Genomic DNA, 92,982 nt, shown 5'->3' on the forward strand with positions numbered 1-92,982 from the left:
GTGGTCAGCACGGTGGGCAACAACTGCTCCTTGGGCAGGGTCTTGCCGGCTTTGAGGTCGATGGCCGAGGCCACGGCCAGGCGCCCCATTTTCTGCGTCTGCTGGGTCATGGTCGCGTTCAGCACACCGCTTTGCACGGCCTTGAGCCCGGCCACGTCACCGTCGAAACCGACCACGACCACCTTGTGATCGAGGTTGCCGACTTTCACCGCCTGGGCAGCGCCCAAGGCCATGGCATCGGCGCGGCCGAAGAACACGGTGATGTTCGGGTCACGCTGGAGCAGGTCCTGGGCCACGGCGAAGCCTTTGTCCTGGGCCCATTCGGCCGGTTGCTGGGCGACGACTTTGAGGTCCGGGAAGGCTTTCAGGCCCTCCTCAAAACCCTTGGCGCGATCATTCTCGGGGGTGGTACCGATCTGGCCTTGCAGGATCGCGATGCGGCCCTTGCCCTCGGTGATCTTGCCCACGTACTCGGCCAGGGTCTTGGCGCCGGCCACGCTGTCGCTGGCGATAAAGGTGTCGCCCGGTGCGTCGGGGGCGTTGCGGTCCACGGCGATTACCGGGATGCCCGCAGCCTTGGCGGCTTTCACCGGCACACCGGCAGCAGTGGCGCCGGCCGGGATGTAGATCAGCACATCGATCTGGCGGGTGATCAGGTCTTCAATCTGGCTGACCTGGGTGGACGAGTTGCCCTGGGCGTCCACGGTGATCACCTTGACCCCCTTGGCTTTGCCCTCGGCTTCCACTGATTGCTTGATCTGGTTGAAGAAGTCGGCCTGCAGGTTGGCCACGGCCAGGCCGATGGTCAAATCCTTGGCCCAGGTGGTGCCGGCAGCGGTGAGGGTGGCGGCGGCGAGAGCGGTGGCCAACAGCAATTTCTTGGGGCTGAACATGTCGGTGACTCCTGGTTTTATTGTTGGAGGGTGTCAACTGTCGAACAGGTTTAACGGGCAGTGCTGGAGCGGCGTCGCAGGGTGTCGATGGTGACAGCGAGGGCGATGACCACGCCGATCACCACTTGTTGAATAAAGGGCGAGACGCCGAGCAAGTTGAGGCCATTGCGCAATACGCCAATGATCAGTACGCCCACCAGGGTGCCGCCGATGCTGCCGACGCCGCCACTGAGGCTGGCGCCGCCAATCACCACGGCGGCTATGGCGTCCAGTTCCAGGCTCAGCCCGGCACTCGGTTGCGAGGAGTCCAGGCGCGCGGCCAGGGTCACCGCGGCGATGCCGGCCAGCGCCCCGCTGATGGCGTACACCCACAGGGTAATCGCCCGCACCTTGATGCCCGACAAGCGCGCCACTTCGGGGCTGCCGCCCATGGCATAGAGGTTGCGGCCACCGGCACGAAAGCGCAGGAACACCCAGGCCAACACCAGCATCACCAGGAACAGGCCCACGGTGGCCGAGAGGAAACCAAAGTGGCGCACCGTCGCCAGGCTGGTGAACCAGTCCGGGTAGCCGACGATCTGCCGGCCTTCGGTGAGGATATTCGCCAGGCCACGGGCCACCGACATCATGGTCAGCGTGGCAATAAAGGGTGGCAGCTTGGCGTAGGTGATCAACCCGCCGGAGACCAGCCCGGCGAGCATGCCGCTGGCAATCGAGATCGGAATCGCAAAGCCCAGGGGCACCGCCTGATCCTGATACAGCCAGCCGAGCATCATCATCGAGAAGGCCAGCACCGAGCCGACCGACAGGTCGATGCCGCCGATCACGATCACCGCCGTCATGCCGATCGCCAGGATGCCCAGCACCGTGACCTGATCGAGGATGTTCAGGCCATTGCGCAACGAAAAGAAGAATTCGGAACTGAAGGAGAAGACCAGCACCAGCAACACCAGCCCGATCAAGGGGCCGCCGATGTTACTGGGCAGCAGTTTGACGATACGCGGGCGAGGTGGCGGCTTGAGTTCGGCCGGGTGCTGGACAGTAGCTTTGGCGTCCACAGTGTTCTCCTGAGTTATTTTTTTTGGAGTGCTTCAGGCGTATTGAATATTTATGCGTGCCTGACTGTTAATTCAGATTCCAGTGACACCGTGTCAAAGTCAAGCGCTTAATTTTTCTTGCCTGCCGCTGAAACGGTGTTTTTGCCCGGCGCAAAGCCACGGTCTAGAGAAGCCGGCGTGGGATTTTGGCCGTTTGTCCGAGGGGGATTTCCGAGTTTTATTTGATTTTTCGGCGGTTCGCTCACTTGACCTGCTGGAGGATCAGCGTCTAAATAGAAATATATTGTCACTGCTGAATAAATATTCAAAGACAGTCTTGGACACTTTCACCCCGCGTGGTCAGCCTCAAAGGAGCCGCTGCATGAATGCCTTCCAGTACGACGCCCACCAGATCAAGGAACAGGCCCGCCTGATCCGTCGCCATGTGATCCGCCTGAATGCCGACTCCCCGGCGGGCGGGCACACCGGGGCGGATCTTTCCGAGACCGACATCCTCGCCACCCTGTATTTCCGCATCCTCAACACCGGCCCGGAACGCACCGAAGACCCCGAGCGCGATATTTATATCCAGAGCAAGGGCCACGGCGTCGGCGGTTTGTACTGCTGCCTGGCGCAGGCGGGCTACATCCCCACCGAGTGGCTGCCCACCTACCAGCACTTCAACTCGCACCTGCCCGGCCACCCGGTACGCCAGAAAACCCCCGGCATCGAACTGAACACCGGCGCCCTCGGCCACGGTTTGCCGGTAGCGGTCGGGTTGGCCCTGGCGGCGAAGATGTCCGGCAGCAACAAGCGCATCTACGTGCTGACCGGCGACGGCGAACTGGCCGAAGGCTCCAACTGGGAAGCGGCGATGGCAGCGGCCAAGTACGGCTTGGATAACCTGTTTGTGATCGTCGACAAGAACAAGCTGCAGCTTGCCGGTTTGACCGCCGAGATCATGCCGCTGGACCCACTGGACGTGAAATGGGCGGCCTTTGGCTTCCGCGTCAGCGAGTGCGACGGTAACGATGTCGGCCAATTGATCGAAGCCCTGGAAAGCATGCAGACCAAGACCGGCGCGCCCCAGGTGCTGATCGCCCACACCATCAAAGGCAAGGGCGTGTCGTTTATCGAAGCTCGCCCCGAATGGCACCACCGCGTGCCCAAGGGTGATGAAATCAACGCAGCACTGGAGGAGTTGAACCATGGCGAGTGAACATTTGGCGAGCGTCATGGTGGAAGCGTTTATCGCTGCCGTCGAGGCCGGGCTGGACGTAGTGCCGGTGGTCAGCGACTCCACCTCCACGGCGAAGATCGGCCCGTTTGCCCAGCGCTTTCCCGAGCGGCTGATCAACGTCGGTATTGCCGAGCAATCCCTGGTCAGCGTCGCGGCGGGCCTGGCCCTGGGTGGCAAGATCGCCGCCACCTGCAATGCGGCGCCGTTCCTGATCTCGCGGGCCAATGAGCAGATCAAGGTGGACGTTTGCTACAACCAGGCCAACGTGAAGATGTTCGGCCTGAATGCCGGCACCAGTTATGGCCCGCTCGCCAGCACCCACCACAGCCTCGACGATATTTCGGTGATGCGCGGGTTTGGCAATGTGCAGATCTTCGCCCCGGCCGATGCCGTCGAGTGCCGGCAGATCATCGATTACGCGCTGCGCTACCACGGCCCGGTGTATATCCGCCTCGACGGTAAAGCCTTGCCCGACGTGCACGGCGCTGCCTATCAGTTTGTGCCCGGTCAGGTGGATATCCTGCGCCAGGGCGCGGATGTGAGCATCGTGGCCCTGGGCTCGGTGGTGCATGAAGCGGTGGAAGCGGCGGCATTGCTGGCGGAGCAGGGCATCCAGGCCCAGGTGATCAACCTGTCGTCGATCCGGCCCTTGCAGCGTGATGGATTGCTCAGCGCCTTGAGCGGCACCCGCGCGGTCATCAGTGTGGAAGAACACAATATCAATGGCGGCGTCGGCAGCCTGGTCGCCGAAGTGCTGGCCGAAGCCGGGTTGGGCATTGCCCTGATCCGCCTGGGTATCGGCGATGGCGAGTACGCCGCCGCCGGTGCCCGCGAACCGACCCGCGCCTTGCATAACATCGACGCGGCTGGGATTGTGGCGGCTGCCACTCGGTTGCGGTGAACCCCATGAATAACAACACCCCGCTGATCCTGGCGATAGATGAAGGCACCAGCAACGCCAAGGCGGTGCTGGTCAACGAACTTGGCCAGGTGGTTGCGCGCGGTTCGCGGCCCTTGAGCATCCGCCATCCCCAGGCAGGGTTTTCCGAGCAGGACCCGCTGCTGATCTGGCAAAACACGTTGGCGGCGATTGAAGAATGCCTGGCCCAGGTGGATCGTCCGATCACTGCGTTGGCCATCAGCAATCAGCGTGAATCGGTGGTGGCTTGGGATAGGCATACCGGTGAGCCATTGTCGCCGTGCATCAGTTGGCAGTGCCGACGCTCTACGGCGTTGTGCACGCACCTGCATGAGCAGGGCCATGAAGCGCTGATCCTGGAGAAGACCGGGCTGGCGTTGGACCCGATGTTCTCGGCGGGCAAATTTCGCTGGATTCTCGATCACCTTGAGGATGGCCATGCCCGCGCTACTGCAGGCGATATCTGCCTGGGCACGGTCGATAGCTGGCTGTTGTGGCAACTCAGCGGCGGCCAGGTGTTCGCCACCGACTATTCCAACGCTGCGCGCACCCAACTGTTCAACCTGCACACCTGCGCCTGGGATCCTGAGCTGTTGGCGTTGTTCGGTATTCCGGCTGCGGCCCTGGCGCCGGTCCAGCCGAGCGCCGGGTTCTTCGCCGAAACGGTCGCCGTGGGCGGCTTGCCCGCCGGCATCCCGGTGATGTCGATGATTGGCGATTCCCATGCGGCGCTGTACGGGCAGGGCGGTTTTGCGCCGGGGCTGGTCAAGGCCACCCTCGGCACCGGTTCGTCCTTGATGACGCCCATGAGCGGGCCGATTGCCTCCACCCATGGCCTGTCGACCACCCTGGCCTGGCATGACGGCAGCCAACCCACCTTCGGCATGGAAGGCAATATCGTCCATACCGGCGCTGCCGTGCAGTGGGCGTCGAAGCTGGTGGCGGGAGAATCCCTGGATGCGCTGACCGAACAGGCCGCGCAATTGCCGGACAACGGCGGCGTGTATTTTGTCCCGGCGCTGTCCGGCCTCGGCGCACCGCACTGGAAGGCCGACGCCCGTGGACTCATCTGCGGGTTGAGCGAAGCCACGTCCGGCGCGCATATCCTGCGCGCGGCGCTGGAATCCATCGGCTATCAGATTCGCGATGTGTTCGAAGCCATGCAGCAAGACATCGGCAGCCCGCTCAAGGAGCTGTGGGTGGATGGCGGTGCCACGCGCAACCGCTGGCTGATGCAATTCCTCGCCAACCTGCTGCAACGCCCGGTGGTGCGCAGCCTGTCGCCGGAGGTGTCGGCATTGGGCGCAGCGCACCTGGCGGGTCGGGCGTTGGGGGTGTGGGCGAGTGATGCGGAACTGGGGCAGTTGGAACGCCAGCGCGAGCGCTTTGAGCCGCAGGAGGATCCGGCGATGGCAGAGCGTTACTCAGAGTGGAAAAAGGCTCTAGCCCGAACACTCCTCTAACCGCATATGCAAACCAAATGTGGGAGGGGCTTGCCGCCGATGAGCATAGGGATCTACATAACGTTGACTCAACACTGAACGTCCGGCAGATAGGGCTGTTGTGGTGAGCGGGCTTGTCGAATCGTCGCACCGCCCGCGTTGGGCTGCGTAGCAGCCCCAAAACCAGCCTCTACAGAGTGTCTGATACACCGCATTCTTCTTTACTGGGGCTGCTTCGCAGCCCAGCGCGGGACAAGCCCGCTCACCACAGGGATATTTGTCAGAGTCTGAAAAGTTGTGTAGATACCCATGCCCATCGAGGGCAAGTCGAATCGTTGCACTGCCCCTCCCACATTGAGATCACACCCGCCTTCAAGGCCGCCAGGTCTGCACATCCTTGGCATCCACCGCCTTGGGCAACAACCCCGCCTTGAAGAACGCATCGGCAATCTTCTGCTGCTCACCCAACTGCTCAATCGTCACCGGCTGCACTTGATAACTGCGGTGCGCATTCGCCGCTTCCACCGTGGCTGCATCCAGGTTGCCCCACAGCGGGCCGAGCACTTTGGCCGCGTCCTGCGGGTTGGTTTTTACCCAGTGGCCGGCGTTTTCCAGCTGCGCATACACCACCTTCAATACCTCCGGGTGCGCCTTGGCGTAGGGCGTGCCGGTCAGGTAGTAACGCTTGTAGCTGGCCAGCCCGGCACCGTCCGCCAGGGTGCGCGTCGGCAGTTGGCGCTGCACGCTGGTGAGGAAGGGCTCCCAGGTGACCCAGGCGTCCACTTTGTTGTTCTCGAACGCCGCGCGGCCATCGGCCGGCGACAGGTAAGCCGGCTCGATATCCGAGAACGCCAGGCCGGCCTTGGCCAGCGCGGCAATCAACAGATAGTGGGTACCGGCGGCCTTGGTTACCGCGATCTTCTTGCCCTTCAAGTCCGCCAACTGTTGGATCGGCGAGTCCTTGCGTACCACGATGGCCTGGGCCGAAGGCGAGGGCGCTTCCTGGGCGAAGTAGGTGAGTTTGGCCTGGGCGGCCTGGGCGAAGATCGGCACGGTGTCGGCCACGTCGGCGCTGATGTCCACATTGCCGACGTTCAGCGCTTCCAGCAGCGGCAGGCCGCTGGGGAACTCATGCCAGCTCACCTCGATGTTGTCGGCCTTGAGGGCTTTCTCCAAGGTGCCCTGGGTCTTGAGCAGGGTGATCAGCGTGGAGGATTTCTGGTAACCGATGCGCACGGTTTCCTGGGCGTGCGCACTGACGGCAACGGAAAAGGCCAGCAATCCTAATACAGCGGCGAGGGGACGACGAAGGGACATGGTGGGCTCGATCTTCAGCGAAATAGATCCAAGCTTAATGATCTGAAAACCATTCGATAAATACTCTTTCGATCTGAGCTTAGGGCGCTTTCAGCCGCTTCCTGCCCATCAGGCATAACCATAGAATTATATGGTTCTTTCATAAAAGTCAGTCATTAATATAATCAAAATGGAATTTTTGTCGCTTTCGGCCTTTCTCTGGAGCGGGCTGACCCATTCAATAGGGATACTTCGCATGGCTGCTTTTGATCACCTGACCCGTCGCCGCCTCCTGGGCCTGGCCGGCCTGACCCTGGCGAGCCTGTCGCTGCCGCGCCTGGGCTTTGCCGCCGACGCACATGCCGGCCACAACATCGCCCAGGAGCCTGCCGGCACCGGTGAGTTCATCCGCCTCGACGCGCCGCGCAAACTCAAGCTGGCGGTGAACCTCAACGCGGTGTGCCTGGCGCCGGTGGTGATCGCCCATGGGCAGGGTTTCTTTGGCAAGCACAACCTGGACGTGGAGTTGGTCAACTTCGGCAACTCCACCGAGGTCTTGCTGGAAGCCATCGCCACCGGCAAGGCCGACGCAGGCGTGGGCATGGCGCTGCGCTGGCTCAAGGCCCTGGAGCAGGGCTTCGACGTGAAGCTCACCGCCGGCACCCATGGCGGTTGCCTGCGGTTGCTCAGTGCCGCCAACGGCGGCGTGAGCAAGCTGGAAGACCTCAAGGGCAAGGCCATCGGCGTCACCGACATGGCCAGCCCGGACCGCAATTTCTTTTCGATCCTGCTGAAAAAACACGGCGTCGACCCGGTGCGCGATGTGGAGTGGCGCCTGTACCCGGCCGACCTGCTCGGCACAGCGCTGGAGCGTGGCGAAGTGCAGGCGGTGAGCGGCAGTGACCCGTTCATGTACCGCCTGATCAAGTCCGGCGTGGCGCGGGAGTTGTCCACCAACCTGGTGGAGGAATACGCCAACCTCAGTTGCTGCGTGGTCGGTGTCACCGGCAAATTGGTGCGTGAAGACAAGCGCGTGGTCGCGGCGCTGACCCAGGCGATCCTCGAAGCCCATGACTATTCCGTGCAGCACCCGGAGGAAGTCGCCAAAGGCTTCCAGGCCTACGCACTGAACACCTCCACCGAAGAAGTCCAGGCGATCCTCCACGACCACACCCACGGCCACCACGCGGTCGGGGCGGCGCTGACCCAGGAGATCACCACCTACGTCACCGACCTGAAAACCGTGGAAGTGATCAGCAAAGGCACCGACCCGATCGCGTTTGCCCAGGAGATCACCGCCGATGTCTTCAACTGACGCAAGCATCCTCAACCCGCCTGTGGCGCTCAAGCTCGGGTGGCAAGGCGCGGCGGTGGTGACGGCCTGGGTGGCCGTCGCGCTGCTGATCAGTTACTGGCCCAACGCGGTGCGCAACTGGCCGATGACCCAGGGCCTGGCCAACCTCTGTGTGGGCGTGGCGGCGTTGTTTATTGTGCTGAGCCTGCTGGGGCGCAGGCTGTCGACACTCGCGCTGCGCTTGCGCACGGCCGCGCCCTGGCTGATCGCCTTGCCGGTGCTGCTGGGCCTCTGGGAATTGCTCACCGCCAAGCTTGCGCTGTTGCCGGTGCCATTCTTCGCGCCGCCCCAAGCCTTGCTCGCGGTGTACATCGAAGACTACCCACGCCTGGCCGACAGCCTGCTGCATTCGGCGCTGCTGCTGGGCTCGGGGGTGGCGCTGGGCGCCGCTACCGGGTTTGTCGCCGGTGTTGCCATTGGCTGGTCCACGCGTATCGGCTACTGGCTGCACCCGGTGCTGCGCATCCTCGGCCCGGTGCCGTCGACGGCGTTGTTGCCGCTGTGTTTTTTCCTGTTTCCCAGCAGTTGGAGTGCGAGCGTGTTTTTGATCGCCCTGGCCACCTGGTTTCCGGTCACGGTGCTCACCTGGTCCGGCGTGGCCAGCGTCGATAAAGCCTATTACGACGTGGCGCGCACCCTCGGCGCCCGGCCGGGTTTTCTGATTTTCAAGGTGGCGATTCCCGCCGCGCTGCCCCACGTCTTCGTCGGCTTGTTCATGGGCCTGGGTGCCTCATTCTCAACCTTGGTGGTGGCGGAAATGATGGGGGTCAAATCCGGCATCGGCTGGTACCTGCAATGGGCCCAGGGCTGGGCCGCCTACGCGAACATGTACGCCGCACTGCTGATCATGGCGCTGGCCTGTTCGGGGTTGATCACCGGGTTGTTCCTGGTGCGTGATCGGTTGCTGGCCTGGCAGAAAGGAGCGATGAAATGGTAGCCCCGGCCCACGCGGTATCGGCTTCGGAAGGATTGGCGCTGCGCATAGAAAACCTCAGCCATGGTTTTGCGCTGGACGGCCGGCATTTGCCGGTGTTGGAGCGGGTGTCCCTGGACGTGGCGCCGGGAGAGTTTGTGGCATTGCTCGGGCCGTCGGGTTGCGGCAAGTCCACCTTGCTGCGCCTGGTGGCGGGGCTGGAGCCGGCGGACTCCGGACGGCTGTTGGCCGATGGAGAACCCATCGCCGGCCCGGACCCAAGCCGCGTGGTGGTGTTCCAGGACCCGACCCTGTACCCGTGGCGTCGCGTGTGGGACAACGTCGCCCTCGGCCTCGAAGCCCAGGGCCTGCTCAAGACCCATTCGGCCAAGGTCGATGAGGCCCTGCACAAGGTCGGCCTTGGTCCGTTCGCCCGTGCCTATCCCCGGCAGTTGTCCGGCGGCATGGCCCAGCGGGTGGCGTTGGCCCGTGCCCTGGTCAACCAGCCGCGTTTGCTGATCCTCGACGAACCTTTGGGCAAACTCGATTCCCTGACCCGCATCACCATGCAAAAAGAGCTGATCGACCTGTGGCAGCGCCAGGGCTACACGGCGTTGCTGGTGACCCACGATGTGGAAGAAGCCTTGCTGCTGGCCAACCGGGTGATTGTGTTCAGCGACCGCCCGGCGAAGATCCAGGCACAGTTGAGCATCGATAGGCCGTATCCACGGCACCGGGACGATCCTTACCTGGTGGACCTGCGGCGGCAGATACTGGGCCTGCTGGGGTTGGGCGAAAACTGGTAGTCAGTGGGCATCTTTCAGCGCAATGGCCTGGGTGGTCGCACTTGAGACCCCGGCACGGTCCGCCAGGTAACGCGCGGGCGGCTGGCCCACCGCCTTGCGGAACATGGTGATGAAGCCGCTGGCGTTTTCATAACCCAGGTCCAGGGCCACCCGTTGCACACTTTCACCCTTGGCCAGCCGTTGCAGGGACAGGATCACATGCAACTGCCGGCGCCAGCGCCCGAAACTCAGGCCCAATTCCTCCAGCAACAGGCGCGTCATGCTGCGCTCGCTCATGCCGATGCGCACGGCCCACTGGCCGAGGGTGGCTTTGTCGGTCGGGTCGGCCAGCAGGCTGTTGGCCAGGCGGCGCAAGCGGGCGTCCTGGGGCATGGGCAGGTGTAGGGCTTCGACCGGGGCGGCGGCCAGTTCATCCAGCAAGGTGCTGATCAAGCGGCCTTGGGCGCCGGCCTCGTCATAGAATTGCGGGAAGCTGACGGCCTTGCTGATCAGCTCGTGCAGCAACCCGGACACGGCCAGGGTGCAGCATTGCGGCGGCAGGGCGTGGGCGGCGTCGGGGTCGATCAACAGGCAATACACCTCGGCCTCGCCAGAGCCACGCGCCGCATGGGGCGTACCGCCTGGAATCCACAGTGCACACTGGGGCGGCACGATCCAGATTCCCGCTTCGATTTCACAGTGGATGACCCCGCGCAGGGTGTACATCAACTGGCCCTTGCGGTGGGCGTGCTGGGCATGTTCCCAGGTGTCCGACGTGCTGGTGGCGCCCACGGCCACCACGGCGCGGGGGAACAGGTCGGCGTCCTTGGCCATCAACGGGTCGAGCAGATCAAGACGGTGGTGCTTCATGGCGGAGATCGCAGGTTGGCCGGATTGCGAAACAGTCTGGCTATTCTGTGCAATGCCGTCCAGGGGTTCGAGCTTTATATTGAGATCCACTCTCATTAAGGAGCTTTGCCATGCGACTCGACAGTACAACGTTCCCTGTGGTGAAAATCGTCTTCGATGCGCCTAGCGAGGATGGGCCGGAGGATGCTTTCCTGGCTTTTGAAGGGCTATTGGCGAGGGAGCAGGCCTTTATGTTGCTGCACGAAAAATCCGTGGATGAAAACAACCATGAGCACTCCCACGAAGAGCGTAAGCAGGCGTCGATCTGGATGAAGAAAAACAAACAGGCGCTGCGCATGTTCGTCAAAGGCATGATCCAAGTTGAGCCCAGCGCCGCCAAACGCCTGGCACTCAAGCCGTTCGCGGTGATGTTCAGTAAGGCCTGGGGCTACCCGTTGCTGGTGGTGGAATCCAAGGACCAGGCCTGGGCACTGGCGCGGGATGTGCTGGATGAGCGGGTGTTGGATGTGGCGCATTTTTGAAGGGTAGAGTGGAGCAAAAAATGTGCGAGCGGGTCTGGCCGCGGGCCCGCTCCCACATGGGTTTGGTGGTATGGCTCAGTCCACGCAGATCGCTCGGCCCAGCTTGCCTTTCTCCACCGTCGCCGAGCAGCCGAAGTGGCCGTTATCCACCTGGCACGCGCCGGTCACCGGACCGTTGCCGGACTGGGTGGTGACACTGGTCTGGCACTCGCCTTCACACTGGCTCGAATCGGTACATGCCTTGCCCGCATCCTTGTACGGCGTGATGCATTTCCAGCTCTGCAGCTTGCCGACTTGCTTCATGGTACCGCCGCCTGCCAGGCAGGTGGACGCCGCAGCGTCCTGGGCGGGTGGGGTCGTGGTACAGGCCGATACCAGCAGTAAAGCGGCCAGGCCAATCATCAATTTCATGCAAAGTCCTCGTGGAGTAAGCGCAACGGTGCAGTGTACGGGCATATGGACTACTTTGATTGACGAGCGATCCCTAACCGGTAATGACTCATGCGCACGTTATGGAAGCGGTATGTGGCCCTGCTGGAAAACGACCTGAGCACGCAAGTTTTCGACAACGTCAAAAACCTGCTGGTGTGCGCGCTGCTGTTTGCGGCGGGTACCAATACCCTCGTGGGGCAGCAGGACCTGTTTATCGGGGTGTTCGCCTCCAGCGTGGCGGGGTGGGGGCTGATCCTTTTGTCGACAATGCTGATGCTGTTGAACGTCAGCGATGGCATTCGCCGGTTGGCCAAGCTGCGTTATCACCTGGCATTGCAACTGTTGCTGATCCTGGTTTATCTGGTGGTGGCCGAGCGGGTGGTAGAGATTGTGTGGGGCTTCCGCGCCCATTGAAGTATCCTCCGCACCCCGCTTTCCACCGATTCAAAGACAGATGACAGGACAAGACATGCAGGCGCTGCTGGAGTCGATCCTCGACGAAGTGCGCCCACTGATCGGCCTCGGCAAAGTCGCCGACTACATTCCCGCGCTGGCCGATGTGCCGGCCAACCAACTGGGCATCGCGGTGTACGGCAATGACGGCTCGGCCTACCGCGCCGGTGACGCCGATACGCTGTTCTCGGTGCAGAGCATTTCCAAGGTATTCAGCCTGGTGCAGGCCATCGACCACGGCGGTGAAACCATCTGGGAGCGCCTGGGCCACGAGCCTTCGGGGCAGCCGTTCAACTCGTTGGTGCAACTGGAATTCGAACGCGGCCGCCCGCGTAACCCCTTCATCAATGCCGGCGCGCTGGTGATCTGCGACATCAACCAATCACGCTTTGCCGTGCCGATCCTGTCGATGCGCGACTTCGTGCGGCGCCTGTCGGGCAACCCGCAGATCCTGGTCAACAGCGTGGTCGCCGACTCCGAAGCCCAGCACGGCGCACGCAACGCCGCCATGGCCTACCTGATGAAATCCTTCGGTAACTTCCACAACGATGTGGATGCGGTGCTGCACAGCTACTTCAACTACTGCGCCCTGCAGATGAGCTGCCTGGACCTGGCCAAGGCGTTCAGCTTCCTGGCCAACGAGGGCACCAGTGCCCACAGCGGCGAACAGATCCTTACCGCGCGGCAGACCAAGCAAGTCAACTCGATCATGGCCACCAGCGGGCTGTATGACGAGGCGGGCAACTTTGCCTACCGCGTGGGCTTGCCGGGCAAGAGCGGTGTGGGCGGCGGCATTGTCGCGGTGGTGCCGGGGCAGTTTACGGTGTGCGTGTGGTCGCCGGAATTGAACGCGGCGGGCAACTCGCTGGCGGGGATCAAGGCGTTGGAGTTGTTGAGTGAGCGGATTGGGTGGTCGGTGTTTTGAGTGCGAAACCACTTGGAGGGTTGGACATCCCACAGCAGGACATGGGACACACATTGAGGTAAAGTCGAGCCAGCGTTCGACGCCTGAGGTGATCTATGCTCGTTGCCATTGATCAGTCCTTGTCCTGAGCCGGAGACCAACATGTCACGTAAAAAAGTTAAGCCCCCAATTACTGAGGCACAAATTCTTGCCCAGGAATCAAGTATTCCCTCCATTGCGGCCAAAGCATTCAGGGATGCCTACGAGGTTGCTCTTTCTAAAGGAGAATCCGTGCTTGTGGTGCGTGCTGGTCAATTGGTTAAAGTTTCCAATACGGAAACGTTAGTTATCCGCCCTGTGGAAACCTACGGCACACTCAAGGCTGGTACGCGCTTGAAAACCAGAAAGTCCTTGTTGGACCGTCGGTCTGCTCAGGCGCAGATTCAGGCTTGAGTACGACCCCTCGCGTCCGTATGTTCGCCGGGCCGAACGGGAGCGGAAAGAGCACATTCAACTCGAAGGTTCCGGCCCACTTGCTGGTCAATTACATCAATCCCGATGCGATTGAGCTAGGCATTCGTGAAACGGGTGTTTTTGACTTTGCTGTCTTCGGGCTATACCGCTCCGCCGAGTGCGTGATCGCGTTCTTGCGCAGTCATTAACTGCTTTCAAAATTTCCCGACTCCCTCGCCAAACTGGACGACTTGGCCATCAAGGGTGAGCGGATCATTTTTGCTTCGCGCAACATCGACTCTTATATCGCTTCTGCTCTTGCCGATTTTATTCGGGTGTCTCTGATTGAAGACCGCGTAAGTTTTACATTCGAGACAGTCATGTCGGACGGCAGCAAAATTGAACTGCTAAGGCAGGCGAAAGCTGCCGGTTATAGGGTATACGTTTATTACGTTGCTACCGCGGATGCTGATATTAACGTTGCCCGGGTTGCCTACCGGGCCTCTATAGGTGGTCATGATGTACCACCGAACAAGATTCGATCTCGTTATAAGCGCTCTCTGGAAAACTTGTCTGAGGCGATACTTTTATCCAATCGAGCCTATATCTTTGATAATTCGCAAGACGGCGAGCCCAGTTTTGCGCAACTTGCCGAGATTACAGAAGGCGAGGATATCGATATTGTTGCGGACACCCAGCCTGCGTGGTTTCAGCAATACGTCATCGATAAGTTGACGTAGCCGCTTCACAAACAAGAAGCTCCGTCGACAAGTGGAGCCGCCAGCGTTCGCGGTCAAACGAAGAGGGTGGCAGCTGTACGCGGGTTGACCGACCGGTTGTCAACGAACCCGGCATACCCGAAAGTATCCCGCGCACAACTGCCGCGACACGATACCTCAGGCACAAAAAAAACGCCTGGGATAGGTGCAGGGCGTAGCAGTTCGTTAACAAGGCCGGACGGTCAAATCCGGTCGCTGAATTGGCAGCGACGGCACAGAGGTTAGTCAGCGAAGTTCCGAGCGACAACCTGAAACAGTCGTGGGATAAGTCCTAGGGAACTCATGCCCAGACGCTACATCCTGTGGCGAGGGAGCTTGCTCCCGCTGGGCCGCGAAGCGGCCCCAAAAATGGGACTGCTGCGCAGTCCAACGGGAGCGAGCTCCCTCGCCACAAACGCCTATTCAGCGCCCTTTTTTGCGCGTCTTCGACCCCGGCAAAATCATGCCCACCTCTTGCTGGTAGCGCCGATACCGCTCACCAAACAACACCACCAGGTCCTTTTCTTCAAAGCTGGCACCAATGAAGAGGTAAACCGTCATCCCTGTCGCAAACAACAGGTGCCCGGCCGTCATGTGCGGTGTTGCCCAAAAGGCGATCAGGAAGCCGAGATACAGCGGGTGACGCACGATCCTGTAAAACAGCGGCGTCCTGAATACTGGCGCCTGTGGTGTGGTTTTGCGCCAACGGTCGATGGCCTGCTTGAGCCCGAACAGTTCGAAGTGGTCAATCAAAAAGGTTGCCAGTAAAGCGATGCACCAGCCCAGCCAGAACAAGCCAATCAACACGGCCTTGGCCCACGTCGTTTCAACCTTCCAGACGGTGAGCGGCATCGGTTGCCACAGCCAGAACATCAGCACCAGCACCAGGCTGCTGAGCAGCACATACGTGGAGCGTTCCACGGACGTCGGAATGACTGCCGCCAGCCACTGCTTGAAGCCTTTGCGCGCCATGGCCGTGTGCTGGACGCCGAACAGCAGGATCAGCGCGCAGTTGATCACCACGGCGGCTGGCCAAGCGAGGAGGGGCCCGTCGTTGATGTTCTTGGGCACCGCCACGCTGCCGACGAAGCCGATCAGATATAAGCATGTGAACAGGAACGCCAAATAGCAGCAGGTGCTGTACACCAGCCCGATGACACGGGCGGTGCGAGTGTTGTCGAGTTGCATGAGCATGCCTTTCCCACAGGATGAATGGGCAGCAAACCCGCAGGTCAGCCATTTCATGGCTAAGCCTAGTGGGTTTTGCGTAATAACTATCGGCGCGTCGGTGGCGGCGGTGCGTTGGGTGGCACTGTTGCCGTGTTCACGTGCGTTAAGCAACTCGGTGCGCAATTTGGAATAATAGACAACCTACTGCTTAGTCATTCTGACTAAAGATTAAGCGTCTTGCGGCTTCCAGTGTCTGTGGGGGGACTCTTGAGCTGCCAGCGTCGACCAACTCTTTATTTAACTGCCAGTAGGTGCTTATGTCCGGGATGTTGTACTGCTCGACAATGTGGGCAATGGGTGTGCCGTTTTTAATGGCAGTGAATACCTGGTTAGCGATGCCGGTGCTGATGGTGGGTACATTAGTAGTGGACCTTTCGTGGGAACGCGGGTCTAGCCGTGGGGAGTCGGGATCGCTTAGTCGATAATTGTCTTGATCTACCATTATCTGCGCCATAGTGAGTACGTCCCTGAAGATGGGGGTGTCCCTAGATTTCAAATTTCGTTGCATGAACGCGTCCTTGGGAATCATGCTAAGAAGCTTTTCACTGTTTGAAAGTTGGACGAGTGCTTGGTAACCATCCCCTCTTAAAGTGTTCGTGAGTACGTCGAAATAATGTTCGGCCGGAACGCCGAGGTTGTTTTGTCGTGCGGTATGAAAATTCAAACCTACTTGATGCAGTACGTCGTGAATGGTTATGTCGGTATCGCCTCTGAGGCGTGGCCCGGTACCTGTGACAAGTGCTGCTTCCGCTAGCATCTCATTGATATCGAGTATGGCCGTGTCGTCAAGGATGGAATAGGGCAGTCCGGGCGTCTTGGGAGCCCTGTGATAGGCTTCCATAAAAGCATTGGACAGGTTCAGGTAAGTGCTGTCCAAGACGTTGCTGTTCGGTGCATAGGCAGCTTCCGAGAGCTGACCCATTGCTTCTGCAATTTGCTCTCTGTACCGCAGGTTGAGCGAGGCAACATGGGTGCGAGCTTGATCAAATGTATTAATGATGGGGGGCGCGGTTTGAAGCAACCCTGCGGTATTGGCGATATTGCTGGTTTTGTAATTATTAGAGGATGATGGTGATACGAAAGGCATCCGTAGTTCTCGACTGGTGAAGGTGTTACTTAGTGGTGTCGAGCCAGATCCGGTTCCATGTTCCATTGGGTTTGAGTGGGCTTTGTTTGGCATGTGGCAGGTCAGGAAAGCGCTGCGTAATAATTAACGAAGGGGTGAGTTAGAAAAAGGCTTTCCTTGGTCTGTTAGGATAGTTTCGAGCATTTTGCTGCGCCAACTGCAATATCGCGGGCGGTGTATTCGAACATTACGGTACCTGGCGATGCAGGCAAGTACGAGTATCCCCCGATACTGTTTAGTCGAGCCGAGTGCGTATTGGAAATGAGTCGAGAGAGGACGTGTAAAGGTGCCCCCTTGAGGGCGCACCTTTTTAGCGATCACCTATCAGGCAATCGCATCCCAGGCCCTATCACCGTTCTCGTCCTTGATGCGGGTCGGCAGGCCCATCACGTCCAGCGCCTTGAGGAACGACTCAGCCGGCAGTTCCTCGACGTTGGCCATGTGTTTCACATCCCACTCGCCACGGGCGACCAGCAGCGCGGCGGCTACCGGTGGAACGCCTGCGGTGTAGGAGATGCCCTGGCTGTCGGTCTCGGCGAAGGCTTCTTCGTGATCCGCCACGTTGTAGATGAACATCTCACGTGGCTGGCCATCCTTGGTGCCTTTGACCAGGTCGCCGATGCAGGTCTTGCCGGTGTAGCCCGGGGCCAGGGAAGACGGGTCGGGCAGCACGGCCTTGACCACTTTCAACGGCACCACTTCCAGGCCTTCGGCGGTGGTGACCGGCTTCTCGGAGAGCAGGCCGAGGTTTTTCAGCACGGTGAACACGTTGATGTAGTGTTCGCCGAAGCTCATCCAGAAACGCACGTTGGGCACGTCGAGGTTTTTCGACAGCGAGTGCACTTCATCGTGGCCGGTGAGGTAGAGGTTCTGCGAACCCACGACCGGCAGGTCGTCGGTGCGTTTGACTTCGAACATGGTGTTGCTGGTCCACTGGCTGTTCTGCCAGCTCCACACCTGTCCGGTGAATTCGCGGAAGTTGATTTCCGGATCGAAATTGGTGGCGAAGTATTTGCCATGGGAGCCGGCATTGACGTCGAGGATGTCGATCGAATCAATGCGGTCGAAATGCTGTTGCTGCGCCAGCGCGGCATACGCGTTGACGACACCCGGGTCGAAGCCCACGCCAAGGATGGCGGTGATGTTCTTCTGTTTGCACTCTTCCAGGTGGTTCCATTCGTAGTTGCCGTACCACGGCGGGGTCTCGCAGACCTTGCCCGGCTCTTCGTGGATGGCGGTGTCGAGGTAGGCGACGCCCGTGTCGATGCAGGCACGCAGTACCGACATGTTGAGGAACGCGGAACCCACGTTGATGACGATCTGCGATTCGGTCTCGCGGATCAGGGCCTTGGTCGCTTCCACGTCCAGGGCGTTCAGCGCGAAGGCCTGGATGTCGGCGGGAACCTTGAGGCTACCCTTGGCCTTGACGCTGTCGATGATGGCCTGGCATTTGGAGATGTTGCGCGACGCGATAGCAATACGACCGAGTTCGTCGTTGTGCTGCGCGCACTTGTGGGCCACCACCTTGGCGACACCTCCTGCACCAATGATAAGAACGTTCTTTTTCAATTGCTTTATCTCTCCTTTATCCGCCAGCTTACGAAAGGCTGGACAGGTAGTCGTCGTAACCAAATTCACGAACCACTTCGACTGTACCGTCGAGTTGTTTCACTACGATGGACGGCATTTTCAGGCCGTTGAACCAATTTTTCTTGACCATGGTGTAGCCCGCGGTGTCGATGAACGACAGCCGATCGCCGATGGCCAGCGGACGATCAAATTGATACTCGCCGAAGATGTCCCCGGCCAGGCAGGATTTGCCGCACACCATGTAGGTGTGTTCGCCCTCGCTCGGCGCCAGCTTGGCGTTGAGGCGATAAATCAGCAGGTCCAGCAGGTGGGCTTCGATGGAGCTGTCGACGACGGCGAGGTTTTTGCCGTTGTAGAGGGTGTCGAGCACGGTGACTTCCAGGGACGCGCTGTTGGTGATCGCCGCTTCGCCGGGTTCCAGGTAGACCTGCACGTCGTACTTCTGCGAGAACGCCTTGAGGCGCTGGCAGAAGGCGTCGATGGCATAGCCTTCACCGGTGAAATGGATGCCACCGCCGAGGCTGACCCAGTTGACCTTGTGCAGCAGCGCGCCGAAGCGTTCTTCGATGGTATTGAGCATCTGGTCGAACAGGTTGAAGTCGCCGTTCTCGCAGTTGTTGTGGAACATGAAGCCGGAGATCTGTTCGATCACGCCTTCGATCTTCACCGGGTCCCATTCGCCCAGGCGGCTGAACGGACGTGCCGGATCGGCCAGCAGGTAGTCGGAGCTGCTTACCTGCGGGTTGACGCGCAGGCCGCGGGTCTTGCCTTCGCTGCGTTCGGCAAAACGCTGCAGCTGGCTGATGGAGTTGAAGATGATCTTGTCGCAGTTATCGAGCATCTCTTCGATTTCATCGTCGGCCCAGGCCACGCTGTAGGCGTGCGCCTCGCCTTCGAACTTCTGGCGGCCGAGCTTCAATTCGTACAGTGACGACGAGGTGGTGCCGTCCATGTATTCCTGCATCAGGTCGAACACCGACCAGGTGGCAAAGCACTTGAGCGCCAGCAGGGCCTTGGCGCCGGACTGCTCGCGCACGTAAGCAATCTTCTGCATGTTGACCAGAAGCTTCTGTTTATCGATGAGGTAGTACGGCGTTTTGATCATTTTTGAGAGCCTGCGGCGGTGCCTGCCAAAAAAGGACACGCATTGTGCCCGCACTTGGATCGAATCGAAAGGTTAGTGGGCGGATTTTGCTGCGCCAGCTTTACGATCCTAACCACTGAGTATGACTATCTATGCATTTACACCGCTCTAATGTGGGAGGGGGCTTGCTCCCGATAGCGGTGTGTCAGCCAGCCTATTCTTTATTGACCCTCTGCTATCGGGGGCGAGCCCCCTCCCACATTTGGCCCCAGGTACCTCTGCTGCACTGCCATCAAACCGTCATCTGCCCACCACCTTCCTGCCACATTCCGCCGTTACTGTCCTCGCCAATGAGATCGATCTCAAGCGAGTGACCATGACTGATTTGAAAGACGTCGCGCGATTGGCCGGCGTATCCCGCGCGACCGCCGCCCGCACTTTTGCCTCCCCCGACCAGGTGCGCCCGGCCACCCGTGAGCAGGTGTTCGCCGCCGCCCGTGAGTTGGGCTTTCGGCCCAACCTGCTTGGCCGCCAACTGCGCCTGCAAACCACCCAGTTGATCGGCGTGGTGGTGCCCAATCTGCTCAACCCGGTGTTCGCCGAACAGTTCCAGGCCATGGAGCGTGCCGCACGCTTGCGTGGCTACAGCCTGGTGCTGGCGACCACCGACTACAGCAGCGAGCGCGAGTGCATCGTAGTGGAAGAACTGCTGCGCCAGCGCGTCGATGGCCTGGTGCTGACGGTCACCGATGCCGAAAGCAACAGCGTGCTCAGCAGCCTGAATACCGAACGGACGCCGTTCGTGCTGGCCTATCACCAACCGAGCAACCCCAACTACAGCGCCGTGTCGGTGGACAACCGCGCCGGCATGGCCTTGGCCACGCGCTACCTGCTGGAGGCCGGCCATCGACGCATCAGCATGGTCGCCGGCCCCGCCTTGCAGTCCGACCGCGCACGCCTGCGCTATGCCGGTTACTGCGACGCGATGAAGGCATACGGTCTCAAAAGCCGCGCGGTGATCGAAATGCCCGCCCATACCCAGGCCGAATTCGCTGCCATCCAGCCGTACCTCAACGGCCCCGACGCCCCCAGCGCGCTGGTGTGCTCCAACGATTTCCTCGCGATCAGCCTGATCGCCGAGCTGCGCCGCAATGCCTGGAATGTGCCCGGGCAACTGTCGGTGATGGGCTTCGACGGCATCGCCCTCGGCACCCAGATGCACCCGACCCTGTGCAGCGTGGTGCAGCCCATCGCGCTGCTGGCCAGCACGGTGATTGACCAACTGCTGGCGCAGATCGCCGGCAACGATCCCATTTCCCATTGCCTGCCTTGCCATATCCGGCCGGGCGAAAGTACCCAACCCTTTGAGGAGTCCCTTGATGCGCGCATTCAGTAAAACCCTGGCCGCCGTGCTGCTCTGCGGCGTGGCCAGCCTGGCCCAGGCCGCCGACACCGCGATTTGCTACAACTGCCCGCCGGACTGGGCCGACTGGGGCACCCAGCTCAAGGCCATCGCCGCCAGCACCGGTGTGCAGGTGCCGCTGGACAACAAGAACTCCGGCCAGTCCCTGGCGCAACTGGTGGCCGAAAAGGCCGCGCCCGTCGCCGACGTGGTCTACTACGGCGTGACCTTCGGCTTGCAGGCGCAAAAGGCCGGCGTGGTCGAGGGTTACAAGCCCAAGGGCTGGGAACAGATCCCCGCCGGGTTGAAAGACCCCGCCGGCCAATGGTTCGCGATCCATTCCGGCACCCTGGGTATCATGGTCAACGTCGATGCATTGGGCGGCCTGCCGGTGCCGCAAAGCTGGGCCGACCTGCTCAAGCCGCAATACAAAGGCATGGTCGGCTACCTGGACCCGTCCAGCGCCTTCGTCGGTTACGTCTCTGCCGTGGCGATCAACCGCGCAATGGGCGGCGACCTGGACAACTTCGCCCCGGCCATCGATTACTTCCAGAAGCTGGCGAAAAACGCCCCCATCGTGCCCAAGCAGACCGCCTATGCGCGGGTACTGTCCGGGGAGTTGCCGATCCTGGTGGACTACGACTTCAACGCCTACCGCGCCCGCTACAAAGACAACGCCAACGTCGCCTTCGTGATCCCCAAGGAAGGCAGCATCAGCGTGCCCTATGTGATGAGCCTGGTGGCCAACGCGCCGCACCGCGCCAATGGCGAGAAGGTGCTGGACTTCGTATTGTCGGACCAAGGCCAGGCCCTCTGGGCCAAGGCGTACTTGCGCCCGGTACGCCCGGTGACCATGCCGGCCGACGTCGCCGCGCAGTTCCTGCCCGACAGCGATTACGCCCGCGCCGGTGTGGTGGACTATCAGAAAATGGCCGCTGTGCAGGAAGCCTTCGCCGCCCGTTACCTGAACGAGGTCAAGTAAGTGGCCGCATCGGCAAAACAGGCGGCCTGGGCGCTGGCCCCGGCCTTTGCAGTGCTGTTCGCGTTCTGGCTGCTGCCGCTGGCGCACTTGATGGTGCTCGGCGCCGACAGCCGCGACAGCCACGGCAGCGGCTATTGGCAGGTGCTCAGTAGCGCGCAGTACCTGGGTAGCCTGGCGCAGACCTGCGTGCTGGCCATCGTCGTGACGTTCACCGCGTTGTTGATCGGTGGCATCAGTGGTGTGTTCCTCGCGCGCCAGCAGTTTTTCGGGCGCTCGGCGCTGGTGGCCTTGCTCACGTTTCCCCTGGCGTTTCCGGGCGTGGTGGTGGGCTTCCTGGTGATTCTGTTGGCCGGGCGCCAGGGGCTGCTGGCCTCCCTGGGCCTGCAATTGGCCGGTGAGCGCTGGATCTTTGCCTACTCGCTGGCCGGGCTGTTTGTCGGCTACCTGTACTTCTCGATTCCCCGGGTGATCCTCACGGTGATGGCCGCGTGCGAAAGCCTCGACCGCAGCCTGGAAGAAGCCGCGCATTCGCTGGGAGCAGGGCACTGGCGGGTGGTGTGCGACGTGATCGTGCCGGGCCTGGCGCCGGCGTTGGCGTCCTGCGCCGCGATCTGCTTCGCCACGTCCATGGGCGCCTTCGGCACCGCGTTCACCTTGGGCACGCGCCTGAATGTAACGCCGGTGGCGATCTACAATGTGTTTACCAACTACGCCAATTTTGCCGTCGCCGCCGCGTTGTCGGTGGTGCTCGGCGCGGTGACCTGGGCGGTGCTGTTGCTCACGCGACGCCTGGTGAAAAATGCGGGGACGGTCTTGTGAAACGCTCATCGCTGTTTGTGATGCAACTGCTGTTCACCTTGCTGGTGTGTGCCTTCATGTTGGTGCCGGTGCTGATGTCGTTGCTGGCCGGGTTGACGCGCAATTTCTTCGTCGGCCTGTCCAGCGGCCTGACCTTCGACTGGTTGATCCAGGTCTGGCAGGCCTATTCGCCCACCGTATGGCTGTCGCTGCAATTGGCCCTGGCGTGCGCGGTGTGTGTCTGCATGATCGGCGTGCCGGCGGCCTATGCGCTGGTGCGCATGAACAACCGCTTCAGCCGTGCCTTCGAAGAGCTGATGGTGTTGCCGGTGGCGATGCCGGGGCTGGCCAGTGCGCTGGCGTTGCTGCTCACCTACGGCCAGTTCGGCACGTTTCGCAGCAGCTGGTTGTTCATCCTGGTGGGCCATGTGTTGTTCACCTTGCCGTTCCTGGTACGTCCGGTGATGGCGGTGATGCAACGCCAGCAACTGCCGGTGCTGGAAGAGGCGGCGGCCAGCCTGGGCGCCGGGCCGATCAAGCGCTTTTTCAGCGTGGTGGTGCCCAACTGCCGGGCGGGGATTCTGGCGGGCGTGCTGATGGTGGTGACCTTGTCGTTGGGCGAATTCAACCTGACCTGGATGCTCCACACACCGATGACCAAGACATTGCCCGTGGGCCTGGCCGACAGCTACGCCTCGGCGCGCCTGGAAATCGCCAGCGCCTACACCCTTATCTTTTTGCTGATGATCGTGCCGCTGCTGATTGCGTTGCAGGCCATCAGCGCTCGTTTGTCCCGTGGAGAGCGTCGATGACCGCTATCACTATTCGCCTGCAAGGATGTCGCAAGGCGTTCGCCGACGGCACCGTGGCCGTGCATGACCTGAACCTGACCGTCGAAGGCGGTGAAACCCTGGCGATCCTCGGCCCGTCCGGCTGCGGCAAGACCACCACCTTGCGCCTGATTGCCGGCCTGGAACGCCCGGATGTGGGCCAGGTTTTTTTCGGCAGCGACGACGTCACCCGCCTGCCCATCGAGCGCCGTGACGTGGGCATGGTGTTCCAGAACTACGCGCTGTTTCCCAACCTCGATGTGGCCGGCAATATCGTCTACGGCTTGAAGATTCGCGGAATGTCGGTGGTGGAGCGCAATAAGCGCTGCGACGAATTGCTGGAGCTGGTGGGCCTGCAACAGCATGGCCAGCGCAGCATCCACGAATTGTCCGGTGGCCAGCGTCAACGGGTGGCCCTGGCCCGTGCCCTGGCGCCGCGCCCCAAAGTGCTGTTGCTGGACGAACCGCTGGCAGCCCTGGACGCGCAATTGCGCGAGCGCCTGCGCAGCGAGCTGAATGAACTGCTGCGCGGCCTCGGTATCACCTCGGTATTTGTCACCCACGACCAGGGCGAAGCCATGGCCCTGGGCGATCGTATCCTGGTGATGGAGCACGGCCGCGTCGCGCAATTGGCCAGCCCACGGGAGATCTACCAAAAGCCGGCGAATGCCTTCGTCGCCGGTTTTGTCGGCAACCTCAATGCCTTTGCCGTCACCTCGCGAACAGCCCACGGCCTGGAAGTCTGCGGCGGCGAGTTGCCGTGGCAGGCCGCCGACGTGCCCAGCACGGTGTACTGCCGCCCCGAACACCTGCGGGTGATGGAGAGCGAAGGGCACTTGCACGGCCATCTAGTGGCGCAGTTTTTCCAGGGCGCCCAAAGCCGCCTGTTGGTGGACGTGGGCGGCCCGCAACCGCTGCTGGTGGACAGCAGCGACAACCACCTGTACGCCGTCGGCGCGCCGATTGCCCTGGCGATTGCGCCGCACATGTTGTTCACCCTGAATGCGTGAGAGTTTGCTTGTGAATCGTCCGTTTCTTGTTGCGCAAATCAGCGACCTGCACCTTAAAGCCGGCCAGCGCCTGACGTATGGGGTGGTGGATACCCTGGGCGCGCTGCGCCGTGCCGTCGACCATTTGAACGCCAGCCACCCACGGCCCGATATTGTGGTGATCAGCGGTGACCTGGTGGACTTCGGCCGCGCCGATGAATACGCCGTGCTGCACCCCGAACTCGCGCGCCTGCACATGCCGTGCTACCTGGTGCCCGGCAACCACGACACACGCGGTCCGTTGCTCGAGGCATTCCGTGATCACGCCTACTTGCCTTTGTCGGCAGAGGGGCCGTTGGACTGGGTGGTGGACGAGCATCCGCTGCGTTTGATCGGCCTGGACTCGACTATCCCGGGTGGGCACGGCGGCCAGCTGCTGGACAGCCAATTGCACTGGTTGGACGCGCAACTGGCACGACGCCCGGACGCGCCGACGTTGCTGATCCTGCACCATCCGCCGTTCATCTGCGGCATCGGCCATATGGACCGTGAACCCTTTATCAATGCCGCCGCATTGGAAAAAGTCGTGTCTCGCCACCCGCAAGTGGAACGCCTGCTGTGCGGGCACCTGCACCGACCGATGCAACGACGCTTTGGCGGCAGCCTGAGTTGTGTGTGCCCCGGTACTTCCCATCAGATTGTGCTGGACCTGCAGGACGCCGCGCCCGCGCATTTCAACCTGGAACCGGCGGGGTATCTGTTGCATCGCTGGGATGCGCAACAGGGCCTGATCAGCCACAACGGCGTGTTCGGGGATTACCCGGGTCCGTATCCGTTTTATGACGCTCATGGATTGATTGACTGAGGTTTTACGGAGGTTTCACTTCACTCAACTCGCTAACAACTAAGCAACTGAATAACCGTTAACGCCCCGGCCAACGTCACGTTTGGCCGACGGCATCCTGCTGCCCATTTTTTGCGCCCGGAACCTGGATTCCGCGCCGGAGTTCGTCCTGATGAAAGCCACGTTGAATGTATTAAGTGTATTGACCGGCGGCCTGGGCATTGCCCTGAGCCCCTTGGCGTCCGCTGACTTTTTGAGCGACAGCAAAGCCAACTTGAGCATGCGTAACTTCTACTTCAATAACGACAACCGCGACGGCACGGCGGCACCGCCGAAGACCGAAGAATGGGGCCAGGCCTTTATCCTCAACTACCAGTCGGGCTTTACCGACGGCACCGTCGGTTTTGGCCTGGACGCCATCGGCATGCTCGGCGTGACCCTCGACAGCAGCGCCGCGCGCCATGTCGGCAGCTCAATGATCCCCACCGAAGACGGCAAGGCCACGGATAACTGGGCCCGTGGTGGCGCGACCGCCAAGGCGCGCTTTGCCAAGACAGAAGCGCGCTACGGCTACCTGCGCCCGAACCTGCCGATCCTGGTGAGCAACGACGGCCGCCTGTTGCCGCAGTCGTTCGAAGGCGGGCAGGTCACCAGCAAGGACATCGACAACCTGACCCTGGTCGGCGGCCAGCTTGAGCACACCACCGGTCGCGGCTCCAGCGACCGCAGCGGTCTGGCAGCGGCGGGCGGTACCCGGGAGAGCAATAAATTTACCTACGCCGGTGCGGACTACCAACTGACCAAGGACCTGATGGTCCAGTACTACTACGCCAACCTCGAAGACTATTACCAACAGCATTTCGCCGGGTTGATCCACGTACTGCCGCTGGGCGAATACGGCTCATTGAAAACCGACCTGCGCTACTTCAATACCCGCTCCGACGGCAAAAACAGCAGCGCCGCCGGCCGTGCCGAAGGCTACAAGTTGGGCGGCTATACCAAGAACGGCAACGGTGAAATCGACAACAACACCTGGAGCGCCGCGTTCATCTACTCCCTCGGCCCGCACGCGATCACCGCCGGCTACCAGCAAGTCTCGGACGACAGCAACTTCGCCCAACTCAACCAGGGCGGCCTGGTGAACAAAGGCGAGGGTGGTGCCAGCCTGTACCTCTACACCGACCGTACCGTGCAGACCTTCATCCAGGCCGGCGAACGCACCGCCTTTGCCCAGTACGCGTACGACTTCGCGTCGTTGGGTGTACCCGGCCTGAAGGCCTCGGTCATGTACCTCAAGGGCGACCACATCCTCACCACCAGCGGCAACGACGCCAGCGAGTGGGAGCGGGACATCTCGCTGGATTACGTGGTGCAGAGCGGCACATTCAAGAACGTCGGGTTCGGCTGGCGGAACGGCGTGTCACGCAGTGAAGTGGCGCGGGACCAGGACCAGAATCGGGTGTTTGTGAGTTATTCGATTCCGTTGATGTAGTACCGCTGAGCCCCTCATCTTTGTAGGAGCGAGCTTGCTCGCGAAAAACGTTAACGATAACGCGCCTGTTCAGAATGCCAGCGGTGTCCTTGGGTTCTTCGCGAGCAAGCTCGCTCCTACAGGGGGGGGCTTGCTCACGCCACCCGGTTCCTGCCCGCGCCCTTGGCCTCATACAAGCGCATGTCCGCGCGCTTGAGCAATGCCAGGGAGTCGCGGTCAGAAGGCTCGGCCACGCCCACGCCGATACTCACGGTCAGGCGACCCACGCTTGGAAAGACTGCCGCCTCGACAGCCACACGGATCTTTTCGGCGACCACGTCAGGGCTGTCCGGCTCTTCGACTTCCGGCAGCAGCACGGCGAACTCTTCTCCGCCATAACGGGCAACGAAGTCGGTGGCGCGCGTAGTGCTTTCTATCAGCACCGCAAGTTGGCACAGCACATCATCGCCAACGGCATGGCCGTAGGTATCGTTGACGCGCTTGAAATAGTCGGCGTCGATCAGCAGCAGGGCGAAGGTGCGGCCGGTGCGCTGGAACAACAGGCTGTTCTCGGCGAGTTTTTCATCGAAGCGGCGCCGGTTGAACACGCCGGTGAGGGCGTCGTGGGTGGCCAGCTTGAGCAGGTCGGCGTTGGCCTGGGTGAGGTCGGCGGTGCGTTGCGCCACGGTGGCTTCCAGGGAGGCGTTGGCGTCTTGCAGTTCACGTTCCTTGGCGAGCAGCGATTGCGTCATGCCGGTGAGCGATTGCCCCAGTTGGGCAATCTCCAGCACCGGGTGTTCCTGGGGGAAGACCGCGCCGGGCTGATGGTCCTGCACCTGTTTGGCGGACTTGGCCAGGCGCTCGATGGGACGGCTGAGGGAGGAGGCGAGGTAATACGCGGCCACTACAAAAGTGATCGCCGCGAGCAAGCCGAGCACGAGCAATTTGTACAGCAGGCTGCGCGCCGGTTGCAGGGCTACGTCCAACGGCTGGCGCACCATGATGTACCAGTTCATCCTGGCATTGGATGGGCTTGGGACGGCGACGGAGGCGGTGACGTAGCCGTTGTCTGTGAACCAGCCGGTTGACGGGACCAGCTTGTCTTTAGGCATCTGCTCACCGGCGAGGGCTTCGGGGTAAAGCACCTTGCCATCGAAGTCGACAATCAAGGCCTCGATATCGGGGAGGGCGTCTTTTTGCGTCACGGCGGACGCGACAATCTGCGTCACCCAGCGCCAGTGGGCATGGGCGCCCAGCACGCCAATCGTGTCGCCGCTGGCATTGCGAATCGGCGCGGCAAAGTCGATAAAGCGCAGCGGCTCGCCATTCGCCGCCCCCGGCAGCAGTTTGGCCAGCAGCACTGCCTCGTGGGGATCGCCGGTGTACTCACCGCGCAGGCCGGCCTGGAACCAGGGGCGTTGCTGCACCGATTGATTGACCAGCAGCCCATTGACCGCCTGGCGCACACGCCCGTCGGCGTCGGCAACCCCCATCCACGCGTACTCGGCGCGCGATTGGGTGCGCAGTTCCATCAAGGCCAGGATGTCCGGCGCATCCAGGTCGCCACGGCGAAACAGCGGGGCCTTGCTGAGCAAGGACACTTCCAACTGCCGTTCGCGCAATTGCACGGCCAGCAGCGCCGCCGTCGAGCGCGCAGTGCTCAACAGCGTATTGGCACTGGCCTGTTTCATCTGCTCGGTGGCGATATGCCCCACATAGAAACCCACGCTCAACAAAATGAGCAGCGACAACCCGGCAAACCACAGGGTGAGGTGACTACGCAGGCTGGCTTTGATCATGGGTGCTCATTTGAATGGTTGTTTGGGGCCATGGTATGCGTAATAGAGGAGACGCGACCAGCAATAGGTTGATCTATTCACTGCTGGTAACATGAGCAGATCTTGTGATCATCTGGAATAAAATGAGTTTGTCTCACTATGCTCGTGTGCCGACAATGGCTGCCATTGAATACCTACAGTGGAGTTGTAAGTCATGGCAGTCGCTCATTCCCTCGGATTTCCGCGCATTGGACGCGATCGTGAACTGAAAAAAGCGCAGGAAGCGTTCTGGAGGGGCGAGTTGGACGAAGCCGGCCTGCGTGCCATCGGCCGTGAACTACGCAAGGCCCATTGGGACCTGCAAAAGCAGGCCGGTATCGAGTTGCTGCCCGCCGGTGATTTTGCCTGGTACGACCAGGTGCTGACCCACTCGCTGATGTTCGGTGTGATCCCCGAGCGTTTTCGTCCGGCCGATGGCCAGGCCACCCTCGACACCCTGTTCGGCATGGCTCGTGGCGTCAGCGACAGCTGCTGCGGCGGTGCCCATGCCCAGGAAATGACCAAGTGGTTCGATACCAACTACCACTACCTGGTGCCTGAATTCAGTGCCGACCAGCAATTCCACCTGGGTTGGGAGCAGTTGTTCGAAGAGGTGCAGGAAGCTCGCGACCTGGGCCATACCGTCAAGCCGGTGGTGATCGGCCCGCTGACCTACCTGTGGCTGGGCAAGGCCAAGGGGGCTGATTTCGACAAGCTCGACCTGCTTGAGCGCCTGCTGCCGTTATACGGCCAGATCTTCCAGCGCCTGGCCGACCTCGGCGTGGAATGGGTGCAGATCGACGAGCCGATCCTGGTCCTCGACCTGCCGCAGGAATGGAAGAACGCGTTCGAGCGTGCCTACAACCTGATCCAGCGCGACCCGCTGAAAAAGCTGGTGGCGACCTACTTCGGTGGCCTGGAAGAGAACCTCGGCCTGGCTGCGAACCTGCCGGTGGATGGCCTGCACATCGACCTGGTGCGCGCGCCGGAGCAGTATCCGACTATTCTCGACCGCCTGCCGGCTTATAAAGTGCTGTCCCTGGGCGTGGTCAACGGCCGTAACGTCTGGCGTTGCGACCTGGAAAACGCCCTGGCCACCTTGCAGCACGCCCATGAGAAATTGGGCGATCGCCTGTGGGTGGCGCCGTCCTGCTCCTTGCTGCACAGCCCGGTGGACCTGGGCCGTGAAGACCAGTTGGATGCCGAGTTGAAAAGCTGGCTGGCATTCGCCGTGCAAAAATGCGCCGAAGTGGCGGTGCTGGCGCAAGCGGTTAACCAGCCTGAAGCGCCCAACGTCCTTGCTGCCCTGGCCGAAAGCCGCGCCGTGCAGGCGGCCCGCGCGGCCTCGCCGCGTATCCACAAGCCTGCGGTACAAGCGCGTGTAGCGGCGATTACCCGTCAGGACAGCCAGCGTAAGTCGCCGTTTACCCAGCGTATCGAGAAACAACGTGCGGGCCTGAACCTGCCGCTGTTTCCGACCACCACCATCGGTTCGTTCCCGCAGACCGCATCGATCCGCCTGGCGCGGCAGTCCTACAAGCAAGGCAAGTTGAGCCAGGCCGAATACGTCGAAGCCATGCACAGCGAGATTCGTCACGCCGTCGAGGTGCAGGAAAACCTCGGCCTGGACGTGCTGGTGCACGGTGAAGCCGAGCGTAACGACATGGTCGAGTACTTCGCCGAGCAACTGGATGGCTATGTATTTACCCGCTTCGGCTGGGTGCAGAGCTACGGTTCGCGTTGCGTGAAACCGGCGGTGATCTTCGGCGACCTGAGCCGCCCGAAGGCGATGACGGTGGAGTGGATCCGCTACGCCCAGGGCCTGACCCGCAAGGTGATGAAGGGCATGCTGACGGGACCTGTGACCATGCTGATGTGGTCGTTCCCCCGCGAAGACGTGAGCCGCGAAGTGCAGGCGCGGCAACTGGCCCTGGCGATTCGCGACGAAGTGGTCGACCTGGAAGCTGCTGGCATCCAGATCGTGCAGATCGACGAAGCCGCGTTCCGCGAAGGCTTGCCGTTGCGCCAGGCACAGTGGCAGCACTACCTGGACTGGGCCACCGAAGTGTTCCGCCTGTGCGCCTCGGGCGTGCGCGATGAAACCCAGATCCACACGCACATGTGCTACAGCGAATTCAACGATGTGATCGAGTCCATCGCGGCCATGGATGCCGACGTGATCACCATCGAGACCTCGCGCTCGGACATGGAGTTGCTGGACGCGTTCGAAGCCTTCGCCTACCCCAACGACATCGGCCCGGGCGTCTACGACATCCACTCGCCACGGGTGCCGGATGCCTCGGAAATGGCCAACCTGTTGCGCAAGGCGGCGAAACGGATTCCTGCCCAGCGCTTGTGGGTGAACCCGGATTGCGGGTTGAAGACGCGGGGGTGGCCGGAGACGGAGGCGGCGTTGATTCATATGGTCATCGCGGCTCGCCAGCTACGGGCTGAGTTGGCTTGATATCGTAAAAAATTTGGGAGGGGGCTTGCCCCCGATAGCCATGGGTATCTACACAACTTTTCAGCCTCTGACAAATCTCCACAGGGGAACTCGCCAGTCTCTGAAAATTGTGTAGATACCTATGCCACGATGAGTATGGGCGAGCTCCCACATTTGGATCTGTGTCAGATTAGAGGTATTTGAGCCAGGCCAGGTCGCGGCGGCGGGCCTTGAGCCCGGCGAACCAGCGCACCGGCGGGTAGAGCGCCAGGGGCAACACCAACGCCACCAGCCACACCGCACCGATACTCTCGAAGCCAAAGTAGTTGCCCTGGTTCAGGCCAAGCAGCGCGACACAGGCGACATACAGCACTTTCAGCACATAAAGGTGCAACAGATAAAAGAACATCGGCACGGATCCAAACACCGCCAACACGCCGATCCAGCGTCGATGCCCCACGCGTTCAAATGCCAGCAACAGCAACAGTCCAATGCCCAGGGTCAACGCCAGGAACAGCAGCGAAGGCGGGTACTTGGTGACATTGAAAAAGCTCATCAGCGTCTGCACGCCGTTGTCATATGCCTGCCAGGGTTTCTCGCCGTAGCCATTGAGCCCACGCAACAGCACAAACCCCAGCAACGCACCCAAGCCGCCGAGCAGCAAATACCGCTGGCGCACGGCGGGCAGTGTGGCATTGGCAAACCACGGTCCCAGGCCGTAACCCAGGGCAATCACGCCGATCCACGGCAGTACCGGGTAGGTCGTGCGCAGGCGCAGGCTATCGGACACGTCAATCCAACTGCGTTCATGCAGGATCGTCCACGGAATATGCAGCGCCGAGCCTGGGTCGAAGTGCAGGCCATCCAGCAGGTTGTGCCCGCCGATGATCGCCAGCGCCAGCACGATCAACAGCGGGCGCGGCAACCACACCAGGGCGGCGAGGGCGAGCATGCTGATGCCAATCGCCCAGATCACCTGTAGATAGATCACGCTGGGCGGCAACTGGAAGGTCCAGGCGAAGTTGACCAGGGTGAACTCCAGCACCACCAGGAACAACCCGCGCTTGAACAGGAACGCCGACACATCGCGGCGGCCCTGGTATTTCTGGCCGTATAAAAACGCGGATAACCCCGTGAGCAACACAAACACCGGCGCGCACAGGTGGGCGAGGGTGCGGCTGATAAACAGCGCGGGCTCGGTGCTGTCGATGCTCATCGGGTCGCTGACTTGCCGATGCAGCAGGAAGGTTTCGCGCACGTGGTCGAGCAGCATGAACAGGATCACCAGGCCGCGCAGGGCGTCGATGGAGAGCAGGCGTTGGCGCAGGGGAACGGCATCGGTCATGGGCGGAATCACAGGGCAGGGCGGAAAATTGGCGTTATCCTATAACATTAATCAACGCGTTGCCCTCCGTTGATCCCGCTTCTGATACCTTCAGTGAACTCACACCCGGAGACCCTGAGCATGAGCACCCCTCAAACCGTCATCGACTTCTGGCAGCACGCCGGCCCCAAACGCTGGTTCGCCAAGGACGATGGGTTCGACGCCACCTTCCGCGACACCTTCCACGCCACCCACCTGCAAGCCGCCCGGCGCGAGCTGGAAAGCTGGCTGGATTCAGCCGAAGGCGCCTTGGCCTTGCTGATCCTGCTCGACCAATACCCACGCAACGCCTTTCGCGGCACCGCGCACATGTTCGCCACCGACCCGCTGGCGCGCCTGTACGCCCAGCGCATGGTGGACGCCGGGCTCGACCAGCAGGTGGAGCCGGCATTGCGCGCGTTCTGTTATTTGCCGTTCGAACACTCGGAAGACCCAAAGGACCAGCAACGCTCCCTGACCCTCAATCAGCAACTGGATGCCAACACTTACCGCTGGGCCAAGGAACACGCGCAGATCATCGAGCGCTTCGGGCGTTTTCCCCATCGCAATGCGGTGCTGGCCAGGGTCACCACGGATGAAGAGCGCGCCTTTCTGGACAAGGGCGGGTTTGCCGGTTAACCCGCTATTCCGCCCGGGAATGCCCCCATAAAAACCGCGCATTGTCTTTCTCGGCGCGCATCTCGTAGCGTAGGGCTTCACCCAAGGAGCCCCGTTATGAACCAGCCCCCGTTGCGCCTCTACGTTGATTCGCTCTACACCAGCCCGTACGCGATGTCGGTGTTCGTCACCCTGCGGGAAAAAGGCCTGGCCTTCGACCTGGTCACCCTGGACCTCGACGCCGCGCAGAACCAGACGGCCGACTTTGCCCAGCTATCCGTGACCCAGCGCGTGCCGACCCTGTTGGAAGGCGATTTTGCCCTGTCGGAATCCTCCGCGATTACCGAATACCTGGACCAGGCCTACCCCGAGACAGCCGTGTACCCGGCCGATCCCAAGCAGCGGGCGAGGGCACGACAGGTGCAGGCGTGGTTGCGCAGTGATTTGCTGCCGATTCGCCAGGAGCGTTCGACCCTGGTGGTGTTTTATGGGCAGAAAATGCCGCCGTTGTCAGCCAACGCCCAAGGGGCAGCCCGGCGCTTGATCAGTGCTGCACAGGTGCTGTTAGCGGGCAACCCTTCGTACTTGTTCGGTGAGTGGTGCATTGCTGACGTGGACCTGGCGGTGATGCTCAATCGCCTGATTCTCAACGGCGACAGCGTACCTGCCGAGCTGGTGGCCTATGCGCAGCGCCAGTGGCGCCGGCCGTCCGTGCAGGCGTGGATCAACCTGCAACGTCCTGCGCTGTAGCGCTGGCCGTCATCTGCATGACGCGCCGGTCCAGGTCTTCCCAATCGGCCATGCCCAGCACTCGCGTGGTGTTCAAACCACGCAGGTAGCCGCGCAACTGCTGGGCACTGGCGTGCACCTGGTCGGCCTCCGACGCCTCATCCAGCAGTACCTGTTCATAGTCGAGCAGGTAATCGGCGACCCGTTCGCGAAACTCCGGCAAGACGGCTTCGCGGATGCGGTCGAAGGTTTTCTGGTGGGGCTTCATGGCGTGGTCCTTATAGGTTTTATGTGAGCACTATCGGTTCAGATAATAGTCACCATCATGCAACGCAAGTTCTGTTTTTTCAGGAAAAGCGCAAAATCGCCTGCATCGAGACGCTGTTCAAGGAAATGCGCGATGAGGACGTTGATTCAGCTGGGTTTAATGATGCTGATGCTGGGCACTGTGATCGTCAACAACGCAGCGATCGCTGATGAATTGCGTGCAGGCCATTTGCTACCTATCGTCGGTAGCGTAGACTCCCTGCAGCATGCGCAATCGGTGGGTGTGTTGTTAAGCGATAACACCCGCGACAACCTCAGCTACCTCGAACGCTACCACGACATGGCCTTGAACGGCGCCAGGGATGCCCTTGACGCACGTATCCGCGAGGCGTTCGTCAACAGCTCCGACCCGGAACTGGCCATTGATTGGTTGATGGGCTCGCTGCAGGGAACCTTTTTGTCGGTGACGGTCTACGACAACCTGGATGCCCTGGTGCAGGCTCGCCCCGATGTGGTGGTGATGCTCGATACCCATAACCAATTACTGACCCAGCGCAACGATCAGGTCGAAGCGCGTTTTATCGCACGGTTTTATGACGCGAACCTGCAATACATCGCCAAGGCCGAAGGCTCGGTGCACAGGCAGGTGCCCTCGGTGTGGGTGCACGACAAGGCCGCACCGGAGATTGCCGCGCGGATCGAGCAGCAGCGGGATGTGCAGCTCGATGCGCTGAAGCAGTTCGATGCCTCGCTCAAGGCGCTGGTTCGCGCGGGTTGATGTGAACCTTTATTTTTAGACTCGGGATTTTTTCATGCGCTCTTTTTTCGTACCGGCCGCGACCCTGTTGCTGGCCGGTTGTGTTTCCGCCCCCAATACTCCGACCTTGACTCTGCAAACCGGCAAGAGCCCGGAAGCCTATGTGCAATGTCTGCTTCCCAAGCTGGAAAAGCACGGGATCACGTCGACGGTGACCCAGAACTCGCGCCACGCCAGGCTGGTGTTGACCAGCAAGATTGCCGCCGATGACGTGCTGGAGGTCTACAAGGCGGGGGACGGCGGCAAGGTGTTTTTGTACGAGCGCAAGCCGCTGGCGTCGACCATTACGCCGTCGCGGCTTGAACAGGTGGCGCAGGACTGCAAATAACCCATGTGGGAGGGGGCAAGCCCCCTCCCACATTTGAATCTGCATAAGGCCTAAGGTCTGGCTTCGTTGCTGAAGCTGTTAACCGTTTTCACCAGCCCTTGAGCCGCCAAAGCCACCAACTCCCCACCTTTCTCCACCGTCGCCAGCGCCGGGTCCGAGCCCATGCGCCCGTCGGGGAAGCGGGCGCGGAAGTCCAGGGCCTCACGGATCGGCCCGGTGTTGGCGATCTGCGGGGAGTAGTCGGCCGATTTGATCGCGTCGGGGTACGCCCACTGCGTCACCGCGATTTCCGAAGGCGTCGCATGGCTGCCATGGCCTACCGGGAATTGGCGGTGCGCCAGGTCAGTGACGCCTTCCAGGTCCCACCAGTTCACCAGCTTCAACGCAAACCCGGCAGGGCGGCGGTCGAAGCTCGCCTCGGCGTACAGCTCGGAAAACGCTGCTTCAATCGTGGCGATATTACCGCCGTGGCCGTTCAGAAACAGGATCTTGTCGAAACCATGCCCGGCCAGCGAGCGCACCCAGTCGCCAATCGCAGCGATAAAGGTGGAAGGGCGCAGGGAAATGGTGCCGGGAAAGCCCAGGTGGTGCTGGGCCATGCCGATATTGAAGGTCGGGCCGATGAGGATGTCGGCGTTCTTTTGCGCCTCATGGGCGATGATTTCCGGGCACATCCAGTCGGTGCCCAGCAGGCCGGTGGGGCCGTGTTGTTCGTTGGAGCCGATGGGGATCACCACCGTGCGGCTGCGTTCCAGGAACTGCCCGATCTCGATCCAGGTCGATTGATGTAGAAGCATGCGAAGCTCTCTTTTATCTGTGGGGACAGGCTAACCGCCACGGATTGTACGACTACTCGCCACCTGCTGGGGTTTGCAATTGAGGTACGTCGAGGACTTCAGCCAACGTTGGTCGGGGTACCACGAAAACATGAACTGCCCATCCTTGAGCTTGTCCACCACCTGGCGTGCCACCTGCGGGCGCACGGCCGGGCAACCCTGGCTGCGGCCGATGCGGCCTTCGCGCTTGCTCCACAACGGGCTGACGTAGTCGGCGGCGTGAATCACGATGGCGCGGTCGCGGGCCTGGTCATTGAACCCCGGCTCCAGGCCGTCCATGCGCAGCGAGTAGCCATGGGTGCCCAGGTAGCTTTCCTGGGTGCGGAACAGGCCCAGGCTGGATTGATGGCTGCCTTCCAGGTTGGAGAATTGGGTGGCGAAGTTTTCCCCGGACTTTGCGCCGTGGGCCACCAGGTCGCGCAGCACCAGGGTTTTCTTGCGCAGGTCGAAGATCCACAGCCGACGGGCGGTTGAAGGTTGGGAATAGTCAATCACGGCCAGGCGCTCGGAGCGTTCCTCGCCATTATTGACGGCGCATTGCACGGCGTTCAGGGCGCTTTTCAGTACCGTGGGATTGAGTTCTGGAGCCGAGCGCGCCAGGCTGCTATACAAGGAAGGAGGGTTGCCATTGGCGGCGAGCGTAATATTGCTCAGTAAAGCCAGGCCCACGGTGACCAAACCGAGGCGGCATATAAAAGTCAGCATCTACAGTACATCCCCCCACTGTGGATTGGAGCAAAGCTATTGTTCAAAAAACACGCATGTTACTTGAGCATTTGCCTGCTCGTTGCACCATTGGTCGCCACAGCCGACGTGCTGCCGGTCGAGCCATTGCCGGTCGCCACGCCGGCGCCGGTCGAACTGGCCCCGCTGCAACAGGCGCTGGCGCAACTGTCCAGTGTCTGTCCCGGCCTTGCGGCGCAGATAGACGCCGCCGCGCAATCGCGTCTGCAAGCGTTCTACCAACAGCAGGGTAATGGGCCGCTGTGGTCCGCCAACGATCGCCGCGAGGCACTGCACGCCCAATTGCAGCTGCTCGCCGATGACGGGCTGGACCCCACCCACTATAGTCTGCCTGCGGCGGATGCCACGGCCAATGTGCTGTGCAGCGACATCGATATCAGCCAGCACTACCTGCAAGCCCTGCAGGATCTGCATTACGGGCGCCTGCAGCAATCGCGCTTCGAACCGCTGTGGCATTCGCAGCCGCCCACCCGCGACCCCGACACCGAAGTGCTGGCCCTCGCTGCCCTCGGGCTGCAAAACATGGCGCAAGCCTTTGACCAGGCGCGCCCCAGCGCCGATCTGTACCGCAGCCTGCGCAACGCCTATTCCACGGTGCGCCTGCAACCCTTGCCCCATTGGGATCCGGTTGGCAGCGGCCCGTTATTGCGTCCCGGCATGGACGACCCACGCGTCCCGGAACTGGCCCGTCGGCTCCACAGCGGTGGCTACCTGCCCGTGGAGCCCAGGGGCGCGGGCAAACAATACGGTCCGGAACTGGTCGCGGCGGTGAAGGCCTTCCAGCTCAGCCACTCCCTGCAATCGGACGGCGTGATCGGTGCCGGCACCGTGGCCGAACTCAATATCAGCCCGGCCATGCGCCGCGAACAGCTGCGCATCAACCTCGAGCGTTTCCGCTGGCTGGCCCAGGACCTGGAGCCCGAAGGCGTACTGGTCAATGTGGCCGCCGCGCAACTGAGCGTGTACCAGAGCGGCATCCCGGTGTGGCAGACCCGCCTGCAAGTGGGCCGCGCCGAACGCCAGACGCCGCTGCTCAAGTCACGCATCACCCGGCTGACCCTCAACCCCACATGGACCATCCCGCCCACCATCATGCGCGAGGACAAACTCCCGGCCATCCGCCTCAACCCCGAATACCTGCGCCAGCAGAACCTGCAAGTGCTCGACGCTGAAGGCCACCCGCTGGCGCCGGAAAATATCGACTGGGCGCGCCCTGGCAATATCCTCCTGCGCCAGGAAGCCGGCCCGCGCAACCCGCTGGGCAAGATCGTGATGCGCTTTCCCAACCCGTACTCGGTGTACCTGCACGACACCCCCAGCCAACCGCTGTTCACCAAAGGCCCACGGGCGTTCAGCTCCGGTTGCGTGAGGGTTGAACAACCGCTGCTGCTGCGCGACCTGCTGGTCAGCCCGGCCGAACGCGCGCGCACCGATGAACTGCTGGCCACCGGCGTGACCCATGAATTCCGGCTGGCCACCCCGGTGCCGGTGCTGCTGGGCTACTGGACAGTGCAGGTCGACGGCCAGGGTGACCTGGTGTATGCGCCGGATATTTATGGGCGCGACCTGGTGTTGATGAAGGCGATGGGGAGTGTGCTCTAGGGCATTGCCGTGTGGGCGATGATTGACGCGACGGCCTCGGTAGCTGTCACGGAGGCCGTGTCCAGGGTCAACACGGGCCGGTCCCAGCGTTCGTATTCGTGCGTCGATACCGACTGCCAAGTCGGCGGCGTCAACCCAGGAATGTCGCCCGTACGGGTTTCCACCCGGCGCCGGTGTTCCTGTGCGTCTGTACACACCACCTGAATATTGACCAGCGCCACGTCTGCCGCCGCGGCCGTCGCTGTCCAGGCTGCCCGACTCTCCTTGACCGGGTTCACGCAGTCGGCGACGACCCTATGGCCCAACTGCAAGTTACTCAGCGCCAGCGCATTCGCCACGTCGTAACCGCTGGCACCGACATCACCCGCCAATACGCCAGCGTCGCGAATCGCCTGTTCGATCACATCGATGCGCAGGTAAACCGCACCGGTCTGGCGCGCCAACTCGCGGGCAATCGTGGTTTTGCCGGTGCCGGGCAGGCCGCTGAAGACGATAAGCATGCTTGACTCTCGATAAGCTTGGGTCGGTTCAGGGTATCCTCCAGTTCCCCCACCGGTCGACCCCAGGACAGCCCATGACCTTGCCGTTCACAAAAATGCACGCCCACGGCGACGACTTCATCATCATCGACCGCCGTGGCCTGGACGACCCTATCACCCCCGAGGTCGCCCGTCGCCTGGGCAATCGCCACACCGGCATTGGCTTCAATCAACTGGCCGTGGTGCTCGACTGCGAAGACGCCGCTGCGCGCATCAAGTTCTGGAACCCCAACGGCACGCCGCTGCAAACCTGTGGCAGCGCCACGCGTGGGGTGGCCGACCGTTTGATGCATGAAACCCGCAGCGATTCGGTTGTGCTGCGCACCGACCGGGGCCTGTTGACCTGCGTGCGGGTAGCGGATCGTCAAGTGTCGGTCGACATGGGCGCGCCGTCCCTGGACTGGTCGGCCGTGCCGCTGGCCGAGGCCATGGATACGGGTAGGTTACCGCTGGCGGGCGACCCGGCGGCGTGTAGCATGGGCAACCCCCATTGCACGTTTTTTGTGGCCGACATCAACGCCATCGATCCGGCCGCCGTCGGCCCGGCGCTGGAAATTCACCCGCTGTTCCCGGCCAGGACCAATGTGCATTTCGTGCAGGTGCTCGACCGTGGGCATATCCGCCTGCGCATCTGGGAGCGTGGCGGCGGCGTGCCGCTGGGTTCCGGTTCGTGCTGCTGCGGCGCGGTGGTCAATGGCATCCGTCGTGGCTTGCTGGACGCCACGGTGCAGGTGCAGTGCGACGGCGGTACGGTCACGGTGCACTGGGACGGGCAGGGCGGTGTGGTGTTGACGGGCAGTGTGGAGCCGATCATGCAGGGCAGCGCCTACCTGTTCTGAAACGTCACCGTGAAGGTGGTGCCGGCCGTGGCACAGGAACTCACCGCCACATCGCCGCCATGGACCTTGGCCAACTCCCGCACGATATACAGGCCCAGGCCCACGCTGCGCACGTCGCTGCCCTGGTCGGTGCCACGGGTCATGGGCTCGAACAGCCCGGCCAGCAAACCTGCCGGAATCGCCGTGCCGTGGTTGTGCACCGCCACTTCGCAAGCGCCGGCACCCAGGCGCGAGGTGATGGTGATCGGTTGTTGCGGATCGCCATAGGCCACGCTGTTGGCCACCAGGTTGCCGATGATTTGCTGCACGCGATCGGCATCCAGGCAGGCGTCGCCACGGCCCTGTGCGTGATGCTTCAGCGTTGCCTTGGGGAACGCCACGCGCAGTTCGTCCACCGCGCGATGGATCACCTCGTGCAGGTCCAGCGGCGCCGCCTTGATGGTGATGCCCTGGCCGACCCGTGCCTGGGTAAAGTCCAGCAGGTCGGCGATCATCCGTTGCGCGCGCTCGGAGGACTGGCCGATGTGCCCCAGCAGTTGGCGCTCCTTGGGCGTGCGTTCGCCACGGCTGAGAAAGTCCGAGGCCATGCGGATCGCCGTGAGCGGGTTTTTCAGGTCATGGCTGACAATCGCGACCATCTGCTCGGCAAACAGGGCGCGCCGCTGGGCGATGGCATAGGCCTCGTTCAGTTCGGCCTGGGCTTGTTGCAGCGCGACTTCGGTGGCGGTTTTTTCCTGCAACAGCGCTTCGGCCAGGTGGCGCGCGTTGAGCAGCTCGCGCTCGTACTTGTCGCGGTCGGTGGTGCCGAACAGCGCCAGGTCGTACACCACCGAGCCGGCCTGTTCGCGTTTGTTGCCGTTGAGCAGCACGGTCAGCTTGTGGCCGTCGCGGTGCAACAGGTCCAGCTTCACCTCGGTGACACTGCCGTGCATGCGCAGCATGGGCGCCAGGTGAGTCTGGTGGAAGATCCTCCCGCCCATGCTCAGCAGGTCCTGGAAACGCCGGCCCTGCAGCTCGGCGATGCTGAACCCCAGCCAGTCGCTGAAGCGTGCGTTGGCCTGCAGGATCGTGCCATCTTCCGTGGTGACGGCCAGGGCGCAGGCGGCGCTGTCGAACACATCAGCCGGCACGTGCTGCCATCCACGGCGCCAGGAAGGCATCCATGGCCGCCGCGCAGGCCTGCGGCGCGCTCATGTGCGGGCAATGGCCGACGTTGTCCACCAGGCAATAGGTGCTGTTGGGCAGCACGCTGTGCAGGTATTCACCCACGGCCACCGGGGCGATCAGGTCGTCACTCGATTGCAGGATCAGCACCGGGGTGGGCAGGCCGATCACGTCCTGGCGGTTGTCCGACATAAAGGTCACGCGCGCGAACTGCCTGGCGATCTCCGGCTCGGTGCGGCAGAAACTCTCGGTCAACTCGTCGCTCAGCGCCGGTTGGCCGGGGGCTCCCATGATCACCGGGGCCATGGCGCTGGACCAGCCGAGGTAGTTGCTGTCGAGGGTGTCGAGCAGGTCGTCGATGTCGGCGCGCTTGAAACCGCCCACGTAGCCATCGTCATCGATATAGCGTGGCGACGGGCCGATCATCACATGGGCGGCGACACGGCCGGGGGCCAGGCGGTCGGCGAGGGTGCCGATCATGGCACTGACCGAGTGTCCCACCAGGATGACCGGGCCCTCGGCAAAGGCCTCGATGATCTCGTTCAAGTCGCGGGCATAGCCGTCCAGCGCGCTGTACTTGGCCTTGTCAAAGGCGTTGAGGTCGGACAGGCCTGCGCCCGTCAGGTCATACATCACCACGCGAAAACGCTCTTTGAACTGCGGCGCAAGGTAGTTCCACATGGCCTGGTTGCAGCCGAAACCATGGGAAAACACCAGGGTCGAGGGCCCGTCACCCATCACGTTGACGTTGTTGCGCTGGAGTAGGCCCATGGGGATCTCGAAGTTATGGCGTATTGCTAGGTGTGCTGCAGTTTAGATAGTCGATGGCTTTGGGTCACGCGTTATAGCGCCGATAGGGTAAAGTCGGCGCCTTCAGGAAGAAACTTCAGGTAACAAACATGATGCGGTGGTTGCGGCAATCCGTCTTGAGTCTGCTGGTATTGATGTCCGCCGGCCTGTTTATCACCGCCCAGGCCGAGACGTCGCCCATCGGCGTAGCCCTCGACCAGCGGGTGATCGACCTCACCAACACCCTCGACGCCGCCACCACCACCCGTCTGCAAGACCAGCTCGCCGCCCTTGAGCAGCGCAAAGGCGCGCAGGTGGCGGTGTTGCTGGTGCCCACCACCCGTGGCGCGAGCATCGAGGACTACGCCAACCAACTGTTCCGCGCCTGGAAACTGGGGCGCAAGGATGTCAACGACGGCATCCTGCTGGTGGTGGCCAAGGACGATCGCAAGGTGCGCATCGAGGTGGGCTACGGCCTGGAGGGCACGGTGACCGACCTGCTGGCCCACCGGATTATTGAAGAACACATCACCCCGGCCTTTCGCCAGGGCGACTATGCCGGCGGTGTCGAGCAGGGCGTGAACGACCTGGTTGTCCTGGTGGATGGCGGTGACTTGCCGCAGGTGGCCGGGCACGGCGGCAGTCTTGAGGCGCTTGCGGTATTGCTGGCGTTCGTGTGCGGTGCCGTCGGTGGCGTGCTGGTTGCGGCGCGCAAGCTGGGCTGGCGGGGGGCGTTGATCGCCACGGCAGTCGTTACCGTGGCGCTGGTGGTATTCGCCGGTGGCCGGGAATGGCCGATGTACCTGCTGGTACTGCCGCTGACCCTCCTGATCGGCGGCGCCACCTTCGGCGCCTTGTGGCTGGCGCGCACGGCGTTCTACTGCGTGATAGGGCTGTTGGCCTACATCGCCGGGGTGGTGATCGCCAACCGGTTCGTGGAAGTCAGTTATATCCATTGGCTGGTGTGGCCGTTTGGCGCGGCGTTGGTGCTGGGCTTGTACCTCGGGTTGTTCTTCGTCATCAGGGCATCCTGGAAAAAGCGCCCGCGCTTTTTCCTCCTGCGTGCGCTGGCAGTCATGGCCATCTACGTCGCTGCGGGGACACTGCTGGGGCACGGGTATCAGGGCTGGATCGTGGCGATTCCAGTGGCCTCCTTCGTGGCGTTTATCGTGTTTGTGCAGAGCATTGCCAGTTCCGGCTCGGGGTCCGGCTCGGGCGGTGGCTCCGGTTCGGGTTCCAGCGGCTCCAGCTCCAGCAGCAGTTCCTCGGGGGGCGGTGGTTCCAGTGGCGGTGGCGGGGCGTCGGGGAGTTGGTAACCGGCGGTTGTTCGGCCTGACGCCAGGCTGCAAACGGCTGCCTGGCAAAGCCCTGGACGTTACAGCCGCTTGGACAGAAACACGCGACTGCTGCCTGCCGGTTCACAAGGGACCTCCCCGAACCGCACCCACCCATGCTTTTCATAAAAGCCCGGGGCCTGAAAACTGAGGGTATACAGCACCGCGTTCGCGCAGCCGCGACGCCGGGCTTCGTGCTCAAAGGCGTGCAGCAACCGGCTGCCCAGGCCCGTGCCGCGCAGGGCCTCGGGCAGGTGGAACAGGTCAAGGAAGGCCATGCCCAAGGTGGTTTTGCCGGTGATGCCGCCGACGGTCTGCCGGGTCTCGGGATCCTTGAGCAATACCGTCAGTGGCAGGCGGTCGTTGTAGCCGGCGATACCTTCGTTGAACGCAGCCAGGCCGCTGCCGAGAATACGCTCGGCGTCGGGATTGGCCTGGTCGCTGACTTCAATAAGCGCTGCGGTCATTGCAAAACCCTCCGTGGGTTAAAGCGTCATCAGCATTTCATGCCAGGCCATGCCGCCATGATCCGAGGGCGACGGCTGGACATAGGAGTAGCCCATGCGGGTGTACAACGGCACATGCCGTTCCTTGCACATCAGGTGAATCGTGCGCTTGCCCATCGCGCGCATGCGCTGCACGAACTCGCTCATCAGCACCTTGGAATACCCCTTGCCCTGATGCGCCGGGTCGACCACCACCGACATGATCACTACATTCGGCGCCTCGGCCGAATGCCCCACCAGTTCCTTGAAGGCCTCGTCCGACATCATCACTTCGTGGGCGCAGCCGCCGTTGATAAAACCCACCACCTCGCCATCGGCTTCCAGGATCAGGAAGCCTTGCGGGTATAGGGCAATGCGCGTGGCGATCTTTTCCAGGGTCGCGGCTTCGTCGCCCTCGTAGGCGGTGATTTCAATCTCGTAGCAACGGGCGGCGTCGGTGGGGAGGGCGTTGCGTAAGGTGAGGGCGGGCATGGGCGTTTCCTGGGGCGTTGAGCGAAAGGCCACATCATAACGGCCTTGCTGGGACTCTGCGCAGAACACAGATCGAAATTGTGGGAGGGGGCTTGCCCCCGATGGCGGCGTGTCAATCGGCCCATCTATAACTGATCCACCGCTATCGGGGGCAAGCCCCCTCCCACAGTTTTGTCCGCGCCAGGCTTGGTGGTGGGTGCTGTTTTCGATGTATGTTGGTCAGGGGCACGGCATTCAAGAGGCAGTGTGGAGCCCGCCAAAGCGGGAGCAAGCGCCCTCACCTCCGTTATTCATTCACCCGGGCGGGCAACGGAAATCCATGAAGGAAGGACCCATGCTGGAAATAAAACGCGCCACCCCCACCGACGCCAACGCCGCTTTTGACATCCGCCGCGCAGCCATTCGCAGCCAATGCATCGGTGCCTACACCGCTGAACAAATGGCGCTCTGGACCCGTGGCAAGGCCGAGGACGGCTACAGCGCGCTGATGGACAAACCGTTCTACCTGGGCTGGTTGAACGGTGAGCCGGTAGCCACCGGCATGCTCGATCTGGCCAACAACGAAGTCGGCGCACTGTTCGTATTGCCTGCATTCACCGGGCGCGGGTATGGCAAGGCGATGCTGGATCACCTTGAGCAGGTCGCGCGGGAACTGACGATTGAAGAGGTGGTGCTGGACGCGACGTTGAATGCCGCGAGTTTTTATCGCGCGTGTGGCTACGTGGGGGATGAGCAGGCGATTTACCACTCGCCATCGGGGTTGCAGTTGGCGTGTATTCCGATGAAAAAACAGCTGCATCAGTGACGCAAATGCACGCGCAAGTTGCCGATAACCTGCGCGACTGAAGGCCCGTGGATCATCGGTGGGATCAGGCGCTCACCAAACTCCCGCCACACAAACAGCGTCAGTTCCGCACCATCGGTGAGGGTTTTTGCCAGGTCCTGGGAACCCAAATCCTGCAACCGCCGATAACGCTCATCACGCCAGAACGCATCTTCCACCCAGTCATACACCGGGATGAAATGAAAGTGCAGCGGGAACCCCGGCAGATGCCCATAGCGGCTGATATACAACCACTTGGGCTTGAGTTGCGCCTCCATGACCCGCTGGGTTTTCGCCAGCAGCCCACCCAGTTCGGCCAGCGCTGCATCCGGCATATCGGCGAGGGAATCAACAGGCGTCTTGGCACCCAGCATCAGGTAACCCGGCAGCTTCGAAGCCAGGTGATGGTTGAGCAGCCAGTGCTCGGTCTCAAGCAGGATGTAGGCGGGCTCGATCTGCATCAGCACGTGTCCTTGGGAGCAGGGTGGGCAGGATAACAAGCACGCTCGCCTGTATCCCACAAAACCACGGGATCTGTGTCTATCGCGCACGTTGTCAGGTGGATAGCCTCAGGCCACGTTAACTGACGACCGAGCAAACCATGGAACTCACCGCTGTCCCGTTTGGCATCACCGACTGGTCCACCGTCGAACCCGAGTTTCACCCCGGCATCAGCGGCAGTGCCTCATGGCGCACCTGCCACTTCGGCACTACCCGCGTGCGCAGGGTGGATTACAGCCCCGGCTACCTGGCCGATCACTGGTGCCGGCGCGGGCATGTGCTGCTGTGCCTGGAAGGCGAGTTGCACACCGAGCTGGAAGACGGCCGCCGGTTCACGCTGACGGCCGGGATGAGTTACCAGGTGGGCAATGACATGGAGGCGCATCGTTCCTCGACGAGTGTCGGGGCGAAGCTATTTATCGTGGATTGAAGGGGGATCTTTGTGGTGAGGGAACAAGCTCACTCACCACAGGAACAGGCACCCCCTTAAATCCGCTGCTTCAATGCATCTTGCTATGGTCCATGCCATCCAACCCACGTGCCGTGGCCTGGACCTCAACGGTCTGCTTCTCGCCCTTGGCGTCCTGCACCGTCAGGGTCAGCGGCACCTGGTCGCCTTCCTTGATCTGGCCGGTCAGGCCCATCAGCATCACGTGGTAACCGTCCGGGTCGAGCTTTACCGCCTTGCCCGCCGGCAGGGCCACCGCGTCCACCGGGCCCATGCGCATCACGTCGTCCTTCATGCTCATCTCATGGATCTGCACGTCCTTGGCCACCGGCGAGGCCACGCTGAGCAGCTTGCTGTCGCTGTCGGCAGTCACGGTCATGAACGCGCCGCTGGACGGTTGGCCCGGCACCGAGGCGCGCACCCAGGCGTCGGTGACTTGCACCTGGGCACTGGCGTGGGCGGCGAGGCCCAGCAGGGTCAGGCCAAGGGTAAAGCGCTTGAGGTGTTGAACGGCAGTCATTAGCAGACCTCCATGACGGTGAGCAGGTCTTCTGCGCACTCTTTAGCGGTAAGGGATGCCTGCAACCCCAGGCGCAGGTTGCCACGGGTGTCGAAGACAAAACTGGTGGCCGTGTGGGACAGGGTGTAGGTGTCGCCGGCGGGGATCTTTTCATAGAAGATCCCGAATTCCTTGGCGGCCACGGCGATTTCTTCCGGGGTGCCGTACAGCGCTTCGAAGCTGGGGTCGAAGGCCTTGACGTACTTGTCGAGAATCTCCGGCGTGTCGCGTTCCGGGTCCAGGGTGATAAAGATCACCTGCATGATCTCGCCGTCGCGGCCCATCAGTTTCTTGGCCTGGGCGGCGCGGGCCAGCGTGGTCGGGCACACGGCCGGGCACTGGGTGAACCCGAAGAACACCACCGGCATCAGGCCACGGTAGGAACTGAGGGTGACGGTGTCGCCCTCGGTGTTCTTGAGCTTGAAGGTGCGGCCCATGATCTTGTCGCTCAAGTCCTTGCCATACTTGAAGTTCAACTTGGGGCTGTTGTCACAACCGGCCAGCAGGCCCAGGCCCAACAGGCCCATGCCGGTCAGGACCTTGCGGCGGGTGAATAACGTACTCATCAACGGTGCATCCTGTGAAACGCCCGCATTGCGCGAAATCAACTCGGCGGGCTTTGAATAGGAGTAAACGAGGAGGGCGCCAAGTCTACCAACCCTGGCCAGCCCGCGTAATCTGCGACGTTCTGCCACAGGGGCACGCTGGATTTCATCCTTTTGCACCGCTGGTGGTAGAGTCGCCGCCATGAAATCGAGCCGCCCCGACCGTTCCCTGATCGTCTGGACCCTGTACTTCTGCGTGCTGATGAACCTGTTCGTGTGCGGTTTGGGCCATGGTCAGATGACCGGCCAGCAACTCAACGGGATCGGTGGCGCGTTCTGTGGGGTGGACGGCAAACAGCCTCCACTTTCCGACAAAGGGCTGGGCGCGCCGTCTTCCAGCAACATCTCGAACTACTTTGCCTGCCCGGTTTGCAACGCCGTGACCGTCGCGCTGGTGTTCCTGATCGGCCTGGCCTGGTTGCTGGGCCTGGGGCAGACCCCGCGCGCGGCCCATGAGCGGCGCAATAAGGCGCCGCCGCGTTATTCCTGGCCCTCGGCCAACCCCCGCGCATCCCCCGCATTCTGACGTGTGCCCTGGGCCTCCTGTGAACAGGGGGCGTTCTATCGTCACGACTGTGAGTGCGCTTTATGAACCATCACTTGCCTGCAGGCGCCAGCCGTCTGGTCAGCCAGGCGTCCCGTCGCCTGCGCGCGGAACCGGCACGGCCGGACTACCCAAGCAATGCCCGCTGCTTTGTGCATTTGGATGCACGCCTGTTGCCGTATTGGCACACCGTGTTCGACATCTGCCCGACGCTGCTCAAGCTCGACCCGCCCGAAGGCCTGAACCTGTTTCGCAGCTTCATGACCTGGGCCTATCGCAACCAGCCGGCCCAGGACTGGACCTGGCACCTGAACGTGTGCCGTTGGCTGCTGGCGTCGCCGTATCGCGGGCAGATTGATGAAGAGCCCATCGAAACCTTCATGGCCGCCGCGGCGGCGCGTTGGATCAGTACGGATGACAGCCAGGCCCAGGGAGTGGTCCTGGCCTGGCAAGGCTTGACGGTGTTCGATTGGAAGGGCGTGCGCATCCTCGCCGCCGAACAACAGGCACTCCCCGCCACGCAATGGGATTTTGCCTGGTGTCCGCTCGCCTCCCCAGGGGTATTCCAGGGCTGGTTGCCGGTGCCTTGAACGAGCGGGATTGTTACGTAAACCGCAACAGTGATTGACGGTTTTGGCGGCTGTTTCCCCAAGGCCCAAGGCTATACCGTGCGCGCACCCGTTGAATGCAGCACCACCCGACCGACAAACAACAGGGTTGGGCTGTAACGGGGTCGCCTCAATCACTTCACGGAGCCTTCATGAAACACACCACGTGCCTGGCGCTCGCCGTCTCCCTCGGCGCCGCGCAGCAGGCGGCTGCATCGGGTTTTATCGATGACAGCAAAGCCACCCTCGACCTGCGCAATTTCTATTACAACCAGGACACCCGCAACACCAGGGCACCGTCGGACAAGGAGTGGGGCCAGGCCTTCATGTTCAACTACCAGTCCGGTTTTACCGAGGGCCTGATGGGCTTCGGCCTGGACCTGCAGGCCATGTATGGCTTGCGCCTGGACGCCTCTGGGCGTGCCGGCAAGGCCAGTGAAGACAACACCCCCGGCAGCGTCTTCCCATTGTCCGATGGCAAGGCCGCCCATGACTTCAGCAAGACCGGCGCCACCGGCAAGGTGCGCATCTCACAAACCCAGCTCAAGGTCGGCGCCTTGATGCCGAAGATGCCGGTGCTGATGTCCGAAGACGGCCGCTTGTTGCCGCAGACGTTCCGTGGCTATCAGGTCGACTCCAGGGACCTCAAGGACTTCAACCTGATCGCCGGCAAAATGGAGCAGGTGCTCGACCGCAACTCCAGCAACGGCCAGGGCCTGTCGATCGCCGGGGCCAATGACCCGGCCAAGGGCAAGTCCAGCAACCAGTTCTACTACGGCGGGGTGGATTACGCCGTCAGCAGGCAACTGCAAGTGCAGTACTACTACGCGACCCTGGAGAATTTCTACCAGCAGCATTTCGTCGGCCTGGTGCACAACTGGCAGTTGCCGGTGGGGCAGCTCAAGACCGATCTGCGTTATTTCTACAGCACCGCCGACGGCAAGAACGGCAGCGCCGCCGGGCGCGGTGAAGGCTATGTGAGTTCCGGGTATTACGCGCCGGGCGTCAACTCGGGCAAGGTCGACAACCGCCTGTGGAGCGCGATGTTGACCTATGGCGTGCACGGGCATTCCGTGGGCCTGGGGTATCAGAAAACCACCGGCGCCAGTGACTTCCCCCACATCAACCAGGGCCAGGGCCGTTCGCTGTACCTGATCACCAACGCCCAGTCGTTGAAGTTCGTCAACGCCGGCGAACAGGCCACGGTGGGTAACTACACCTATGACTTTACCGGCCTGGGCGTTCCGGGCCTGAAGTCGAGCGTGACCTATATCCACGGTAGCAACATCCGTGCAGCGCGTCGCGACAACAGCGAGTGGGAGCGCGATGTGCGTGTCGACTACGTGATCCCCACGGGCACGTTCAAGGGTCTGGGCCTGACCTGGCGCAGCGCCGTGCTGCGCGGCAATGACACCGCCGACAAGGATGAGACGCGGCTGATCGTCAGCTACAGCCTGCCGTTGCTGTAAGCCGAGCAGGAGCAACGCTTGACCGGCATCAAGGCCGCCCCGTGCGCCAGCCCGCACACTGGGCTCCCCACGGCCGGTCCCTCTGCGAGGCTTGCATGCTCTACCTCCTGTTGCTATTGGCCCACCTGTTCGCCGCGCTGGTCTTTATCGGCACGGTGTTCTTCGAAGTGCTGATCCTCGGGCACCTGCACCAGCACTTGCCGATTCGGGTGATGGTGCTGGTGGAGCAGGGCGTCGCCCGGCGTGCCCGGGTGTTGATGCCGTGGGTGTTGCTGGTGCTGTTCGGCGCCGGGCTTGGCATGGTCTGGCTGCGCTACCTGCCGGCGTTGTCGGCCCCGCTGGCGTCCTCGTTCGGCACATTGCTGAGCCTCAAGTTGATCCTGGCCGCCAGTGTGCTGCTGCACTTCCTGGTCACCATGGCGCGGATGCGCCGGGGCAAGGTCAGTGCGCGCTACAGCCATTTCATTCACCTGAGCCTGTTTGTGCACATGGTCGCCATTGTGCTGCTGGCCAAGGGCATGTTTTACCTCAGCGGGTAACGACCTTGATGCATATCAAGGTGCGCGCAGCAGTCGCACCGGACAATGGACCACCGCCGCCCGTTCCGGAGTCCGCCATGCGCACCCATCTTCATCCCACCCGCTTTCGTCAGGATCAGGGCGTGTTGGACCTGGCCTGCCAGACGGACACGCGCCGCTTCCATGCCGGCGTCGGTTCCCTCGACCTGCTGCGCGCCCTGCGCGACAGCCGCCAGCGCCAGCGGCCCCTGGCGCTGAACCTGCACTGGCCGGCAAGCGATGCCGGCGCTGAGTACCTGCAGAGCCTCAGCCAGGAAATCCAGCTGATCGGCTGCCAGCTCGGCCCGCGCCAACCGGTCGAACACTTTCACCTGCGCGGCACCACGCCGACGATCGAGCAGGTGTGCACGGTGCTGGAACACCTGCACAGCCGCTTCAACTTTCTCGACCACGACCGTGGCGACTACCGAATCGACCTCGACCCCTGGCACATCGACTGGGCAACCATGGGCCTGTTGCGCGACCAGGGTTTCAACCACGCCAGCATCGGCGTGCCCGACGCCAACCGGGACGGGCCGCTGTCCCAGGCACGCTATCAGGACCCGGCGCCCATCGAGTCGCTGGTGGATGCGGCGCGGACCTTCGGCTTTCGCTCAGTGAACATCGACCTCGGCTACGGCCATGCCTGGCAGACGCCGGCCAGTTTCGAGCAGAAACTGGCCAGCCTGATCGCCCTGGAGCCGGACCGCCTGCAGTTGTTCGATTACGCCCAGCCACCGGTGCGCTACCTGGGCCGGCAATCCCAGGCGTTTTGCAGCGCGGCGGATAAACGCGCGATGCGCCGCAGCGGCTTTGAACACCTGGCCGCCGCCGGGTACCACTACATCGGCCTGGGCCAGTTCGCCCGCACCGACGATGACCTCAAACAGGCCCAGGAGCGCGGTCGCCTCACCCGTAATTGCGAAGGCTTCACCCTGCACGGCTACTGCGATCACATCGGCTTTGGCCTGGGCGCCATCAGCCAGATCTACACACTGTGTGCCCAGAACACCCTGGATGCCCGTGAGTACTGTGCCCAGCTGAGCAATGGCCAACTCGCCACCTGTTGTGGCAGGTTTCACGAAACCGCCGACCCGGCGCGTCTGTACGTCAGCGAGCCCCTGACCGCCCCCGTCAGCGCCAACGACGAGGTGATCGACCATGACGGCGTTTGAGTTCGACCGTGCCCTGGTGCACAAATACGACCGCCCGGGGCCGCGCTACACCTCCTACCCGACCGCGCCGCAGTTCAACAGCGCGTTTGCCCTGGACGACTATCACCAGGCCGTGCGCGCCAGTCACCACCTCGCCGCGCCCAAGGCGTTGTCGGTGTACATCCATATTCCGTTCTGCCAGAGCCTTTGCTACTACTGCGGCTGCCACAAGATCATCACCCGCAAGACCCATCGCGCCGTCGAGTATGTGGCGTACCTCAAGCGCGAGATCCAGATGCAGGGCGCGCTGTTCGAACGCTCGCGACGCCTGACCCAATTGCACCTGGGCGGCGGCACCCCGACGTATCTGGACGACGCGCAACTGGCCGAACTGATGGCCTGCCTGGCGGACAACTTCAGCCTGGATGACAGCGACGCCCATGAGTTCTCCATCGAGGTCGACCCGCGCACCATCAGCCTCGAGCGCATCAACACCCTGCGCCGTCTGGGCTTCAATCGCCTGAGCTTCGGCGTGCAGGACTTCGATCCCGACGTGCAGGCCGCCGTCAATCGCGTGCAAAGCGAAGCGCAGATCCTGCAACTGGTGGCGGCGGCCCGCGAGGCGCGCTTCAAGTCGGTGAGTGTCGACCTGATCTACGGCCTGCCTCTGCAAACCGTGGCCAGCTTCGACGTGACCCTGAGCAAGCTGATCGCCCTGCGCCCCGACCGCGTGGCCGCCTACAGCTACGCGCATCTGCCAAGCCAGATCCGCGCCCAGCGCATGATCCGCCCCGAAGACATGCCACCCCCGGCGCGCAAGCTGGAGCTGCTGGAACTGACCATTCGCCGCCTCACCGAGGCCGGTTACATCTACATCGGCATGGACCACTTCGCCCTGCCTGACGACGAGCTGGCCTTGGCCCGCGCCAACGGCAGCCTGCAACGCAACTTCCAGGGCTACTCCACCCACGCCGATTGCGACCTGATCGGCCTGGGCGTATCGGCCATCGGCAAGGTCGGTGACAGCTACAGCCAGAGCGTCAAGGAGCTGTCCCAGTACTACGCGCGCATCGATGCGGGCATGCTGCCGGTGCAACGCGGTTACCGCCTCAACCCCGATGACGTACTGCGCCGCGAGGTGATCAATGGGTTGATGTGCGACGGCCGCGTCGATGTCGCCCAGGTGGAAGCGGCCCATGGCATTCGGTTCAATGAGTATTTTGCCCAAGCGTTGACGCAGTTGGACGAGCAAGTGGCGGACGGCTTATTACTGGTCCAGGACGACGCGCTGCAACTGCTGCCCAAGGGCCAACTGATGGTACGCAGCGTAGCCATGGCCTTCGACGCCTACCTGGGCGGCGCCCACAAAGGCCAATTCTCCCGTACCGTCTGACACTCCCCGTTAGCAGTGTGTCAGCCAGCCCCTCTATCAACTGTGCCGCCGCCATCGAAGCCTCGCTAAAGCTCGACATCTCCCACAGGGGATCAGCGGTGCCCACGAGATCTACAGCCGGGCCACTTTCTACCTGCCAACCACGATCAAATGTGGGAGGGGCGGTGCGACGATTCGACTTGCCCCCGATAGCGGTGTGTCAGCCAACACCTCTACCAACTGTGCCACCGCCATCGAAGCCTCGCTAAAGCTCGACATCTCCCACAAGGGACCAGCGGTGCCCACGAGATCTACAGCCGGGCAACTTCCCACCTGCCAACCGAATTTAAATGTGGGAGGGGGCTTGCTCCCGATAGCGGTGGGTCAGCCAACACCTCTACCAACCCTGCCACCGCCATCGAAGCCTCGCTAAAGCTCGACATCTCCCACAGGGGATCAGCGGTGCCCACGAGATCTACAGCCGGGCAACTTCCCACCTGCCAACCGAATTTAAATGTGGGAGGGGGCTTGCTCCCGATAGCGGTGGGTCAGCCAACACCTCTACCAACCCTGCCACCGCCATCGAAGCCTCGCTAAAGCTCGACATCTCCCACAGGGGATCAGCGGTGCCCATCAGATCTACAGCCGGGCCACTTTCTACCTGCCAACCACGATCAAATGTGGGAGGGGCGGTGCGACGATTCGACTTGCTCCCGATAGCGGTGTGTCAGCCAACACCTCTACCAACTGTGCCATCGCCATCGAAGCCTCGCTAAAGCTCGACATCTCCCACAGGGGAATAGCGGTGCCCATCAGACCTACGGCCGGATGTTTTCTACCTGTCAACAACATTCAAATGTGGGAGGGGGCTTGCTCCCGATAGCGCTGTGTCAGCCAACACCTCTACCAACTGCGCCGCCGCCATCGAAGCCTCGCTGAAGCTCGACATCTCCCACAGGAGACCGGCGGTGCCCATGCGCTCTACGACCTGGCTGCTTCCTGCCTATCACCCGTGTTCAATGCGATGTCCCTTCCGCAAACTCTACCTTATTGCCCACGTTGTACTTGCCCGACGGCTTATTCATGGGAATGCGCTTCACCTCCTCGAGCGTCTGGCTGTCATACACAATCAGCGCCCCCTCCGTGGCCCAGATGCTCAGCAACACATACCGCCCATCCCGGGTGAATTCCACATGGGCTGCCGTCTTGCCCGGCACTGGCCTCAGGGTGTGGGCGATCTCGAGGGTCTGCTTGTCGATCAGGTGAATCGCATCATTGTCCGGCCCGAAAAACACGTCGCTCCACACATAGCGCGAGTTCACATGGCTGCGCATGAAAAAGCCCGGCCCGAGGGTGGGGATCTGTTTGATCAGGCTCCAGGTCTTGAGGTCGATCACCGAGATTTGTCCCTTGCTGATATTCGGCGTGGCAAACACCCATTGCCCGTTGCGTTGCCAGTACGTCCCCGAACCCAGGTGCGGCATGCCGGACAGCGGGATATTGGTGACCACGCGGCCGCTGTCCAGGTCGATCACCTGGCCGCCGCCGGCCTTGCGTGAGGTGGCGATCAGTTGGCGGTAATCGGGCGAGAACGAGAAGTCGTCGAGCACGTCCTGGGCCTGGATGCGCCGGGGCTCGAAGCTGGGGCGGGCGTCTGCATAGGACAATTCCCAGACCTCGTTCACGTCCTTGAGCGCGACGATAAAGCTGTTGCGCGGTGGCGCGGTGTACACCGCACTGACCCGTGAGCCGGTGTCCAGGGTCTTGACCAGCGACAGGTCGCGCGCATCCAGCAGCACCAGGTTGCCCGGCAGGTAATTGCCCGCCAGCACCCAGCGCCCATCCTTGCTCACCGCCAGGTTGCGGGTGTTGAGGCCCACGCGGATTTCGGCGATCAACTTGAGGTTGTGCAGGTCGTACTGGCTGATCCAGCCGTCCCGCGAGGCGAAGTACACAAAGCGTCCGTCCGGGGAGAATTTCGGCCCGCCGTGCACCGCGAAATGGGTGGGGAAACGGTCCAGCACCGCAAAGGTGTCGCCGTCGAGAATATCCATGTGATGGTCGCCGGACTCCACCACCACAAACAGGTTGAGCGGGTCGGCGTGATGTTGCGGCGTGCTCGGCAATTGGCGCAGGTCCGCCAGCACGCTGTGGCTGGTGCGGATGTCATGCTCGTTCCACGTCGCCGGTGAGTCAGGCGGCTGTTGCAGAAGCTGCGCCAGTCCATCGATCTGCGCGGCACTCAGTTGCGGCGCGAACGCGGCCATCTGGCTGGCGGGCCGGCCTTGTTCGATGACCTTGCGCACTTCATCCGGCTTGATCCGCCCCAGGCTCTCCGGCAACAGCGCCGGGCCGCTGGCGCCGATGCGATTCAGCCCGTGGCAGCTTTCGCAATACTGGCGGTAGTCCTGCGCGGGCGTAGCGTGCGCGGCCGTCGCCCACAGCAGTGGCATCAGCAGCAGGCGTTTCATACCGCCACCGCTTCACGGGCCGGTGCCAGGCTGGCGGGGAAGTGCAGGGCGGCGTCGGCAAACAGGTTGACGACGTGGCCGATCACCGTCAGCGTCGGCACGCCGGGTTCGCAGTCGGCGGCCAGGGCGGGCAACTGGCGCAGGGTGCCACGGGCCACCTGTTGATCGGCGCGCGCACCGTTGCTGATCAGGGCGGCCGGTGTATCTGCGGGCAAACCGGCCGCCACCAGATGCTCGGCGATCAGTGCAAGGTTCGACAGGCCCATGTAGAACACCAGGGTCTGGCTCGGCTCGGCCAGGCTGGCCCATGGCAGTTTCAACGCACCGTCGCGTTGCAGGTGGCCGGTGACGAAGCGGCACGAATTGACCAGGTCGCGGTGGGTCAGCGGGATACCGGCATAGGCGCTGCAGCCGGAGGCGGCGGTAATGCCAGGCACCACCTGGCACGGGATACCGCGCGCGAGCAGGTACTCCAGTTCCTCGGCGCCGCGCCCGAAGATAAACGGGTCGCCGCCCTTGAGGCGCACCACCCGCTGGCCCTGGTCGGCCAGCTCGGCGAGCAGTTCATTGAGTTGATCCTGGGGCAGGCTGTGGCAACCGCTGGCCTTGCCCACGTAATGACGGGCGCAGGTCAACGGGATCAGCGCGAGCAGTTCGGCACTGATCAGCCGGTCGAACACCACCGCGTCGGCCTGCATCAACAGGCTCCAGGCGCGCAGGGTCAGCAGGCGCGGGTCACCGGGACCGGCGCCCACCAACGCGACTTCGCCGGGGTGCAAGGGACTGTGCAAACTGGCCGGTAGGCCAGTGGAAGAGTGGGCAGTTGAAGTGTGCATGCGACGTCCTTGGTTCATCATCAGGTAGGCGGCCCCCGGTTGTGTCACCGGGTAGTCGAGCAAGGGATCAGGTTGAGGGGCTGGCGCGCGATCTCGGCGTCGCTGAAATAGCAACCGGGGTCCGGCCCCCACAGGTCGCCATCGGCCCAGGCGCGGGTGCGGGTATTGCCGTTGCAGATCGCCAGCCAGCGGCACTCGGCACACCGCCCGCCAATGCTGCGCGGGTGTTCGCGCAGGCGTAGCAGCAAGGGGTCGGGCTGTTCCAGCCAGAGTTGGCGGAAGGTGGTGTTGCGCACATTGCCCACCGATTGCTGCCACCAGTAGGTGTCCGGGTGCACCTCACCGGTGTTGTCGATATTGGCGATGCCGCTGCCCGAGGCATTGCCGCCCCAGGCATGCAGCAGGTGCTCAAGCTGCGGGTAGTGTTCGGGCAGGTGCTGGTGCACCCATTGCAGTAACAGCACGGCGTCGGCGTCGTTGTTGCCGCTGACGAAATCGCTGTCCACGCCGTGTTGAATATCGCTCCAGGCCTGCTGGAAAATCAGCGCCATTGCCTCGCGGCTCATCTGCCGGTGCGCATCCAGCTGGCGGCTGCGTTTGCCGCGCCCGCTGTAGTTGAGGTGTGACAGGTAGAACTTCTGTACATCATAGGTGCGCATCAGCGCCAGCAACTGCGGCAGCTGCCCATGGTTGTCCTGGGTCAGGGTGGTGCGCAGGCCCACGCGAATCCCGGCTTCGCGGCACAAGCGGATGGCGTGCATGGAGCGCTGGAAACTGCCGTGCAGTTGGCGAAACGCATCGTGGGTCGCCTCCAGGCCGTCGATGCTGATGCCCACGTAGTCGAAGCGCGCGTCGGCGATCTGCTGGATGTTGTGCTCATCGATCAGCGTGCCGTTGGTCGACAGCGCGACGAAAAAACCCTTGTCACGGGCATAGGCGCTCAGCTCGAAGAGGTCTTCGCGCAGCAGCGGTTCGCCCCCGGACAGGATCAACACGCGAACCCCGGCGTCGTGCAAATCGTCGATCACCCGCAGCGCTGCCGGGGTGTCGAGTTCATCGCGAAACACGCTGTCGGCACTGGTGGCGTAGCAGTGTTTGCAGGTGAGGTTGCAGCGGCGCAGCAGGTTCCAGATCACCACCGGTGGCCGCTCACTGCCAGGGGGCGAGGTGCGCGGCGGCGGGCATTGGCCGGCGAGGGTGCGCAGGTACTGACTGATTCGCAGCATGGGCTATTCCTTTGAGTGCGCCGGCGTCAGGCGCAGGCCGGTCTTTTTCAGGATGCGGCTGCTCACCAGCATCTCGTCGGCGCGGCAGGCCTCGCCCAGCAGGAAACGCAGGTGTTCGCGGTAGCTGTCGATTTCTTCGCGGCTGCGGCCGTGCACCATGGCGAACAGATTGTAGGGCCAGTCCGGGCGCCGAGGGCGACGGTAGCAATGGCTGACAAACGGCTGGGCGCCGAGCAGTTCTCCCAGGCGCGGCAGGTGCACATCGGCCACGTCCCACACGGTCATGCCGTTATGCCGATAGCCCAGGCGGTAGTGGTTGGGCACCGCGGCGATACGCCGGATCGCACCTTCGGCCTGCAGGCGCTTGAGCAGGTCGAGGGTCGACTCGACGCTGATGCCCAGTTGCTCGGCGAGCCAGGCCCATGGGTCCTCCACCAGCGGCAGGCCGCTTTGGGTGAGGGCGACCAGTTGCAGGGCCAGGGTGTTGTCAGACCGGGAAATACAGACCGACATGGTAGGTGTGCTCCTTCGGCAGGTTGAGCACCGCCAGCCCGGTGAGGGCCTCGATGCACGACAGGGTATCGGCCAGCTCCTGCGCGGTGGCGCAGGCCAGCACGAACCACATGTTCCAGCGGTGTTCGCGGCGGTAGTTGTGGGCCACCTGGGGCAGGGCGTTGAGCTGCTCGGCGACCGCGTCAAACCGCGCCTCGGGTACGGCGAGCGCCGCGAGGGTGAAAGCGCCGCCGAGACGCTCGATATCGAACATCGGGCCGAAGCGCGTGAGCATGCCGTCTTCGAGCAAGTCGTGCAGGCGGTCGAGCAGTTCGCTCGGAGGGCAGTGCAGTTCCTCGGCCACTTGCTGCCACGGCTGGCGCACCAGCGGCAGGCCGCGTTGCAGGCGGTTGATCAGTTGTCGATCCAGTTCATCCATGGGCCCATACCTGTGACGGCGGCGGCGCGAAACGCCCGCCGCATTGCTTGAAGGCGCGGGTGCTGAACAGCAGTTGGTGGGGCAGGTCGCTGAGCAGATGCTGCTCCAGCAACGCCTGGATCTGCGCCTCGACCACCGCGCGCTCGCGCCCGTGCACCATGCAGAACAGGTTGTAGCGCCACTGCGGCAGGCGTCGCGGGCGCTGGTAACACAGGTTCACGCCGGGCGCGCGGCCCAGGCGCGCCCCGACTTCATCGACCAGCGCATCCGGCACATCCAGCACCAGCATGGCGTTGGCCACATAGCCCAGGGCGCGGTGATTGAGCACCAGGCCGACACGACGGAACAGGCCCTGGTCGTGCCATTGCTGCATCTGTTGCAGCACCTGATCGTGGTGGGCACCGATCTGCTCGGCGAGCTCGTCATAGGGCCGTGGCACGATGGGCAGGCCGCGCTCCAGGCACTGGCGCAGGTCGAGCATCTGCTCGTGGTTCAGTGGCGCGATCACGGCTGCTCTCCGAGGGAGAATCCAAGGTCGATGCGATAGGCGGTGAGCATCGGCAGGTCCAGGGGCGTGAGGCCGGTGTCTTTCTCCAGCTCATCGAGGACTTGCTGCAAGTGCTGGCGGTGGGGCCCGGTGAGCACGAACCACAGGTTGTAACGGTGCTCGCGGGCATAGTTGTGATTGACCTCCGGGTACTGGCTGACCCGTGCGGCCACTTGTTCCAGGCGCTCGATCGGCACCGCCAGGGCGGCCAGGGTGCTGGCGCCGGCGCGGGTGTGTTCGAACACCGGGCCAATGCGCGACAAGGCGCCGGCCAGTTCCAGGCGTTGCAGGCAGGCCATCACCTCGGCCGCGCTGCAGCCCAGCACCTGGGCCATTTCGCGGTAGGGCTCGGCGCACAGCGGCATGCCGTGCTGGAAGCGTTCGATCAATTGCAGGCTGAGCGAATCAAGGTCCATTTCAATACCCCATCTTTTGCGCGCGCAGGCTGAAGAAAATCCCGCTGGGACTCTGGGCCGGCAGGCTTTTCAGCAGGGTCAGGCGGTACGGATCCCACACTTGCAACTGTTCGCCATCGCGCACCGACAGCCACAGTTGCTCGCCACGCCCGGTGAACTCCATGTGCAACACGCCGGGGCCGGGACGCAGGTCGGCGACCACCTGGTGGGTTTCGGTGTCGAGCACCTGCACCCGGTCGTTGTCCGGGTAGGCGAAGTTGACCCACAGCTGGCGCCCGTCGGGGCGTGCAGTGACAAAGATCGGCTGCCCGGCCACCGGGATCGCCGCCGTCTGCCGCCAGGTGCGCGCGTCCATCACCAGCACCTGGTGACGTCCCACCGCCGGCACGAACGCCTGGTCATCGGCGACGGCCCAGCCCTCCAGGTGGGGCATCTTGTAGACGGGCAGCTTGGCCTGGCCCCGGCCGTAGTCCTTGAGTACGCGCACCACGCCGCGCTCCGGGTGCCACAGGTCGAGCTGGGCCATGCCGTCTTCACCGAACAGCCCGGCCATGTAGTAGCGGCCGTCGGCGGTGATCAGCGCGTCATAGGGTTGCTCGCCGACGTCCTTGAAGCGGGTGATGCGCGGCGGGTTGCCGTGGCTGAAGTCGGCGCTCCAGATCTCGCCGGTGTCGAACAGGCTGAACACGAAGCGCTGCCCGGGCGCATCCACCAGGCCGACCACCCGCGAGCGCTTGCCATCGGCCATTTCCGTCGCGGGGATGTCGGCAATGAGTGCCAGGTTCTCGGCATCGAACACCTTGACCCCGCCCGGCACGTAATTGGACACGGCGATCAGGCGCCCATCCTGGCTGATGGCGCCGCCGATGCTGTTGCCGCCCTGGACGATGCGCCGCTCGATGCGTTGGCGCAGCAGGTCGATCTTGGTCAGCCCGCCATCGCGGGCAAACACGTAGGCATAGCGCTGGTCGCGGGAAAACACCGCCGAGGCGTGGGACAGGTCGCCCAGCCCCTCGATACGGGCCAGTTCGGTCATGCCGGTGCTCTCGATAATCTGCACGCTGCCGCTGGCGCGTTCGATCACCAGGCCCAGGTCGCCGCTGCCGCGCAACGCGGGTTGGGCACAGGCACCCAGCAACAGGCACAGGGATAACAGGGTAGGGCGCATCATGGTGGGGGGCTTCCTTGCAATAGGCGGTCGACCAGCCAGGCAATATCGCCGGCACTGAGCAGCGGGCCCCAACCGGGCATGGCGCGGGCAGGGCGGCCGTAGGTCACGGTGGCGATCAGGCTGGCGCGGCTGTGGTGGGCCAGGGCTTGCGGTGTGAGGGCCGGGCCCAGGCCGCCGGTGAGGTGCAGGCCATGGCAGGCCCCGCAATCCTGGGTCAACAGGTGTTCAAGGCGGGCTGCGTCCGGGGTGGCCGCTGCCCGCGCGGGAATCAGCAGGAGCAGCGCCATGGCCGTACCGATCATCGATGCTTGCATGGCGTGCTCCTTGTGCTTATTTCAAGGTCAGGACCCAATCGGCCAACACCTTGGCTTCATCATCGGTGACCTGGTTCGGCGGCATCGGCACCGGTCCCCAGTTGCCCTGGCTGCCGTTCTTGATGTGGCTGGCCAGGGTGGTGGCTGCGTCTTTCACACCGGCATTCTTGGCGGCGACGTCCTTCAAGGCCGGCCCCACCAGTTTGCTGTCGATCATGTGGCAGCCCACACAAGGTTTGCTGTTGAACAACCCCGGGCCGTCTTGTGCCAATACCGGTTGCAGGCTGAGCGCAGCGGCGGATGCCAGCAGTGCGAGGAGAATATTTTTCATTCGGTGACCTCGTGTTGATGGGGCTCAATAAATGTCGTGTTGGGTGTTGTAGACGTTGAATTTCCCAGTCGGCGTGATCAGGCGCTTGTCGCGGATCACTTGCTTGAGCTTCAAGGTCTTGTCGTCGATCACCACCAGCGCCGACTCTTCGGTCTGGCCGTTCCACACCGAGAACCACACCTCGTCACCGGCCTTGTTGTATTCCGGTTGCACCACCCGCAGCGCGCCTTGCTTGATACCCGAATACTCGGCAATCGGCAGCACGGTGTAGCCCTTGTCCAGCTGGTTGATGTCGAACACCGCCACTGACTGGCTGAGCTTGGCGTCGGGGTTGAGGGTGGTGTCGACATACAGGTGATGGGAGTTGGGGTGGGTCTTGATAAACAGCGAACCGCCGCCCTGGCCCTTGAGGGATTCCACCTGCTTCCAGGCGTATTGCGGGTGCTTGACCGGGTCGGTGCCAATCACCGAAATACCGCCGTCGCCCAAGTGGCTGGTGGCCCATACCGGTCCATATTTTGGGTGATTGAAGTTGGCGCCACGGCCGGGGTGCGGGGTCTTGCCGACCTCTACCAACGCGGTGAGCTTGCGCTCCCTGGAGTCGATCACCGCGACCTTGTTGGCGTTGTTCGCGGCAGTCATGAAGTAGCGGTGGGTGCTGTCCCAGCCGCCGTCATGCAGGAACGGCGCGGCGTCGATGGTGGTGATGGTGAGGTTCTTGATGTCCTGATAATTGACCAGCATCACCTTGCCGGTTTCCTTGATATTGACGATGAACTCCGGCCACTCGTGGGAGGCGATGATCGCCGCCACGCGGGGTTCGGGGTGGTATTCCTGCTTATCGACGGTCATGCCCCGCGTGGACACGATCTGCCTGGGCTCCAGGGTTTCGCCATCCATGAGGGTGAACTGCGGCGGCCAGTAGGCGCCGGCAATCGCGTACTTGTCTTCATAGCCCTTGAACTTCGAAGTCTCCACCGAGCGGGCCTCGATGCCCACCTTGATCTCGGCGACTTTGGTCGGCTCCAGGGGCCACAGGTCGATCATGTCGATCTTGGCATCGCGGCCGATCACCAGCAGGTAGCGGCCAGACGCGGAGATACGCGAGATATGCACGGCGTAGCCGGTGTCGATCAGTTTGATGATCTGCTTGGTGTCGCCGTCCACCAGGGCGATCTTGCCGTCGTCGCGCAGGGTGACCGAGAACAGGTTTTGCAGGTTGAGGGTGTTCAGTTGTTTTTTCGGCCGGTCTTCGGGCTTGACCAGCACTTTCCAGGTCTTGAGGGTTTCGGCCATGCCCCATTCCGGCGGGGTGGGCGCGGTGTGCTGGATGAACGTGGCCATGCTGGTGATCTGCGCCTTGGTCAGCGCATTGGAGGTGCCCCAGTTGGGCATGCCGGCCGGGGAACCGTAGGTGATCAGCGCTTCCAGATAAGCCTGGCCGCGGGCCTGGGTGATGTCCGGAGTCAGCGGCTTGCCGGTGGCGCCTTTGCGCAACACACCGTGGCAGCCGGCGCAGCGTTCGAAGTAAATCTGCTTGGAGGCGTCGAACTCCGCCTGGCTGATGTCCGGCGCGCCGGGGCTTTTCACCATCCCGGTCGGCGCGTCGCCATGGGCGTTGATGGGCAATGCGAGGGCCAGGGCGCAGCTCAGGCTGGCAAGACTCAGGACCCAGGGTTTTCTGTTGCGAGTCAGCATTCCATATCTCCTCAGGCAAGACCTTTGCGATGCCCGGCGAAGGCGGGGTAGAGCGCAGGTTCTTAGTGCCAGGCAAGACTATGTTGCAGTCGCGCAAGGCTCGCTTGACGGCGATCAAGTTTGCCGTTGTACGTGCTTGCCAGGTTGTCGCAGGGGCCCTTAGCGTGGGGGCCGAACCCGTTGCGAGTACGCGTGATGACCGAGCCCTTCTACCAACCGCAGGACAACGAACAGCAGCTGTTCGAACACGCCTGGCGCCACCACCTGCCGGTGCTGATCAAAGGCCCCACGGGCTGTGGCAAGACGCGCTTCGTGCAGCACATGGCGCATCGCCTGAACCTGCCGCTGTACACCGTGGCCTGCCACGACGACCTCAGCGCCGCCGACCTGCTCGGCCGCCACCTGATCGGCACCGACGGCACCTGGTGGCAGGACGGCCCACTGACCCGCGCCGTACGCGAAGGCGGGATCTGCTACCTCGACGAAGTGGTGGAAGCGCGTCAGGACACCGCCGTGGTGCTGCACCCGATTGCCGATGAACGCCGCGAACTGTTCCTGGAGCGCACCGGCGAAGTGCTCAAGGCACCGTCGTCGTTCATGCTGGTGGTGTCGTACAACCCCGGCTACCAGAACCTGCTCAAGGGCATGAAACCCAGCACCCGCCAGCGCTTCGTGGCGATGCGTTTTGGTTACCCGCCGGTGGCCGACGAAGAACGCATCGTTGCCCGCGAGGCCGGTGTGGATGTGGCGCTGGCCGCCCAGGTCGTGCGCCTGGGCCAGGCGCTGCGTCGGCTTGATCAGCATGACCTGGAGGAGGTGGCCTCCACCCGGCTGCTGATCTTCACCGCCCGCCTGATCGGCGCCGGCATGAGCCCACGCGAAGCCTGCCTGGCGTGCCTGGCCGAACCGCTGAGCGACGACCCGCAGACCGTCGCCGCGCTGATGGACGTGGTGGATGTGCACTTTGCCTGAACCGCGCCGCCTGCCAGGCGACCTGGCGATGTGGTTTTTTATCCTCGCCGAGCTGTCGGTGTTCGCGCTTCTGATCCTCACGTTTGCCGTGACCCAGGCGCTCAAGCCCGAGCTGTTTGCCGCCGGGCGCGCACAGCTGGATACCTCGACCGGGTTGGCGATGACCTTGAGCCTGCTGACCGCAGGTGCGTTGGCGGCGTTGGCGGTGCAGCAGGTGCGATTGCAGCGCTGGCGACGCGGCGCCGGTTTGTTCGTCGCGGCGTTGTTGGTGGCGCTGGTGTATGTGGCGATCAAGCTTGGCGAGTACGCCCACCTGGGCGCTGCCGGACTGGGCCTGGAGCACAGCACGTTTTTTACCTTGTACTGGATACTCACGGGGTTTCATTTCCTGCATGTGCTGCTGGGGATGGTGATTCTCGGGTGGCTGGCGCTGGGCTGCTGGCGCGGCGGGCTGTCGGTCGGCGGGCTGGAGTCGGGGGTGCTGTATTGGCACATGGTGGATCTGGTGTGGGTGGTGTTGTTTCCGCTGGTCTATGTGATTCGCTGAGGTGTGTATGACGGGTTCCCGGACGCTGATCCTGTGTTGGCTGATGTTGGTGGTGCTGAGCGTTGGCACTGTGCTGACGGGGGCATCCGGATTGTGGTGGGCGGTGTTGTTGCTGGCGGTGGTCAAGGGGTGGGTGATTGTGGATGGGTTTATGGCGTTGCGGCGTGGGCCGTGGTTGTGGCGGATTGTGATGGTGGGGTGGGTGGGGGTGTTGATCGCGTTGGTTGGGCTGAGTACATATCCGTTTCTTCGGTAACGGATATGTACCCAACCCAACCCCCACCAAAAAAATACCCTACCAAAACCATCAACATTTCTTGATCGCCATCAAGCAGTTTCCACCCCCCACCTCCCTATCATTCCCTGGCCAAGCCATGAGGAAGCGACCATGTCAGAGACCTTCACCAAGGGCATGGCCAGGAATATCTACTTCGGAGGGAGCGTGTTCTTCTTCCTGATTTTCCTGGCCCTGACCTACCACACCGAACAAACCTTTCCCGCCCGCAGCAACGTCGACCAACTCACCGAATCCGTCGTTCGCGGCAAGGGCGTCTGGGAGCGCAACAACTGCGTCGGCTGCCACACCTTGCTGGGCGAGGGCGCTTATTTCGCGCCGGAGCTGGGCAATGTGTTCAAGCGCCGGGGCGGCGAAGAAGGGTTCAAGCCGTTCCTGCATGCCTGGATGAAGATGCAGCCCCTGGGTGTACCGGGGCGACGAGCCATGCCGCAATTCAATCTCAGTGACCAGGAGGTGGACGATATGGCCGAGTTCCTCAAATGGAGCTCGAAGATCAATACCAATAACTGGCCACCGAACAAGGAGGGCTGAGCCATGCGCAGTGCCAATCCATACTTGAAATTCCAATCCCAGGCCGTGGCCAAACCCTATTTTGTGTTCGCCCTGATCCTGTTTCTCGGTCAGGTGCTGTTCGGTTTGATCATGGGCCTGCAATACGTCATCGGCGACTTTCTGTTTCCGTTGATCCCCTTCAACGTGGCACGGATGGTCCACACCAACCTGCTGATCGTGTGGCTGCTGTTCGGCTTTATGGGCGCGGCCTACTACCTGGTGCCCGAGGAGGCCGAACGCGAGCTGCACAGCCCGAAACTGGCGATCGTCCTGTTCTGGGTGTTCGCCGCCGCCGGGGTGTTGACCATCCTCGGCTACCTGCTGGTTCCGTATGCGGCGCTGGCCAGGCTGACCCACAACGAACTGCTGCCGACCATGGGGCGCGAGTTCCTGGAGCAACCGACCATCACTAAAATGGGCATCGTCGTGGTGTGCCTGGGCTTTCTGTACAACATCGGCATGACCCTGCTCAAGGGCCGCAAGACCACCGTCAGCATGGTGATGATGACCGGGCTGATCGGCCTCGCGGTGTTCTTCCTGTTCTCCTTCTACAACCCCGGCAACCTGGCGCGGGACAAGTTCTACTGGTGGTGGGTGGTGCATCTGTGGGTCGAAGGCGTGTGGGAGCTGATCATGGGCTCGATGCTGGCCTTCGTGCTGATCAAGGTCACCGGCGTCGACCGTGAAGTGGTGGAGAAATGGCTGTACGTGATCATCGCCATGGCCTTGATCACCGGGATCATCGGCACCGGTCACCACTTCTTCTGGATCGGCGCGCCCGAGGTGTGGCTGTGGGTCGGTTCGATCTTCTCGGCCCTGGAGCCGCTGCCGTTCCTGGCGATGGTGATGTTCGCCTTCACCATGGTGAAGCAACGTCGGCGCCAGCACCCCAACCGCGCGGCCACGTTGTGGGCCAAGGGCACCACGGTCACGGCGTTCTTCGGCGCGGGCGTCTGGGGTTTCCTGCACACCCTGGCACCGGTCAACTTCTACACCCACGGCACCCAACTCACCGCCGCCCACGGGCACCTGGCGTTCTTCGGTGCCTACGCCATGATCGTGATGACCCTGATCAGCTACGCCATGCCCCGCCTGCGCGGTATCGGTGAAGCGCCGGACGCGCGTTCGCAGACCCTCGAAATCTGGGGCTTCTGGATGATGGTGCTGTCGATGGTGATGATCACGCTGTTCCTCACCGCTGCCGGAGCCGTGCAAGTCTGGCTGCAACGCTGGCAGGTGGACGGGGTGGCCTTGCCGTTCATGGCCACGGTGGAGCATTTGCAGGGACTGTTCTGGGCGCGGTTGGTCAGTGGGCTGGTGTTCCTGCTCGGGCTGGCCTGCTACCTGTGCAGCTTCCGGCAACGCGCCCGGATGGCTGGAGCACCGGTACCGATCGTCCACTGAAGTAACGCGGTCCAAATGTGGCAGGGGGCTCGCTGTGGCAAACGGGCCTGCTGTGGTGAACGGGCTCGCTGTGGTGAGCCGGCTTGCTGTGATGAGCGGGCTTGCTGTGGTGAGCCGGCTTGCTGTGATGAGCGGGCTTGCTGTGGTGAGTGGGCTTGCTGTGGTGAGCGGGCTTGCTGTGGTGAGTGGGCTTGCTGTGGTGAGCGGGCTTGCCCCGCGCTGGGCTGCGCAGCAGCCCCCTGGGATCTAAGCCCCACTCACCACAGCAAGCCCCTCCCACATTTGCACCGCAGTGTACCCGTCGAATCCCCACTAGTTGGAGCCCCTCCCATGGCCTTCACCCTTGAGCTGGAAGAATGGGTCGGCAGTGCCTGGCACCGCTTTATCACCCGCCGCGCCAGCGTCGATTTTCCGCACGCGCGAGTCGAGCTGGTCGACCGCCAGCGCAGCCTCGCCGTATTGTTTCGCGCCCTGGGCGGTGCCAGCGGGATCGCCCTCGAAGCCGCCAGCGAACGCGACCTGCTGCTGCGCCGCAACCTGTTGATGCGCATCGCCGGCACCTGCAAGCATGCACCCCTGGCCTCCTGCGATGGTAACCGTCTGCGCCTGCCGTCGAGCCTGGCGGTGTACCCCACCGTCGCCTTGAACCGGGAGCTGTACCGCTGGCTGGCGCTGCTGGCCGCCCATGCAGGCCCCATGACCCATTGGGCCCGGGACAACCAGCGCTGGACCTGGCTGCTGCTGCAACGCTACCCGGCGCTGCTGCCCAGTTACCAGCGCCTGGTGGACGCGCATCTGAGGCTGCGCCCGGACCCGGCCAGCCTCAAACCAGGTGAAGCCGCCCTGGAAAAAGCCCTGCGCAAGGCCCTGCGCGAGCCCGGCAGCGTGCGCCATTTACCCTGCAGCGAACGCGCCGCCTGGCCGTTGCCCTTATGGCTGTACCCGCCGTTGCACCTGGACACGCCCCAGGCCCTCGACCTTGAAGACGACGGCGACGACCTCGCCACCCCGTCCGGGGAGCAGCAGGGCGCGCCCAAACGTGCCAGCCGTGTGGATGATCACAGCCGTGATGGCGGCCTGCTGGTGGTACGCCTGGAAAACCTGTTCAGCTGGACCGAGCACATCGACCTCGATCGCTGGGCCGACGACAGTGAGGACCCGGACGCCGCCCGCGTCGCCGAAGACCTCGACCAGTTGAGCCTGTCGCGCCAGCGCGTGCGCAAGAGTGGCGGCTTGAAGCTGCACCTCGACCTGCCGCCCGCCGATGTGGATGACATCCCCCTCGGCGAGGGCATCAAGCTGCCCGAGTGGGACTACCGCCAACAATGCCTTCGACCCGGTTTCGTCAATCTGCAGCTGATGCAGCCACGTGCCGATGCACCGCAACCGTTACCGGCCCGATTACTCGGCCCGGCCCAGCGCCTGCGCCGCCAGTTCCAGCAACTACGCACCGACCGCCAATGGCTGCGCCGGCAACCCCAGGGCGCGGAGCTGGACCTGCAAGCCTGGGTGGATTTCCAGGCGCAACGCCAACACGGCGCCTGCACCGAACGCGGCTTGTACCAGGAGCAACGTCACACCCGACGCGACCTGGCATGCCTGCTGCTGGCGGACCTGTCGATGTCCACCGACGCGCATTTGAACGATACGCAAAAGGTCATCGACGTGATCCGCGACAGCCTGTTGCTGTTCGGCGAAAGCCTGGCCGGGCTGGGGGATGCGTTTGCGTTGTATGGCTTCTCGTCCCTGCGCCGCCATCAGGTACGCCTGCACCAGCTCAAGACCTTCGAGCAAGTCTATGACGACCGCACGCGCGGCTGCATCCAGGCCCTCAAGCCGGGGTACTACACGCGCATGGGCGCCGCGATTCGCCAGGCCACCCAGTTGCTGGGCGCGTGCAAACAGCGGCGCAAGTTGTTATTGCTACTGACCGATGGCAAACCCAATGACCTGGACCTGTATGAGGGCCGCTACGGGGTCGAAGACACCCGCCAGGCAGTGGTCGAGGCGCGGCGCCAGGGCCTGATTCCGTTCTGCATCACCATCGACAGACAGGCCGGGGACTATTTGCCCTATATGTTCGGTGCCCATGGCTACACCCTGATCCGCCAGCCGGAGCAGTTGCCGCTGCGCTTGCCCCAGTTGTACCGGCAACTGACCGAGGGTCAGTAGAAGTCGCGCGGCAACCAGAAGAACATCGCGATGCAAAACAGCGTCAGGCTCAGGCAGAACCACTGGAAACGCCGCAAGCGAAGGGCCTGCACGCCGGCGTCCGAGGCGGGCAGGGCCATGCCGCAATCCGTGCACTGCCGGTGCTTGTCGGCATTGCGCCGCTGGCAGTACAGGCAGGTTTTCACTCGAATTGCTCCAGGCGCAGCCGGTCCAGAATGGCGATCTGGCGTCCGTCCTGGGTGATGATCTTTTCATCGATCAGGCGCCGGATAATCCGCGAGAAGGTCTCCGGCTGGATCGACAGATGCCCGGCAATCAACTGCTTGGCCATCGGCAGTTCGAAGGTGGCGTCGGTGCTGTGCAGGCGCATCAGTTGGGTCAGCAGGTAGCGCACCACGCGGTGGGTGGCGTTTTTCAGCGACAGGGTCTCGATCTCGTTGACCCGCTGGTGCAGGCGCACGCACAGCTTGCCGAGCAGGGCGAAGGTCAGGCGGCTGTTGCTGTGCAGCAGGCGCGTGTAGGTGGCGTTGGACAAACGGTACAACTGGGTGGGGCACACCGCTTCGGCGCAGGCCACGTAGTTGGGGGTGTCCATCAGCATCATGGCCTCGGCGAAGGTCTGGCGCTCGCCGATTACTTCGAAGACTTTCTCCTGGCCGTCGGGAGTCAAACGGTAGACCTTCACCGCACCGGCGATCACAAAGTAAAACGCCTCGGCCGATTCGCCCTGGCGGAACAGCGGCTCGCCTTTGTCGATACTCAGCAATTGGCTGTTGCCCATCAACTCGTCGAGTTCTTCGTCGTTCAGCGGTTCGAACAGGTGATGGCTGCGCAGGATCTGGTGGTGCACGCGATGCAGCACCATGCCCGGTTCCTTGAACAGCAGCGGGGCGTTCACACCAGCACCAGCGAAAGCCCGCTGGCGGCGGCCAGCATGGAGCCGAGGATCACAAACCAGGCGAGGGGGACATAGGCGTTTTTCATCATGGCTCCAAAGCATGCTAAAGGTGTTGTAGGAGCGAGCTTGCTCGCGAAAAAACCACAGACACCGCGTTTAATCAGGATGCCCGCGTCATCGTTAACGTTCTTCGCGAGCAAGCTCGCTCCTACAGTGAGCGCAAGCGTAAGCATTGAAGTGGGTTTGCGACTTGATCTACGACAAGGGCAACGCACGTCCATCGGCGCAAGATTGCCGCAGTCCTGAAGGGAGACCGTGTCATGCAAGTGCTCGATCGGCGCAAGGCCATGTCGATTACCCCGTTGTTTCGCCTGGCCTTCCGGCCATTCTTTCTCGGCGCCTGTGTATTGGCGGCGCTGGCAATCCCCTTGTGGCTGCTGGCCCTGGGCGGGCACCTCGGCACCTGGCAACCCGCCGGCGGCTGGCTGGCCTGGCATCGCCATGAGCTGCTGTTCGGCTTCGGCCTGGCGATCATCGCCGGGTTCCTGCTCACGGCAGTGCAGACCTGGACCGGCCGCCCGGGCATCAGTGGCAACGCCCTGGCGCTGCTTGCCGGGCTGTGGCTGGCGGCGCGCCTGGGCTGGTTGTTCAACCTGCACTGGCCGCTGCTGGCGGTGCTGGAACTGACCTTCCCCCTGGCCGTGGCCGGCGTGATGGGCTGGACCCTCTGGCAGGTAAGACAGACGCGTAATTACCCGATTGTGCTGGTGCTGGCGCTGCTGACCGTGGCCGATGCGCTGTCGCTGTATGGCTTGCTGCGCAATGACTCCGGGCTGCAGCGCCAGGCGGTGCTCACCGGCCTGTGGCTGGTGGCGGCGATGATGGGCCTGATCGGCGGACGGGTGATTCCGTTTTTCACCCAGCGCGGTTTGGGCCGGGTCGAAGCGGTCAAACCCTGGGTGTGGCTGGACCTTATGCTGCTTGGCGGCTCGCTGCTGATCGCCGTGCTGTATGCCGCAGGGCCTGCGTTGGGCGCCAACCTGTGGATCGGCCTGCTGTTCGCCGCCCTCGGGCTGGGGCACCTGGTGCGCCTGGTCCGCTGGCATGATCGCGGTCTGTGGCGCGTGCCGTTGCTGTGGTCATTGCACCTGGCATATGTCTGGCTGGCCGTGGCCTGTCTGGGCATGGCGCTGTGGCACTTCGGCGCGCCGCTCAATCCCAGCCTGGCCGTGCATGCATTGACCATCGGCGCCATGGCCGGGCTGATCCTGGCCATGATCGCCCGCGTCAGCCTGGGCCACACCGGCCGCCCGTTGCAGCCGCCGGTCGGGATGACCCTGGCCTTTGGGCTGCTGAACCTGGCGTGTGTGTGCCGGGTGGTGCTGGTCCTGCTGTTGCCGATGGCTGCGTTGTGGCTGGCGGGGGTGTGCTGGACCCTCGGGCTCGGCCTGTACCTGTGGCGGTATGGCCCGATGCTGTGGCAGGCACGGGTCGATGGGCATCCGGGCTAGGGGGACGTCATGCTCTATTCCACCTTGTTGATCGTGCATCTGCTGGCGGCGATTGCGTTTATCGGCACGCTGTTTTTCGAAGTGGTGATCTGGCACAGCGCCCGCGAGGAGCTGGCCTGGTCGGCGCAGTTCACCTCCGACCATGCCATTGCACGGCGTTCGCGCCAGGTACTGCACGGCGTGGTGGTGTTGCTGTACGGCGCCGGCATCGGCCTGGCCTGGCACTATCGCGGGCTGTTGGCGGTGCCCTGGGCCAGCCACTTCGCCGCGTTGCTGAGCCTGAAAATCCTGCTGGCCCTGAGCATCATCGGCCATTACCTGTGGCTGGCGTACCTGCTGAGTCACCAGCGCTTGAGCCCCCGGCGTGCGACGTGGATTCGTCGCAGCATCTTGGTGCATATGGTCGTGATCGTGATTCTGGCCAAGTTGATGTTGCGCTGATCAGGCAGGCTGATAGGTACCTGATGTATAGAGATCAGACATGGGAGGGGCAGTGCGACGATTCGACTTGCTCCCGATGGCGGCCTGTGGGCCGAGCATTTTTTTTGGATTGGGCTGGGTACATATCCGTTGCTGCGGTAACGGCCACCTAGGGTTCCGCCCTTACGGCGGGTCACTTTGGAAAAGAGCCCCAAAGTAACCAAAGGGCTCTTGCCCCAACACTCGGCACCTCGCCTAGGCTCGGTGTGCCCGAACGAAGGCTTGAATCCGTGGGCCGCCGTCATGGGCCATCCCTGGCCCAGGACGGCTAACCCGGCGTCCTGCCGGGTTACCCACGGATTCAAGCCTGCGTTCGGCCAGCGTGTTTGACGGGGCGCCTGAGATCAAGATCAAGATCAAGATCAAAAGCAGAGCCAGAGCCAGAGCCAGAGCAACAGCAACAGCAACGCGATCCGTTGTGTAGCCCCCGACACCTCAAGCAATCACATGCGGCGTCATGCCACGGGCGAATGTTGATCGCGGTCAAGGGATAAATGCGCGGAGGTTCCCACACTGTGGCGAACTTTCTGGAGGACTGCGCCATGCCCCTGTCTCTTGCGCAATTGCGCCGCAACTACACCCTTTATGGCCTGCGTGATGACTTGGTGCAGGACGATCCCTTGGTGCTGTTCGGCCAGTGGCTGGATCAGGCGCGTAAAACCGAAGTGCCTCCGGCCGAGGCCAATAGCATGGCCTTGGCTACGGTCGATCATGACGGGCATGCCCATTGTCGCATCCTGCTGCTCAAGGGTTTCAGCGCCGAGGGTTTTTTCTTTTTCGGCCATTACCAGAGTGCCAAGGGCCAGGAGTTGGCGAGCAATCCCCATGCGGCCATGACGTTTTTCTGGCCGGGGCTGGAGCGTCAGGTGCGTATCGAAGGCCCGGTGGTGCGGGCGGATGCGCAGTTGTCGGACGATTATTTCGATGCGCGACCGGCCGCCAGTCAGTTGGGCGCCTGGGCGTCGCCGCAAAGCCAGCCCCTTGGCCATCGCAGCGAGCTGGAAAGTCGCTTGCGTGATGTCACCGAGCGTTTCGCCGGGCAGCAACCGCCACGGCCCGAGCATTGGGGCGGTTACCGCCTGCAGCCGCAGCGCATCGAGTTCTGGCAGGGCCGGCCCGACCGCCTGCATGACCGTCTCGACTACCGCCTGCACGCGGGTATTTGGCAGCGCACGCGCCTGGCCCCCTGAACGAGATACCTCCTTGGAGGAATAGGCCCTGCGCCCGTTGCGGCGCAGGCTGACGGCAACTTTCTTGACGCCTGGAGCCTTGATCATGGCCCATTTGAAACAACGCAATTTCGTGCCCCTGAACATCGCCGTGCTGACCATCAGTGACACCCGTACCCTCGACACCGACACCTCCGGCCAGACCCTGGTGGACCGCCTCGAAAGTGCCGGGCATGTGCTCATCGACCGTGGCCTGGTGATCGACGACATCTACCAGATTCGTGCGCAAGTCTCCTTGTGGATCGCGGACCCCGAGGTGCAAGTGGTGCTGATGACCGGCGGTACCGGTTTCACCGCCCGCGACAACACACCCCAGGCGGTGTTGCCGTTGCTGGACAAACATGTCGAAGGCTTCGGTGAGCTGTTCCGCCAGGTGTCCCTGGCCGAGATCGGCACTTCCACCTTGCAGTCCCGCGCCCTGGCCGGCATCAGCAACGGCGTGCTGGTGTGCTGCATGCCGGGCTCGCCGGGGGCGTGTCGCACCGGCTGGGACCAGATCCTGGCGGGGCAGTTGGACAGCCGCACCGGCCCGTGCAACTTCGTGCCGCACCTCAAGCCCCAGCCTGAGCAAACCCTGCAAGCCTGCGAGTCGCGTTCATGAGTGTCTCGGTGTGTGACAGCGGCCACCTGATGCCGGTGGACGAGGCCATTGCCACGCTGCTGGCCCAGGCGCCGCCGCCGCCGAGCACCCAGGTGATTGGTCTGGAGCAGGCGCTGGGGCGGGTGGTCGCTGAAGAGCTGTTCTCGCCCCTGGATTTGCCCGGTTTCGACAACAGCGCCATGGACGGCTACGCCCTGCGCGCCGAGGACGTGCCGGCCGAAGGCGGCTACCTGATGCTCGCCGGGCGCATTGCGGCGGGGCAGCACAGCAAGGTGAGGGTGCAGGCCGGGCAGGCCGTGCGCATCTTTACCGGTGCGCCGCTACCGCCTGGCGCTGACACGGTGGTGCCCCAGGAGCGTTGCCGCCTGTACGGCCAGCGCATCTGGTGCCCGCCGGTACGTCCCGGCGAGCATGTGCGCAAGCAGGGTGAAGAGCTGCAGCGCGGGCAGACCCTGATCGCCGTCGGCAAACGCCTGCGCGCCCAGGACATCGGCTTGCTGGCCTCGGCCGGCATACCTCGGTTGAAAGTCTATCGCCCGTTGCGGGTGTGCCTGCTCAGCAGCGGCAACGAGCTGCGTGATCCGGGCGAGGCGCTGGTGCCGGGGCAGATCTACAACAGCAACCGCTATGCCCTGGCCGCGTTGTTGCGTGGCTGGGGCGTGGACGTGCACGACTACGGGGTGATGGCCGACGAGTTGGCCGCCAGCCGCGATGCGCTGGCCCTGGCCTCGTCCGAGTGCGACCTGTTGCTGACCTCGGCGGGGGTGTCGGTGGGGGAGGAGGACCATCTCAAGCAGGCCATCGAAGAACTCGGTCGCGTGGACTTCTGGCGCCTGGCGATCCAGCCCGGCAAGCCCCTGGCGTTTGGCGAAGTGGCGGGCAAGCCGTGGCTGGGCCTGCCCGGTAACCCGTCGGCGGCGCTGATCACCGCGCTGGTGGTGGTGCGTCCGTTTCTGCTGCGCGCCCAAGGGGTGGAACGGGTGCTGCCGGTGCCGATCCAGGTGCCGGCCGCATTCGAATGGCTCACGCCCAACAAGCGCCGCCAGTACCTGCGTGCACGCCTGAGCCCTGGCGAGGACGGGCAATTGCGCGCCGTGCTGCATCCCCAGCAAAGCTCGGCGATGCTCACCGCCGCCTGTTGGGCCGATGGCCTGGTGATCGTCGAGCGTGAGCATCAGGTGCTCAAGGATGAACCGGTGCCGTTTGTGTCTTTCGCTGAATTTCTCTGAGGAGCCCCCATGCAACTGGTCTGCCCGGCAGGCAACCTGCCTGCGCTTAAAGCCGCGGTGCGCCAAGGCGCCGATGCGGTGTATGTCGGTTTTCGCGATGACACCAATGCCCGGCATTTCGCCGGGTTGAACATGGACGACAAACAGTTCGACGGTGCCGTCGCCTTTATTCGCCAGCACCAGCGCAAGCTGTACGTGGCGGTCAACACCTACCCGCAACCGAAGATTTGGGCGCGTTGGCAACGCGCCGTCGACCGCGCGGCGGACCACGGCGTGGACGCCCTGATCGCCGCCGACCCCGGCGTGCTCGACTACGCCAGCCGCCAGCATCCGCGCATGGCCTTGCACCTCTCGGTACAGGGCTCGGCCACCCACGCGGCGGCGCTGAAGTTTTATGCCGAGCGCTACGGCATTCGCCGCGCGGTGTTGCCCCGTGTGCTGTCCCTGGCCCAGGTCAAACAGGTGGCTGCGAGCAGCCCGGTGCCCATCGAAGTGTTCGGTTTTGGCAGCCTGTGCATCATGGCCGAGGGGCGTTGCCACCTGTCTTCCTACATCACCGGCGAGTCGCCCAACCTATGCGGCGTGTGCTCGCCGGCCAAGGCGGTGCGCTGGAGCGAAGATGCCGAGGGCTTGAGCGCGCGCCTGAGCGACGTGCTGATCGACCGCTACACCGCCGACGAACCCGCCGGTTACCCGACCCTGTGCAAGGGCCGCTTCCTGGTCGGCGGCAAACGCTTCCATGCCCTCGAAGAACCCACCAGCCTCGACACCCTCGACCTGCTGCCGGAACTCAGCGCCATCGGCGTCGAAGCGGTCAAGATCGAAGGCCGGCAACGCAGCCCGGCGTATGTGGAACAAGTCACCCAGGTCTGGCGCGCCGCGCTCGACGCCCACCGCAGCGCACCGGCCAGCTTTGTGGTCAAGGACCAATGGCGCCAGGTGCTGGCCGGGTTATCCGAAGGCAGCCAGACCACACTCGGCGCCTACCATCGTGCATGGCAGTGAGGAGACACAGATGAAACTCAGCCTGGGACCGGTGCTGTTTTATTGGGATAAGGAACACCTGGGGCGCTTCTACTCGGACATGGCCGGCTTGCCCCTGGACGTGATTTACCTGGGCGAAACCGTGTGTGCCAAGCGCCGCGCGTTTTCCCTGGACCGTTGGTTGGGCCTGGGGCGGGAGCTGCAGACCTGCAGCCCGGCGCAGATCGTGTTGTCGAGCCTGACCTTGATCGAAGCCGCCTCCGAACTCTCGAGCCTGCGCCGCCTGTGCGACAACGGCGAGTGGCTGGTGGAGGCCAACGACATGGGCGCGGTACAGATGCTGATCGAACGCAAATTGCCCTTTGTCGGCGGCCCGGCGCTCAACCTCTACAACGGTCACGCCCTGGTGCAACTGCTTGACGCCGGCATGCAGCGCTGGGTGCCGCCGGTGGAGTGCTCCCAGGGCCTGATCGCCGACGTGCTGGAGCAGGTGCGCGAATTGGGCCGGCCGTTACCCGAAGTGGAGATCTTCGCCTACGGCCATTTGCCCCTGGCCTACTCGGCGCGTTGCTTCACCGCCCGCGCGGAAAACCGCCCCAAGGACGATTGCCAGTTCTGCTGCATCAACTACCCCGATGGCATGCCACTGACCAGCCAGGAAGGGCAGGCGTTGTTCACCTTGAACGGCATCCAGACCATGTCCGCCGACGTTACCAACCTGCTGGCCGATTACCCCGGCCTGGTGTCCAGGGGCGCCGACCTGTTGCGCCTGAGCCCACGGGCCGAGGGCATGATCGAGGTGGTACGTGCCTACGACCAGGTACGCCAGGGCGCTACGCCGCCGCTGTATGTCGAAGGCTGCAACGGCTACTGGCACGGCCAGGCGGGCATGTTGCGGGTTGAGGAGGTGGGCCTGTGCTGAGTCGTAAACCATGGCTGCTCAAGGGGGCCGACCGGTTGTTGCCATTGATCCGCCGTGTGCCGTTTGGCGTACAGCGCCTGGTCTTGCAGCAGGCCCTCAACCGCTGCCTGGCCGAACCCCTGGGCGACGGCGGGTTTGACCTGCTGCGCGGGCGTTGGCTGTGTTTACGTATTCCTGACCTGGGGTTGTGCTGGTACCTGACCCTGGGGCGGGATGGGTTGCGGATTGCGCAAAAGGCTGAGGCGCAGGTCAGCATCAGTGGTAATTGGCGGGAGTTTCTGTTGCTGGCCAGCCGCCAGGAAGATCCGGATACGTTGTTCTTTCGCCGCCGGTTGGTGATTGAGGGGGATACGGAATTGGGGCTGGGGTTGAAGAATCTGATCGACAGTTTGGACCCGGATGTGTTGCCGCCCTGGTTGTGGCGGAATCTGGAGCGGGCGGGGCGGGCGTCAGCGGTCCACAGCGGGCACTGATCAGCCGGCCTGATAGCCCATCAACTGTTCTTCGCAGAGGATTCGAATGGTGCGCCGCTGCACCTCGATCAACCCGCCTTCCACCAGCCGGTGCAGGATCCTTGAAAAGGTCTCCGGCTGGATCCCCAGCTTCGACGCCACCAGGCGCTTGGGCACTTGCAGCACCACCTCGCCACTCAGCGCATCGCGTTCCTGGAACAGGAAGTTGATCACCCGGCGGCTGGCGTTGGCCAGGGTCAGGGTGTCGATGTCCTTGAGGCGTTGGTGCAGGTGGATGCTCATGCTGGCGAGGATTGCCAGGCAAATTTTCGGCTGGTCCTCCAGGGCCCGGCGGTAGTGCTGGCCTTCGATGCTGACCAGCACACTGTCCTTGAGCGCGGTGGCACTCACCGGATAGGCCTTGGCCTGGGTGAACAGCAGCGCTTCGGCAAAGGTCTGGCCGGGCTGGATGACTTCGACCAGATGTTCCTGACCTTCACCCGTGACCCGATGCAACTTGATCTGGCCGCTGACCAGCAGGAAGAAACGCTCGGCCGCGTCACCCTGGTGCATCAACGGCGCATGACCGGGCAGGCGCTTGAGATTGGCCAGGGTGCAGACGTCCTGGAAGGTTTTTTCCGGGAGCTGGCTGAACAGGTGATGGCGACGCAGGGTGAGCACGATGTGGGGATGGGTGAGCATGGTTGGGCCTCCGCAATGGGGTAGCGTAGGGGGCTTGGCGCGGGGTTGATATGCCTCTGTGGGGGTACCTCTTGCGGGGTTTGTGTAAAAAATGTGGGAGGTGGCTTGCCCTCGATGGCGGCCTTTGGGCCGACCATTTTTTTGGATTGGACCGAGTGCATATCCGTTGCTGCGGTAACGGCTGCTTAGGGTTCCGCTCTTACAGCGGGTCACTTTGGAAAAGAGCCCCAAAGTAACCAAAGGGCTCTTGCCCCAACACTCGGCACCTCGCCTAGGCTCGGTGTGCCCTCACTCCGGCTTTGGAGCGTGGGCCGCCGCAATGGGCCATCCCTGGCCCAGTGCGGCTAACCCGGCGTCCTGCCGGGTTACCCACGCTCCAAAGCCTGCGTTCGGCCAGCGTGTTTGACGGGGCGATTTGAGATCAAAAGCCAAAGCGCGGCGGCCTTAGAGCCGACCGGAGTTGGGTCTGGTGCACTCGGTGAAAATTGTGGGAGGGGGCTTGCCCCCGATGAGGGAGTGTCAGTCACTTATTTTTTTAACTGACCCGGCGCTATCGGGGGCAAGCCCCCTCCCACATTTGGATCTCCGCATATCAGCTAGATCTCGGTCTGCTTTTGCTCTGCTTTTGCTCTGCTTTTGCTCTGCTTTTGCTCTGCTTTTGCTCTGGCTTTTGATCTTGATCCTGGGCGCCCCGTCAAACACGCTGGCCGAACGCAGGCTTGAATCCGTGGGTAACCCGGCAGGACGCCGGGTTAGCCGTCCTGGGCCATGGATGGCCCATGACGGCGGCCCACGGATTCAAGCCGGAGTGAGGGCACACCGAGCCTAGGCGAGGTGCCGAGTGTTGGGGCAAGAGCCTTTTTGGTTACTTTTGGGGCTCTTTTCCAAAAGTGACCCGCCGTAAGGGCGGAACCCTAAGCCGCCGTTACCTAAATAACGGATATGTACTCAATCCCCCCAAAAACCTCACCCCGCCTGCCGCAAATGCTCCATCGCCCAGACCGCCGCCTCGACCCGCGACCGCAACCCCAGCTTATGCAGCAGATTCTTCACATGCACCTTCACCGTGCCCTCGGTAATCCCCAATTTGTGCCCGATTACCTTGTTGCTGTGCCCACTGGCAATCGTCCTCAGCACCTGGCGCTCGCGCTCGGTCAATTCCACTGCCGCATGGGGCTGTGGCGAGCGCAGGGCCTGGGCCAGGACGCGGGTCAGGCCGGGGCTGATGACCAGCGCGCCATGCAACGCATCGCGGATGTACTGGATCAACAACTCCGGCTCCATGTCCTTGAGCAGATAGCCATTGGCATCCAGGCGTAGCGCATCGCGTATGTCGTCCTCGGCGTCGGACACGGTAAACAGCAGCACCTTGCCGGCATAGTTCATCGCCCGCAGGCGGCGCAGGGTTTCCAGGCCGTTCATGTGCGGCATGTTGTTGTCCAGCAGCACCAGGTCCGGTTGCAGCCCGTCGATCTGGTCCAGGGCTTCCTGGCCGTTGCCGGCTTCGCCGACTACTTGCAGGTCGTCTTCCAGTTCAAGCATCTGGCGCATGCCGTGGCGCATCATCGGGTGATCGTCGACCAGCAGGATACGGTGGCGGGTGAGGGTGTTCATGAGGCGGTGCCTTGTAGGGAGTGGCCGAGAAATTCCGGTTGGAAACGCAATTGCACGCGGGTGCCCTGGGGCTCGCGGGGGCTGATGTCGAGGCGGCCATGCAGACTGCGGGCGCGCTCGTCCATGATGGTCAGGCCGTGGTGTTCGCGGGTGTCGACCTCACCGCAGAAGCCCCGGCCGTCGTCCTCGATGCTCAGGCTCACGGTCTCGCCTTCCTGGCGCAGTTGCAGCCAGGCGTTTTGCGCATGGGCATGGCGCAGGCAATTGGACAGGGCCTCGCGGGTGACCTGCAACAAGTGGATCTGTTCGCTGGCCGACAGCTGGAAGGCTAGAGCGTCCACATGCAGATGCACCTGGAACTCCCCACGCCGCGAGAACTCCTCGGCGGTGTCCTGTAGCTCCTGCACCAGCCCGGCATCGTGGATTTGCAGGCGGAAGGTGGTGAGCAATTCGCGCAGTTGGCGGTAGGCGTTGTTCAGGCCATCGCGCAGTTCGGCGGTGACGGTGGCCAGGGTTTCCACCGGTTCGCCACGGCGGATCAGGGTTTGCATGCGGCTGACCTGCAGCTTCATGTAGGACAGCGCCTGGGCCAGGGAATCGTGCAGTTCCCGGGCGATGATGGTGCGTTCGTCGAGCAGCAGTAGACGATGGTCCTGTTCGCGCTGGCGCTTGAGCGACAGCGAGGTGCCGATCAGGTTGGCCAGGGCCTGGATCAACTGTTTCTCCCAGTCCTGGGGCGCATGGCCGTCGAGGAAGTGCGCCTTGAGTTCGCCCAGTTCCGAGCCCTGGTTGCTGATGCTGAATACCTGGGGGAGCGCCACTTTCTGTTTTTGGCACGTTGCGCAATCACCGATGGCGCAGACGTTGCGGCTATCCCCTCCATTCAAGGAGAGCATCTGCTGGGCCGGCGCCAGGAAGTGCCCTTGCAGGCACAGCGACAGGCGCAGCCCCGGCAGGCGTTTCTGGAAGCGCCGGATCAGTTCATCCAGGCCCTCGGCGTTCGCCAGGCGCGTGGCCAGGCTGCGGCTGCTCTGGTAAAGCAGCTCCAGGGCAGCGTTGGCTTGTTGCAGGTTGAGGGTTTTCTGCCGCACCTGGCTCTCCAGAGTGCGGTGGGAGTGTTCAATGGTTTCGGCCATGGTGTTGAAGCTCAGGGCCAATTGCCCCAGTTCATCCTCGGAGCGGTGATTGACCCGGGTCTTGAAGTCGCCATCACGAAAGCGCCGAGTCGCGTGCACCAGTTCTTCCAGCGGGTTGACCACCCCGTACTGCAATTCATACAGGCCGATCAGCAGGATGATCAGCGTGCTGAACAGTGCCAGGCCCTGGATGCCTTGCTGCCAGCCCTGTTTCTGTTCGCTGTGTTGTTGCAGGAGGCTGACGAATTGGTTCAGTTGCTCGACGAACCCCGGTGCGCTGGCCTGGAACAGCACCGCGTCGCCGCGTGCCAGCGCCGGGCGCAGATCGGTGTCCCAGCGCTGCTGGATCTGTTGGTAGCTCTGCAGCAGGGCGCTGCGCGGGCCGTCCTCGAGCACCGCCTTGAGCGATTGGCTGTCGAGGCGCCCTTGCAGGCTGTGGGTGATGGCGTCGATCTCGTCGGCAGGCGCGCCGGCCGCCAGTTTCCAGCTCAGGTGGTAGGTCTCCATGCGCACCGAGCCGGCGGTGTTGATGGCGGCGGCATCGCCCTGGCTGAACCAGGCGATCAAGCCGGCGCTCAAGGAACTGGCGAGGGCGAGGATGGCGATCAGGATCACCGCCAGCCCGGCGCGAGCGGGCAGGGAGCTGCGCAGCCAGTTAAACATGGCGGCGTGATCGAAGGGGGTTGAGAGCCTGCATGGCGGCACCTGCAAAGGGAAAAGGGCTGAAAAACCGCAATCCCTGGCGCACTACCTCTAAAGAGTTGCCGGCAAACCCTCCCACGGGAAAACGCCGGCACAAGAGACCAATCCATTGATAAATAAAGACTTTCTCTTGTTGTTAGGACTACCTCCTTAGAGGTATGTGGGGCCAGCATAGCCCCATACCCCCCAGGCGGACGTTGACCTGGGTCAAGTTCCACGGGGGTGTCGCCCCTAACCTGCGCCCATGGAATCACTTTCTGGAGCGCATACCGTGACTCAACCCCGTATGAGACAAGGCCTGGTGCTGGGCATGAGCACACTCGCCTTCACCGTCTGCTTTATGGTGTGGATGATGTTCGCCGTGTTGGGCGTACCCATCAAAGAGCTGCTGCAACTCAACGAAACCCAGTTCGGCCTGCTGGCCGCCACGCCGGTGTTGACCGGTTCCCTGGTGCGCCTGCCCCTGGGCCTGCTGACTGACCGCTTCGGTGGGCGCATCGTGTTCTTCCTGTTGATGCTCGCCTGTGTGCTGCCGCTGTACCTGATCACCTACGCCACCGCCTATTGGCAGTTCCTGGTGCTGGGCCTGTTCGTCGGCCTGGCCGGCGGTTCGTTTTCGGTGGGCATCGCCTACGTCGCCAAGTGGTTCGACAAAGACAACCAGGGCTTTGCCATGGGCGTGTTCGGCGCCGGCAACGCGGGCGCCGCCGTCACCAAGTTCCTGGCCCCGGCGCTGATCGCCCTCGGCACCTGGCACCTGGTGCCCAAGGTGTTCGGCGCGATCCTGTTTATCACCGCGCTGCTGTTCTGGTTCCTCACCAGCGAGAACAAGGCCCACCGCAGTGCCGGCGGCGCCAGCCTGCGCCAGCAGTTGCTGTGCCTGAAGGACCCGGCCGTGTGGCGCTACTGCCAGTACTACTCGATTGTATTCGGCGGCTATGTGGCCCTGGCGCTGTGGATGACCAAGTACTACGTGCAGGAATACGGCTTCAGCCTGCAAAGCGCCGCGTTGCTGGCCGCGTGTTTTTCCCTGCCCGGCGGCGTGCTGCGTGCGGTGGGCGGCTGGATGTCCGACCGCTGGGGCGCCCAGAGCGTGACCTGGTGGGTGCTGTGGGTGAGCTGGATCTGCCTGTTCCTGCTCAGCTACCCGCAAACCCAATTGCAGGTGCAGACCGTCAACGGTCCCCTGGATTTCCACATCGGCCTCAACGCCACCCTGTTCACCGTGCTGCTGTTCGTGATGGGCATCGCCTTCGCGTTCGGCAAGGCCTCGGTGTTCAAGTACATCGCCAATGACTACCCACAGAACATGGGCGCGGTGTCCGGCATCGTCGGCCTGGCCGGTGGCCTGGGCGGCTTTGTGCTGCCGATCCTGTTTGGCGCCCTGGTGGACCTCACCGGCGTGCGCTCGTCCTGCTTCATGTTGATGTACGGCGTGGTCTGGGTGTCCCTGACCTGGATGTACTTCAGCGAAATGCGCAAGCAACCGCTGTTGGGCAAAACCGCCCAACCTCTCCAAGGAGAATGAACATGTCCATCGCGCAAAAGCCCGGCTCGGGGCCGGTGATCCACGACTGGCGCCCTGAAGACCCGGCGTTCTGGGGCGCCAGCGGCAAGAAGACCGCGACCCGCAACCTGTGGATCTCGATCCCTGCGCTGTTGCTGGCCTTCGCCGTGTGGATGGTGTGGAGCACGGTGATCGTGCGCCTGAACGCCATCGGCTTTACCTTCACCACCGACCAGTTGTTCTGGCTGGCGGCGTTGCCGGGTCTGTCCGGTGCCACCTTGCGGGTGTTCTACTCGTTCATGGTGCCGATCTTCGGCGGCCGCCGCTGGACCGCCCTGAGCACCGCGTCGCTGCTGCTGCCGTCGCTGTGGATGGGCTTTGCGGTGCAAGACCCCAGCACCCCCTACAGCGTGTTTGTACTGATCGCGCTGCTGTGCGGTTTCGGTGGCGGCAACTTCGCCTCGAGCATGTCCAATATCAGCTTCTTCTACCCCAAGTCGCAGCAAGGCACGGCCCTGGGCCTGAACGCCGGCCTCGGCAACCTGGGGGTGTCGGTGATGCAGTTCTGCGTGCCGCTGGTGATCACGTTCGGCGTGTTCGGCCTGGTGGGCGGCCAACCGCAGACCTTGGCGGATGGCAGTCAACTCTGGTTGCAGAACGCCGGTTTCATCTGGGTACCGTTTATCCTCACCGTCACCGTGGCGGCCTGGTTCGGCATGAATGACCTGTCCAGCGCCCGCGCTTCGTTCAGCGAGCAGGCGGTGATCTTCAAGCGCAAGCACAACTGGCTGATGTGCTGGTTGTACCTGGCGACTTTCGGCTCATTCATCGGCTTTTCGGCGGCGTTCCCGCTGCTGATCAAGACCTCGTTCCCCGATGTGGTGGCGCTGAAATTCGCCTTCCTCGGCCCGCTGGTCGGCGCCCTGGTACGCCCACTCGGCGGCTGGCTGGCGGACAAGCTGGGCGGCGCACGGGTGACCTTGTGGAACTTCGTGCTGATGATCGTGATGGTGTTCGGCGTGCTGCACTTTTTGCCGCAGAACGGGCAGGGCGGCAGCTTCTACGGTTTCCTCGGCATGTTCATGCTGCTGTTCATCACCACCGGCGTCGGCAACGGCTCCACCTTCCGCATGATCCCGGTGATCTTCCGCACCCTGCACGAGAAGGCCAGTGCCGGTAAATCCGCCGCCGAGCGCGAGCAGGCGATCAAGAATGCCGGTAAGGAATCCGCCGCCGTGCTGGGCTTCAGCTCGGCCATGGGCGCCTTCGGTGCGTTCTTCATTCCCAAGTCCTTCGGCACGTCCATGGCCGCCACCGGCAGCCCGGCGATGGCCTTCTACATGTTTGTCGGTTTCTACCTGAGCTGCATCGTCGTGACCTGGTGGTGGTACGCCCGCAAAGGCTGCGCCACACCCTGCTGATCGACCACGAATTCGCGGGGCAACGCACCCCACGGCACGCCTGATGAGGAAAGCATCATGAGTCACCTATTGGATCAACTGCGGTTCTTCAACCGCAAGCAAAACGAATTCTCCGACGGTCACGGCGAGACCCGCCAGGAGTCCCGCGACTGGGAAAACGTCTACCGCTCGCGCTGGCAGTACGACAAGATCGTGCGCTCCACCCATGGTGTGAACTGCACCGGCTCGTGCTCGTGGAAGATCTACGTGAAGAACGGCCTGATCACCTGGGAAACCCAGCAGACCGACTACCCGCGCACCCGCAACGACCTGCCCAACCATGAGCCGCGCGGCTGCCCACGGGGTGCCAGCTACAGCTGGTACATCTACAGCGCCAATCGCCTCAAGTACCCGAAGATCCGCAAGCCGCTGCTCAAGTTGTGGCGTGAGGCGCGCCAGACCCTGTCGCCGGTAGAGGCGTGGGCGAGCATCGTCGAGGACAAGGTCAAGGCCGACTCCTACAAGAGCAAACGCGGCATGGGCGGTTTCATTCGCTCTAACTGGGAGGAGGTCAACGAGATCATCGCCGCCTCCAACGTCTACACCATCAAGCAATACGGCCCGGACCGCATCGTCGGCTTCTCGCCGATCCCGGCCATGTCGATGGTCAGCTACGCGGCGGGTTCGCGTTACCTGTCGCTGATCGGCGGCGTGTGCCTGAGCTTCTACGATTGGTACTGCGACCTGCCACCTGCCTCGCCGATGGTGTGGGGCGAGCAGACCGACGTGCCGGAATCGGCCGACTGGTACAACTCCAACTACATCATCGCCTGGGGTTCCAACGTCCCGCAGACCCGTACCCCGGACGCGCACTTCTTCACCGAGGTGCGCTACAAGGGCACCAAGACCGTGGCCATCACCCCGGACTATTCGGAAGTGGCCAAGCTCACCGACCTGTGGCTCAACCCCAAGCAGGGCACCGACGCCGCGTTGGCCCAGGCCTTCAACCATGTGATCTTCAAGGAATTTCACCTGGATAAACCGAGCGCCTACTTCACCGACTACGCCAAGCGCTTTACCGACTTGCCGGTGCTGGTGATGCTCAAGCCGATGACCGGGTTCGCGCCCGGCGCCGGCTTCCAGCCCGATCGCTTCCTGCGTGCCTCGGACCTCACCGGCAACCTCGGCCAGGACAACAACCCGGAATGGAAAACCATCGCCCTCGACGAAAGCGGTGAACTGGTGTCGCCACAAGGCTCCATCGGCTACCGCTGGGGCGAGAAGGGCAAGTGGAACATCCTCGCCAAGGAGGGCGGTGAAGGCCGCGCCATCGACCTGAAACTCAGCCTGATCGGTGACGACATCGCCGAAGTGGCCTTCCCGTATTTTGCCGGCGAAGCCCACGAGCACTTCCAGCACGTGGCCGGCGATGCCGTGCAGTTCCGCCGCGTGCCGGTGCACAGCGTGACCCTGGCCGACGGCAGCGTGGCCAAGGTGGCGACGGTGTTCGACTTGTCCGCCGCCAACCTGGCCATCGACCGTGGCCTGGGCGGCCAGAACGTGGCCAGGGACTACGACGACGCCAGCGTGCCAGGCACCCCGGCGTGGCAGGAAGCGATCACCGGCGTCAGCCGCGAGAAAGCCATCCAGATCGCCCGTGAGTTCGCCGACAACGCCGACAAGACCAAGGGCCGCTCGATGATCATCGTCGGCGCGGCGATGAACCACTGGTACCACATGGACATGAACTACCGCGGGCTGATCAATATGCTCATGCTCTGCGGTTGCGTCGGCCAGACCGGCGGCGGTTGGGCCCACTACGTCGGCCAGGAAAAACTGCGCCCCCAATGCGGCTGGCTGCCCCTGGCCTTCGGCCTCGACTGGAACCGCCCGCCACGCCAGATGAACGGCACCAGCTTCTTCTACGGCCACAGCTCGCAATGGCGCCACGAGAAGATGAGCATGCACGACGTGCTCTCGCCCCTGGCCGACAAGTCGCAATTCCCGGAACACGCCCTGGACTACAACATCCGCGCCGAACGCGCCGGCTGGTTGCCGAGTGCGCCACAGCTCAACACCAACCCGCTGCACATCTGCCGTGACGCCGCTGCCGCCGGCATGACGCCGAAAGACTACGTGGTCAAGTCCTGGCAGGACGGCAGCCTGCGCTTCGCCTGCGAACAGCCGGACAGCCCGGTGAACTTCCCGCGCAACATGTTTATCTGGCGCTCCAATCTGCTCGGTTCCTCGGGCAAGGGCCATGAGTACATGCTCAAGTACCTGTTGGGCACCAAGAACGGCGTGATGAACGAAGACATCGGCCACAGCACCGAATGCAAGCCCACCGAGGCCGAATGGGTCGAGGACGGCGCCATCGGCAAGCTCGACCTGGTGACCACCCTGGACTTCCGTATGTCCTCCACCTGCGTGTATTCCGACATCGTCTTGCCGACTGCCACCTGGTACGAAAAAGACGACATGAACACCTCGGACATGCACCCGTTCATCCACCCGTTGTCGGCGGCCATTGACCCGGCGTGGGAGTCGCGCTCGGACTGGGAAATCTACAAGGGCATCGCCAAGGCGTTCTCGGCCATGTCGGTCGGCCACCTGGGTGTGGAGCAAGACCTGGTCACCGTCCCGTTGATGCACGACAGCGTCGGCGAACTGGCCCAGCCGTTTGGCGGCACCGACTGGAAAAGCGCCGGTGTGGCGCCGGTGCCGGGCAAGAACGCGCCGAACATGGCGGTGGTGGAGCGCGACTACCCGAACATCTACAAGCAGTTCTCGTCCCTGGGCCCGATGCTGGAAAAACTCGGCAACGGCGGCAAGGGCATCAACTGGAACACCGATGAAGAAGTCGAGTTCCTCGGCGAGCTGAACCATCACGAAAGCGCTGCGGGCATCAGCCACGGCCGGCCGAAAATCGACACGGCCATCGACGCCGCCGAAGTGATCCTGTCCCTGGCCCCGGAAACCAACGGCAAGGTCGCCTTGAAAGCCTGGGCCGCGCTGTCGGAATTCACCGGCATCGACCACAGCCACCTGGCGATCTCCAAGGCCCACGAAGCGATTCGCTTCCGCGACATCCAGGCGCAGCCGCGCAAGATCATCTCCAGCCCGACCTGGTCAGGCCTGGAAGACGAGCATGTGAGCTACAACGCCGGCTACACCAACGTGCATGAAAACATCCCATGGCGCACCATCACCGGCCGCCAGCAGTTCTACCAGGATCACCCGTGGATGCAGGCGTTCGGCGAGCAGCTGATGAGCTACCGGCCACCGGTCAACACCCGCACCATCGAAGGCGTGAAGGGCAAGCGCAGCAATGGCGAGACCGAGATCGTGCTGAACTGGATCACCCCGCACCAGAAGTGGGGCATCCACAGCACCTACAGCGACAACCTGCTGATGCTCACCCTGAGCCGTGGCGGACCGATCGTGTGGCTCTCGGAAATCGACGCCAAGCGCGCCGGCATCGAAGACAACGACTGGATCGAATGCTTCAACGTCAACGGCGCATTGACCGCCCGTGCGGTGGTCAGCCAGCGCGTCAAGGAAGGCATGGTGATGATGTACCACGCCCAGGAACGCATCGTGAACGTGCCGGGTTCGGAGACCACCAAGACCCGTGGCGGCCACCACAACTCGGTGACCCGCGTGGTGCTCAAGCCGACCCACATGATCGGCGGCTATGCCCAGCAGGCCTACGGTTTCAACTACTACGGCACGGTCGGTTGCAACCGCGATGAGTTTGTCGTGGTGCGCAAGATGGCCAAGGTCGACTGGCTCGATGGCTCCAGCGGCGATGATTTGCCGCGCCCATTGCCGACTGACATCGAGGAGAACTGAGATGAAAATTCGCTCACAGATCGGCATGGTCCTCAACCTGGACAAATGCATCGGCTGCCACACCTGTTCCATCACCTGCAAGAACGTGTGGACCAGCCGTGAAGGCATGGAATACGCCTGGTTCAACAACGTCGAGTCCAAGCCCGGCGTCGGCTACCCCAAGGAGTGGGAGAACCAGGACAAGTGGAAGGGCGGCTGGGTGCGCAACGCCAACGGCTCGATCAACCCGCGCATCGGCGGCAAGTTCCGCGTGTTGGCGAACATCTTCGCCAACCCCGACCTGCCGAGCCTGGACGACTACTACGAGCCGTTCGACTTCGACTATCAGCACTTGCACACCGCGCCATTGGGCGAGCACCAGCCGACCGCACGCCCGCGTTCGCTGGTGTCCGGCAAGCGCATGGAAAAGATCGAGTGGGGCCCGAACTGGGAGGAAATCCTCGGCACCGAATTCGCCAAGCGTCGCAAGGACAAGAACTTCGACCAGATCCAGGCCGACATTTATGGCGAGTACGAAAACACCTTCATGATGTACCTGCCGCGCCTGTGCGAGCACTGCCTCAACCCGGCGTGTGCGGCATCGTGCCCGAGCGGTGCGATCTACAAGCGTGAAGAAGACGGCATCGTGCTGATCGACCAGGAGAAGTGCCGGGGCTGGCGCATGTGCATCAGCGGCTGCCCGTACAAGAAAATCTACTTCAACTGGAAGAGCGGCAAGTCCGAGAAGTGCATCTTCTGCTACCCGCGTATCGAAGCCGGTATGCCGACCGTGTGCGCCGAAACCTGCGTGGGTCGGATTCGCTACCTCGGTGTGTTGCTGTATGACGCCGACCGCATCAGCGAAGTGGCCAGCACCGCTAACGAGCAGGACCTGTACGAGAAGCAACTGGAAATCTTCCTCGACCCGAATGATCCGGCGGTGATTCGCCAGGCCCTGGCCGATGGCGTGCCGCAGTCGGTGATCGACTCGGCCCAGCGTTCGCCGGTGTACAAAATGGCCGTCGACTGGAAGCTGGCACTGCCGCTGCACCCGGAATATCGCACCTTGCCGATGGTCTGGTACGTGCCGCCGCTGTCGCCGATCCAGAACGCCGCCGCGGCCGGCACCGTGGGCATGAACGGGGTCATCCCGGATGTGGACAGCCTGCGTATTCCGCTGCGTTACCTGGCGAATATGCTCACCGCCGGCGATGAAAAACCGGTCAAGCGTGCACTCAAGCGCCTGTTGGCGATGCGCGCCTACAAACGCTCCCAGCAAGTCGATGGCGTACAGGACCTGCAAGTGCTCGAAGACGTCGGCCTGAGCGTTGAACAGGTGGAAGAGATGTACCGCTACCTGGCCATTGCCAACTACGAAGACCGCTTCGTGGTACCGAGTGCCCACCGTGAAGACGCCATGAGCGACGCGTTCGCCGAACGCTCCGGCTGTGGTTTCAGCTTCGGCAGCGGTTGCAGCGGCAGCTCCGACACCAACATGTTCGGCGCCAAGAAGGCCAACCGCCGCGACGTGCTGAAAACCGTCCAGATCTGGGAGGACTGAGCCATGCGCATTCTTAAAGTGATTTCGTTGCTGCTGGACTACCCCACTGAAACCTTGGTGAACGGCCGCGACGAACTGGAACAGGCGATTCTCGAATCCCGGGAAATCAGCCCCAAGCAGCGCGGTGCGTTGTTTGAGCTGCTGGAACTGATCTGTGCCAATGACCTGATGGACGGCCAGGAACACTACGGCGCGCTGTTTGGTCGGGGCCGTTCGCTGTCGCTGTTGTTGTTCGAACACGTGCACGGCGAGTCCCGCGACCGCGGCCAGGCCATGGTCGACATGATGGCCCAGTACGAAGAAGCCGGGTTTGCCATCGGCGTCAAGGAGCTGCCGGACTACATCCCGTTGTACCTGGAGTTCCTGTCCACCCGCGAAGACATCGAGGCCCGCGAGGGCCTGGCGGATGTGGCGCACCTGTTGGCCTTGCTCGCTGCGCGTCTCGACGAGCGTGAGAGCGGCTATGCCAGTTGTTTCCGTGCGCTTTTGCAGATTGCCGGCGCCGAGCCGCACCAGGCCGTGGCCGAACTGCGCGCCCAGGTCGCCGCCGAACCGCGCGACGACTCCCTCGAAGCCCTGGACAAAATCTGGGAAGAGGAAGCGGTGGACTTTATGCAGGCTGAGCAACAGGACCGCTGCAGCTCGATGCCGAGCAGTCCGGGCAAGGCCCGCGAAGAAAGCGCGGTGCCTTTGCACTGGGTGGATTTTCAGCAAGAAGGCCGGGCCGCAGCGCCCGCCGGGGAGGTGGGTAATGTCTAAGTGGAATTTGCTGGTATTCGGGGTGTACCCCTATGTGGCCCTGGCGATCTGCCTGTTGGGCAGTTGGGCACGGTTCGACCTGTCGCAGTACACCTGGAAGGCCGGTTCCAGCCAGATGCTCAACAACCGTGGCATGCGCGTGGCGAGCAACTTTTTCCACATCGGCGTGCTGTTCGTGCTGGCCGGGCATTTTGTCGGCCTGCTGACCCCGGCGTCGGTCTACCACCATGTGATCAGCACTGAGCACAAGCAGTTGCTGGCGATGGTCTCGGGCGGCTTCTTCGGCCTGCTGTGCCTGGTGGGCCTGCTGATGCTGGTCAAGCGTCGCCTGGGGGACCCGCGCGTGCGGGCTACCTCGAGCCCGTCGGACATCCTGATCCTGCTGGTGTTGCTGGCGCAGTTGCTGCTGGGCCTGCTGACCATCGTCGCTTCCACCGGGCATATGGACGGCTCGGTGATGGTAATGCTCGCCGACTGGGCGCAGAACGTGGTGCTGTTGCGGCCGGTAGAAGCGGCCGAGTCGATTGCGCCGGTGTCGCTGATCTACAAGGCCCACGTGGCGCTGGGCTTGACCCTGTTTGTGCTGTTCCCGTTTACCCGCCTAGTGCACATGGTCAGCGCGCCGATCTGGTACCTGGGGCGTCGTTATCAAATCGTGCGGCAGAAGTATTGAGGAGAACGTCATGACTACAGGATGCGGATGTGGTGGCGGTAACGGCGGCAGCGGTGGTTGCGGCTCGTCGGCCAAGGAACCGGTGATAGCCGAGGCTGTGGCCCAGGCCTCTTTCGAGGAGATCAAGGCGCCGGAATTGATCGCCAGCAGTGAACAGGAATGGCCGATCATCAGCGTCAACGGCGTGGCGGTCACGCCCGAGGCCATGGCCCTGGAGTTGCAATACCACCCGGCCGCCAGCCGCGAGGAAGCGGTGTACCTGGCCGCTCGCGCGCTGGTGATCCGCGAGCTGTTGCAACAGCGGATTGCCGAGCTGGGCCTGGCGGTGGAAATCGCCGCCGGCGAAAACGAAGAAGAAGTCGCCACGCGCCTGCTGCTGGAGCGTGAGGTGACGGTGCCCGACTGCGACGAAGCCACCTGCGTGCGCTACTTCGAGAACAACCGTGGGCGCTTTCACAGCGCACCGTTGCTGGCGGTGCGGCATATCCTGCTCGAGTGCGCGCCGGACGACGCCGAGGCGCGCCACCTGGCGCACACCCAGGCCGAAGTCCTGCTGCTGAGCCTGGAAGAACAGCCCGGCCAGTTTGCCGAACTGGCGCTCAAATACTCGGCCTGTCCATCCAAGGCCCAGGGCGGTTCGCTGGGCCAGGTGAGCAAAGGCCAGACCGTGCCCGAGCTGGAGCGCCAGTTGTTCACCCTGGCCCCGGGCCTGGCCGCCAAGCCGCTGGAGAGCCGTTACGGCTGGCACGTGATCAGCGTCGACCAGCGTATCGAAGGCCAGCCGTTGCCGTATGAAGCGGTGGCCGTGGCGATTCGCACCCAGTTGCAGCAAGGGGTGTGGCAGAAGGCATTGGTGCAGTACCTGCAAACCCTGATCGGCGCAGCGGACATCCGCGGCATCGCGCTGCAGGGCGCCGACTCACCGTTGGTGCAGTGACATGAGCCTGGTGGATGGGGTGGGCCGTTCGATCGAGTACCTGCGCTTGTCGGTGACCGACCGTTGCGATTTTCGCTGTGTGTACTGCATGGCGAAAAACATGACATTCCTGCCGCGCCAGCAGGTGTTGACCCTGGAAGAACTGCAACGCCTGGCCGCGCTCTTCGTGGGGCAGGGCGTGCGTAAGATCCGCCTCACCGGAGGCGAGCCGCTGATTCGCCCGGGCATTGTCGGGCTGTGCCGTAACATCGCGGCACTGCCGGGCTTGCGTGAACTGGTGATGACCAGCAATGGCTCGCAGTTGGCGCGACTGGCGCGGCCGTTGGTGGAGGCGGGGGTCAAGCGTATGAACATCAGCCTCGACAGCCTGGATGCGCAGCGCTTTCGCGGGATTACCCGCAACGGTGATCTGCGCCAGGTGCTGGACGGTATCGAGGCTGCGCGGGATGCGGGGTTCGAGCGGGTCAAGCTCAACTGCGTGGTGATGAAAGGGCGCAACTTCGACGAGGTGCCGGCGTTGGTGCGGTACGCCATCGACCAGGGTGTCGACATCAGTTTTATCGAGGAAATGCCCCTAGGGGACGTGGGGCGATCGCGGGGCGAGACGTTCTGCTCCAGCGATGAAGTACGGGCGGTGATTGCCCGTGAATATGGGTTGATCGATAGCACCGAGAACAGCGGCGGGCCGGCGCGGTATGTGCGGTTGGCGGGGCATCCTGGGACGCGGGTCGGGTTTATTTCGCCTAATTCGCATAATTTTTGTGGCAGTTGTAATCGGGTACGGATGACGGTGGAAGGGCAGTTGCTGTTGTGCCTGGGGCAGGAAGATGCGCTGGATTTTCGCGCGTTGTTACGGCGCTATCCGTTGGAGAATGGGCCGTTGGTCGAGGCGTTGCACAGGGGGTTGAGGGGCAAGCCGTTGCGGCATGATTTCAGTGGGGATGGGGAGGTGCAGGTGGTGCGGTTTATGAATATGAGTGGGGGGTGAGGGGCGGTGTGGTACTGAGTACATATCCGTTTCTTCGGTAACGGCGGCTTAGGGTTCCGCTCTTACAGCGGGTCACTTTTGGAGGGACCCAAAAGTAACCAAAAGGTCCTCGCCCCAACACTCGGCACCTCGCCTAGGCTCGGTGTGCCCGAACGAAGGCTTTGGAGCGTGGGCCGCCGCGATGGGCCATCCTTGGCCCAGCGCGGCTAACCCGGCGTCCTGCCGGGTTACCCACGCTCCAAAGCCTGCGTTCGGCCAGCGTGTTTGACGGGGCGATTTGAGATCAAAAGCCAAAGCGCGGCGGCCTTAGAGCCGACCGGAGTTGGGTCTGGTGTACTGGGTTAAAAATGTGGGAGGGGCGGTGCGACGATTCGACTTGCCCCCGATGAGGGTGGGTCAGTGATACTTGGGTTGACTGACTCACCGCTATCGGGGGCAAGCCCCCTCCCACATTTGGATCTCCATCCAGCAGGTAGACCTCAGCCTGCTTTTGCTCTGCTTTTGCTCTGGCTTTTGAT

95 protein-coding genes (1 of these 95 running past the window's edge) are annotated in these 92,982 nt (G+C 62.9%); 56 read left to right on the forward strand and 39 right to left on the reverse strand.

Annotation, left to right across the window (positions count from 1 at the left end):
• Together BB029_RS28675 and BB029_RS28680 are read right to left on the reverse strand one after the other, a co-directional pair.
• Positions 1–893, reverse strand: partial view of a sugar ABC transporter substrate-binding protein gene (locus tag BB029_RS28675; RefSeq protein WP_065941828.1) — the 5' portion only. It extends 40 nt beyond the left edge of the window; only the first 893 of its 933 coding nucleotides appear in the window; it begins with the start codon at positions 891–893; its stop codon lies beyond the left edge, outside the window.
• A gap of 50 nt (positions 894–943) precedes the next feature.
• Complete coding sequence (locus tag BB029_RS28680; RefSeq protein WP_065941829.1) at positions 944–1,951, reverse strand: ABC transporter permease; 1,008 nt, start codon at positions 1,949–1,951, stop codon at positions 944–946.
• Positions 1,952–2,312: 361 nt separating this feature from the next.
• On the opposite strand from BB029_RS28680, the gene BB029_RS28685 reads away from it, so the two are divergent.
• The 3 genes from BB029_RS28685 to BB029_RS28695 are packed head-to-tail and all read left to right on the forward strand — an operon-like array spanning position 2,313 to position 5,552.
• Positions 2,313–3,149 (forward strand): transketolase, encoded by an 837-nt coding sequence (locus BB029_RS28685; protein ID WP_065941830.1) that lies wholly within the window; start codon positions 2,313–2,315, stop codon positions 3,147–3,149.
• Entirely contained in the window at positions 3,139–4,071 is a 933-nt protein-coding gene (locus tag BB029_RS28690) for a transketolase family protein (RefSeq protein ID WP_065941831.1), read from the forward strand. The genes BB029_RS28685 and BB029_RS28690 overlap by 11 nt, the downstream gene beginning before the upstream one ends.
• A gap of 5 nt (positions 4,072–4,076) precedes the next feature.
• A complete protein-coding gene (locus tag BB029_RS28695) occupies positions 4,077–5,552 on the forward strand; it encodes a glycerol kinase GlpK (protein ID WP_065941832.1) in 1,476 nt (491 codons plus the stop codon).
• Positions 5,553–5,903: 351 nt separating this feature from the next.
• On the opposite strand, the gene BB029_RS28700 is transcribed toward BB029_RS28695, so the two are convergent.
• Positions 5,904–6,848: an aliphatic sulfonate ABC transporter substrate-binding protein gene (locus tag BB029_RS28700; RefSeq protein ID WP_065941833.1), complete on the reverse strand. Its 945-nt coding sequence runs from the start codon at positions 6,846–6,848 to the stop codon at positions 5,904–5,906.
• Between the two features lie 235 nt (positions 6,849–7,083).
• On the opposite strand from BB029_RS28700, the gene BB029_RS28705 reads away from it, so the two are divergent.
• Genes BB029_RS28705 through BB029_RS28715 form a run of 3 tightly spaced genes read left to right on the forward strand, consistent with a single transcriptional unit; the run spans position 7,084 to position 9,900 of the window.
• Positions 7,084–8,142: an ABC transporter substrate-binding protein gene (locus BB029_RS28705; RefSeq protein WP_065941834.1), complete on the forward strand. Its 1,059-nt coding sequence runs from the start codon at positions 7,084–7,086 to the stop codon at positions 8,140–8,142.
• Positions 8,129–9,118, forward strand: coding sequence for an ABC transporter permease (locus BB029_RS28710; protein WP_141696603.1), 990 nt, complete (start codon positions 8,129–8,131; stop codon positions 9,116–9,118). Before BB029_RS28705 ends, BB029_RS28710 begins: the two co-directional genes overlap by 14 nt.
• Positions 9,112–9,900 carry an ABC transporter ATP-binding protein gene (locus BB029_RS28715; RefSeq protein ID WP_065941835.1) on the forward strand — a complete coding sequence of 263 codons (789 nt, stop codon included), beginning with the start codon at positions 9,112–9,114 and terminating at the stop codon, positions 9,898–9,900. The genes BB029_RS28710 and BB029_RS28715 overlap by 7 nt, the downstream gene beginning before the upstream one ends.
• On the opposite strand, the gene BB029_RS28720 is transcribed toward BB029_RS28715, so the two are convergent.
• Entirely contained in the window at positions 9,901–10,749 is an 849-nt protein-coding gene (locus tag BB029_RS28720; protein WP_065941898.1) for a helix-turn-helix domain-containing protein, read from the reverse strand.
• 110 nt (positions 10,750–10,859) lie between these two features.
• Here BB029_RS28720 and BB029_RS28725 point away from each other — a divergent pair, with 110 nt between their 5' ends.
• Positions 10,860–11,270 (forward strand): hypothetical protein, encoded by a 411-nt coding sequence (locus BB029_RS28725; protein ID WP_065941836.1) that lies wholly within the window; start codon positions 10,860–10,862, stop codon positions 11,268–11,270.
• Between the two features lie 75 nt (positions 11,271–11,345).
• On the opposite strand, the gene BB029_RS28730 is transcribed toward BB029_RS28725, so the two are convergent.
• On the reverse strand, positions 11,346–11,681 hold the full coding sequence (locus tag BB029_RS28730) for a hypothetical protein (RefSeq protein ID WP_032889532.1): 336 nt from the start codon (positions 11,679–11,681) through the stop codon (positions 11,346–11,348).
• Positions 11,682–11,771: 90 nt separating this feature from the next.
• Here BB029_RS28730 and BB029_RS28735 point away from each other — a divergent pair, with 90 nt between their 5' ends.
• The 4 genes from BB029_RS28735 to BB029_RS28750 all read left to right on the forward strand — a co-directional run bounded on the left by BB029_RS28735 (position 11,772) and on the right by BB029_RS28750 (position 14,252).
• A complete protein-coding gene (locus tag BB029_RS28735; RefSeq protein ID WP_065941837.1) occupies positions 11,772–12,116 on the forward strand; it encodes a hypothetical protein in 345 nt (114 codons plus the stop codon).
• Positions 12,117–12,171: 55 nt separating this feature from the next.
• A complete protein-coding gene (gene glsB / locus BB029_RS28740; RefSeq protein ID WP_027607252.1) occupies positions 12,172–13,080 on the forward strand; it encodes a glutaminase B in 909 nt (302 codons plus the stop codon).
• Between the two features lie 141 nt (positions 13,081–13,221).
• A complete protein-coding gene (locus tag BB029_RS28745) occupies positions 13,222–13,512 on the forward strand; it encodes a hypothetical protein (protein ID WP_065941838.1) in 291 nt (96 codons plus the stop codon).
• Positions 13,513–13,763: 251 nt separating this feature from the next.
• Entirely contained in the window at positions 13,764–14,252 is a 489-nt protein-coding gene (locus tag BB029_RS28750; RefSeq protein WP_256558457.1) for a zeta toxin family protein, read from the forward strand.
• Positions 14,253–14,693: 441 nt separating this feature from the next.
• Here BB029_RS28750 and mddA read toward each other — a convergent pair whose 3' ends face one another.
• The 4 genes from mddA to BB029_RS28770 all read right to left on the reverse strand — a co-directional run bounded on the left by mddA (position 14,694) and on the right by BB029_RS28770 (position 19,321).
• On the reverse strand, positions 14,694–15,464 hold the full coding sequence (gene mddA / locus BB029_RS28755) for a methanethiol S-methyltransferase (RefSeq protein WP_065941839.1): 771 nt from the start codon (positions 15,462–15,464) through the stop codon (positions 14,694–14,696).
• A 184-nt stretch (positions 15,465–15,648) separates the two neighbouring features.
• The gene (locus tag BB029_RS28760; protein ID WP_141696604.1) at positions 15,649–16,587 is read right to left on the reverse strand and encodes a hypothetical protein; all 939 of its coding nucleotides are present in this window, start codon (positions 16,585–16,587) and stop codon (positions 15,649–15,651) included.
• Between the two features lie 363 nt (positions 16,588–16,950).
• Positions 16,951–18,195, reverse strand: coding sequence for a saccharopine dehydrogenase family protein (locus tag BB029_RS28765; RefSeq protein WP_065941841.1), 1,245 nt, complete (start codon positions 18,193–18,195; stop codon positions 16,951–16,953).
• Positions 18,196–18,223: 28 nt separating this feature from the next.
• Positions 18,224–19,321: a carboxynorspermidine decarboxylase gene (locus BB029_RS28770; protein ID WP_027607243.1), complete on the reverse strand. Its 1,098-nt coding sequence runs from the start codon at positions 19,319–19,321 to the stop codon at positions 18,224–18,226.
• A 355-nt stretch (positions 19,322–19,676) separates the two neighbouring features.
• On the opposite strand from BB029_RS28770, the gene BB029_RS28775 reads away from it, so the two are divergent.
• The 7 genes from BB029_RS28775 to BB029_RS28805 all read left to right on the forward strand — a co-directional run bounded on the left by BB029_RS28775 (position 19,677) and on the right by BB029_RS28805 (position 26,637).
• Complete coding sequence (locus tag BB029_RS28775) at positions 19,677–20,696, forward strand: LacI family DNA-binding transcriptional regulator (RefSeq protein WP_027607242.1); 1,020 nt, start codon at positions 19,677–19,679, stop codon at positions 20,694–20,696.
• A complete protein-coding gene (locus BB029_RS28780) occupies positions 20,680–21,684 on the forward strand; it encodes an ABC transporter substrate-binding protein (protein ID WP_065941842.1) in 1,005 nt (334 codons plus the stop codon). The genes BB029_RS28775 and BB029_RS28780 overlap by 17 nt, the downstream gene beginning before the upstream one ends.
• Positions 21,685–22,503 carry an iron ABC transporter permease gene (locus BB029_RS28785; RefSeq protein ID WP_065941843.1) on the forward strand — a complete coding sequence of 273 codons (819 nt, stop codon included), beginning with the start codon at positions 21,685–21,687 and terminating at the stop codon, positions 22,501–22,503. It abuts the gene before it with no gap.
• The gene (locus tag BB029_RS28790; protein ID WP_065941844.1) at positions 22,500–23,294 is read left to right on the forward strand and encodes an ABC transporter permease; all 795 of its coding nucleotides are present in this window, start codon (positions 22,500–22,502) and stop codon (positions 23,292–23,294) included. Before BB029_RS28785 ends, BB029_RS28790 begins: the two co-directional genes overlap by 4 nt.
• Complete coding sequence (locus BB029_RS28795) at positions 23,291–24,322, forward strand: ABC transporter ATP-binding protein (RefSeq protein WP_065941845.1); 1,032 nt, start codon at positions 23,291–23,293, stop codon at positions 24,320–24,322. Before BB029_RS28790 ends, BB029_RS28795 begins: the two co-directional genes overlap by 4 nt.
• A 10-nt stretch (positions 24,323–24,332) precedes the next feature.
• Complete coding sequence (locus BB029_RS28800; RefSeq protein ID WP_065941899.1) at positions 24,333–25,166, forward strand: phosphodiesterase; 834 nt, start codon at positions 24,333–24,335, stop codon at positions 25,164–25,166.
• Between the two features lie 151 nt (positions 25,167–25,317).
• Complete coding sequence (locus BB029_RS28805) at positions 25,318–26,637, forward strand: OprD family porin (protein ID WP_065941900.1); 1,320 nt, start codon at positions 25,318–25,320, stop codon at positions 26,635–26,637.
• Positions 26,638–26,771: 134 nt separating this feature from the next.
• Here BB029_RS28805 and BB029_RS28810 read toward each other — a convergent pair whose 3' ends face one another.
• On the reverse strand, positions 26,772–28,415 hold the full coding sequence (locus BB029_RS28810; protein WP_065941846.1) for a sensor domain-containing diguanylate cyclase: 1,644 nt from the start codon (positions 28,413–28,415) through the stop codon (positions 26,772–26,774).
• 193 nt (positions 28,416–28,608) lie between these two features.
• Between BB029_RS28810 and metE the strand changes: the two genes are divergently transcribed.
• Complete coding sequence (gene metE / locus BB029_RS28815) at positions 28,609–30,897, forward strand: 5-methyltetrahydropteroyltriglutamate--homocysteine S-methyltransferase (RefSeq protein ID WP_065941847.1); 2,289 nt, start codon at positions 28,609–28,611, stop codon at positions 30,895–30,897.
• A 169-nt stretch (positions 30,898–31,066) separates the two neighbouring features.
• Here the strand turns inward: metE and BB029_RS28820 are convergent, their stop codons facing one another.
• Positions 31,067–32,221 (reverse strand): DUF1624 domain-containing protein, encoded by a 1,155-nt coding sequence (locus BB029_RS28820; RefSeq protein WP_065941848.1) that lies wholly within the window; start codon positions 32,219–32,221, stop codon positions 31,067–31,069.
• A gap of 120 nt (positions 32,222–32,341) precedes the next feature.
• On the opposite strand from BB029_RS28820, the gene BB029_RS28825 reads away from it, so the two are divergent.
• Positions 32,342–32,878 (forward strand): DUF924 family protein, encoded by a 537-nt coding sequence (locus BB029_RS28825; protein WP_108572762.1) that lies wholly within the window; start codon positions 32,342–32,344, stop codon positions 32,876–32,878.
• Positions 32,879–32,974: 96 nt separating this feature from the next.
• Entirely contained in the window at positions 32,975–33,607 is a 633-nt protein-coding gene (gene yfcF, locus BB029_RS28830; protein ID WP_065941849.1) for a glutathione transferase, read from the forward strand.
• On the opposite strand, the gene BB029_RS28835 is transcribed toward yfcF, so the two are convergent.
• Positions 33,582–33,854, reverse strand: a complete 273-nt coding sequence (locus BB029_RS28835) for a hypothetical protein (protein WP_065941850.1) — start codon at positions 33,852–33,854, stop codon at positions 33,582–33,584. The genes yfcF and BB029_RS28835 overlap by 26 nt on opposite strands.
• A gap of 132 nt (positions 33,855–33,986) precedes the next feature.
• On the opposite strand from BB029_RS28835, the gene BB029_RS28840 reads away from it, so the two are divergent.
• Positions 33,987–34,631 carry an ATPase gene (locus BB029_RS28840; RefSeq protein WP_065941851.1) on the forward strand — a complete coding sequence of 215 codons (645 nt, stop codon included), beginning with the start codon at positions 33,987–33,989 and terminating at the stop codon, positions 34,629–34,631.
• 34 nt (positions 34,632–34,665) lie between these two features.
• Positions 34,666–34,998 (forward strand): hypothetical protein, encoded by a 333-nt coding sequence (locus tag BB029_RS28845; RefSeq protein ID WP_065941852.1) that lies wholly within the window; start codon positions 34,666–34,668, stop codon positions 34,996–34,998.
• A gap of 50 nt (positions 34,999–35,048) precedes the next feature.
• On the opposite strand, the gene BB029_RS28850 is transcribed toward BB029_RS28845, so the two are convergent.
• Together BB029_RS28850 and BB029_RS28855 are read right to left on the reverse strand one after the other, a co-directional pair.
• The gene (locus BB029_RS28850) at positions 35,049–35,795 is read right to left on the reverse strand and encodes a creatininase family protein (RefSeq protein ID WP_065941853.1); all 747 of its coding nucleotides are present in this window, start codon (positions 35,793–35,795) and stop codon (positions 35,049–35,051) included.
• Positions 35,796–35,825: 30 nt separating this feature from the next.
• Positions 35,826–36,539, reverse strand: coding sequence for a murein L,D-transpeptidase catalytic domain family protein (locus BB029_RS28855; RefSeq protein ID WP_065941854.1), 714 nt, complete (start codon positions 36,537–36,539; stop codon positions 35,826–35,828).
• 39 nt (positions 36,540–36,578) lie between these two features.
• Here BB029_RS28855 and BB029_RS28860 point away from each other — a divergent pair, with 39 nt between their 5' ends.
• Positions 36,579–38,180: a murein L,D-transpeptidase gene (locus BB029_RS28860; RefSeq protein ID WP_065941855.1), complete on the forward strand. Its 1,602-nt coding sequence runs from the start codon at positions 36,579–36,581 to the stop codon at positions 38,178–38,180.
• On the opposite strand, the gene BB029_RS28865 is transcribed toward BB029_RS28860, so the two are convergent.
• The gene (locus BB029_RS28865; RefSeq protein ID WP_065941856.1) at positions 38,177–38,680 is read right to left on the reverse strand and encodes an AAA family ATPase; all 504 of its coding nucleotides are present in this window, start codon (positions 38,678–38,680) and stop codon (positions 38,177–38,179) included. The two genes, BB029_RS28860 and BB029_RS28865, sit on opposite strands and share 4 nt — an antisense overlap.
• Before the next feature lie 74 nt (positions 38,681–38,754).
• Here BB029_RS28865 and dapF point away from each other — a divergent pair, with 74 nt between their 5' ends.
• On the forward strand, positions 38,755–39,558 hold the full coding sequence (gene dapF, locus BB029_RS28870; protein ID WP_065941857.1) for a diaminopimelate epimerase: 804 nt from the start codon (positions 38,755–38,757) through the stop codon (positions 39,556–39,558).
• Here the strand turns inward: dapF and BB029_RS28875 are convergent.
• Both BB029_RS28875 and BB029_RS28880 read right to left on the reverse strand, forming a co-directional pair.
• Complete coding sequence (locus BB029_RS28875; protein WP_027607222.1) at positions 39,546–40,688, reverse strand: PAS domain-containing sensor histidine kinase; 1,143 nt, start codon at positions 40,686–40,688, stop codon at positions 39,546–39,548. The two genes, dapF and BB029_RS28875, sit on opposite strands and share 13 nt — an antisense overlap.
• Positions 40,678–41,493 (reverse strand): alpha/beta fold hydrolase, encoded by an 816-nt coding sequence (locus BB029_RS28880; protein WP_065941858.1) that lies wholly within the window; start codon positions 41,491–41,493, stop codon positions 40,678–40,680. Before BB029_RS28880 ends, BB029_RS28875 begins: the two co-directional genes overlap by 11 nt.
• Positions 41,494–41,621: 128 nt before the next feature.
• Here BB029_RS28880 and BB029_RS28885 point away from each other — a divergent pair, with 128 nt between their 5' ends.
• Positions 41,622–42,827: a YgcG family protein gene (locus BB029_RS28885; RefSeq protein WP_065941859.1), complete on the forward strand. Its 1,206-nt coding sequence runs from the start codon at positions 41,622–41,624 to the stop codon at positions 42,825–42,827.
• Positions 42,828–42,886: 59 nt separating this feature from the next.
• Here BB029_RS28885 and BB029_RS28890 read toward each other — a convergent pair whose 3' ends face one another.
• Positions 42,887–43,312 carry an N-acetyltransferase gene (locus BB029_RS28890; RefSeq protein WP_027607219.1) on the reverse strand — a complete coding sequence of 142 codons (426 nt, stop codon included), beginning with the start codon at positions 43,310–43,312 and terminating at the stop codon, positions 42,887–42,889.
• A gap of 18 nt (positions 43,313–43,330) precedes the next feature.
• Complete coding sequence (locus BB029_RS28895; protein ID WP_065941860.1) at positions 43,331–43,822, reverse strand: GNAT family N-acetyltransferase; 492 nt, start codon at positions 43,820–43,822, stop codon at positions 43,331–43,333.
• 334 nt (positions 43,823–44,156) lie between these two features.
• Here BB029_RS28895 and BB029_RS28900 point away from each other — a divergent pair, with 334 nt between their 5' ends.
• Positions 44,157–44,627: a GNAT family N-acetyltransferase gene (locus tag BB029_RS28900; RefSeq protein WP_065941861.1), complete on the forward strand. Its 471-nt coding sequence runs from the start codon at positions 44,157–44,159 to the stop codon at positions 44,625–44,627.
• Here the strand turns inward: BB029_RS28900 and BB029_RS28905 are convergent.
• Positions 44,621–45,106 carry an HIT family protein gene (locus tag BB029_RS28905; RefSeq protein ID WP_065941862.1) on the reverse strand — a complete coding sequence of 162 codons (486 nt, stop codon included), beginning with the start codon at positions 45,104–45,106 and terminating at the stop codon, positions 44,621–44,623. The two genes, BB029_RS28900 and BB029_RS28905, sit on opposite strands and share 7 nt — an antisense overlap.
• Before the next feature lie 140 nt (positions 45,107–45,246).
• Here BB029_RS28905 and BB029_RS28910 point away from each other — a divergent pair, with 140 nt between their 5' ends.
• Complete coding sequence (locus BB029_RS28910; RefSeq protein ID WP_065941863.1) at positions 45,247–45,576, forward strand: DHCW motif cupin fold protein; 330 nt, start codon at positions 45,247–45,249, stop codon at positions 45,574–45,576.
• Between the two features lie 70 nt (positions 45,577–45,646).
• Here BB029_RS28910 and BB029_RS28915 read toward each other — a convergent pair whose 3' ends face one another.
• Together BB029_RS28915 and BB029_RS28920 are read right to left on the reverse strand one after the other, a co-directional pair.
• A complete protein-coding gene (locus tag BB029_RS28915) occupies positions 45,647–46,114 on the reverse strand; it encodes a copper chaperone PCu(A)C (RefSeq protein WP_065941864.1) in 468 nt (155 codons plus the stop codon).
• Positions 46,114–46,719, reverse strand: coding sequence for an SCO family protein (locus tag BB029_RS28920; RefSeq protein WP_024074981.1), 606 nt, complete (start codon positions 46,717–46,719; stop codon positions 46,114–46,116). Before BB029_RS28920 ends, BB029_RS28915 begins: the two co-directional genes overlap by 1 nt.
• A gap of 181 nt (positions 46,720–46,900) precedes the next feature.
• Between BB029_RS28920 and BB029_RS28925 the strand changes: the two genes are divergently transcribed.
• The 6 genes from BB029_RS28925 to hemN all read left to right on the forward strand — a co-directional run bounded on the left by BB029_RS28925 (position 46,901) and on the right by hemN (position 52,483).
• A complete protein-coding gene (locus BB029_RS28925) occupies positions 46,901–47,284 on the forward strand; it encodes a DUF2946 domain-containing protein (RefSeq protein WP_065941865.1) in 384 nt (127 codons plus the stop codon).
• Positions 47,285–47,346: 62 nt separating this feature from the next.
• Positions 47,347–47,892 (forward strand): putative natural product biosynthesis protein, encoded by a 546-nt coding sequence (locus tag BB029_RS28930; protein WP_065941866.1) that lies wholly within the window; start codon positions 47,347–47,349, stop codon positions 47,890–47,892.
• A gap of 170 nt (positions 47,893–48,062) precedes the next feature.
• Complete coding sequence (locus tag BB029_RS28935; protein ID WP_065941867.1) at positions 48,063–49,379, forward strand: OprD family outer membrane porin; 1,317 nt, start codon at positions 48,063–48,065, stop codon at positions 49,377–49,379.
• Positions 49,380–49,474: 95 nt separating this feature from the next.
• Positions 49,475–49,918 carry a hypothetical protein gene (locus BB029_RS28940; RefSeq protein WP_065941868.1) on the forward strand — a complete coding sequence of 148 codons (444 nt, stop codon included), beginning with the start codon at positions 49,475–49,477 and terminating at the stop codon, positions 49,916–49,918.
• Between the two features lie 77 nt (positions 49,919–49,995).
• On the forward strand, positions 49,996–51,111 hold the full coding sequence (locus BB029_RS28945) for a coproporphyrinogen III oxidase (protein WP_083236509.1): 1,116 nt from the start codon (positions 49,996–49,998) through the stop codon (positions 51,109–51,111).
• Complete coding sequence (gene hemN / locus BB029_RS28950; RefSeq protein WP_065941869.1) at positions 51,098–52,483, forward strand: oxygen-independent coproporphyrinogen III oxidase; 1,386 nt, start codon at positions 51,098–51,100, stop codon at positions 52,481–52,483. The genes BB029_RS28945 and hemN overlap by 14 nt, the downstream gene beginning before the upstream one ends.
• Positions 52,484–53,478: 995 nt before the next feature.
• Here the strand turns inward: hemN and BB029_RS28955 are convergent.
• Genes BB029_RS28955 through BB029_RS29005 form a run of 11 tightly spaced genes read right to left on the reverse strand, consistent with a single transcriptional unit; the run spans position 53,479 to position 62,298 of the window.
• Positions 53,479–54,933 carry a nitrite reductase gene (locus BB029_RS28955; RefSeq protein WP_065941870.1) on the reverse strand — a complete coding sequence of 485 codons (1,455 nt, stop codon included), beginning with the start codon at positions 54,931–54,933 and terminating at the stop codon, positions 53,479–53,481.
• Positions 54,930–55,769 (reverse strand): uroporphyrinogen-III C-methyltransferase, encoded by an 840-nt coding sequence (gene cobA, locus BB029_RS28960; protein WP_065941871.1) that lies wholly within the window; start codon positions 55,767–55,769, stop codon positions 54,930–54,932. The genes BB029_RS28955 and cobA overlap by 4 nt, the downstream gene beginning before the upstream one ends.
• A 44-nt stretch (positions 55,770–55,813) precedes the next feature.
• Positions 55,814–56,995, reverse strand: coding sequence for a heme d1 biosynthesis radical SAM protein NirJ (gene nirJ, locus BB029_RS28965; RefSeq protein ID WP_065941872.1), 1,182 nt, complete (start codon positions 56,993–56,995; stop codon positions 55,814–55,816).
• Positions 56,996–56,998: 3 nt separating this feature from the next.
• The gene (locus BB029_RS28970; RefSeq protein ID WP_027607204.1) at positions 56,999–57,508 is read right to left on the reverse strand and encodes an Lrp/AsnC family transcriptional regulator; all 510 of its coding nucleotides are present in this window, start codon (positions 57,506–57,508) and stop codon (positions 56,999–57,001) included.
• Positions 57,483–57,926 carry an Lrp/AsnC family transcriptional regulator gene (locus BB029_RS28975; protein WP_065941873.1) on the reverse strand — a complete coding sequence of 148 codons (444 nt, stop codon included), beginning with the start codon at positions 57,924–57,926 and terminating at the stop codon, positions 57,483–57,485. Before BB029_RS28975 ends, BB029_RS28970 begins: the two co-directional genes overlap by 26 nt.
• The gene (locus BB029_RS28980) at positions 57,919–58,434 is read right to left on the reverse strand and encodes an Lrp/AsnC family transcriptional regulator (protein WP_027607202.1); all 516 of its coding nucleotides are present in this window, start codon (positions 58,432–58,434) and stop codon (positions 57,919–57,921) included. The genes BB029_RS28975 and BB029_RS28980 overlap by 8 nt, the downstream gene beginning before the upstream one ends.
• Positions 58,431–58,889, reverse strand: coding sequence for an Lrp/AsnC family transcriptional regulator (locus BB029_RS28985; RefSeq protein WP_065941874.1), 459 nt, complete (start codon positions 58,887–58,889; stop codon positions 58,431–58,433). Before BB029_RS28985 ends, BB029_RS28980 begins: the two co-directional genes overlap by 4 nt.
• 1 nt (position 58,890) lies before the next feature.
• The gene (locus BB029_RS28990) at positions 58,891–60,060 is read right to left on the reverse strand and encodes a cytochrome D1 domain-containing protein (protein WP_065941875.1); all 1,170 of its coding nucleotides are present in this window, start codon (positions 60,058–60,060) and stop codon (positions 58,891–58,893) included.
• Entirely contained in the window at positions 60,057–60,374 is a 318-nt protein-coding gene (locus BB029_RS28995) for a cytochrome c (protein ID WP_174557017.1), read from the reverse strand. The genes BB029_RS28990 and BB029_RS28995 overlap by 4 nt, the downstream gene beginning before the upstream one ends.
• Positions 60,375–60,390: 16 nt before the next feature.
• The gene (locus BB029_RS29000; protein WP_065924632.1) at positions 60,391–60,705 is read right to left on the reverse strand and encodes a c-type cytochrome; all 315 of its coding nucleotides are present in this window, start codon (positions 60,703–60,705) and stop codon (positions 60,391–60,393) included.
• A gap of 24 nt (positions 60,706–60,729) precedes the next feature.
• On the reverse strand, positions 60,730–62,298 hold the full coding sequence (locus BB029_RS29005) for a cytochrome D1 domain-containing protein (protein ID WP_256558460.1): 1,569 nt from the start codon (positions 62,296–62,298) through the stop codon (positions 60,730–60,732).
• Between the two features lie 300 nt (positions 62,299–62,598).
• On the opposite strand from BB029_RS29005, the gene BB029_RS29010 reads away from it, so the two are divergent.
• The 6 genes from BB029_RS29010 to BB029_RS29040 all read left to right on the forward strand — a co-directional run bounded on the left by BB029_RS29010 (position 62,599) and on the right by BB029_RS29040 (position 68,348).
• A complete protein-coding gene (locus tag BB029_RS29010; RefSeq protein WP_065941877.1) occupies positions 62,599–63,375 on the forward strand; it encodes a CbbQ/NirQ/NorQ/GpvN family protein in 777 nt (258 codons plus the stop codon).
• Entirely contained in the window at positions 63,359–63,922 is a 564-nt protein-coding gene (locus tag BB029_RS29015) for a cytochrome c oxidase subunit 3 (protein WP_065941878.1), read from the forward strand. The genes BB029_RS29010 and BB029_RS29015 overlap by 17 nt, the downstream gene beginning before the upstream one ends.
• 7 nt (positions 63,923–63,929) lie before the next feature.
• Positions 63,930–64,178 (forward strand): cytochrome C oxidase subunit IV family protein, encoded by a 249-nt coding sequence (locus BB029_RS29020; RefSeq protein WP_065941879.1) that lies wholly within the window; start codon positions 63,930–63,932, stop codon positions 64,176–64,178.
• A gap of 132 nt (positions 64,179–64,310) precedes the next feature.
• Positions 64,311–64,751, forward strand: a complete 441-nt coding sequence (locus tag BB029_RS29025; RefSeq protein ID WP_027607193.1) for a cytochrome c — start codon at positions 64,311–64,313, stop codon at positions 64,749–64,751.
• A 3-nt stretch (positions 64,752–64,754) separates the two neighbouring features.
• Complete coding sequence (locus BB029_RS29030; protein WP_065941880.1) at positions 64,755–66,176, forward strand: cbb3-type cytochrome c oxidase subunit I; 1,422 nt, start codon at positions 64,755–64,757, stop codon at positions 66,174–66,176.
• 330 nt (positions 66,177–66,506) lie between these two features.
• A complete protein-coding gene (locus tag BB029_RS29040; protein WP_065941882.1) occupies positions 66,507–68,348 on the forward strand; it encodes a nitric oxide reductase activation protein NorD in 1,842 nt (613 codons plus the stop codon).
• Here the strand turns inward: BB029_RS29040 and BB029_RS29045 are convergent.
• From BB029_RS29045 to BB029_RS33440, 3 genes are read right to left on the reverse strand one after another with little or no spacing between them, the layout of a single operon-like run.
• A complete protein-coding gene (locus tag BB029_RS29045) occupies positions 68,342–68,533 on the reverse strand; it encodes a protein DnrP (protein WP_065941883.1) in 192 nt (63 codons plus the stop codon). The genes BB029_RS29040 and BB029_RS29045 overlap by 7 nt on opposite strands.
• Positions 68,530–69,213, reverse strand: a complete 684-nt coding sequence (locus BB029_RS29050; protein ID WP_065941903.1) for a Crp/Fnr family transcriptional regulator — start codon at positions 69,211–69,213, stop codon at positions 68,530–68,532. Before BB029_RS29050 ends, BB029_RS29045 begins: the two co-directional genes overlap by 4 nt.
• A 29-nt stretch (positions 69,214–69,242) precedes the next feature.
• Positions 69,243–69,446, reverse strand: a complete 204-nt coding sequence (locus tag BB029_RS33440; protein WP_137212229.1) for a hypothetical protein — start codon at positions 69,444–69,446, stop codon at positions 69,243–69,245.
• A 120-nt stretch (positions 69,447–69,566) separates the two neighbouring features.
• Between BB029_RS33440 and BB029_RS29055 the strand changes: the two genes are divergently transcribed.
• From BB029_RS29055 to BB029_RS29090, 8 genes are all read left to right on the forward strand, one after another.
• Positions 69,567–70,757, forward strand: coding sequence for an NnrS family protein (locus BB029_RS29055; protein ID WP_065941884.1), 1,191 nt, complete (start codon positions 69,567–69,569; stop codon positions 70,755–70,757).
• A gap of 9 nt (positions 70,758–70,766) precedes the next feature.
• On the forward strand, positions 70,767–71,198 hold the full coding sequence (locus BB029_RS29060) for a hypothetical protein (protein WP_065941885.1): 432 nt from the start codon (positions 70,767–70,769) through the stop codon (positions 71,196–71,198).
• Positions 71,199–71,779: 581 nt separating this feature from the next.
• Positions 71,780–72,427 (forward strand): pyridoxamine 5'-phosphate oxidase, encoded by a 648-nt coding sequence (gene pdxH, locus BB029_RS29065; protein WP_043293719.1) that lies wholly within the window; start codon positions 71,780–71,782, stop codon positions 72,425–72,427.
• Positions 72,428–72,512: 85 nt separating this feature from the next.
• Positions 72,513–73,067 (forward strand): molybdenum cofactor biosynthesis protein B, encoded by a 555-nt coding sequence (gene moaB, locus BB029_RS29070; protein WP_065941886.1) that lies wholly within the window; start codon positions 72,513–72,515, stop codon positions 73,065–73,067.
• A complete protein-coding gene (glp, locus tag BB029_RS29075) occupies positions 73,064–74,296 on the forward strand; it encodes a gephyrin-like molybdotransferase Glp (RefSeq protein WP_065941887.1) in 1,233 nt (410 codons plus the stop codon). Before moaB ends, glp begins: the two co-directional genes overlap by 4 nt.
• Before the next feature lie 9 nt (positions 74,297–74,305).
• A complete protein-coding gene (locus tag BB029_RS29080) occupies positions 74,306–75,301 on the forward strand; it encodes a peptidase U32 family protein (RefSeq protein ID WP_065941888.1) in 996 nt (331 codons plus the stop codon).
• A gap of 10 nt (positions 75,302–75,311) precedes the next feature.
• Positions 75,312–76,202 carry a U32 family peptidase gene (locus tag BB029_RS29085; RefSeq protein ID WP_065941889.1) on the forward strand — a complete coding sequence of 297 codons (891 nt, stop codon included), beginning with the start codon at positions 75,312–75,314 and terminating at the stop codon, positions 76,200–76,202.
• On the forward strand, positions 76,196–76,675 hold the full coding sequence (locus tag BB029_RS29090; protein ID WP_065941890.1) for an SCP2 domain-containing protein: 480 nt from the start codon (positions 76,196–76,198) through the stop codon (positions 76,673–76,675). Before BB029_RS29085 ends, BB029_RS29090 begins: the two co-directional genes overlap by 7 nt.
• Here BB029_RS29090 and BB029_RS29095 read toward each other — a convergent pair whose 3' ends face one another.
• The 3 genes from BB029_RS29095 to BB029_RS29105 form a co-directional block, all read right to left on the reverse strand.
• Positions 76,676–77,356 (reverse strand): Crp/Fnr family transcriptional regulator, encoded by a 681-nt coding sequence (locus BB029_RS29095; RefSeq protein ID WP_065924648.1) that lies wholly within the window; start codon positions 77,354–77,356, stop codon positions 76,676–76,678.
• A gap of 966 nt (positions 77,357–78,322) precedes the next feature.
• Positions 78,323–78,970, reverse strand: coding sequence for a two-component system response regulator NarL (gene narL / locus BB029_RS29100; RefSeq protein WP_027607179.1), 648 nt, complete (start codon positions 78,968–78,970; stop codon positions 78,323–78,325).
• Positions 78,967–80,769, reverse strand: coding sequence for a HAMP domain-containing protein (locus tag BB029_RS29105; RefSeq protein WP_065941891.1), 1,803 nt, complete (start codon positions 80,767–80,769; stop codon positions 78,967–78,969). The genes narL and BB029_RS29105 overlap by 4 nt, the downstream gene beginning before the upstream one ends.
• Positions 80,770–81,079: 310 nt before the next feature.
• On the opposite strand from BB029_RS29105, the gene BB029_RS29110 reads away from it, so the two are divergent.
• Genes BB029_RS29110 through moaA form a run of 8 tightly spaced genes read left to right on the forward strand, consistent with a single transcriptional unit; the run spans position 81,080 to position 92,464 of the window.
• On the forward strand, positions 81,080–82,336 hold the full coding sequence (locus BB029_RS29110) for a nitrate/nitrite transporter (RefSeq protein ID WP_092490178.1): 1,257 nt from the start codon (positions 81,080–81,082) through the stop codon (positions 82,334–82,336).
• A gap of 2 nt (positions 82,337–82,338) precedes the next feature.
• Positions 82,339–83,736 carry a NarK family nitrate/nitrite MFS transporter gene (locus BB029_RS29115; RefSeq protein ID WP_065941892.1) on the forward strand — a complete coding sequence of 466 codons (1,398 nt, stop codon included), beginning with the start codon at positions 82,339–82,341 and terminating at the stop codon, positions 83,734–83,736.
• Between the two features lie 57 nt (positions 83,737–83,793).
• Positions 83,794–87,567, forward strand: a complete 3,774-nt coding sequence (locus tag BB029_RS29120) for a nitrate reductase subunit alpha (protein WP_065941893.1) — start codon at positions 83,794–83,796, stop codon at positions 87,565–87,567.
• Between the two features lies 1 nt (position 87,568).
• Positions 87,569–89,107: a nitrate reductase subunit beta gene (gene narH / locus BB029_RS29125; RefSeq protein ID WP_065941894.1), complete on the forward strand. Its 1,539-nt coding sequence runs from the start codon at positions 87,569–87,571 to the stop codon at positions 89,105–89,107.
• 3 nt (positions 89,108–89,110) lie between these two features.
• Positions 89,111–89,866, forward strand: a complete 756-nt coding sequence (gene narJ / locus BB029_RS29130) for a nitrate reductase molybdenum cofactor assembly chaperone (protein WP_027607173.1) — start codon at positions 89,111–89,113, stop codon at positions 89,864–89,866.
• Entirely contained in the window at positions 89,859–90,539 is a 681-nt protein-coding gene (narI, locus tag BB029_RS29135; RefSeq protein WP_027607172.1) for a respiratory nitrate reductase subunit gamma, read from the forward strand. The genes narJ and narI overlap by 8 nt, the downstream gene beginning before the upstream one ends.
• Positions 90,540–90,549: 10 nt before the next feature.
• Positions 90,550–91,476 (forward strand): peptidylprolyl isomerase, encoded by a 927-nt coding sequence (locus tag BB029_RS29140; RefSeq protein WP_065941895.1) that lies wholly within the window; start codon positions 90,550–90,552, stop codon positions 91,474–91,476.
• 1 nt (position 91,477) lies between these two features.
• Positions 91,478–92,464, forward strand: coding sequence for a GTP 3',8-cyclase MoaA (gene moaA, locus BB029_RS29145; RefSeq protein WP_065941896.1), 987 nt, complete (start codon positions 91,478–91,480; stop codon positions 92,462–92,464).
• Positions 92,465–92,982: the final 518 nt, after the last annotated feature.

Source organism: Pseudomonas sp. S3E12 (assembly GCF_001702295.1).
GTDB lineage: Bacteria > Pseudomonadota > Gammaproteobacteria > Pseudomonadales > Pseudomonadaceae > Aquipseudomonas > Aquipseudomonas marginalis.

What these genes read in the sequence shown, in the direction of transcription:
- BB029_RS28685 (WP_065941830.1), top strand. Translation starts at nt 2,313, where the DNA reads ATGAATGCCTTCCAGTACGACGCCCACCAGATCAAGGAACAGGCCCGC.
- BB029_RS28690 (WP_065941831.1), top strand. Translation starts at nt 3,139, where the DNA reads ATGGCGAGTGAACATTTGGCGAGCGTCATGGTGGAAGCGTTTATCGCT.
- BB029_RS28695 (WP_065941832.1), top strand. Translation starts at nt 4,077, where the DNA reads ATGAATAACAACACCCCGCTGATCCTGGCGATAGATGAAGGCACCAGC.
- BB029_RS28700 (WP_065941833.1), bottom strand. Translation starts at nt 6,848, where the DNA reads ATGTCCCTTCGTCGTCCCCTCGCCGCTGTATTAGGATTGCTGGCCTTT.
- BB029_RS28705 (WP_065941834.1), top strand. Translation starts at nt 7,084, where the DNA reads ATGGCTGCTTTTGATCACCTGACCCGTCGCCGCCTCCTGGGCCTGGCC.
- BB029_RS28710 (WP_141696603.1), top strand. Translation starts at nt 8,129, where the DNA reads ATGTCTTCAACTGACGCAAGCATCCTCAACCCGCCTGTGGCGCTCAAG.
- BB029_RS28715 (WP_065941835.1), top strand. Translation starts at nt 9,112, where the DNA reads ATGGTAGCCCCGGCCCACGCGGTATCGGCTTCGGAAGGATTGGCGCTG.
- BB029_RS28720 (WP_065941898.1), bottom strand. Translation starts at nt 10,749, where the DNA reads ATGAAGCACCACCGTCTTGATCTGCTCGACCCGTTGATGGCCAAGGAC.
- BB029_RS28725 (WP_065941836.1), top strand. Translation starts at nt 10,860, where the DNA reads ATGCGACTCGACAGTACAACGTTCCCTGTGGTGAAAATCGTCTTCGAT.
- BB029_RS28730 (WP_032889532.1), bottom strand. Translation starts at nt 11,681, where the DNA reads ATGAAATTGATGATTGGCCTGGCCGCTTTACTGCTGGTATCGGCCTGT.
- BB029_RS28735 (WP_065941837.1), top strand. Translation starts at nt 11,772, where the DNA reads ATGCGCACGTTATGGAAGCGGTATGTGGCCCTGCTGGAAAACGACCTG.
- glsB (WP_027607252.1), top strand. Translation starts at nt 12,172, where the DNA reads ATGCAGGCGCTGCTGGAGTCGATCCTCGACGAAGTGCGCCCACTGATC.
- BB029_RS28745 (WP_065941838.1), top strand. Translation starts at nt 13,222, where the DNA reads ATGTCACGTAAAAAAGTTAAGCCCCCAATTACTGAGGCACAAATTCTT.
- mddA (WP_065941839.1), bottom strand. Translation starts at nt 15,464, where the DNA reads ATGCTCATGCAACTCGACAACACTCGCACCGCCCGTGTCATCGGGCTG.
- BB029_RS28760 (WP_141696604.1), bottom strand. Translation starts at nt 16,587, where the DNA reads ATGCCTTTCGTATCACCATCATCCTCTAATAATTACAAAACCAGCAAT.
- BB029_RS28770 (WP_027607243.1), bottom strand. Translation starts at nt 19,321, where the DNA reads ATGATCAAAACGCCGTACTACCTCATCGATAAACAGAAGCTTCTGGTC.
- BB029_RS28775 (WP_027607242.1), top strand. Translation starts at nt 19,677, where the DNA reads ATGACTGATTTGAAAGACGTCGCGCGATTGGCCGGCGTATCCCGCGCG.
- BB029_RS28780 (WP_065941842.1), top strand. Translation starts at nt 20,680, where the DNA reads ATGCGCGCATTCAGTAAAACCCTGGCCGCCGTGCTGCTCTGCGGCGTG.
- BB029_RS28795 (WP_065941845.1), top strand. Translation starts at nt 23,291, where the DNA reads ATGACCGCTATCACTATTCGCCTGCAAGGATGTCGCAAGGCGTTCGCC.
- BB029_RS28805 (WP_065941900.1), top strand. Translation starts at nt 25,318, where the DNA reads ATGAAAGCCACGTTGAATGTATTAAGTGTATTGACCGGCGGCCTGGGC.
- BB029_RS28810 (WP_065941846.1), bottom strand. Translation starts at nt 28,415, where the DNA reads ATGATCAAAGCCAGCCTGCGTAGTCACCTCACCCTGTGGTTTGCCGGG.
- metE (WP_065941847.1), top strand. Translation starts at nt 28,609, where the DNA reads ATGGCAGTCGCTCATTCCCTCGGATTTCCGCGCATTGGACGCGATCGT.
- BB029_RS28820 (WP_065941848.1), bottom strand. Translation starts at nt 32,221, where the DNA reads ATGACCGATGCCGTTCCCCTGCGCCAACGCCTGCTCTCCATCGACGCC.
- BB029_RS28825 (WP_108572762.1), top strand. Translation starts at nt 32,342, where the DNA reads ATGAGCACCCCTCAAACCGTCATCGACTTCTGGCAGCACGCCGGCCCC.
- yfcF (WP_065941849.1), top strand. Translation starts at nt 32,975, where the DNA reads ATGAACCAGCCCCCGTTGCGCCTCTACGTTGATTCGCTCTACACCAGC.
- BB029_RS28835 (WP_065941850.1), bottom strand. Translation starts at nt 33,854, where the DNA reads ATGAAGCCCCACCAGAAAACCTTCGACCGCATCCGCGAAGCCGTCTTG.
- BB029_RS28840 (WP_065941851.1), top strand. Translation starts at nt 33,987, where the DNA reads ATGAGGACGTTGATTCAGCTGGGTTTAATGATGCTGATGCTGGGCACT.
- BB029_RS28845 (WP_065941852.1), top strand. Translation starts at nt 34,666, where the DNA reads ATGCGCTCTTTTTTCGTACCGGCCGCGACCCTGTTGCTGGCCGGTTGT.
- BB029_RS28850 (WP_065941853.1), bottom strand. Translation starts at nt 35,795, where the DNA reads ATGCTTCTACATCAATCGACCTGGATCGAGATCGGGCAGTTCCTGGAA.
- BB029_RS28855 (WP_065941854.1), bottom strand. Translation starts at nt 36,539, where the DNA reads ATGCTGACTTTTATATGCCGCCTCGGTTTGGTCACCGTGGGCCTGGCT.
- BB029_RS28865 (WP_065941856.1), bottom strand. Translation starts at nt 38,680, where the DNA reads ATGCTTATCGTCTTCAGCGGCCTGCCCGGCACCGGCAAAACCACGATT.
- dapF (WP_065941857.1), top strand. Translation starts at nt 38,755, where the DNA reads ATGACCTTGCCGTTCACAAAAATGCACGCCCACGGCGACGACTTCATC.
- BB029_RS28880 (WP_065941858.1), bottom strand. Translation starts at nt 41,493, where the DNA reads ATGGGCCTACTCCAGCGCAACAACGTCAACGTGATGGGTGACGGGCCC.
- BB029_RS28885 (WP_065941859.1), top strand. Translation starts at nt 41,622, where the DNA reads ATGATGCGGTGGTTGCGGCAATCCGTCTTGAGTCTGCTGGTATTGATG.
- BB029_RS28890 (WP_027607219.1), bottom strand. Translation starts at nt 43,312, where the DNA reads ATGACCGCAGCGCTTATTGAAGTCAGCGACCAGGCCAATCCCGACGCC.
- BB029_RS28895 (WP_065941860.1), bottom strand. Translation starts at nt 43,822, where the DNA reads ATGCCCGCCCTCACCTTACGCAACGCCCTCCCCACCGACGCCGCCCGT.
- BB029_RS28900 (WP_065941861.1), top strand. Translation starts at nt 44,157, where the DNA reads ATGCTGGAAATAAAACGCGCCACCCCCACCGACGCCAACGCCGCTTTT.
- BB029_RS28905 (WP_065941862.1), bottom strand. Translation starts at nt 45,106, where the DNA reads ATGCAGATCGAGCCCGCCTACATCCTGCTTGAGACCGAGCACTGGCTG.
- BB029_RS28910 (WP_065941863.1), top strand. Translation starts at nt 45,247, where the DNA reads ATGGAACTCACCGCTGTCCCGTTTGGCATCACCGACTGGTCCACCGTC.
- BB029_RS28915 (WP_065941864.1), bottom strand. Translation starts at nt 46,114, where the DNA reads ATGACTGCCGTTCAACACCTCAAGCGCTTTACCCTTGGCCTGACCCTG.
- BB029_RS28920 (WP_024074981.1), bottom strand. Translation starts at nt 46,719, where the DNA reads ATGAGTACGTTATTCACCCGCCGCAAGGTCCTGACCGGCATGGGCCTG.
- BB029_RS28925 (WP_065941865.1), top strand. Translation starts at nt 46,901, where the DNA reads ATGAAATCGAGCCGCCCCGACCGTTCCCTGATCGTCTGGACCCTGTAC.
- BB029_RS28930 (WP_065941866.1), top strand. Translation starts at nt 47,347, where the DNA reads ATGAACCATCACTTGCCTGCAGGCGCCAGCCGTCTGGTCAGCCAGGCG.
- BB029_RS28935 (WP_065941867.1), top strand. Translation starts at nt 48,063, where the DNA reads ATGAAACACACCACGTGCCTGGCGCTCGCCGTCTCCCTCGGCGCCGCG.
- BB029_RS28940 (WP_065941868.1), top strand. Translation starts at nt 49,475, where the DNA reads ATGCTCTACCTCCTGTTGCTATTGGCCCACCTGTTCGCCGCGCTGGTC.
- BB029_RS28945 (WP_083236509.1), top strand. Translation starts at nt 49,996, where the DNA reads ATGCGCACCCATCTTCATCCCACCCGCTTTCGTCAGGATCAGGGCGTG.
- hemN (WP_065941869.1), top strand. Translation starts at nt 51,098, where the DNA reads ATGACGGCGTTTGAGTTCGACCGTGCCCTGGTGCACAAATACGACCGC.
- BB029_RS28955 (WP_065941870.1), bottom strand. Translation starts at nt 54,933, where the DNA reads ATGAAACGCCTGCTGCTGATGCCACTGCTGTGGGCGACGGCCGCGCAC.
- cobA (WP_065941871.1), bottom strand. Translation starts at nt 55,769, where the DNA reads ATGCACACTTCAACTGCCCACTCTTCCACTGGCCTACCGGCCAGTTTG.
- nirJ (WP_065941872.1), bottom strand. Translation starts at nt 56,995, where the DNA reads ATGCTGCGAATCAGTCAGTACCTGCGCACCCTCGCCGGCCAATGCCCG.
- BB029_RS28970 (WP_027607204.1), bottom strand. Translation starts at nt 57,508, where the DNA reads ATGTCGGTCTGTATTTCCCGGTCTGACAACACCCTGGCCCTGCAACTG.
- BB029_RS28975 (WP_065941873.1), bottom strand. Translation starts at nt 57,926, where the DNA reads ATGGATGAACTGGATCGACAACTGATCAACCGCCTGCAACGCGGCCTG.
- BB029_RS28985 (WP_065941874.1), bottom strand. Translation starts at nt 58,889, where the DNA reads ATGGACCTTGATTCGCTCAGCCTGCAATTGATCGAACGCTTCCAGCAC.
- BB029_RS28990 (WP_065941875.1), bottom strand. Translation starts at nt 60,060, where the DNA reads ATGATGCGCCCTACCCTGTTATCCCTGTGCCTGTTGCTGGGTGCCTGT.
- BB029_RS28995 (WP_174557017.1), bottom strand. Translation starts at nt 60,374, where the DNA reads ATGCAAGCATCGATGATCGGTACGGCCATGGCGCTGCTCCTGCTGATT.
- BB029_RS29000 (WP_065924632.1), bottom strand. Translation starts at nt 60,705, where the DNA reads ATGAAAAATATTCTCCTCGCACTGCTGGCATCCGCCGCTGCGCTCAGC.
- BB029_RS29005 (WP_256558460.1), bottom strand. Translation starts at nt 62,298, where the DNA reads ATGGTGAAAAGCCCCGGCGCGCCGGACATCAGCCAGGCGGAGTTCGAC.
- BB029_RS29010 (WP_065941877.1), top strand. Translation starts at nt 62,599, where the DNA reads ATGACCGAGCCCTTCTACCAACCGCAGGACAACGAACAGCAGCTGTTC.
- BB029_RS29015 (WP_065941878.1), top strand. Translation starts at nt 63,359, where the DNA reads ATGTGCACTTTGCCTGAACCGCGCCGCCTGCCAGGCGACCTGGCGATG.
- BB029_RS29020 (WP_065941879.1), top strand. Translation starts at nt 63,930, where the DNA reads ATGACGGGTTCCCGGACGCTGATCCTGTGTTGGCTGATGTTGGTGGTG.
- BB029_RS29025 (WP_027607193.1), top strand. Translation starts at nt 64,311, where the DNA reads ATGTCAGAGACCTTCACCAAGGGCATGGCCAGGAATATCTACTTCGGA.
- BB029_RS29030 (WP_065941880.1), top strand. Translation starts at nt 64,755, where the DNA reads ATGCGCAGTGCCAATCCATACTTGAAATTCCAATCCCAGGCCGTGGCC.
- BB029_RS29040 (WP_065941882.1), top strand. Translation starts at nt 66,507, where the DNA reads ATGGCCTTCACCCTTGAGCTGGAAGAATGGGTCGGCAGTGCCTGGCAC.
- BB029_RS29050 (WP_065941903.1), bottom strand. Translation starts at nt 69,213, where the DNA reads ATGGTGCTGCATCGCGTGCACCACCAGATCCTGCGCAGCCATCACCTG.
- BB029_RS29055 (WP_065941884.1), top strand. Translation starts at nt 69,567, where the DNA reads ATGCAAGTGCTCGATCGGCGCAAGGCCATGTCGATTACCCCGTTGTTT.
- BB029_RS29060 (WP_065941885.1), top strand. Translation starts at nt 70,767, where the DNA reads ATGCTCTATTCCACCTTGTTGATCGTGCATCTGCTGGCGGCGATTGCG.
- pdxH (WP_043293719.1), top strand. Translation starts at nt 71,780, where the DNA reads ATGCCCCTGTCTCTTGCGCAATTGCGCCGCAACTACACCCTTTATGGC.
- moaB (WP_065941886.1), top strand. Translation starts at nt 72,513, where the DNA reads ATGGCCCATTTGAAACAACGCAATTTCGTGCCCCTGAACATCGCCGTG.
- glp (WP_065941887.1), top strand. Translation starts at nt 73,064, where the DNA reads ATGAGTGTCTCGGTGTGTGACAGCGGCCACCTGATGCCGGTGGACGAG.
- BB029_RS29080 (WP_065941888.1), top strand. Translation starts at nt 74,306, where the DNA reads ATGCAACTGGTCTGCCCGGCAGGCAACCTGCCTGCGCTTAAAGCCGCG.
- BB029_RS29085 (WP_065941889.1), top strand. Translation starts at nt 75,312, where the DNA reads ATGAAACTCAGCCTGGGACCGGTGCTGTTTTATTGGGATAAGGAACAC.
- BB029_RS29095 (WP_065924648.1), bottom strand. Translation starts at nt 77,356, where the DNA reads ATGCTCACCCATCCCCACATCGTGCTCACCCTGCGTCGCCATCACCTG.
- narL (WP_027607179.1), bottom strand. Translation starts at nt 78,970, where the DNA reads ATGAACACCCTCACCCGCCACCGTATCCTGCTGGTCGACGATCACCCG.
- BB029_RS29105 (WP_065941891.1), bottom strand. Translation starts at nt 80,769, where the DNA reads ATGTTTAACTGGCTGCGCAGCTCCCTGCCCGCTCGCGCCGGGCTGGCG.
- BB029_RS29115 (WP_065941892.1), top strand. Translation starts at nt 82,339, where the DNA reads ATGTCCATCGCGCAAAAGCCCGGCTCGGGGCCGGTGATCCACGACTGG.
- BB029_RS29120 (WP_065941893.1), top strand. Translation starts at nt 83,794, where the DNA reads ATGAGTCACCTATTGGATCAACTGCGGTTCTTCAACCGCAAGCAAAAC.
- narH (WP_065941894.1), top strand. Translation starts at nt 87,569, where the DNA reads ATGAAAATTCGCTCACAGATCGGCATGGTCCTCAACCTGGACAAATGC.
- narJ (WP_027607173.1), top strand. Translation starts at nt 89,111, where the DNA reads ATGCGCATTCTTAAAGTGATTTCGTTGCTGCTGGACTACCCCACTGAA.
- narI (WP_027607172.1), top strand. Translation starts at nt 89,859, where the DNA reads ATGTCTAAGTGGAATTTGCTGGTATTCGGGGTGTACCCCTATGTGGCC.
- BB029_RS29140 (WP_065941895.1), top strand. Translation starts at nt 90,550, where the DNA reads ATGACTACAGGATGCGGATGTGGTGGCGGTAACGGCGGCAGCGGTGGT.
- moaA (WP_065941896.1), top strand. Translation starts at nt 91,478, where the DNA reads ATGAGCCTGGTGGATGGGGTGGGCCGTTCGATCGAGTACCTGCGCTTG.